Annotated in this window: 90 protein-coding genes and 1 tRNA gene (1 of these 91 running past the window's edge); 40 read left to right on the top strand and 51 right to left on the bottom strand. The window is 68.8% G+C overall.

What is annotated here, in order from left to right; translation table 11 throughout:
- Both GC106_RS20770 and GC106_RS20765 read left to right on the top strand, forming a co-directional pair.
- Positions 1-13 carry the 3' portion of a 2-phosphosulfolactate phosphatase gene (locus GC106_RS20770; RefSeq protein WP_246366394.1) on the top strand. The gene continues 677 nt to the left of window position 1, outside the view, so the window shows 13 of its 690 coding nt (coding positions 678-690); its start codon lies off the left edge, out of view; the stop codon is at positions 11-13.
- Positions 10-693: an MBL fold metallo-hydrolase gene (locus tag GC106_RS20765; protein WP_173133183.1), complete on the top strand. Its 684-nt coding sequence runs from the start codon at positions 10-12 to the stop codon at positions 691-693. Before GC106_RS20770 ends, GC106_RS20765 begins: the two co-directional genes overlap by 4 nt.
- On the opposite strand, the gene GC106_RS20760 is transcribed toward GC106_RS20765, so the two are convergent.
- Together GC106_RS20760 and GC106_RS20755 are read right to left on the bottom strand one after the other, a co-directional pair.
- On the bottom strand, positions 665-2,095 hold the full coding sequence (locus tag GC106_RS20760; protein WP_173133180.1) for an aldehyde dehydrogenase family protein: 1,431 nt from the start codon (positions 2,093-2,095) through the stop codon (positions 665-667). The two genes, GC106_RS20765 and GC106_RS20760, sit on opposite strands and share 29 nt — an antisense overlap.
- Positions 2,096-2,146: 51 nt before the next feature.
- On the bottom strand, positions 2,147-2,773 hold the full coding sequence (locus tag GC106_RS20755) for a DsbA family oxidoreductase (protein ID WP_173133177.1): 627 nt from the start codon (positions 2,771-2,773) through the stop codon (positions 2,147-2,149).
- 89 nt (positions 2,774-2,862) lie between these two features.
- Between GC106_RS20755 and pepN the strand changes: the two genes are divergently transcribed.
- A complete protein-coding gene (gene pepN / locus GC106_RS20750; protein WP_173133174.1) occupies positions 2,863-5,427 on the top strand; it encodes an aminopeptidase N in 2,565 nt (854 codons plus the stop codon).
- Between the two features lie 70 nt (positions 5,428-5,497).
- On the opposite strand, the gene GC106_RS20745 is transcribed toward pepN, so the two are convergent.
- A complete protein-coding gene (locus GC106_RS20745; RefSeq protein WP_173133171.1) occupies positions 5,498-5,989 on the bottom strand; it encodes a DUF5130 family protein in 492 nt (163 codons plus the stop codon).
- A complete protein-coding gene (gene ctaJ, locus GC106_RS20740; RefSeq protein WP_173133168.1) occupies positions 5,976-6,227 on the bottom strand; it encodes an aa3-type cytochrome oxidase subunit CtaJ in 252 nt (83 codons plus the stop codon). Before ctaJ ends, GC106_RS20745 begins: the two co-directional genes overlap by 14 nt.
- Before the next feature lie 426 nt (positions 6,228-6,653).
- On the opposite strand from ctaJ, the gene GC106_RS47930 reads away from it, so the two are divergent.
- The gene (locus GC106_RS47930; RefSeq protein WP_376777760.1) at positions 6,654-7,028 is read left to right on the top strand and encodes a hypothetical protein; all 375 of its coding nucleotides are present in this window, start codon (positions 6,654-6,656) and stop codon (positions 7,026-7,028) included.
- Between the two features lie 8 nt (positions 7,029-7,036).
- Here GC106_RS47930 and GC106_RS20735 read toward each other — a convergent pair whose 3' ends face one another.
- The gene (locus GC106_RS20735; protein WP_376777757.1) at positions 7,037-7,615 is read right to left on the bottom strand and encodes an HNH endonuclease; all 579 of its coding nucleotides are present in this window, start codon (positions 7,613-7,615) and stop codon (positions 7,037-7,039) included.
- A 267-nt stretch (positions 7,616-7,882) separates the two neighbouring features.
- Between GC106_RS20735 and GC106_RS20730 the strand changes: the two genes are divergently transcribed.
- The 3 genes from GC106_RS20730 (at position 7,883) to GC106_RS20720 (ending at position 10,864) form a co-directional block, all read left to right on the top strand.
- Positions 7,883-8,845, top strand: a complete 963-nt coding sequence (locus GC106_RS20730) for a mechanosensitive ion channel family protein (protein ID WP_173133162.1) — start codon at positions 7,883-7,885, stop codon at positions 8,843-8,845.
- 12 nt (positions 8,846-8,857) lie between these two features.
- Complete coding sequence (locus GC106_RS20725; protein WP_173133159.1) at positions 8,858-9,241, top strand: globin; 384 nt, start codon at positions 8,858-8,860, stop codon at positions 9,239-9,241.
- Positions 9,242-9,313: 72 nt separating this feature from the next.
- Positions 9,314-10,864 (top strand): glycoside hydrolase family 13 protein, encoded by a 1,551-nt coding sequence (locus tag GC106_RS20720; RefSeq protein WP_173133156.1) that lies wholly within the window; start codon positions 9,314-9,316, stop codon positions 10,862-10,864.
- Between the two features lie 3 nt (positions 10,865-10,867).
- Here the strand turns inward: GC106_RS20720 and GC106_RS20715 are convergent, their stop codons facing one another.
- From GC106_RS20715 to GC106_RS20675, 9 genes are all read right to left on the bottom strand, one after another.
- Positions 10,868-11,137, bottom strand: coding sequence for a hypothetical protein (locus GC106_RS20715; protein WP_173133153.1), 270 nt, complete (start codon positions 11,135-11,137; stop codon positions 10,868-10,870).
- A gap of 60 nt (positions 11,138-11,197) precedes the next feature.
- A complete protein-coding gene (locus tag GC106_RS20710; RefSeq protein WP_173133150.1) occupies positions 11,198-11,848 on the bottom strand; it encodes a DUF8185 domain-containing protein in 651 nt (216 codons plus the stop codon).
- Complete coding sequence (locus GC106_RS20705) at positions 11,841-12,233, bottom strand: acyl-CoA thioesterase (RefSeq protein WP_217280752.1); 393 nt, start codon at positions 12,231-12,233, stop codon at positions 11,841-11,843. Before GC106_RS20705 ends, GC106_RS20710 begins: the two co-directional genes overlap by 8 nt.
- A gap of 71 nt (positions 12,234-12,304) precedes the next feature.
- Complete coding sequence (locus GC106_RS20700) at positions 12,305-17,272, bottom strand: NAD-glutamate dehydrogenase (RefSeq protein ID WP_173133144.1); 4,968 nt, start codon at positions 17,270-17,272, stop codon at positions 12,305-12,307.
- Between the two features lie 140 nt (positions 17,273-17,412).
- Positions 17,413-22,491, bottom strand: a complete 5,079-nt coding sequence (locus tag GC106_RS47925) for a diguanylate cyclase domain-containing protein (protein ID WP_173133141.1) — start codon at positions 22,489-22,491, stop codon at positions 17,413-17,415.
- 12 nt (positions 22,492-22,503) lie between these two features.
- Positions 22,504-24,180, bottom strand: a complete 1,677-nt coding sequence (gene ettA / locus GC106_RS20690; protein WP_173133138.1) for an energy-dependent translational throttle protein EttA — start codon at positions 24,178-24,180, stop codon at positions 22,504-22,506.
- Positions 24,181-24,255: 75 nt separating this feature from the next.
- A complete protein-coding gene (locus tag GC106_RS20685) occupies positions 24,256-24,657 on the bottom strand; it encodes a single-stranded DNA-binding protein (RefSeq protein WP_173133135.1) in 402 nt (133 codons plus the stop codon).
- Positions 24,658-24,817: 160 nt separating this feature from the next.
- Positions 24,818-26,830 (bottom strand): bifunctional copper resistance protein CopD/cytochrome c oxidase assembly protein, encoded by a 2,013-nt coding sequence (locus tag GC106_RS20680; RefSeq protein ID WP_312872760.1) that lies wholly within the window; start codon positions 26,828-26,830, stop codon positions 24,818-24,820.
- Between the two features lie 16 nt (positions 26,831-26,846).
- Complete coding sequence (locus GC106_RS20675; RefSeq protein WP_312872759.1) at positions 26,847-28,046, bottom strand: MFS transporter; 1,200 nt, start codon at positions 28,044-28,046, stop codon at positions 26,847-26,849.
- A 227-nt stretch (positions 28,047-28,273) separates the two neighbouring features.
- On the opposite strand from GC106_RS20675, the gene GC106_RS20670 reads away from it, so the two are divergent.
- A complete protein-coding gene (locus tag GC106_RS20670) occupies positions 28,274-29,059 on the top strand; it encodes an alpha/beta fold hydrolase (RefSeq protein WP_173133133.1) in 786 nt (261 codons plus the stop codon).
- An 86-nt stretch (positions 29,060-29,145) separates the two neighbouring features.
- Here the strand turns inward: GC106_RS20670 and GC106_RS20665 are convergent, their stop codons facing one another.
- Positions 29,146-29,970 carry an SDR family NAD(P)-dependent oxidoreductase gene (locus GC106_RS20665; protein ID WP_312872758.1) on the bottom strand — a complete coding sequence of 275 codons (825 nt, stop codon included), beginning with the start codon at positions 29,968-29,970 and terminating at the stop codon, positions 29,146-29,148.
- Entirely contained in the window at positions 29,967-30,491 is a 525-nt protein-coding gene (locus GC106_RS20660; RefSeq protein ID WP_173133130.1) for a nuclear transport factor 2 family protein, read from the bottom strand. The genes GC106_RS20665 and GC106_RS20660 overlap by 4 nt, the downstream gene beginning before the upstream one ends.
- A 62-nt stretch (positions 30,492-30,553) precedes the next feature.
- On the opposite strand from GC106_RS20660, the gene GC106_RS20655 reads away from it, so the two are divergent.
- Positions 30,554-31,435, top strand: a complete 882-nt coding sequence (locus tag GC106_RS20655) for a LysR family transcriptional regulator (protein WP_173133127.1) — start codon at positions 30,554-30,556, stop codon at positions 31,433-31,435.
- Here the strand turns inward: GC106_RS20655 and GC106_RS20650 are convergent.
- The 6 genes from GC106_RS20650 to GC106_RS20625 form a co-directional block, all read right to left on the bottom strand.
- On the bottom strand, positions 31,425-32,003 hold the full coding sequence (locus tag GC106_RS20650; RefSeq protein WP_173133124.1) for a hypothetical protein: 579 nt from the start codon (positions 32,001-32,003) through the stop codon (positions 31,425-31,427). The genes GC106_RS20655 and GC106_RS20650 overlap by 11 nt on opposite strands.
- Positions 32,000-33,583, bottom strand: a complete 1,584-nt coding sequence (locus GC106_RS20645) for a substrate-binding domain-containing protein (protein ID WP_173133121.1) — start codon at positions 33,581-33,583, stop codon at positions 32,000-32,002. Before GC106_RS20645 ends, GC106_RS20650 begins: the two co-directional genes overlap by 4 nt.
- A complete protein-coding gene (locus tag GC106_RS20640) occupies positions 33,580-34,740 on the bottom strand; it encodes a toxic anion resistance protein (RefSeq protein ID WP_173133118.1) in 1,161 nt (386 codons plus the stop codon). Before GC106_RS20640 ends, GC106_RS20645 begins: the two co-directional genes overlap by 4 nt.
- On the bottom strand, positions 34,737-35,804 hold the full coding sequence (locus GC106_RS20635; RefSeq protein ID WP_173133115.1) for a hypothetical protein: 1,068 nt from the start codon (positions 35,802-35,804) through the stop codon (positions 34,737-34,739). The genes GC106_RS20640 and GC106_RS20635 overlap by 4 nt, the downstream gene beginning before the upstream one ends.
- Positions 35,805-35,939: 135 nt before the next feature.
- Entirely contained in the window at positions 35,940-36,671 is a 732-nt protein-coding gene (locus GC106_RS20630; RefSeq protein WP_173133111.1) for an ABC transporter permease, read from the bottom strand.
- Positions 36,668-37,552 carry an ABC transporter ATP-binding protein gene (locus GC106_RS20625; RefSeq protein WP_173133108.1) on the bottom strand — a complete coding sequence of 295 codons (885 nt, stop codon included), beginning with the start codon at positions 37,550-37,552 and terminating at the stop codon, positions 36,668-36,670. Before GC106_RS20625 ends, GC106_RS20630 begins: the two co-directional genes overlap by 4 nt.
- 68 nt (positions 37,553-37,620) lie before the next feature.
- Between GC106_RS20625 and GC106_RS20620 the strand changes: the two genes are divergently transcribed.
- The 3 genes from GC106_RS20620 to GC106_RS20610 are packed head-to-tail and all read left to right on the top strand — an operon-like array spanning position 37,621 to position 41,513.
- On the top strand, positions 37,621-38,163 hold the full coding sequence (locus GC106_RS20620) for a TetR/AcrR family transcriptional regulator (protein WP_173133105.1): 543 nt from the start codon (positions 37,621-37,623) through the stop codon (positions 38,161-38,163).
- Positions 38,160-38,738 carry a mycothiol-dependent nitroreductase Rv2466c family protein gene (locus GC106_RS20615; protein WP_173133102.1) on the top strand — a complete coding sequence of 193 codons (579 nt, stop codon included), beginning with the start codon at positions 38,160-38,162 and terminating at the stop codon, positions 38,736-38,738. The genes GC106_RS20620 and GC106_RS20615 overlap by 4 nt, the downstream gene beginning before the upstream one ends.
- A gap of 18 nt (positions 38,739-38,756) precedes the next feature.
- Complete coding sequence (locus GC106_RS20610; protein ID WP_173133099.1) at positions 38,757-41,513, top strand: AfsR/SARP family transcriptional regulator; 2,757 nt, start codon at positions 38,757-38,759, stop codon at positions 41,511-41,513.
- A gap of 19 nt (positions 41,514-41,532) precedes the next feature.
- Here GC106_RS20610 and GC106_RS20605 read toward each other — a convergent pair whose 3' ends face one another.
- Positions 41,533-43,395 carry a S9 family peptidase gene (locus GC106_RS20605; RefSeq protein ID WP_173133096.1) on the bottom strand — a complete coding sequence of 621 codons (1,863 nt, stop codon included), beginning with the start codon at positions 43,393-43,395 and terminating at the stop codon, positions 41,533-41,535.
- Positions 43,392-43,550: a hypothetical protein gene (locus tag GC106_RS20600; RefSeq protein ID WP_173133093.1), complete on the bottom strand. Its 159-nt coding sequence runs from the start codon at positions 43,548-43,550 to the stop codon at positions 43,392-43,394. Before GC106_RS20600 ends, GC106_RS20605 begins: the two co-directional genes overlap by 4 nt.
- Between GC106_RS20600 and GC106_RS20595 the strand changes: the two genes are divergently transcribed.
- The 5 genes from GC106_RS20595 to GC106_RS20575 all read left to right on the top strand — a co-directional run bounded on the left by GC106_RS20595 (position 43,543) and on the right by GC106_RS20575 (position 47,168).
- Positions 43,543-44,109 (top strand): cysteine hydrolase family protein, encoded by a 567-nt coding sequence (locus GC106_RS20595; protein ID WP_173133090.1) that lies wholly within the window; start codon positions 43,543-43,545, stop codon positions 44,107-44,109. The genes GC106_RS20600 and GC106_RS20595 overlap by 8 nt on opposite strands.
- A complete protein-coding gene (locus tag GC106_RS20590; RefSeq protein ID WP_173133087.1) occupies positions 44,106-45,008 on the top strand; it encodes a GlxA family transcriptional regulator in 903 nt (300 codons plus the stop codon). The genes GC106_RS20595 and GC106_RS20590 overlap by 4 nt, the downstream gene beginning before the upstream one ends.
- Positions 45,009-45,095: 87 nt before the next feature.
- A complete protein-coding gene (locus tag GC106_RS20585; RefSeq protein ID WP_173133084.1) occupies positions 45,096-46,157 on the top strand; it encodes a LacI family DNA-binding transcriptional regulator in 1,062 nt (353 codons plus the stop codon).
- A gap of 88 nt (positions 46,158-46,245) precedes the next feature.
- Positions 46,246-46,318 (top strand) — tRNA-Arg (locus GC106_RS20580).
- Positions 46,319-46,445: 127 nt separating this feature from the next.
- A complete protein-coding gene (locus GC106_RS20575; protein ID WP_173133080.1) occupies positions 46,446-47,168 on the top strand; it encodes a maleylpyruvate isomerase family mycothiol-dependent enzyme in 723 nt (240 codons plus the stop codon).
- 14 nt (positions 47,169-47,182) lie between these two features.
- Here GC106_RS20575 and GC106_RS20570 read toward each other — a convergent pair whose 3' ends face one another.
- Complete coding sequence (locus GC106_RS20570) at positions 47,183-48,007, bottom strand: RDD family protein (protein ID WP_376777756.1); 825 nt, start codon at positions 48,005-48,007, stop codon at positions 47,183-47,185.
- A gap of 36 nt (positions 48,008-48,043) precedes the next feature.
- Between GC106_RS20570 and GC106_RS20565 the strand changes: the two genes are divergently transcribed.
- The gene (locus GC106_RS20565; RefSeq protein ID WP_173133077.1) at positions 48,044-49,051 is read left to right on the top strand and encodes a stage II sporulation protein M; all 1,008 of its coding nucleotides are present in this window, start codon (positions 48,044-48,046) and stop codon (positions 49,049-49,051) included.
- Here the strand turns inward: GC106_RS20565 and GC106_RS20560 are convergent.
- From GC106_RS20560 to GC106_RS20535, 6 genes are all read right to left on the bottom strand, one after another.
- Entirely contained in the window at positions 49,048-50,340 is a 1,293-nt protein-coding gene (locus tag GC106_RS20560; RefSeq protein ID WP_173133075.1) for a DUF58 domain-containing protein, read from the bottom strand. The two genes, GC106_RS20565 and GC106_RS20560, sit on opposite strands and share 4 nt — an antisense overlap.
- A gap of 7 nt (positions 50,341-50,347) precedes the next feature.
- The gene (locus GC106_RS20555; RefSeq protein WP_173133073.1) at positions 50,348-51,298 is read right to left on the bottom strand and encodes an AAA family ATPase; all 951 of its coding nucleotides are present in this window, start codon (positions 51,296-51,298) and stop codon (positions 50,348-50,350) included.
- On the bottom strand, positions 51,298-52,404 hold the full coding sequence (locus GC106_RS20550) for a DUF4350 domain-containing protein (protein WP_173133071.1): 1,107 nt from the start codon (positions 52,402-52,404) through the stop codon (positions 51,298-51,300). The genes GC106_RS20555 and GC106_RS20550 overlap by 1 nt, the downstream gene beginning before the upstream one ends.
- Positions 52,401-53,018: a DUF4129 domain-containing protein gene (locus tag GC106_RS20545; protein ID WP_173133069.1), complete on the bottom strand. Its 618-nt coding sequence runs from the start codon at positions 53,016-53,018 to the stop codon at positions 52,401-52,403. Before GC106_RS20545 ends, GC106_RS20550 begins: the two co-directional genes overlap by 4 nt.
- Complete coding sequence (locus tag GC106_RS20540; RefSeq protein ID WP_173133067.1) at positions 53,015-54,055, bottom strand: DUF7847 domain-containing protein; 1,041 nt, start codon at positions 54,053-54,055, stop codon at positions 53,015-53,017. The genes GC106_RS20545 and GC106_RS20540 overlap by 4 nt, the downstream gene beginning before the upstream one ends.
- Positions 54,056-54,241: 186 nt before the next feature.
- A complete protein-coding gene (locus GC106_RS20535) occupies positions 54,242-55,459 on the bottom strand; it encodes an MFS transporter (RefSeq protein WP_173133065.1) in 1,218 nt (405 codons plus the stop codon).
- 81 nt (positions 55,460-55,540) lie between these two features.
- Here GC106_RS20535 and GC106_RS20530 point away from each other — a divergent pair, with 81 nt between their 5' ends.
- The 3 genes from GC106_RS20530 (at position 55,541) to GC106_RS20520 (ending at position 59,020) form a co-directional block, all read left to right on the top strand.
- Positions 55,541-56,419, top strand: coding sequence for a LysR family transcriptional regulator (locus tag GC106_RS20530; RefSeq protein WP_173133063.1), 879 nt, complete (start codon positions 55,541-55,543; stop codon positions 56,417-56,419).
- 85 nt (positions 56,420-56,504) lie between these two features.
- On the top strand, positions 56,505-56,960 hold the full coding sequence (locus GC106_RS20525; protein ID WP_173133060.1) for a (2Fe-2S)-binding protein: 456 nt from the start codon (positions 56,505-56,507) through the stop codon (positions 56,958-56,960).
- Positions 56,957-59,020 (top strand): xanthine dehydrogenase family protein molybdopterin-binding subunit, encoded by a 2,064-nt coding sequence (locus GC106_RS20520; protein ID WP_173133057.1) that lies wholly within the window; start codon positions 56,957-56,959, stop codon positions 59,018-59,020. The genes GC106_RS20525 and GC106_RS20520 overlap by 4 nt, the downstream gene beginning before the upstream one ends.
- Here GC106_RS20520 and GC106_RS20515 read toward each other — a convergent pair whose 3' ends face one another.
- From GC106_RS20515 to GC106_RS20505, 3 genes are all read right to left on the bottom strand, one after another.
- Positions 59,021-60,013 (bottom strand): LacI family DNA-binding transcriptional regulator, encoded by a 993-nt coding sequence (locus GC106_RS20515; protein WP_217280749.1) that lies wholly within the window; start codon positions 60,011-60,013, stop codon positions 59,021-59,023.
- 215 nt (positions 60,014-60,228) lie between these two features.
- Positions 60,229-61,473, bottom strand: coding sequence for a M24 family metallopeptidase (locus tag GC106_RS20510; protein ID WP_173133051.1), 1,245 nt, complete (start codon positions 61,471-61,473; stop codon positions 60,229-60,231).
- Between the two features lies 1 nt (position 61,474).
- On the bottom strand, positions 61,475-62,416 hold the full coding sequence (locus GC106_RS20505) for an NAD(P)-dependent oxidoreductase (RefSeq protein ID WP_173133048.1): 942 nt from the start codon (positions 62,414-62,416) through the stop codon (positions 61,475-61,477).
- A gap of 106 nt (positions 62,417-62,522) precedes the next feature.
- On the opposite strand from GC106_RS20505, the gene GC106_RS20500 reads away from it, so the two are divergent.
- Positions 62,523-63,443 carry an ABC transporter substrate-binding protein gene (locus tag GC106_RS20500; protein ID WP_173133044.1) on the top strand — a complete coding sequence of 307 codons (921 nt, stop codon included), beginning with the start codon at positions 62,523-62,525 and terminating at the stop codon, positions 63,441-63,443.
- Here the strand turns inward: GC106_RS20500 and GC106_RS20495 are convergent.
- Together GC106_RS20495 and GC106_RS20490 are read right to left on the bottom strand one after the other, a co-directional pair.
- Positions 63,438-63,905 carry a MarR family winged helix-turn-helix transcriptional regulator gene (locus GC106_RS20495; RefSeq protein WP_217280748.1) on the bottom strand — a complete coding sequence of 156 codons (468 nt, stop codon included), beginning with the start codon at positions 63,903-63,905 and terminating at the stop codon, positions 63,438-63,440. The two genes, GC106_RS20500 and GC106_RS20495, sit on opposite strands and share 6 nt — an antisense overlap.
- Positions 63,906-63,954: 49 nt before the next feature.
- Positions 63,955-64,860 (bottom strand): TetR/AcrR family transcriptional regulator C-terminal domain-containing protein, encoded by a 906-nt coding sequence (locus tag GC106_RS20490; RefSeq protein ID WP_173133040.1) that lies wholly within the window; start codon positions 64,858-64,860, stop codon positions 63,955-63,957.
- 96 nt (positions 64,861-64,956) lie between these two features.
- On the opposite strand from GC106_RS20490, the gene GC106_RS20485 reads away from it, so the two are divergent.
- Together GC106_RS20485 and GC106_RS20480 are read left to right on the top strand one after the other, a co-directional pair.
- On the top strand, positions 64,957-66,135 hold the full coding sequence (locus GC106_RS20485) for an FAD-dependent monooxygenase (RefSeq protein WP_173133037.1): 1,179 nt from the start codon (positions 64,957-64,959) through the stop codon (positions 66,133-66,135).
- 27 nt (positions 66,136-66,162) lie between these two features.
- Positions 66,163-66,555: a DUF2237 family protein gene (locus GC106_RS20480; protein ID WP_173133034.1), complete on the top strand. Its 393-nt coding sequence runs from the start codon at positions 66,163-66,165 to the stop codon at positions 66,553-66,555.
- Here GC106_RS20480 and GC106_RS20475 read toward each other — a convergent pair.
- Together GC106_RS20475 and GC106_RS20470 are read right to left on the bottom strand one after the other, a co-directional pair.
- Positions 66,544-67,689 carry a putative hexosyltransferase gene (locus GC106_RS20475; RefSeq protein WP_173133031.1) on the bottom strand — a complete coding sequence of 382 codons (1,146 nt, stop codon included), beginning with the start codon at positions 67,687-67,689 and terminating at the stop codon, positions 66,544-66,546. The genes GC106_RS20480 and GC106_RS20475 overlap by 12 nt on opposite strands.
- A 140-nt stretch (positions 67,690-67,829) precedes the next feature.
- Complete coding sequence (locus GC106_RS20470; RefSeq protein WP_173133028.1) at positions 67,830-69,140, bottom strand: aminotransferase-like domain-containing protein; 1,311 nt, start codon at positions 69,138-69,140, stop codon at positions 67,830-67,832.
- Between the two features lie 71 nt (positions 69,141-69,211).
- Here GC106_RS20470 and GC106_RS20465 point away from each other — a divergent pair, with 71 nt between their 5' ends.
- Together GC106_RS20465 and GC106_RS20460 are read left to right on the top strand one after the other, a co-directional pair.
- Positions 69,212-69,967 carry an alpha/beta fold hydrolase gene (locus GC106_RS20465; protein ID WP_312872777.1) on the top strand — a complete coding sequence of 252 codons (756 nt, stop codon included), beginning with the start codon at positions 69,212-69,214 and terminating at the stop codon, positions 69,965-69,967.
- Positions 69,964-70,722, top strand: a complete 759-nt coding sequence (locus tag GC106_RS20460) for an SDR family oxidoreductase (RefSeq protein ID WP_173133022.1) — start codon at positions 69,964-69,966, stop codon at positions 70,720-70,722. Before GC106_RS20465 ends, GC106_RS20460 begins: the two co-directional genes overlap by 4 nt.
- On the opposite strand, the gene GC106_RS20455 is transcribed toward GC106_RS20460, so the two are convergent.
- Both GC106_RS20455 and GC106_RS20450 read right to left on the bottom strand, forming a co-directional pair.
- Positions 70,710-71,192 carry a TetR/AcrR family transcriptional regulator gene (locus GC106_RS20455; protein ID WP_312872757.1) on the bottom strand — a complete coding sequence of 161 codons (483 nt, stop codon included), beginning with the start codon at positions 71,190-71,192 and terminating at the stop codon, positions 70,710-70,712. The genes GC106_RS20460 and GC106_RS20455 overlap by 13 nt on opposite strands.
- Positions 71,189-71,983: an SGNH/GDSL hydrolase family protein gene (locus GC106_RS20450; RefSeq protein ID WP_173133020.1), complete on the bottom strand. Its 795-nt coding sequence runs from the start codon at positions 71,981-71,983 to the stop codon at positions 71,189-71,191. The genes GC106_RS20455 and GC106_RS20450 overlap by 4 nt, the downstream gene beginning before the upstream one ends.
- 96 nt (positions 71,984-72,079) lie before the next feature.
- Between GC106_RS20450 and GC106_RS20445 the strand changes: the two genes are divergently transcribed.
- The 6 genes from GC106_RS20445 (at position 72,080) to GC106_RS20420 (ending at position 78,696) form a co-directional block, all read left to right on the top strand.
- Positions 72,080-73,171, top strand: a complete 1,092-nt coding sequence (locus GC106_RS20445) for a winged helix DNA-binding domain-containing protein (protein WP_173133018.1) — start codon at positions 72,080-72,082, stop codon at positions 73,169-73,171.
- Positions 73,172-73,296: 125 nt separating this feature from the next.
- Complete coding sequence (locus GC106_RS20440; RefSeq protein ID WP_173133016.1) at positions 73,297-75,471, top strand: xanthine dehydrogenase family protein molybdopterin-binding subunit; 2,175 nt, start codon at positions 73,297-73,299, stop codon at positions 75,469-75,471.
- Positions 75,472-75,480: 9 nt separating this feature from the next.
- Positions 75,481-75,936, top strand: coding sequence for a (2Fe-2S)-binding protein (locus GC106_RS20435; RefSeq protein WP_173133014.1), 456 nt, complete (start codon positions 75,481-75,483; stop codon positions 75,934-75,936).
- A 66-nt stretch (positions 75,937-76,002) separates the two neighbouring features.
- The gene (locus tag GC106_RS20430; RefSeq protein WP_173133012.1) at positions 76,003-77,205 is read left to right on the top strand and encodes a PucR family transcriptional regulator; all 1,203 of its coding nucleotides are present in this window, start codon (positions 76,003-76,005) and stop codon (positions 77,203-77,205) included.
- Positions 77,206-77,213: 8 nt separating this feature from the next.
- A complete protein-coding gene (locus tag GC106_RS20425; RefSeq protein WP_173133010.1) occupies positions 77,214-77,861 on the top strand; it encodes a hypothetical protein in 648 nt (215 codons plus the stop codon).
- A gap of 28 nt (positions 77,862-77,889) precedes the next feature.
- A complete protein-coding gene (locus GC106_RS20420) occupies positions 77,890-78,696 on the top strand; it encodes a PaaX family transcriptional regulator (RefSeq protein ID WP_173133585.1) in 807 nt (268 codons plus the stop codon).
- Between the two features lie 56 nt (positions 78,697-78,752).
- Here the strand turns inward: GC106_RS20420 and GC106_RS20415 are convergent, their stop codons facing one another.
- Together GC106_RS20415 and GC106_RS20410 are read right to left on the bottom strand one after the other, a co-directional pair.
- The gene (locus GC106_RS20415) at positions 78,753-79,166 is read right to left on the bottom strand and encodes a RidA family protein (protein WP_173133582.1); all 414 of its coding nucleotides are present in this window, start codon (positions 79,164-79,166) and stop codon (positions 78,753-78,755) included.
- Between the two features lie 76 nt (positions 79,167-79,242).
- Complete coding sequence (locus GC106_RS20410) at positions 79,243-79,998, bottom strand: SDR family NAD(P)-dependent oxidoreductase (RefSeq protein WP_173133008.1); 756 nt, start codon at positions 79,996-79,998, stop codon at positions 79,243-79,245.
- A gap of 98 nt (positions 79,999-80,096) precedes the next feature.
- Between GC106_RS20410 and GC106_RS20405 the strand changes: the two genes are divergently transcribed.
- On the top strand, positions 80,097-82,415 hold the full coding sequence (locus tag GC106_RS20405; protein WP_173133006.1) for a bifunctional salicylyl-CoA 5-hydroxylase/oxidoreductase: 2,319 nt from the start codon (positions 80,097-80,099) through the stop codon (positions 82,413-82,415).
- 1 nt (position 82,416) lies between these two features.
- Positions 82,417-83,547 carry an acyl-CoA dehydrogenase family protein gene (locus tag GC106_RS20400; RefSeq protein WP_173133004.1) on the top strand — a complete coding sequence of 377 codons (1,131 nt, stop codon included), beginning with the start codon at positions 82,417-82,419 and terminating at the stop codon, positions 83,545-83,547.
- 345 nt (positions 83,548-83,892) lie between these two features.
- Here GC106_RS20400 and GC106_RS20395 read toward each other — a convergent pair whose 3' ends face one another.
- Positions 83,893-85,905 (bottom strand): MDR family MFS transporter, encoded by a 2,013-nt coding sequence (locus tag GC106_RS20395; protein WP_173133002.1) that lies wholly within the window; start codon positions 85,903-85,905, stop codon positions 83,893-83,895.
- A gap of 71 nt (positions 85,906-85,976) precedes the next feature.
- Between GC106_RS20395 and GC106_RS20390 the strand changes: the two genes are divergently transcribed.
- A complete protein-coding gene (locus tag GC106_RS20390) occupies positions 85,977-86,966 on the top strand; it encodes a Gfo/Idh/MocA family protein (RefSeq protein ID WP_173133000.1) in 990 nt (329 codons plus the stop codon).
- Between the two features lie 663 nt (positions 86,967-87,629).
- On the top strand, positions 87,630-88,925 hold the full coding sequence (locus tag GC106_RS20385; RefSeq protein ID WP_173132998.1) for an HNH endonuclease signature motif containing protein: 1,296 nt from the start codon (positions 87,630-87,632) through the stop codon (positions 88,923-88,925).
- 120 nt (positions 88,926-89,045) lie between these two features.
- Here GC106_RS20385 and GC106_RS20380 read toward each other — a convergent pair whose 3' ends face one another.
- The 3 genes from GC106_RS20380 to GC106_RS20370 form a co-directional block, all read right to left on the bottom strand.
- The gene (locus tag GC106_RS20380) at positions 89,046-89,543 is read right to left on the bottom strand and encodes an OsmC family protein (RefSeq protein ID WP_173132996.1); all 498 of its coding nucleotides are present in this window, start codon (positions 89,541-89,543) and stop codon (positions 89,046-89,048) included.
- 92 nt (positions 89,544-89,635) lie between these two features.
- On the bottom strand, positions 89,636-89,803 hold the full coding sequence (locus GC106_RS47075) for a DUF397 domain-containing protein (protein ID WP_312872756.1): 168 nt from the start codon (positions 89,801-89,803) through the stop codon (positions 89,636-89,638).
- Complete coding sequence (locus tag GC106_RS20370; protein ID WP_173132991.1) at positions 89,784-90,644, bottom strand: helix-turn-helix domain-containing protein; 861 nt, start codon at positions 90,642-90,644, stop codon at positions 89,784-89,786. The genes GC106_RS47075 and GC106_RS20370 overlap by 20 nt, the downstream gene beginning before the upstream one ends.
- Positions 90,645-90,773: 129 nt before the next feature.
- On the opposite strand from GC106_RS20370, the gene GC106_RS20365 reads away from it, so the two are divergent.
- Genes GC106_RS20365 through GC106_RS20355 form a run of 3 tightly spaced genes read left to right on the top strand, consistent with a single transcriptional unit; the run spans position 90,774 to position 91,683 of the window.
- Positions 90,774-91,040 carry a hypothetical protein gene (locus tag GC106_RS20365; protein WP_173132989.1) on the top strand — a complete coding sequence of 89 codons (267 nt, stop codon included), beginning with the start codon at positions 90,774-90,776 and terminating at the stop codon, positions 91,038-91,040.
- Positions 91,037-91,243 (top strand): hypothetical protein, encoded by a 207-nt coding sequence (locus tag GC106_RS20360; RefSeq protein WP_173132987.1) that lies wholly within the window; start codon positions 91,037-91,039, stop codon positions 91,241-91,243. The genes GC106_RS20365 and GC106_RS20360 overlap by 4 nt, the downstream gene beginning before the upstream one ends.
- Before the next feature lie 2 nt (positions 91,244-91,245).
- Positions 91,246-91,683: a DUF309 domain-containing protein gene (locus tag GC106_RS20355; RefSeq protein ID WP_173132985.1), complete on the top strand. Its 438-nt coding sequence runs from the start codon at positions 91,246-91,248 to the stop codon at positions 91,681-91,683.
- Here the strand turns inward: GC106_RS20355 and GC106_RS20350 are convergent.
- Positions 91,672-92,538: a patatin-like phospholipase family protein gene (locus GC106_RS20350; protein ID WP_173132983.1), complete on the bottom strand. Its 867-nt coding sequence runs from the start codon at positions 92,536-92,538 to the stop codon at positions 91,672-91,674. The two genes, GC106_RS20355 and GC106_RS20350, sit on opposite strands and share 12 nt — an antisense overlap.
- Before the next feature lie 135 nt (positions 92,539-92,673).
- On the opposite strand from GC106_RS20350, the gene GC106_RS20345 reads away from it, so the two are divergent.
- Positions 92,674-93,288, top strand: coding sequence for a phosphoribosyltransferase (locus GC106_RS20345; protein ID WP_173132981.1), 615 nt, complete (start codon positions 92,674-92,676; stop codon positions 93,286-93,288).
- A 124-nt stretch (positions 93,289-93,412) separates the two neighbouring features.
- Here the strand turns inward: GC106_RS20345 and GC106_RS20340 are convergent, their stop codons facing one another.
- From GC106_RS20340 to GC106_RS20325, 4 genes are all read right to left on the bottom strand, one after another.
- Positions 93,413-93,610, bottom strand: coding sequence for an MbtH family protein (locus tag GC106_RS20340; protein ID WP_173132979.1), 198 nt, complete (start codon positions 93,608-93,610; stop codon positions 93,413-93,415).
- 16 nt (positions 93,611-93,626) lie between these two features.
- Positions 93,627-94,853: an MFS transporter gene (locus GC106_RS20335; RefSeq protein ID WP_173132976.1), complete on the bottom strand. Its 1,227-nt coding sequence runs from the start codon at positions 94,851-94,853 to the stop codon at positions 93,627-93,629.
- Positions 94,850-109,915 (bottom strand): non-ribosomal peptide synthetase, encoded by a 15,066-nt coding sequence (locus tag GC106_RS20330; RefSeq protein WP_173132973.1) that lies wholly within the window; start codon positions 109,913-109,915, stop codon positions 94,850-94,852. The genes GC106_RS20335 and GC106_RS20330 overlap by 4 nt, the downstream gene beginning before the upstream one ends.
- An 11-nt stretch (positions 109,916-109,926) precedes the next feature.
- A partial coding sequence (locus GC106_RS20325; protein ID WP_173132970.1) for a non-ribosomal peptide synthetase occupies positions 109,927-115,343 on the bottom strand: 5,417 nt, incomplete at its 5' end.

Genomic DNA, 115,343 nt, shown 5'->3' with positions numbered 1-115,343 from the left:
CGTCTTCCAGTGATCGAGGTGGCCGGCGGCGTCCACGTCGTCAGGCACGAGGAACTCGACCTGACCACCGGCCTGGTGGTCGGCGACGACGCGTGCCTGGTGATCGACACTCCGGGCGATCACGTCCAAGGAGCCGCCTTGGCCAGGCAGATCAGGCAGATCACCGCGAAGCCGTGGCACGTCGTGTACACGCACGCGCATTTCGACCACTGCTACGGCACGGGTCCGTTCCAGCCGTGTGAGGTGTGGGCGCACGAGAACTTCCGCTTCGACGTGGAGGAGAAGACCGCCTGGGCGCGGCGGTACCGCGAGCAGGGCAAGCCGGAGATCGGTGCCGCGATCGAGGAATCCGAACTGGTCGCCCCCACCAGGACCTTCGCCGGCCGGGCCGAGATCGAGCTCGGTGGCCGAAAGGTCGTACTCCGTCACTTCGGGCCGGCGCATTCGTTCTGCGACACCGTGATCGAGGTTCCGGACACCCGGACCGTGTTCGCGGGCGACCTCGTCGAGCACCCGGAGTTCATCGAGGAGTCCTTCGGGGACGGCGACGTGACGCGGTGGCCGGGAGCGCTGGACAGGCTCCTGGCACTGGATCCGGAGGTCGTCGTCCCCGGGCACGGGTCCCCTGTGGACAAGGACTTCGTCGCGCGGGCGCGCGAAATCCTCAGCGCTGGATGGACTTCAGCTCGGTGAACTCCTCGATGCCGTACTTGCCGAGCTCACGGCCGTTGCCGGACTGCTTGTAACCGCCGAACGGCGCCAACGGGTTGAACGAGCCGCCGTTGATGCTGACCTGCCCGGTGCGCATCCGCTTGGCCACGGCCAGGCCGCGCTCCGGGTCGCCGGAGAACACCGAGCCGGACAGGCCGTAGATCGTCGAGTTGGCGATCTCCACGGCCTCGTCCTCGTCGTTGTACGGCAGCACCGACAGCACCGGGCCGAAGATCTCCTCCTGCGCGATGGTCATGTCGGGCCGCACGTTCGCGAACACGGTCGGCGGGACGTACGCGCCGGGCACAGGCAGACCGGAGGTGTCCGCGCCGCCGAACGCCACGGTGGCGCCTTCGTCGATGCCCTTGTTGATGTAGCCGAGGACACGGTTGCGTTGCGCGCTCGACGACATCGGGCCGATGCGGGTGCTCTCGTCGTTCGGGTCGCCGACGGTGTACTTGGCGGCCGCGGCGGCGGCCATCTCGACGATCTCGTCGTGCTTGGCCGCGGGCACGATCATCCGGGTCCAGGCGGTGCACGTCTGGCCGCCGTTGATGTACGCGTTGGCGATGCCCTTCTTCACGGCCGCGGTCAGGTCCGCGTCGTCGAGGATCACGTTCGCCGACTTGCCGCCCAGCTCCAGCGCCACCCGCTTCACGGTCCCCGCGGCCGCCGTCGTGACGAGCTTGCCCGCCCTGGTCGACCCGGTGAACGAGATCATGTCCACGCCTGGGTGCGCCGCAAGCGCTTCGCCGGCGACGGGTCCGGTGCCGTGTACGAGGTTGACCACGCCCGCGGGCACACCGGCGGACTCCAGCACCGCCATGAACAGCCCGGCGGTCAACGGGCTGATCTCGCTGGGCTTGAGCACGACCGTGTTGCCGGCCGCCAGGGCCGGGACGATCTTCGCGACGATCTGGTGCAGCGGGTAGTTCCACGGCGTGATGCAGCCGACCACCCCGATCGGCTCCCGCACCACGAGCGAGTTGCCGATCTCCTCGGTGAACGAGAACCCGCCGTCCAGCAGGTCCGCCACACCGTTGGAGACCGCGACCGGCAACGAGGCCTGCACGTTGCGGGAGAACGAGATCGGCGAGCCCATCTCGGCGGTGATGGTCGCGGCCATCTCGTCGCGGCGGGCACCCAGCTCGGTGGCGATCCGCCGGATCACCGCGACCCGTTCCGCGACCGTGGTCTGCGACCAGCTGACGAACGCCTTGCCCGCGGCCCGCACCGCCGCGTCCACGTCGGCGGCGGTGCCCGCCGGGACGGCGGCGATCACCTCGCCGGTGGCCGGGTTCACCACGTCGATGGTCTCTCCCCCGCCGTCCAGCTGCTGCCCGTCGATGACGTGGCCGGTACGAGTCGTGACAGGGGCCGCCATGGGTAACTCCCTCAGGTCGGTGGTGCACGGAACACCACCGACCTTAGAACGTCACTCGAAGTTCAGCTCCCCCGTCCGGGTGCGCTTGAGCTCGAAGAAGTTCGGGTAGCTCGCGAGCAGCCGGGACCCGTCGAACACGTCGAGGGCCTGCTGGCCACGCGGGATGCTGGTGAGCACCGGCCCGAAGAACGCGACACCGTCGATGTGGATGGTCGGCGTGCCGACGTCCATGCCGACCGGGTCCATGCCCTCGTGGTGGCTCTTGCGCAGTGCCTCGTCGTAGTCCGAGCTGGTGGCGGCCTTCGCCAGGTCAGCGGGCAGGCCCACCTCTTCCAGGGCGTCCAGGATGATCTGGTCGTAGTCCTTGCGCCCCTCGTTGTGGATACGGGTGCCGAGAGCGGTGTACAGGTCCCGCAGCACCTCCTCGCCCTTGAGCTGGGCCGCCGCGATGGCCACCCGGACAGGTCCCCACGCCCGGTCGAGGAACTTGCGGTAGTCCTCGGGCAGGTCCCGGCCCTCGTTGAGGACTGCGAGGCTCATCACACGGAACCTGAGATCGATGTCGCGGTGTTTCTCGACCTCGAGGATCCAGCGGGAGGAGATCCACGCGAACGGACAAACCGGGTCGAAGTAGAAGTCGACCTTCGTCTGCTGGGCTGCTTCTTCATGGGCGCTCATGTCCTGCACAACCGGATCGGCCGTCTTCATCTTCCCGGCGGCCGTGATTGGATACGGTTGTCAACTTCCCGTCGAACCTGAGGTGATCAGTGGCCGCCCCCAACCTGACCCGTGCTCAAGCCCAGCAGCGCGCCGAGCTGCTCGAGGTCGACTCCTACGCGATCGCGCTGGACCTGACCGACGGCGCGGGCGGACCAGGCGAGCGCACCTTCACCTCCCGCACCACCGTGAAGTTCCGCAGCCGCGAGGCAGGCGCCACGACGTGGATCGACATCGTCGCCGAGTCGGTGTCCAAGGCCGTGCTCAACGGCGTCGAGCTGGACGTGTCGGACTACCGCGAGGACGACGGCATCAGGCTGCCGGACCTGGCGGTGAGCAACGAGCTCGTCGTCGAGGCCCAGTGCCGGTACATGAACTCCGGTGAGGGCCTGCACCGGTTCGTCGACCCGGTCGACAACGGCGTCTACCTGTACACGCAGTTCGAGACCGCGGACGCCAAGCGGATGTTCACGTGCTTCGACCAGCCCGACCTCAAGGCCGTCTACGACCTCACGGTGACCGCCCCGCGGGACTGGAAGGTCATCTCCAACGCGGCCATCGAGTCGAGCACGGAGACCGGCGACGGTGCGGTGTCCCTGGTCTTCCAGACCACCAAGCCGATGTCGACCTACCTGGTGGCCCTGGTCGCGGGACCGTACGCGGAGTGGCGTGACGTCTACAGCGAGCCGGGCCAGCCGGACATCCCGCTGGGCCTGTACTGCCGTGCCTCGCTGGCCGAGCACCTCGACGCCGACCGGCTGTTCCGGGAGACCAAGGAAGGTTTCGCCTTCTACCACGAGAACTTCGGCGTCCGGTACCCGTTCGGCAAGTACGACCAGCTGTTCGTGCCGGAGTTCAACGCGGGCGCGATGGAGAACGCGGGCTGTGTGACGTTCCTGGAGGACTACGTCTTCCGCAGCCGCGTCACCCGCTACCTGTACGAGCGGCGCAACGAGACGCTGCTGCACGAGATGGCGCACATGTGGTTCGGCGACCTGGTGACCATGCGCTGGTGGGACGACCTGTGGCTGAACGAGTCGTTCGCCACGTTCGCCAGCGTGCTCGCGCAGGCCGAGGCGACCGAGTACAAGCACGCGTGGACCAGCTTCGCCAACATCGAGAAGTCCTGGGCCTACCGGCAGGACCAGCTGCCGTCGACGCACCCGGTGGCCGCCGACATCGCGGACCTGGAGGCCGTCGAGGTCAACTTCGACGGCATCACGTACGCCAAGGGCGCGTCAGTGCTCAAGCAGCTCGTCGCGTACGTCGGCAAGGACAACTTCCTGTCCGGCTTGCGGGTGTACTTCGACAAGCACGCGTGGGGCAACGCGACCCTGGCGGACCTGTTGGGCGCCTTGGAGGAGGCGTCCGGCCGTGACCTGTCGTGGTGGAGCGCGCAGTGGCTGGAGACGACCGGCCTGAACTCGCTGAGCCCGTCGTTCAAGGTCGACGCAGACGGCAGGTTCACCGAGTTCGCCGTGACGCAGGGCGGTGCCAAGCCGGGCGCGGGCGAGCTGCGGACGCACCGGGTCGCGATCGGCGTGTACGACGACGTGGACGGCAGGATCGTGCGTACCCATCGGGCCGAGGTGGACGTGGACGGCCCGCGCACCGAGATCGCCGAGCTGGTCGGCGTGCCGCGCGGCAAGCTGGTGCTGGTCAACGACGACGACCTGAGCTACTGCACGATGCGGCTCGACCCGGCGTCGCTGGAGACGCTGATCGACCGGATCGCCGACATCGCCGAGCCGTTGCCGCGCACGCTGTGCTGGTCGGCCGCATGGGAGATGACGCGTGAGGCGGAGCTGAAGGCCCGCGACTTCGTCCAGCTGGTGATCAGTGGCGTGGCCGCGGAGACCGAGATCGGTGTCGTACAGCGGTTGTTGCTGCAGGCGCAGACCGCGCTGTCCTCGTACGCCGACCCGGCGTGGGCGCCGGAGGGCTGGCGGCTGTTCACCAACCGTCTCGTCGAGCTGGTGCGGTCGGCGGAGCCCGGTTCGGACCACCAGCTCGGGTTCGTCTCGGCGCTGGCGTCGTCCGTTCTGGACGATGAGAAGGTCACGATGATCAAGGGCTGGCTGGACGGCACCGCGCCGCTGGAGGGCCTGGTCGTGGACACCGACCAGCGCTGGCGGCTGCTGACCACTTTGGTCGCGCACGGCGTCGCGGGCAAGGCGGAGGTCGACGCCGAACTGGAGCGTGACTCGACGGCGACCGGCAGGCGGCACGCCGAGCGCGCACTGGCGCTGCGGCCGACCGCCGAGGCCAAAGCCGAGGCGTGGCAGCGGGCCGTGCACGACGACGAGCTGCCGAACGCGATCAACGAGGCGATCATCGCCGGGTTCTCGCACCCCGGCCAGAAGCAGCTGATCGCGTCCTATGCGGACAAGTACTTCGAGGACGTCGCCGGGGTGTGGGAGCGCCGCTCCAGCGAACGGGCGCAGCCGGTGGTGCTCGGCCTGTTCCCGGCGTGGCATGTGGACCGCAGCACGGTCGAGGCCGCTGACGCGTGGCTGGCGCAGGAGCGTCCGCCCGCCCTGCGCCGGTTGGTCTCCGAAGGCCGTGCGGGCATCGTGCGGGCCCTGGCAGCCCGCGAATTCGACCAGCAGGCCTAGCAAAAACCCCTCGTGAGTGGTTATCGGGGTTCTAACCCTGATAACCACTCACGAGGGGTGAGCTGGGGTTTCAGTGGGTGGCTGGGGTGCCTGCCTGGTCGGCGAGCATGCGCAGGCCGCTCACCAGGCCGCCGATCAGGTCGCCTTCCTTGAAGGACGCGACCAGGGCCATCACGACCAGCTTCAGGCCACGGTCGGGCAGGCGGCGGGACGCCTCCTCACCCGTGACGATCTCGACGACGCGCTGTCCCGGTGAGACGGCGATCAGCACGGCGTGGCTCGGGTCCTCGCTGGACGCGTGCAGGCGCTCGGCTTCCACGCGCGTGTCGGTGCCCAACGCTCCGAGGTAGACGCTGAACGCCAGTCCGGCGGCGCGGCTGGCCAGCGTCAGCGCCTCGTCCAACCGGGACAGCTGGACCGGCGTGAACGGCAACGCGGGCTCGGCCTCCCGGTAGGGGCGCGCGACGGACAGCCGTCCGGTGTGCGTGACGACCGTGCCTTCCGGAAGCTGCGACTCGTCGATGACGGCCGGACCGGCCTTGACGACCTCACCAGCTGCCACGGGCACCTCCCCAAGCGGTCCGCGCGTACTGCGCGGCGTCTTCCTCGTCTGTCGAGCGCACCGGCTGCGCCACTCCCGCGGGGTTGGCGGTCCACCAGACAGGCGGGTAGTCCCAGTCCTGCCCTGGCCGGTACCTCGGGGTCTTGGCGGCACGCTCGCGCAGCGTCAGCAACGCCACGGCGCCATAGATGGCCGCCGGGATCACTACGAAGACGAGAACTGTCTCGACCGGGCTCACGCGCTAAAGGTAACCGACCTCCTCCACCGGGGAGCGTCGACCCCGGCTGAGGGCCGGTCAGCGAGCCACTGGATGTGTCACCGGTGATGTTCCACCGGAATGTGCCGCCCGGTTGTGTGTCACCGGGGATGTGTCACTGACTGGGAGCGTTCCGATTCCGGACAGTCGCATGTCCTGCGGCCTTGGTAATCCGTATGCGCCAAGTGCCTGCCGGTACTGTCCAGCGCCCGGCCGAGTCCGTGGTGGCGAACGGCCGCATCGATCCCGAACCGAACGGTTGGACCGAGTTGACGGCTTGCGGGTTTGTTCGATCACCCATAACTTTCACCTGTACGGACCTTGCGGACCCCGCTCGAAGCACTACTTCTCACTTGTCAGTCACGAGGAGGCCCCGACATGACCCCGATGCCGACCCCCGATCAGGCGATGATCGACGCTCAGTTCGCTGCATTGTGTGATGGGTATGCCGAGGGAACCCGTGTCACCGCGCTGATCACCAGCGGCACACGGGTCACTCGTGGCACCCGAGTCACCCGAGTCACCCGGGGAACCCGCGTGACCGCCTGCGCCGAAGGTACGCGGGTCACCTGCGGAACCCGCGTCACCAGGGGCACGCGAGTGACGCGCGGCACTCGGGTTACGTCAGGTACGCGGGTCACTCGTGAAGGCACCCGTGTGACGCGTGAAGGCACCCGCGTCACCGCCGGTACTCGCGTCGCCCGCGAAGGCACCCGCGTGACCAGGGGCACCCGCGTTACCCGCGGGACCCGTGTCACCGCGGGTACTCGCGTCACGTCCTGAACGGCCGCCTACGCGGCGGGCTCGCCCAGGTAGGGCAGCCACAGCGGATCGGCGTCTGCCACCCCGGCGAGCAGGCGCCAGTGCGGTCCGCGCGGCGCCGCGGGGACGACCCGCAGCCGCCAGCCCAGCTCGCTCAGCAGTTTGTCGGCCTTCTTGTGGTTGCACTTCGCGCAACTGGCCACACAGTTCTGCCACGTGTGGGGACCCCCACGGCTGCGCGGCACGACATGATCTATAGTTTCCGCCCGGCCGCCACAGTAGGCACATCTGTAGCGGTCGCGGTGCATCAGCCCGGCACGGGTCAACGGCACGCGTCCCCGGTAGGGCACGCGGACGTAGTTGCTGAGCCTGATCACCGACGGGATCTCCACGCTCGACGTGGCGGAATGCATCAGCATTCCGGCCGGATCACCGTGCACGACCTCAGCTTTGCCACAGACCACAAGCACGACCGCACGCCGCAGGGGCAGCGCGGTGAGCGGCTCGAACGTGGCATTGAGCAACAGGACCCTGCGACGACCCCACGACGGCACTGTGGGCACGGGAGGCCCCGTTGATGCTGTCGACGCCGGACGCTGCTCCGCCACTGGCAGTTGCGTAGGCAGCGCTGTCAGCGACGCGCTTCCGGTGCCGGTTGCACCGGATTTCGCGCCGCTGATCGGAGTCGGTTTTCGGTCGGGCACGCGACCACCTCCACCGGGGTGCAGGGCATAGTCGACCACAAACCACACCCCTCGCGCACGTGTGTTGCCATGCGTGTCACGTCCCAACTCGTCGAAACCCCCGTGAACGGGTGTTGAACGCCGCGCGCCTAACCTGGCCCGTGACCCGTCCCCCACTGCAAGATCGGATCGATGAACACACTAGGTCTCCAGCCTCCCACCTGCGTGAACGACGTCGGAACGCTGTGCAGGGCGGTGTTCGACATCACCGGGAACGCCTGGCTGTCCGGTGCGGTCAACTGGCTGGCCAACGCCCCGCTGCGGATCCTGATCATCCTTTTGGTGGCATTCGTCATCCGCTTCGTGGCACGCCGCACGATCGACCGGCTCGCCCGGGGCGCCGGCAACGGCAAGACCCCGCGGATCCTGCGGCCGCTGAAGGAGCGGGCGCCGCAGGCGGTCGGCGCGCTGGTGTCCGAACGGCGCCAGCAGCGGGCCCAGACCATCGCGTCGGTGATGAAGTCGCTGCTGTCGTTCCTGGTGTGGGGCTTGGCGTTCATGCTGATCCTCGGCGAGATCGGGATCAACCTCGGGCCGATCATCGCCTCGGCCGGCATCGTCGGTGTCGCGCTCGGTTTCGGTGCGCAGAACCTGGTCAAGGACTTCCTGTCCGGCGTGTTCATGATGCTGGAGGACCAGTACGGCGTCGGCGACATCGTCGACGTCGGTCCCGCGACCGGGACCATCGAGTCCGTCGGATTACGGGTCACCACGCTGCGCGACGTCAACGGCACCGTGTGGTACGTACGCAACGGCGAGATCCTCCGGGTCGGCAACTCCAGCCAGGGCTTCGCGGTCGCCGTGGTGGACATCCCGCTGGGCTACAGCGCCGACATCGAGGCCGCGACCGAGGTGATCAACCGGATCGTGGCCGACGAGGTCGCGGGCGAACCGGTCAGCGAGGACGTGCTGGAACCACCGGAGCTGCTGGGTGTGGACAAAGTCACACCGGAGAGCATCACGGTGCGGCTGACGGTGAAAGTCCGGGCCGGACGTCAGTGGGCGGTGCAGCGCGCGCTGCGGGCCCGGATCATCCCGGCGCTGGAGGAGGCGGGCATCGAGCCGCCCCTCGGCCGCCTCTTCAGCCAGAAGTAGGACAATGGTGCGGTGACGCAGGCGCAGAGTTTCTATCAGGCCGTCGGTGGCGAGGAGACGTTCCACCGGATCGTCGCGCGTTTCTACGCCGAGGTCGCCAAGGACGAGATCCTCCGGCCGATGTATCCGGAGGAGGATCTCGGCCCGGCCGAGGAGCGGCTGCGGTTGTTCCTGATGCAGTACTGGGGCGGGCCGCACACGTATTCGGACAACCGAGGCCATCCGAGGCTGCGGATGCGGCACGCGCCGTTCCAGGTGGGCCCGTTACAGCGGGACGCCTGGCTGCGGTGCATGCGCATCGCGGTGGACGAGGCCGGCCTGTCCGAAGAACACCGCAAGCAACTGTGGACCTACCTGGAAATGGCCGCGAACAGCCTGCTCAACAGCTGGACCTGATCGCGACCCGGCCGAAGGAGTTGACGGTTTTCCAGCCCGGACCACCCCACCTCGATGGCAGGATGACCCACCGTGCCAACACACGCCGACGGACAATGGTGGCAGCACGCCGTTTTCTACCAGGTCTACGTCAGATCGTTCGCCGACTCGGACGGCGACGGGATCGGTGACCTGGACGGGATCCGGTCGCGGCTGGGCTACCTCGAACTGCTCGGCGTCGACGCGCTGTGGCTGACCCCGTTCTTCACCTCCCCGATGGCCGACCACGGCTACGACGTGGCCGACCCGCGGGACGTCGACCCGGTCTTCGGTGACCTGGAGAAGTTCGACCTGCTGGTGGCCGAGGCACACGAGCGCGGCATCCGGGTGACCATCGACCTGGTGCCCAACCACACCAGCGACCAGCACCCGTGGTTCGTGGCCGCGGTGGAGGCCGGTCCGGGTTCGCCGGAACGGGACCGCTACTGGTTCCGGCCTGGGCCGTACCCGCCGAACAACTGGACCAGCATCTTCGGCGGCCCGGCGTGGAGCCAGCTGCCGGACGGTGACTGGTACCTGCACCTGTTCGCGCCCGAGCAGCCCGACCTGAACTGGGCCAACCCGGAGGTCGCGGCCGATCTGGAGCGCACGCTGCGGTTCTGGCTCGACCGCGGCGTCGACGGGTTCCGCATCGACGTGGCGCACGGCATGGCCAAGCCGGAGTCGTTGCCCGACATGGACCCGTCGCTGATCGACCAGTCGGAGATCCTGCACGAGAACGCGATCGACCCGCGGTTCGACAACGACGACGTGCACGAGGTCCACCGGCTGATCCGCAAGGTCCTCGACGGCTATCCGAACACGATGGCGGTCGGCGAGATCTGGGTGAAGGGCGACGACCGGTTCGCGCGCTACCTGCGGCCGGACGAGCTGCACCTGGGCTTCAACTTCCGCCTGGTGGACGCGGACTTCGACGCCGACGCGGTGCGTACCGCCATCGAAGGGTCGTTGCGCGCCGCGGCGGACAGCACGCCCACGTGGACACTGTCCAACCACGACGTCGTCCGGCACGTCACGCGCTACGGCGACGGCGAGCTCGGGTTGCGTCGCGCACGGGCCATGACGTTGGTCGAGTTCGCGTTGCCGGGGGCGCTGTACCTGTACAACGGCGAGGAACTGGGCCTGCCGACCGTGGAACTGCCCGAGTGGGCATTGCAGGACCCGGTATGGGTCCGTTCCGGACACACCAAGCGCGGCCGCGACGGCAGCCGTATCCCTGTGCCGTGGGAGGGCACTGAGCCGCCGTACGGGTTCTCGTCGAACGCGGACACGTGGCTGCCGATGCCGTTGGAGTGGGCGTCGTTCACGGTCGAGGCCCAGCTGGAGGACGAGAACTCGACGCTGTCGCTGTACCGGCACGCGATCGAGATCCGCAAGTCCCATCCGGCCTTCGCCGGGACCGAGATCGAGTGGTACGGCGCGCCCGCCGGGTGTTTCGCGTTCCGCCGCAAGGGCGGCGGGCTGATCTGCGCGTTGAACACGTCGTCGGCGCCCGTGCCGATCCCGCCGGGCGAGGTCCTGCTGGCCAGCGAGCCGCTCGTGGACGGTCAGCTGCCCCCCGACGCGGCCGTGTGGCTGGTCTGAGGTTCAGGACCCGCCGCTGAAGTCACCACTGCCGAAGTCGCCACCGGCGTCGGGGGCTTCCGCGTCGTCGGTGACGGCGTCATAGACGTACAGGCCTGCTGCGAGCGCCGCGGCGCCGCGCAGGCCGTCACCCAGCCTGGAGTGCTTGAGCTGCTGCACCTCGTGCTGTTCGGGCGCGGCCGGGCGCGGCTCCGGCCAGGGCGCGGGGTCCGGGAACGTCTCCGCGAGCCACTGTTTCGCCGGGTCAGGCTCGGCAGCCGGTTTTTCGGTCATGCCCACAGCATGCCCTTTCCGGCGCCGAGATGCTGCTGACAAGAGTCTTACGAGCGGTTTTCACACGAGCAGGGGCAGCAGGGCATGGCGTCGCCGCACGACGGCGCCGAACCGGGCGTCGATGCGCAGCCACGAGTCGGTCGCGGTCACGCGGACACGATCGTCCGGGCCTTCGTTGCCGAGGAAGCCCATGCCCGACATGGCGAACAGGCACCGCAACGGGACCTTGATCTCCATGCCGTCCCCGGTGACCGTCAGGACCGTCTGGTCGAGCAGTGACGCCGGGGGCGTGCCCTGCGGGCCGACGTTCTCGCGCGCGACCGTCAGGCCACGGTCCGCGAGCGACGACACGACCTCCGCCGGCAACTGGTCGATGACCTGCCAGCCCTGGCCGGGCGGCAACGCGGAGCGCCACAGCAGGTCACGTGGCAACCCGGGGTCGACCGTCTCACCACGCACGATCGCCAGCGCGGCGAGCAGTTCGTTGCCCGCGACGGTCACGTCGCCGGGCTTCAGCGAACCGCGCACGGTACGGGTGGCGAGCACGTCGAACGGCGTCGCCACCCAGGCGTCGATCAGATCCTCACCTGTGCCGCTGCTCGCCCTGGCCTTCAGCCGGACCACGGAGTCGCTGTCGAGCCGGACGGCCCTGGCGACGAACGCGCCGAGGTCGTCCCGCTCGTGCGAGTCGGTGAAAGTCAGCTCAGACACTCTCGTCGCCCCCGGACCGCCACCCGGCGAGGAAGTCGCGTTCGGCCTCTGTCAACCGCCGGGGCCTGCCGTTCTGCAGATCGTACGGCGCCAGGGTGACGTCCGCGACGACGCCTACCTTGTCGTCCTCCGCCGGTCCACAGTGGATCACCTGGTGGATGGTGAAGTCCGCGACCCGCAGCCGGGTGATCGACAGGCCGACGCGGAACGGGTTGCCGTTGACAAAAAGCGGCGCGTGGTACACGGCTTCCAGCCGGGCCACGACCAGTCCGCCGTCGACCATGCCCGCGCCGTGCCGGGCGCCTTCGCCGTACAGCAGCTGTAGCCGCGCCTCCTCGAGCAGCGTGATCGTCTGCGCGTGGTTGACGTGACGGTACGCGTCCATGTCGGACCACCGTGGCCACACCGAAGCGTAGAAGACACCCACCGAACCTCCCCGAGTATCAGCGCAGCGTACTACCGGATCATGCTGCGGATCTGACGGGCGGCCACGGACAGCATCGCCAGGTCCATCCGGGCGGCGGAGTGCCGCAGCTCGTCGAGCGCCACCCGCGCCCGCCCGAGCCTGGACGCGTTCGCCTTCTCCCAGTTCTCGATCTTCTGCTCGACGGTCTGGCCGGGATCGCTGTGCTGCAACGCGTCCAGCGTGATCGACCGCAGCGACGAGTACACGTCGTCGCGCAGCGCCAGCCGCGCCAGGGCGTGCCAGCGGTTGCCGCGTTCCAGGCCGCTGATGAACGTGAGCACCTGGTCGACGTTGAGGTGGTCGGACAACGCGTAGTACAGCTCCGCGGTCTCCAGCGGGCTGCGCTCCGTGTCCAGGCCGACCTCACGCTCGGCGAGCTCGGCCACCTCGACCACGTCCAGCAGGCTGTACGCGTCCAGCAGCGCCGCGATCCGCCTGGCCAGCGCTTCGGGCACGCCGTGCCCGACCAGCTCGGTGGTGTCGCGTTCGACCGACGCCTTGGCCTCGCCCCGCAGCAGGTCGCCGACCTTGGGCGCGATCACCTTGACCACCCGGGAGAACCGGTTGATCTCCGCGCCGACCGCCAGCGGCTGCGGCCGGTTGGACAGCAGCCAGCGCGACGCGCGGTCGAGCAGCCTGCGGGTCTCCAGGACCATGCTGTCGGCGACCTCGGTCGGCACCCGGTTGTCCAGCGCGTCGATCTCCCGCCAGATCTCCGGCAGGTCGTACACCCTTGTCACCACGGCGAACGCGCGCACCGCGTCGGTCGCCGACGCGTTGATCTCCTCGGCCAGCCGGAACGGGTACGTGATGCCCGCGCCGTCGATGACCTCGTTGGCCAGCAACGTCGTGGTGATCTCCCGGCTGAGCGGGTGCGCGGCGATCGCGTCACCGAACCGTTCCCGCAGCCGGCTCGGGAAGTACTCCGGCAGCCTGTTCGCGAACACACCCTGGCTGGGCAGCTCGCTGGCCAGCAGGTCCTCTTTCAGGCCCAGTTTGACGTGCGCGAGCAGGGTCGCCAGCTCCGGCGAGGTCAGGCCGAGGCCCGCCTTCTCCAGCTCCTTGAACTTCTGCGGCGTGGGCAGCGCCTCGAGCTCACGGTTGAGCCCGCCGTTCTCCGCCAGCTCGGCGACCAGCCGCGCGTGCACCGACAGCATCGGCGCGGCGTGCGCCCGGCTGACGCCCATCATCGCGTTCTGCCGGTAGTTGTCCCGCAGGACCAGGTCGGCGACCTCGTCGGTCATCTCGGCCAGCAGTTCGTCGCGCTGCCGGCCGGTCAGCTGACCGCTGGTGACCAGGTGGTCCAGCATGATCTTGATGTTGACCTCGTGGTCGGAGCAGTCCACCCCCGCGGAGTTGTCCAGCGCGTCGGTGTTGACCTTCCCGCCGGAGCGGGCGAACTCGATCCGGCCGCGCTGGGTCAGGCCGAGGTTGCCGCCCTCCCCGACGACCTTCACGCGCAGGTCGGAGCCGTCGACCCGGATCGAGTCGTTGGCCTTGTCGCCGACCTCGGCGTGCGACTCGGTGGACGCCTTGACGTACGTGCCGATGCCGCCGTTCCACAGCAGGTCGACCGGGGCCAGCAGGATCGCCTTCATCAGCTCGAACGGCGAGAGCTTCGTGGTGCCCCCGGGCAGGCCGAGCGCCTCGACGATCTCCTCGGTCAGCGGGATCGACTTCGCCGTCCGCGGCCACACCCCGCCGCCCTTGCTGATCAGGGAACGGTCGTAGTCGTCCCAGGAGGAGCGCGGCAGGTCGAACATGCGGCGCCGTTCGGCGTACGAGGTGGCCGCGTCCGGGTTGGGGTCGATGAAGATGTGCCGGTGGTCGAACGCGGCGACCAGCCGGATGTGCTCGGACAGCAGCATGCCGTTGCCGAACACGTCACCGGACATGTCACCGACGCCCACGACCGTGAAGTCCTGCGACTGCGTGTCCACACCGAGCTCGCGGAAGTGGCGCTTCACGCTCTCCCACGCGCCCCGCGCGGTGATGCCCATGGCCTTGTGGTCGTAGCCGACCGAGCCGCCGGAGGCGAACGCGTCACCGAGCCAGAAGCCGTAGCTCTGGGCGACCTCGTTGGCGATGTCGGAGAACGTCGCCGTGCCCTTGTCCGCCGCGACCACGAGGTAGCTGTCGTCGCTGTCGTAGCGCACGACCTGCGGCGCCGGGACCGTCTTGCCCGCTTCGAGGTTGTCGGTGAGGTCCAGCAGCCCGGAGATGAACATCCGGTAGCACGCGATGCCCTCGTTGAGCTGCGCCTGCCGGTCCAGGCCCGGGTCGCCCGTCGCCACAGGCGGGCGCTTGACCACGAACCCGCCCTTCGCGCCGACCGGCACGATCACGGCGTTCTTCACCGCCTGGGCCTTGACCAGCCCGAGGACCTCGGTCCGGAAGTCCTCACGGCGGTCGGACCACCGCAGGCCGCCGCGCGCGACCGGGCCGAACCGCAGGTGCACACCTTCCACGCGCGGCGAGTACACGAAGATCTCGAACCGCGGCCGCGGCTGCGGCAGGTCCGGCACCGCACGCGGGTCCAGTTTCATCGCCAGGTACGGACGCGGGTTGCCGTCCTCGTCGCGGACCATGTAGTTCGTCCGCAGCGTGGCGTTGATGAGCGTGAGCAGACTGCGCAGGATGCGGTCCTGGTCGAGGCTGGTGACCTCGTCGATCATCCCGGTGATCTCGTCCACCCGGGACTTCAGGTTCGACAGCCGGGTCTGCTCGTCCTTGGTGACGTCGAACCGGCACTCGAACAACCGCACCAGCGCGGTCGCGATGTCGGTGTGCCGCAGGACGGTGTCCTCGATGTACTCCTGGCTGTACGGCGTGCTGGCCTGACGCAGGTAACGCGAGTACGCGCGCAGGATCGTGGCCTGCCGCCAGCTGATGCCCGCGCGCAGCACCAAGGCGTTGAACCGGTCCACTTCGGCGTCGCCGCGCCACGCCGCCGCGAACGCCTCCTGGAACAGGGTTCTGACCTGCTCGACGTCCTCGTCGGACCGGTCCTCCAGCACCGACGGGTCGATCCGCAGGCCGAAGTCGTAGATCCACCAGGCGAGGCCGCCCTCGTTGCGCAGCTCGTACGGGCGCTCGTCGATCACCTCGACGCCCATGGCGGTGAGCACCGGCAGCACCTGCGACAGCGTGACACCGTCACCGCAGAGGAACAGCTTGAACCGCCGCTCCCCCGCCGCGGCGTCCGCGGGGACGTAGAACTCGATGTCCATGTCGCCTTTGCCGGACAGCGCCTGCAACCTGCGCAGATCCCGCAGCCCCTCGGCGGCGGTGAAATCCTCCTTGTACGCCTCGGGGAAGATGTTCGCCAGCCGCTGGCCCTGCTGGGAGGCCGACTCCGAGCCGATCGACACGACACCGGTGGCGCCGTTGCCGGTCTTCTCCCGCTGCTCGGCGACCACGGCCTCGGCCATCAGGTCTTCCCAGCTGCGGATGGCCATCGTCAGCCGTTCCTGGATGCGCGGCACGTCCGGCTCGATCTGCCGCCGCGGATCGGTGTGCACGGTGAAGTACACCTGGGCCAGCGAGAACTCGCCGATCCGCGCGTTGTACTCCAGGTTGGACCCGTTCAGCTCCTCCAGCAGGACTTCCTGCATCGCCAGCCGGGTCGTCGTGGTGTACCGGTCACGCGGCAGGAACACGAAGCACGAGAAGAAACGGCCGTACGGGTCGCGGCGCAGGAACAGCCGCAGCCTGCGTCTGTCGGCCAGCGCGATGACACCGGTCGCGGTGGCGTACAACGATTCCGCGGTGCTGGAGAACAGCTCGGCCCGCGGCCAGTTCTGGATCACCTCGAGCATCCGCTGGCCGGAGTAGGACTCCAGCGGGAACCCGGCCTGGTGGATGACCTCACGCACCCGGCGCTCGACAACCGGGATGTCCAGGACGTTCTCGTGCAACGCGATCGTGGTGAACACACCGAGGAACCGGTGCTCGCCGGTGACCTGACCGTTCTCGTCGAACGTCTTCACACCGACGTAGTACGGATACACCGAACGGTGCACAGTGGACGGTGCGCTGGCCTCGGTCAGCACGAGCAACTTCGGCGCCAACGCGGCGGACACCATCGAGTCCGGGCCCGCGGTGAGGCTCCGCGCGGCCAGGCTGTCCTGCCGCAGCACACCCAGACCGGTCGCCAGCACGGCCTTCAGCGCCGGGTCACCGTCGCCCCGCACCAACTCGTACTGCCGGTACCCCAGGAAAGTGAAATGCCCGTCGGCCAGCCACCGCAGCAACGCGATGCCGTCGCTGACGTCGGTCTCCTCCAACGGCGGCGGATCGGCCTCCAGCTGGTCGGCCAGATGACGGGCCTGGCCGGCCATCTTGGCGGCGTCCTCGACGACCTCGCGGACGTCGTTGAGCACCGAGTCCAGCCCGGTGGCGATCGCCCGGCCGCGGCCGGGGTCGGTGACCAGATCGATCTCGATGTACATCCATGATTCGACCAGCGCGTCCGCGGGCGGGTCGCCCGGGTCGGCGGTCGGCAGGACCTCGAGCAGTTTCCCGGTCACGTCCCGCCGCACCACGACGATGGGGTGCACGACGCGCTGAACCTGCACGCCACTGCGGACGAGTTCGGCGCTGACGGATTCGACCAGGTACGGCATGTCGTCGGTGACGATCTGGATCACCGTCGCGGTGGTGGACCAGCCGTCCGCCTCGGCGGTCGGGTTGACCGGCCGGATCACCGGGCGGCCCGGCACCCGCTGCGCGGCCAGATCGAGGTGCGCGCGCACGGCACCGACCAGGTCGGCCGGAGCGAAGTCGAGGACCTCCTCCGGCGGCACGTAGCGGTAGTAGAGCCGGATCAGGTCGGCGATCTCGGAGGCGGATCCGGCGGCCTGCGCCACCAGGTCGTCCCTGATCTGCTCAGGGCTGGCCGGGGCCGCGGCCTTCGCCGCGGCGGTGTTGCGTTGGGACTGGACTCCAGTCGAGGTCATGTTCTCCCGGCTCCACGCTCGTCGGCACCCTGTGCGGCACGTCGTTGTGCCATTTGTTGTGCCAGCTGCGGCCTAACCCTAAGGGCCACGCCCGCGAGCCGTGCAAGGACGGGTGGGACTTGAGATTCATTTAGGGCGCTTCAATAGCCTGTTCCACCCTGGTGCCGCCCGGGGTCCTCGCCAGGTGCCCCGTCCAGGTCCTCATAGGCCGACAGAACGTCCTCACCGGGCGCCTCGGACGTTGACGATTGGTACGCGACAAGGGCTTCCGCCAGCAAATCGGCCAGCTTCAGGTCGGTGCGCTCGCGGCGGCGAAGCCGGCTCGGCCGGTCGTCGCCGGTCGCCTCACCGGACTGCTCGACCCGCCTGCGCAGCCGTTCCTGCCGCTCGGCACGTTCGGCCTGCCGCCGCTTGGCCAGCTCGTCGAGCGCGGCCGGCTGAATCGTTTCCTCAACCGGTTCAGGAGAAGGAGTCCCGGGCGTGGCGCGCCGCCGCGACAATCCGTCCGGCCCCAACGAGAAGACCTCCGGCGCGGGAGCCGGTCCGGGCAGGCGGCGGCCGGCCGACGGGAAGTCGTCGAGATCGGCCGGGCCGGACTGCTCCGGTGCTTTGCGGGTCCCCTCCGGGGTTTCCGGCACGCCACGGCGAACCGTCGCCTGTCCGGGTCCGGGGGCCGGGAGGGGCGACTGCGGTCCTGACATCGGGTGGCGGACTGTCTCCTGCCCGGGAATCCGGCGGCTGCTTGACACGTCCTCGCCGGGCAACTCGAAGTCCGACGTCCGGCGCACGCCTGGGGAGGACTGCTCAGGCAGGCCGCCCGGCTCGTCGTCCAGGCCCGGCGACTCCGAAACCGTTTGACTGGTGGGCGGTTCCGCCGCGCCCGGCTCGGGCACCCTCCGGCGCCCGGCCTGGATCTCTTCCACGCCAAGGGGTTCCGGCAACCGCCTGGCGACCGGCTGCCCGGTCTCGGCCGGGACGCCGCCAGTCTGCTGACGACCGGCCAGTATGTCGTCCAAACCGAGCCGCGGCTTGGCCGGATCGTTGCCGGGCAAGGGATCTGTGCGCTCGGCTGGCTCTGTCCGTGACACACGCTGGTCTTCGGGCTTGTGGCGTCGCCCGGTCGACTCGACCGCGCCGGGGAACGCCTGGCTGGAAGCATTGTCCGCCAAGGACTCCGGCTTCGGCCGCTCGGCCTCTGCCACCGCGTCCGGCATGCGGCGGCGTCCGGTGGACTCAGGATCGTCCGCGGGTTCGGGCAGCCTGCGGCGGCCGGTCGCTTCATCGGCGAGGCCCGGCATCCGCCGACGTCCCGTGGACTCCAGGCCCTTCAGCAGATCCGCCACCCTGCGGCGGCCTGTCGACTCAGGATCGTCCGCGTTTTCCGGCATCCGGCGACGGCCGGTCGATTCCGGGTCGCTCAGGGCATCCGGCATCCGCCGACGCCCTGTGGACTCAGGATCGTCCGTGGAGCCAGGCACTTTGCGACGCCCCATGGGCTCCGGGTCACTCAAGGCATCCGCCACCCGACGACGACCCGTCGACTCCGGATCGTCCACAACTTCCGGCATCCGGCGACGGCCCGTGGACTCCGGATCACTCAAGGCATCCGGCATCCGCCGACGACCCGTCGGCTCAGGATCGCTCAGGGCGTCCGGCATTCTGCGGCGGCCTGTTGACTCGCCTGGGGCCGAGCGGCCCGTTGGTTCGGGCTCGTCCGGTTCGGGCATGTGTCGGCGTCCCGAGGCCGTTGACGGGGCTTCGTCGACCGGCTCGGGCGCCCTTCTGCGGCCTGCCGCGGTTTCCGGCTCCGCCGGGGGATCGGGCATCCGGCGGCGGCCGGTGGACTGGCCGACGTCCGACGGCCTCTTCGGCGGGTCCATCTGGCTGGAGAAGGCCGGTTCCTCAAGGGGACCGGGCATCCTGTGCGGGCCGGTCGCCTCCGGGTCGTCGCCGGGTTCCACCGCACGCCGCGACGGGTCGCGTGGAAGTGCGCGGCGCCGGGCCCGTGGGTTCTCGGCGTCCGACTCCGACGTCCACCGGCGACGCCGGGGCTCGGGGTCGGCGTCCGGGTCCGGCGGGGCCGGGATGTCCGGGCCGGTGGGGAACCTCGGGCGCGGCTTCGTCAACGGGTCGGCGTCCGGATCGGCCGGATCGGCCGGCCGCCTGCGACGGCCCGGCTGGGGGTCGGCGTCCGGGTCCGGCGGGATCGGGACTTCCGGGCCGTCCGGCGGCGCCGGAATCTCCTCCGGCTCGGGCGTCCGCGGGATCGACGCGCGCTCGGCTTCCTCGGCCGCGGCCAGGATCTCGTCGCCGGTGTTGCTGTAGGACTCCATCGGCTGCTTGATCGCGTACTGGTCGAAGTCCGTCGACTGGTCCGCGTTGAAGGCGTCCGGCGCACGACGGCGCCCGCCGCTGCCACGGGTGATGTCCAAGCGGTCGAGTATCGACCTGCCGGACTCGTCCGTGTCGGCGGTGTCGTGGCCTGGGCTTTCAGGTTGTTCGACGGCCGGCCATTGCCTGCCGTAGTCCGGTAACGGGAACGCGGCGAGGTACTTGGCCATCTCGGGGTCCGGGCCGTCGCTGGACAGGTCGGCGTACTCCTGAATGTAGGTGTAGCCGCTGTCCTCGGGCGGCAGGTCGTACACCGGTTCGACCGCCTGCCAGTCAGGCCGGTCGGTGTCGTGCTCGGTGCTCGTCAGCGCCTCCCGTGCCGCGGACAGCAAGGCGTCTTCGCTGGTGCCTTCCTGGTACTGGGCCACGCCGGTGCTGACGCTGACCCCGCGCGCCGGGTCCTGCGGGTCCCAGTCCGAAGCCGAGACGGTCTCACGCAGAGTGGCGGCGAACTGCTCGGCTTCGTCCCTGGTCGTGTCGGGCAGCAACACGGCGAGCTCGCCATCGTCCGGCCGCGCGAGTTCCGCGTCTTGCGGTGCCATGTCGCGGACATGGTCGGCCAACGAGGTCAGCACGTCCGGGTCGATCTCCGGCGGGACCCGGCCCGCGGTGTCGATGGCCTTGATCAAGGCGGCGCTGAACCGGTCCGTGCTGTCCGGGTCCTTCTTGCGCTCCTCGGGCTCGGGATCGGCTTCGCCACTGGGTTCCAGCCGCACCAGCGTGAGCGCGGTCGGCCGGGACTGGCGGCGTGCGGCGGCGAGCCTGCGGCGCAGGCCCTGCCGGTTGAGCAGCCCGGTCTCCTCATCGCGTTCGTTCTGCGACGGGTCAGGCCATTTCGGCTTGTCCGCGTCGGCGGCGCGCTTGCCCTTCGGGCGGCTCGGCCGCTCCGCGGTGGCCGACCGGTCCGGCTCGGACTCGACAGCGGCGAGATCCACCGCCGCGCCGTCGACGGCCGCGAGATCCACGGCCGCGCTGTCGACGGCGGCGCGACCGACAACCCGGTCGACGGCCGCGGGATCCGCGCCTGCCCATTCGGGCGCGGCCCGGTCCGCGGCGACGAGGTCCGACCCGGCACGGGTCTGGCCGGCCAGGTCCATGGCACGTTCCCTGGCGACCATTTCCCAGCCGGCGAGCTCCCGCCCGAGGATGTCCTGGTTACTGGTACCGCCCAGGGCACTCGCCGCCAAGTCCGAGGTTCCGGGGGCCCCGCCCCCGCCCCCCTCCCCTCCGCCGCCTCCTCCTCCGGTCCGGCTCCCCGTCCCGCTCCCTCCGGCCGTGCCGCTGCCCAGGCCACCACTGCCCTTGTCGGCGCGCGTGTCCGTGCCGCCGCTGGTCGTGCTCGTTGCGCCGTAGCCCGCTCCGGGCACGATCGGGTAGCCCTCCAGGTCGTAGCCCTGGCTGCCCTCGGAGCCCAGGCCGTGGTCCTGGCTTGGGCCCGCCGCGAGGGCGTAGCGCTCGCTGACCGAGTGACCTGCCGCCGCCGTGTCGTAGTCCTGGCTGATGGCGGCGGCCAGGTCGTAGCTTTCGGTGCCCCGGCCCGAGCGCTCGTAGCCGACGCTGTCGTAGGTTCCGCTGCCCCGGGTTGGCCGGGGCCGCGGGCCTGGCCCGATGTCGCGGCCGGCGAGTTGCGCGCCGGACATCTCCCGGCTCGCCGCCTCGCGGCTGCTGACCTCGGTTCCCGGCGCCTCGGGCAGGAACCTGGCCGGGGTCCGCACCACGCGGCGCAACAGCGATTCCGTGTCGTCGGGCAGTCTCGTGCCCGCTCCCAGTTCTTCGAGGACGATCAGTCTCGCCAGGGTGTCGGCCCGGAGCCTGCGCTGTTCCGCCGCCCGCGCGGAGCGCAGCGAGTTCAGGGCCTCGGTGAGGTCCCCGTCGGCTTCCTGGGCGTACGCCAGCGATGTCAGGACATCGGCGAGCAGGCCGTCCAGTTCGTGCCTGCGGGAAATCCGCACGATCTCCGCGAGCAACGCGTGCGCTTCCCTGGCCCGGCCGGACGGGAAGTGCACCCGGGTCGCGAGGATGAGCATCAGCCGCCCGATCGCGGCGGCCGACGACGCCCGCACCGGCTGGGTCAGCGTCTGATCGGCCTGGCCGAGCGCCGCGGTCTGCTCACCGGCGTCCAGCAGCGCGCTGACCATCTCCAGGCCCAGCTCGGCCCGGGCCTGCCCGGAGTCCGTCCAGGGATCGGTCAGGCCGTCGAGCAGGGTCATGCCCTCCGTGGCCGCCGCGACCGCACCGGTGGGGTATCCCCACCGACGCCGGAACGAGGCTATCCGCGCGCACAACAGGGCTCGCAGGACTCGCCGTACGTCGCCGGTCAACATGTCGTCGGCGGCGTACAGGCGGTCGGCCTCCGAGAGCACCTCGTCGATGACCTCGAGCCGCCCGGCCTGCGCCAAGCCGCCCACGATCTCCGCGAGGGCACCCGCCCGCACCGCCGGGCGTGTATCACTTCCCTCCAGCATGGGACGGACAAGGACAAAGGCACTGCCGGCCAGTCCGACCGCACGGGTGCTCGCCGCCAGGTCGACCCGGACCTCGCCGGCGAGCTCGCGCTCACCGGCGGTCTCGGCCTCCCGCAGGGCGGACACCGCCGGTTCGACGGCCTCGGCGTGTTTGCCGAGACGCACCAGGGCGGCGACCACAAGGGCGTTGGCGCGCAACGCGAGTGCCCGGTCCTTGGCCTCGCCGGCCCGCGTCGCCGCGAGCCGCGCGAAGACCAAGGTGAGCTCAGGAGCGCGCCACCTCAACCGGTCGGCGGTGCCGGCGAGCAGTTCGCCGTCCGTTGTCCCGCCGTCCGACCAAGATCCCTTTCTGCTCGCCGTCACCGGTACGGCCACCTAATCCCGGGTCAGCTTGCGGTACGTGACCCGGTGTGGCCTTGCCGCCTCCGCACCGAGCCGCTCGACCTTGTTCTTCTCGTAGCCCTCGAAGTTGCCCTCGAACCAGAACCACTTGCCCGGGTTCTCGTCGGTGCCCTCCCACGCCAGGATGTGGGTGGCCACGCGGTCGAGGAACCACCGGTCGTGCGAGATCACCACGGCACAGCCGGGGAACTGCTCCAGAGCGTTCTCCAGCGAGCCGAGCGTCTCGACATCCAGGTCGTTCGTGGGCTCGTCGAGCAGGATCAGGTTGCCACCCAGCTTGAGGGTCAGCGCGAGGTTGAGCCGGTTGCGCTCGCCACCGGACAGCACGCCCGCGGGCTTCTGCTGGTCCGCGCCCTTGAACCCGAACGCACTGACGTACGCGCGGGACGGCATCTCGACCTGGCCGACGTTGATGTAGTCCAGCCCGCCCGACACGACCTCCCACACGTTCTTGGCGGGGTCGATACCGGCCCGGTTCTGGTCCACGTAGGACAGTTTCACCGTCTCACCGATCTTGACGGTACCGCTGTCCGGCTGTTCGAGGCCGACGATGGTCTTGAACAGGGTGGTCTTGCCCACGCCGTTGGGGCCGATCACGCCGACGATGCCGTTGCGCGGCAGGTCGAACGTGAGACCGTCGATCAGGGTGCGGTCGCCGAAGCCCTTCTTGAGGTCGTCGACCTGGACCACCACGTTGCCCAGTCGCGGGCCCGGCGGGATCTGGATCTCCTCGAAGTCGAGCTTGCGGGTCTTCTCAGCCTCGGCCGCCATCTCCTCGTACCGCTCGAGACGGGCCTTGGACTTGGTCTGCCGTGCCTTGGCGTTGGAGCGGACCCACGCGAGCTCCTCCTTGAGGCGCTTCTGCAGCTTCGCGTCCTTCTTGCCCTGCACGGCGAGCCGTTCGGCCTTCTTCTCCAGGTACGCCGAGTAGTTGCCCTCGTAGCCGTGGGTGCGGCCACGGTCCAGCTCGAGGATCCACTGGGCCACGTTGTCCAGGAAGTACCGGTCGTGGGTGACCGCGAGGATCGCGCCCGGGTACGACGCGAGGTGCTGCTCGAGCCACAGCACGCTCTCGGCGTCCAGGTGGTTGGTGGGCTCGTCGAGCAGCAGCAGGTCGGGCTTGGACAGCAGCAGCTTGCACAGGGCGACCCGACGGCGCTCGCCACCGGAGAGCACCTTCACGTCCGCGTCCGGCGGCGGGCAGCGCAGGGCGTCCATCGCCTGCTCCAGCTGCGAGTCCAGGTCCCACGCGTCCGCGTGGTCCAGGGCCTCCTGCAGCTTGCCCATCTCCTCCATCAGCTCGTCGGAGTAGTCGGTCGCCAGCTGCTCGGCGATCTCGTTGAACCGGTCGAGCTGCCGCTTGACCTCCCCGAGGCCCTCCTGGACGTTGCCCAGGACGGTCTTCTCCTCGTTGAGCGGGGGCTCCTGCTGCAGGATGCCCACCGAGTAGCCCGGCGACAGGATGGCGTCGCCGTTGTTCGGCTGGTCCAGTCCCGCCATGATCCGCAGGACGGTCGACTTGCCGGCCCCGTTCGGACCGACGACGCCGATCTTGGCTCCCGGGTAGAACGAGATGCTGGCGTCTTCCAGGATGACCTTGTCCCCGTGCGCCTTGCGCACCTTCCTCATGGTGTAGATGAACTCCGCCATGCCCGCGATCGTAGAGCTGTCGGTACGCGCCGATTACCGCGACCGTCGGGAACGGGGCTGGAGTGACGATCAGTGTCATGCCGCCACCGCCTCGGCCGGCACGCCGGACCGCTCGTCGCGGAGCATGACCACCTTGCATTGTGTGAGGTCCGGGCCTATCGCGGCCGCTTCCATCTCGATTTCGGAGTGCCGCTCGCCGTCCTTCTCCCACTTGCTGGTGTGCAGTTTGCCCGTCACCACGACGGGGTCACCCTTGACGAAGGTCTGGGCGACGGTCGCGGCCAGCCGCCGGAAGCACTTGACCCTCATGTAGAGGTCGCGGCCCCTGACCCAGGTGCCGGTGGCCTTGTCGAACTTGCGTTCGTGCGCGGCCACGGTGAAGGCGGCGACGGTCCGCTCGTCGTCCTCGGGGTGCCAGAGCCTGACGTCGGTGCAGACGCGACCGGTCAACGTCACCTTGGTTTCGTTCCACGCCATGGGGTTTCTCCTTGTCCACGCCGGTTTGGGCTTGCTGCCAGCTTGCCTCGGGGGCGGGGCGGGCGGCAGGGGCCGGGCGGCTCGGCTGTGGACAGGTGCCGGATGTGGACAAGCCGGGTGGCGTGGGCCGGGTGGCGGGCCGGATTGTCGGTGGGGTGTGCTAGTCGGGCTTCCCGCCGTTCATCTTGTTGAGCATCGCGTTGTAGGCGGCCAGTTCGGCCTCTCCGTCGGCGTCCGCCCGCCGGTCGCGGCGCCGGGCCTCCTTCTCGTCCTGACGGCTCCACTGGACGAGCAGGGCCACCAGCACCACCAGCAGGGGCAGCTCGCCCGCGGCCCAGGCGATGCCGCCGCCCAGGCGCTGGTCGGACAGCAGGTCACTGGCCCACGGCAGGGCGAGCGAGCGGTAGAACCGGTCGCCGATGACCTGCTGCATGCTCATCAGGATCACGCCGAAGAACGCGTGGAACGGCAGGGACGCGAAGACCATCGCCAGCCGTCCGACCGGCGGGAGCCGCCGCGGCGACGGGTCGATGCCGATCACCGGCCAGTAGAAGACGTAGCCCGTGATCAGGAAGTGCGCGTTCATCGCCAGGTGCGCCCAGTGCAGGTCGAGCGCGCTGTCGAACAGGCCGGAGAAGTACAGCAGGTAGTAGGACCCGACGAACAGCACGAGCGCGACGACGGGATGCGTCAGCACTCGGGCCAGCGGCGAGTGCACGAGCGCGACCAGCCATTCACGCGGACCGGGCGGGTTGTCCTTGCCCGCGGCGGGCAGTGCCCGCAACGCCAACGTCACCGCGCCGCCCAGGACCAGCAGGATCGGCGCGAGCATGTTCAGCATCATGTGGCTGACCATGTGAATGCTGAACATCGCGGGCGAGTACCGGCCGATGCCCGAGGACGTGGCCAGCAGGATCGTCGCGCATCCGCAGAGCCAGGCGACGGTGCGGCCGACCGGCCACGCGTCGCCGCGAGCCCGCAGCCGCCGCACCCCGAGCAGGTAGAGCACCGCGAGCGCGATCGCCGCCGTGCCGAAGATCAGGTCGAAACGCCAGTCCACGAAGGCTTTCAGGAACGTCGGCGCACCGTCCAACGAGTACCCGATGCGCAGTTCGACGTTGCCGGGCTGGGTCACCGCCTGCTGCGGCGGTGGCGTGCGGGCGAGCGCCGCGGCGATGCCGATGGTCAACATCATGATCAGCACTTCGAACGCGGCCAGCTTCACCAGCGCACGGCCCGCGCCTGTGGCGACCACGGCCGCGACACCGCGTTCGCGCTGGAAGTAGCCGAAGACGCCGAGCACGAGCAGCGCCACGACCTTGGCGACCACCAGCAGCCCGTAGTTGGTGCTGAACAGGTCACCCAGCGGCAGCCGGACCAGCGCGTTGATCAGGCCGGACGCCGCCATCACGATCCAGCACGCCAGCGCGACCTTGGAGAACCGGCTCGCGGCCAGGCCGAGGTGTTCGCCTTTGCGCCTGCCGTGCGCGAGCAGCGCGACCAGGCCGCCGACCCACAGGGCGGCGGCGATCAGGTGCAGCAGCAGGCTGTTGGTGGCCAGGTCGTGCTGGCCGCCGCTGGACGAGTGACCGCTCACGCCCAGCGGCAACAGGCCGCCGGCCGCGACGAAGAACAGCACCGTGGTCCAGCCCCAGGTCAGGACCAGCCGGGTGCCGACCGCCACGAGGAACGCGATCGCGGCCGTCACCAGCCAGGTGTTCGTCACCTCCGAGCCGCCCGCGAGGTCCACCAGCGTCTGGATGTCGAACAGTTGCGTGACCGGACGGCCGAACGTGTCCGCAGTCGTGAACGGGATGGACAGCAGCGCACAGACGCACCAGACGATCGACGCCCAGCCCGCCGTGCGCACGGCCGCGTAGCCGTCCACCGCGAGCACGCCGGACTTCTGGGGCGGCACCATGAACGCGGCGAACAGCAGTGATCCGATCACGAGCACGCTGCTGATCTCGGCCAGTACGCGCAGCGTGATCATCCCGTAGGCGGTGAACGGGCCCGGGTTGGGAACGCCCACCAGGTAACGGTCGCTGACGAGCGCGAACAAGGCTGCCGCGACGAGCACCGCGAGCACACCGCCCACCACTAGCAACGGGCCGATGCGAGCACGTGCCCGCTTCGTACCGGTCGCCTGCGCTGGGGAATCGGTGGAGGTCACCACCTGAGCGTAGTAGTCAGGCGCCGACCGTCTCGACGGCCTGTTGATGGGTTTGCTGTTGTTCCCGTCGCCGTGCTCGGTTCGCCAGCAGCGTCAGCGGTGCCATGGCCAACGCGATGACACCGGCTACGCCCAGTGCTACGGACAGTGACGTGACCGAGGCGATGCCGCCGATCATGGGTGGCCCGAGCAGAAAGCCGCTGTATGCGATGGTCGTCACAAAGCCGAGTTCACGTTCACCGCCGCCGCCGTCAGCTCGTCGCCCGACCGCGCCCGCGAGTTCCAACGCGACGGGGAAGCCGTACGCCAACCCCAAACCGGCCAGCGCGAACCCGATGAACGTGAACGCGGGCACAGGCACGAGCACGGCGAGGAAGAGCCCGAGCGCGCCGATGGTGGAACCGCCGATGAGCATGCGCTGGGGACCCCATCGGGTCTCGATGCGCTCGCCCAGCAGCCGTGCGACGGCCATGCAGATGGAGAACCCGGCGTAGATCAGGGCGGCCGACGCCTCACCGATGCCGCGTTCGTGCACGCCGAAGAACGCCGACCAGTCGACGCTCGCGCCCTCGGCGACCGACGAGCACAGGGCGATGAACCCGAGCAGCCACAGCACCGGGCGCTTCACCAACGACCGCCTCGGTCCTTCTTGGTGTGCATTGGGTTTGAGGTCTTCGACGGGGATACGACGGGAGAACACCACGGCCATCACCACGCCGATGACGGCCACGACGGCCAGGTGACGCGACGGGTTGAGCTGTGACGCGGCCGCGCCTGCCGCGCCGAGCGCGCCCACGAGGCCGCCGATGCTGAAGAAGGCGTGGAACACCGGCATCATCGCGCGGCCGGCCTGGCGGATCGCGGTCACCGCGGCGACGTTCATGGCGACGTCGAGCACGCCGACTGTGACGCCGAGCGCGAACAGAACCAGGCCCAGCTGCGCCGGTGACGTCGCCAGGCCGAGGACCGGCAGCACGACGCAGCCGGCGACGGCGCTGATCAGAACCATGACCCGGGCGCCGTAGCGGGCGCAGAGCGAACCGGCCAGCAACGCCGAGGCGATCATGCCGATGCTGGCGCCGAGCAGCGACAGGCCGAGTGCGCCTTCTTCGGCGCCGATCTGGGCGGCCAGGGCGGGCACTCGGGGCGCCCAGGACCCGAAGACCACGCCGTTGAGGGCGAACACACCCAGCACGGCGACGATGGCGGAACGCACAGGACCTCCTTCGCAGGGGTTGAAGCGCTTCAGATGCTAACTGAAGCGCTTCAGAGGGCCGAGCGCATTTATGGACAGTGTGACGCACCCGGCCATGGCCCGGAAGCTGCGATCACACCCCACGGGCACGGCTCGGAGAGAGACCTGAGTTGGCAGATCCGCGCGGCGGGGAGGAAGCTCGGCCAGGCCGGGCGGCCGGACCTCGGCGTTGGCAGAATCGGGAAACGATGATTCGTGAGCTGAGTTTGCACGGTGGCATGCCCGCGCTGGCCTACGGCGAGGGACCGCCCCTGGTGTACGTCCGAACGCTGGTTCCCGAGGCGGGCAACCCCACCGGGGTCGGCCGTCTGGTGGAGACGCGGCAGATGAACCGGTTGGCGCGGGGCCGCACCATCTACTCGTTCGGGCGGCGGCCGGGGGTCAAGGCCGGGGCCACCATGGCCGAGCTCGCCGCGGATGTCGCCGAGGCGATCCGGCGGAAGTTCCGGGAACCGGTCGAGGTGATGGGCATCTCGACCGGCGGGTCCCTCGCGTTGCAGGTCGCGGCCGACCACCACGACGCGGTCAAGACGCTGGTCGCGTGCGCGACGGCGGCCAGGCTGGGGCCGTTGGGCAAACAGGTGCAGCGGGAGTACCGGGACAGGCTGTTCCGAGGCGAGTACCGGGACGCGATGGCGGCTCTGGTGCCGGGGTTGGCCGAAGGACCGGTCGGGCGGAAAGCGATGACGCGGATCATGCGGCTGGCGTCCAGCAAGCCGGAAGACCCGGACGGCATGATCGCGATGCTGGACGCCGAGGACGGCTACGACCTGGACTGCGAGAAGGTCGCGGCGCCGACGTTGCTCATCGCCGGCGAAAAGGACCTGCTGTACCCGCGTGACCTGGTCGAAGAGACCGCGCGGAGAATCCCGGACGCCACGCTGAGGCTCTACGCCGGGCGCGGGCACATGGGCGTGATGCGGGACAAGGCCTGCTATCCCGACATCATCCGGTTCCTCGTCCGGAACGCGTGACGCCGCATACCGCCGACGGGCGCCCGCCGTCCCCGGGACCGAAGCCCCTGAGGACGGCGAGTTCAGCGGCCGCAAGGTAGTGGTGATCAGCCGGTCAGGTACCCGCCTGACGCGTCCAGGTCGGTCCCGACGATCGCGCTGGCCGCCGGTGACGCGAGGAACATGACGACACTCGCCATCTCCTCGGGCCGGACGATGCGCTTGATCGGATAGTCCTGGGCGATCTGCTCGTAGGTCATGCCGAACGCCTCCGCCGCGCGGCGGAGCATCGGCGTGTCCACGGCGCCTGGCGCGAAGGCGTTGATCCGGATGTTGTCGGCCGCGTACTCCAAGGCGGCGACCTTGGTGAGCGAGGCGACAGCGTGCTTGCTCGAGTTGTACGGCGCGATCGTGGCGAATCCGACCTCCGCGGAGATGGAGGCGGTGTTCACGATCGCGCCGCCGCCTTGGGCGAGCATCCGCGGGATCTCGTACTTCATGCCGAGGAACACCCCGGCCACGTTGGTCCGCCACACCGACTCCATGTCCGAAAGGGACTGTTCGTGCAGCCGGACCGCGCGGGGGCTCTCGATTCCCGCGTTGTTGACCGCGACGTCGAGCCGCCCGTAACGCCGGACACAGGCGTCGACCAGGTCGCGGACCTCGTTCTCGTCGCGGACGTCGGCTCGCCGGAACGTCGCCTCGCCACCGGTTGAGCGGATGCTCGCGGCCACCTGCTGACCGAGGTGCTCACGGCGTCCGCAGAAGAAAACACGGGCACCCGCGGCCGCGAAGGCACGCGCTGTGGCCGCGCCGATCCCCGACGTGGCGCCCGTGATCAACACGACCTTGCCGGAAGCGGCCGCCTCGGCGGACCCCGGGAACGCGGCGAGACCCAACGCTCCCGCCGCCAGCATCTGCCGCCGGTTCACGCCAGCCTCCGCGGAATCCGCGCCAACGGGTACTGCCGCCAGAAGAACGCGTCGGCGGCGTGCTGGTCCGCGGCGAAGTTGACCGCCTCGACGATCGTGCGGCCGCGGATGCGGTACGCCAGCGTCCACGTGATGTCCAGGCCCTCGGGCGTGGTGCTCCAGCCGCGGTGCATGTCGACCACCCAGTCGCGGTCGGCCGCCAGGAACAGGATCTCCGCCCGGAACCCGGACTTCGCCAGCTGCGCGAAGAACGCCAGCACCTCGTCCGCGCCGGTCTTGGTGCCCGCGAGCGGGTGGTGCCCGGGGATCGTCCAGCGGATGTCCGGCGCGAAGAACTGCCGGAGCGCCTTGAGGTCCCCGCTGCCGTAGACCTCGTAGTAACGCCGGATGAGCGCCACGTTGGGGTGCTCGTTCCCGGCCGCCGCGGCCGGTGCGGCCATTCCTGTCGCGGCCAGCCCTGTGGCGACCAGACCGGCCGCTCCCGCACGGACAACTGCTGCCCGGGATAACGGTTTCTCCATGGCCACCACGCAACCAGCGTCACCTCACAGCGGTCCAATACCCGCGCCCATACGTTTCAGGCATGGACGTCGACACACGGGTGCTGCGCTACTTCGTGGTGGTCGCGGAGAACCTGAGCTTCACCCAGGCGGCCAAGCAGCTGTACGTCGCACAACCGTCGTTGAGCAGGCAGATCAGGCAACTGGAGACACGGCTGGGCACGGATCTGTTCACCCGGACCGGTTCCGCGATCGAGCTGACCAGCGCGGGCAAGGCGCTCCTGGAAGCGGCCCGCAGGCAGTTGGCTGACTGGCAACACACGGTTCGGCTGACAAGAACCGCCGCCGCGGCCGAGGGCAACGTGCTGCGCGTGGGATTCGTCGCCACGGGAGGCGGATCACTCGCCAGGCAGGCGCGGGCCACGTTCACCGAGCGGTATCCCGACGCGAGCATCGATCCGAAGCGGTTCGACTGGGGCGGTGAGGCGCAGGCGTTGCGGGACGGCTTGGCGGACATCGCTTTCGTCTGGCTGCCCGCGGACCTGACGGGCCTGCGGTCGGAGATCGTCGCGGCCGAGCAGCGGTGGGTGGCGATGCGCACCAGCCATCACCTCGCCGGACAGGAGAAAGTCAGCATCGACGACCTGCGGGACGAGCCGTTGATGTGGACACGGGTCGCACCCGCCGAGTGGGTCGACTGGTGGGCGGTCAACCCGCGGCCGGACGGTTCGGCGCCGGTCTGGGGCCGGGAGAACGCGAACGTCGAGGAGATGCTCGAACACGTCGCCACCACGTCCGGCGTGTGCATCGGACCGGAGTCGATGGCCGGCTACTACACGCATCCGGACCTGACGTGGCGGCCGCTGGTCGACGTCGAGCCGTTGCGGATCGCGTTGGCCTGGCCGAAGGACACGGCCAATCCGCTGGTCGGGCGGTTCGTGGAGATCGTCCGCGCTACGAGATAGCCGGGTCGTCGCCGGAGGCCCGCCGGCGCAGGTAGCGGGTGTGGTCCGCCTGCTGGGCGATGTCGTCGCGGTAGAACAGTTCGGCGATCCGGTGCGACTCGGCCTCCAGCAGGTCGAGCTGGGTGAGCAGCTCGGCGGCCGGGCTGGCCAGCCACCACGGCACGTTCAGGTACGCCTCGATCGACAACGGCAGGTCGACCCGGGCCAGCCGGATCACGCTGTGCAGCAGATCCGGGTCGGTGTGCAACGCCGCCGGGCGGTCGAGCATCGCGGTCAGCATCCCGTGGATCCGGGTGACGAACGCGCGGGCCTCGTCCGGGACCCGTGATCGCTCCACAGTGGACATCAACGACGCCAGCTCGGACCGCACCTGGGAAATCTCGGTGAACGTGTCCGTGGGGACGAGCCGGACCTTCTCGGGCGGCGCCAGCAGAGCACCGGCCGCGTACAGGCCGACCACCACGACCGGCCAGTACGCGCCCACCACACCGACGACGTGGAGCAGCACGCCCAGCAGGCCCGCCGCCGATCCGGCGAGGTTCTTGGTGGAACCGAGGTACTTCGTCATTGGTAGCCGCGGATCTCCTGGAACACCTTGGCCAGCGGGGTGCCGCGGGCGTCGAACAGCTGCCCGCCGGTCATCTCCGACACCTTTTTCATCTCGTCCTGGTCGCCCTCGCCGAACAACACCGTGAACACCGGGACCGGGCCGCCGCGGTGGTGCGCGGCCTCGAAGGCGGAGAACGGGCTGCCGTTCTGGTTCTCGCCGTCGGTCATCAGCACGATCGAGGTGAACTTGGCCGGGTCCGGCTGCCCCAGCAGTTCGAACCCCTTGGTCAGGCTGTCGTAGATGGCCGTCCCGCCGTCCGCGTTCAGCGACGCGGCGAAGGCCTTGATCTTGTCGAGTTCGGCCTGCGGTGCCGTTTCCGGCACGACGAACGTCTGCGGGGTGCCCGGCTTGGTGTCGAACGGCAGCAAGGTCACCTCCTCACGCCCGCGGAAGCCGCGGTACTTCCCGACGAGGCTGCCGTCCGCGCCGGTCAGCGCGATGAGCGCGGACCGCAGTGCCTCGATCCGGTCGCCTCGCATCGATCCCGAGGTGTCGAGGACGTAGAGCGTGCGGGACGGTCGCCGGATCTTGTTGAAGTACGCCGACAACAACGCGTCGACGGCTTCGCCGCTCGTGGGGAACGGCAGCTCCACGAGGTCACGCTGCGCGAACTGCGGACCCAGGTCGACGCCCGGGACGGCGGGCCGCCGCCGGGTGGTGTCCATGATCTTGCGCTGGACGTCCGTGGTCCGCAGGTAGTCGGTGAGGCGCTGATGTGCTGAGCGTGCCTCGTCGGAGGCGTCGGACAACAGCGTGAACGGATAGTCCGCGCTGACCACACCGTCGCTCGGATACACCAGGGACAACGGCTCCGGCAGTTTGCCGTCGGCGTTCATCGACAACAACACGGACTCGTAGTTGATCAATCCGTCGACTTTGGTCGTTCCGCGTTGGTAGGCCTCCGACAGCCACCCGGACGACCCGGCGGACAACGCCTGGGCGCTGAAGAACTTCGTCAGTCCAGGGGTGACCGCGGCGATCTGGTCCGCGGACAACGCGCTGCCCGTGCCCGCGAGCGCGGACGCGACGCCGACGAGCGCGGAGAATCCGGAGTTGGACGCGGACGGGTCGGTCATGCCGTACGTGAACGCTTTGGCGCCCGCGGCTTCCGCGATCTGCGCCCACGTGACCCGCTTGCCTTCCCAGCCGAGCCCGCGGACCGCGCCGGTGGACAGGCCGAGCACGACCGGCGAGTTCATGATCTTCACCTGGTTGCCGAGCCGCTTGCTCGCGTCGGGCAGCGTCTGCGGATACCGGTTGGACGAGAACCAGACCGCGTCGTACTTGCCCGCCGAGTCCCCGCGGGCCAGCGTCTCCGCGCCCTCGATCGTGCCGCTGAAGGTGAACTTCACCTCGACACCGGTCGCCTTCGCGGCCTCGTCCAGGATCGGCTGCATGTCGGCGAGTTCGCTGCCCGCCAGCACCCGCAGCACCCCGGGCCGCGGCGGGCCGAGCGGCTGCGCGGGATCGGGCTGGGACTCGGGCGAATCACAGGCGGCCAGGGTGAGGACCAGACCGGCCAGAAGGAGCTTTTTCATCCCGCCCTCTCAGCGGTGTGGGAACGCCGCAGATAGTCGTCCGCGCGGCGCAGTTCGGTCTGCAAAGCCTCCACGGTCAACGCCATGGTGTGCACAGCGCCCACCTTGAACTCGTCGATGGCGTCGATGGCACGGAAGATCTGGTCGAACGACGCCTGGATCGTCCGCACGCCGACCGCCGGGTCGCTGCCGGCCCGCTGGATGTCCGCGGACTGCAACGAAAGCAGCTGCGCGTTGGCCTGGAGCAGACCCTCCGTTGTGGACTGGAGCGCGTCGATCTCCTCGTGCACGTCCCGCTGGTGCGCCAGTGCCCCGCTGATGACCAACGCGATGCGCAACGCGGACACGGTCGTGGAGACGGCTCGCTCCACTCCTCGGATCAGCTGGTCGTTGTTGCGGCGCAACAGGTCCAGCACGAGATATCCCTGTGCGCAGACCGCCAGCTGGGTCAGGATGTCCTGGTGGCGTTCCCGGATCGGATGCAGCACGTCGCTGCGCAGTGCCGTCGCCAACGCCGGGTCCGCCAGGTCGAACACGCCTGCCTGCCGCTCGATCGCCTCGTCCACCGCGGCCGCGAACGCCGCCGCCTCGGACAGCTTGGTCATGGTCTGCCACAACCGTTCCCGCTCGCCCTTGATGGCGGAGTTGTCGCGGTGCAACAGGTCCTGACGCATCCGCAGGTGCACGACCAGTGCGTTCACCGGTTCGTTCGCGGCCTGGTACCGCGCCCACAGCTTACGGGCCTCGTTGGCCACCGGGATCAGCTTGAGGATCTTGCGGCCGGTGATCGGCAGCTTGGCCGGGTCGAGTTCCCGCACGGTCCGGCGTAACTCCGCCAGGCTCAGCGCGATCTCCTGCTGCGGCGTGGTTCTCTCCCCTCGCGCGCCGGCCAAGGCTTTCGCGGAGCGGTCGAGCAGTGCGCCCGCGATCGACGCGGCGACACGCATGTCCGCCGCTCCCACCGTGAGCAGCTCATCGAGAATCCGGCCGAAATCGGGCGACCGCGGATCGGCCGCGACGAGCCGGGCGGTGAACTCGCCTGCCTTGGTGGCCAGCCCGGCGCGCGTCTCGTCAGTCAAGCTGATCAGCCCGGCGGCGCGCGACGACGGGATCGGTTCGACCGGATCCGGTGGGGTGAGTGCGAAATCGCCCGTCACCGGTACTGCCTGCCGATCGCGTCGAGCATCCGTTCCAGCGTTTCGTACGAGGGTGGTTCGACGATGTCGACCAGATCGCCGGGCACGGCGACGCCCCGTTCGGTGAGCACCTGGGTGAACGCCCGGGAGTCGTTGGTGCGGAAGCCGAACGTGGCCGCGAGCCGGACCAGCTCGGGATCGGTCGTCAGCAACTGTCCGACCCGTTCGCCGTTCGGTGACAACGGAACCAGCGTGTGCTTGGAGAACACCGTCGGCGCGGTGTAGAGCATCCGCATGTCCGGCCGGATCGCGCCGTCGCCCCGGATCTGCCGGTCCAGGAACTGTGACTCGTAGATCAGGGCGAGCGGGGTCTTGCCCATGCCCGCGGCGAGGTAGTCCTCGAACGGGCCCTCGGAGCTGTTCTGCGTGTACCCCTGGTCCAGGAACAACCTGCTCAGCTGCGGCAGCAGCCGGTCCTCCGCCTCCTGCGTGCTGACAACGGTGTTGCCGTTCGCCACGAACGACATGATCGCGAGGTACATCGACGCCGAGTTGGAGTCACGCGGATCGGTCGTGGTGATGAGCATGTTCTTGCGGGCCGGGAAAACGGTGTTGCCCGGCAACTGGTCCCAGCGCGTGCCGGCCTTGGCCAGCTCCAGATACCTGGCCACGTCGAGCTTTCCGTCCCGCACGACGCCGTGCGCGGTGAGCAGCCGCACGATCGGCTCGAACGTCGCGACCGCCATCGGCGACTGGAACGGCGTGTAACCCGCGGTGATCTTACGGTCACGTTGGATCCGTTGCGCCGCAGGCGAACTGGACGGGAACACGAACTCGTACCCGCCGAGGTCGACGGTGGTGGCGATCTGCCGCGACCCGGCGGAGTCGACCTCGACCCGCAGCCCGTGCCTGGCGAACGCGTCGATCACCCGCTGGTCGTGGAAGAACGCCAGCTTCTCCGAGCCGATCACGCCGCGCACCGGCTGGACCTCTCCGGAACTTTCCCCTTGCTGGTCAAGCACTACCACTACGACGACCGCGACAAGCAGCACCGCCGCGAGCACGATCGACAACCGCCGCTTCACGCGCGGTCGCCTCCCCTCGAAAAGTCCGTCCACCTCGGATCATCCGGGTTCTTCGACTCTTTTGACGCGCGGCGAGGACAGTTCGCGGTGAACTGTTGGTGAACGCCAGGTGTCCACGTCCGGGCCGGTGGTTCGCTAGGCAACGCCCCTGCGCATCACCCGTGTCCCCACCGCCAGCCCCACCACAGCGAACGCGCAGGCCGTCAGCGTCCCGTACAGCACGTCGGCGTTCCAGATCTGGCCGGAGAACAGCACGCGCTGAGCGTCGACGATGTACGAGATCGGGTTGACCGAACCGGCCGCACGCAGCCACGCCGGGCCGTGCTCCATCGGCAGCAACACCCCGGACAGCAGGATCAGCGGGAACATCAACGTCTGCGTCACTATCCAGAACAACGAGCCGCTCGGCTGCGACTTGATCGCCAGTACGAACGACAGCGAACTGAGCCCGATCCCGAACACGATCAGGACAGCCAGCCCCACGAGCACACCGGCCACGTGCACCTCGAAGCCCAACGTCGTCGCCAGCGCGACGATCAGCACCGCCTGCACCAGCAGGGTGATCGATTCCTTCAGGGTGCGGCCGACCAGCATCGCGGTGCGGTCGAGCGGCGTGACGAGCATGCGTTCCAGCGAGCCGCCGGTCAGCTCGATCAGCAGCGAATGCCCGGCGCCCATCGGCCCGAACAGGCACATCATCACCAGGATGCCCGGCACGAACCACTGCCATGAGTCGCCCAGCAGCGACCCGAAGAGGACCAGGAACAGCAAGGGCTGGCCCATCGCGAAGACCAGGCCGACCGGGTCGCGCAGCGCGGGCGTCGCTTCGCGCGAGAACACGGTCATGGTGTCGCGTACGAACTTCATGCCTGAATGCTCCGTCCGGTCAAGGCCAGGAAGACGTCGTCCAGCGTGGGCCGGATCGCTTGGGCGGTCACGACTTCAGCGCCTTCGCCGGCCAGCTTGCGCAAATACCGCGGTAACGCCGTCGCCGCATCCGGGACCTTGACGTGCACGGCCTCGGCCTTGCCCCGCACCGTGAACACGAGCCGGTCGCCCGCGAGATCCCGCTTCAGCCGTGCGGCCGTGCCGTCGGCGATGATCCGGCCGTGATCGATGATCACCACCCGCTCGGCCATCCGGTCGGCCTCCTCCAGGTAATGGGTGCTCAGCACGAGCGTCATGGCCAGCTCCGCACGCAGCCGCAGGATGTGGTCCCAGATGTCGGCGCGGCTGTGCGGGTCCAGGCCGGTCGACGGTTCGTCGAGGAACAGCAGGCGTGGACGGTGCACCAGGCCCATGGCGATGTCGACGCGTCGCCGTTGCCCGCCGGACAGCGTGCCGGGGGTGCGCTTGGCCAGGTCCGTCAGGTCAAGCAACTCAAGGACTGCGTCGGCTCGCCGGGTCGCGTCGGCGCGTGTCATGCCATGGCTGCGCCCTTGGGTGATCAGTTCGTCGCGGACACGGAAGTTCTCGCCCGCGCTGTTGTTCTGCCCGACGTAGCCGATGCGGGCGCGTACGCCGTCGGGGTTGTCGACGATGTCGCAGCCCGCCACGGTCGCGCTGCCCGATGTCGGCGGCAGCAGCGTGGTGAGCATCCGGAACAGCGTCGACTTGCCGGCACCGTTCGGGCCGAGCAGGGCGACCAGTTCCCCGTCGCCGATGTCGAGATCCACCCCGCGTACCGCCTCGACCAGGGTTTTCTTCAGCCGGAAGTGCCGGGCCAGGCCGGCCGTCGTGACTGCCATGCGGAACACCGTACTACAAGAATGGAACGCTGACGGTCCACTTCCGGCGTTGATGGTACAACTTAGGAGTGGAAAGGACCCGTTCAGCCATTCTCACCGCCGCCGCGTCCGCGCTGGCGCGCGACCGGTCGGCCACGCTGCCCGAGATCGCCAAGGCCGCCGGCGTCGGGCGTACGACGCTACACCGCTACTTCCCCGACCGGGACACGTTGATCAGAGCCGCCGTCGAGGACTCGGTCGAGGCGATCGGCGAGGCGGTCACCGAGGCCCGGCTCGACCAGGGAACACCGGTCGAGGCCCTGCACCGCTTGGTCACGGCGTACCTGCACGTCGGCGACAGACTGGTGTTCCTGTTCAACGACCCGCACGTCATGCGCGGCTACGGCGTCGAACAGCCCGAAGAACCGGTAACCGCGGACCCGGTGCTGGACCTGATCACGCGCGGCCAGCGGGACGGCGCGTTCGACGACCACGTCAGTCCACAGTGGATTCAGCATGTGCTGTGGGCGTTGGTGTACACCGGTATCGAAGAGGCCGACAGGGGAACCATGTCCCGGCACGGCGTCGCCGCGACCGTGATCCGGACCCTGGAACGGGGGATTCTGGCGTGATCGCCGACATCTGGTTCGACCCGTCGTGCCCGTACACGTGGCTGACCTCGCGCTGGTTGATCGAGGTCACCAAGGTCCGCCCGGTCGGCGTGCGCTGGCATGTGATGAGCCTGTCCGTGCTCAACGAAGGCCGCGAGGACGATCCGGAAGGCGACCCGGAGGGTTACCTCTGGTACCCGGTCCGAGTTTGCGCTGCCGTACAACAGAAGTACGGCAGCGACGCGCTCGGCCGCTGCTACACCGAGCTCTGGAAGACGGAAAACGGCGCCGAGGACTGGATCGGTGACTTCGCCCGTGCCTTGGAACGCGCCGGGCTGCCCGCCGAGCTCGCCACCGCGGGGCCCGAGTACGACGACTTCGTCCGCGCGTCCCACGCCGAGGCGATGAACCACCTCGGCCCGCACGTCGGCACCCCGATCATCGTGGCTGACGGCGTGGCCTTCTTCGGGCCCGTCGTCTCCCGACTGCCCACCGGCGAACAGGCAGGCCGGCTGTGGGATGGCACGCTCCTGGTGGCGTCCACACCCGGGTTCCACGAGCTCAAAGGCGCTGTGCACGCCGAGCCGCAACGCTGAGTGCGGGACAATCGCAGCGTGCGGATCGGAATGCTGGGCCCGCTGGAGGTCCGAGCCACTGACGGCACCGAGGTCGCGGTGCCGGGTGCCCGGCTGCGTGCGTTGCTGACGGTTCTGGCGCTCGAACCAGGCAGAACCGTGCCGCTGGCACGGTTGGTGGACGCGGTGTGGGGCGCCGGATCGCCGGAACGCCCTGCGAACGCGGTGCAAGCCTTGGTCTCGCGGCTGCGGAAGGCCGGAATCGAGGTGGAGGCGCGGCAGGGCGGCTACCGGCTGGTCATCGAGCCGGACGCGGTGGACGTCATCGAGTTCGAACGCCTGATGCACGAGGGACAGCGCCGCGAAGCACTGGAGTTGTGCCGCGGCCCCGCGTTGCTGGAAGTGCGGAACGAGGAGTACTTCGCCGCCTGGGTCGCCAAGCTGGACGAGCTGCGGTTCACGGCCATGGAGGACGGCTCCGTCGCCGAACTGACGGAACTCGTGGCCGGGAATCCGTTGCGGGAGCGACTGGTCGGCGCCCTGATGCGGGCGTTGGCCGCCGACAACCGATCCGCGGACGCGCTCACCCTGTACGAGCGGACCCGCGAAGCACTGGCCGAGCAACTCGGAGCCGACCCGTCGCCGGAACTGTCCGAACTGCACACGGAGATCCTCCGTGGTGTGCCGGACGCGACGACGAACCTGCGTGCCGCGCTGACCAGTTTTGTCGGGCGCGGGCAGGACGTCGACGACGTCCGGCGGCTCGTCGGCGAGTACCGGTTGGTCACCCTCACCGGGCCGGGTGGATCGGGCAAGACACGCCTGGCCGTCGAGGCGGGCCGCGGGATGCCGGGTGAGGTCTGGTTCGTGGATCTGGCCGTCCGCACCGGCAAGGACGACGTGCCGCAGGCGATCCTCGGCACGCTGAAGATCCGGGACCTTGCGGCCCTGCGGACCCGGTCCGCCCTGCTGATCCTGGACAACTGCGAGCACCTGATCGACACTGTGGCCCACTTGGCCGAAGAGTTGCTGGGTGACTGCCCGTCGCTGCGGATTCTGGCCACCAGCCGGGAACCCCTTGGCATCACGGGAGAAGCAGTCCGGCCCGTCGAACCGCTGCCGCTGCCGCCCGCCGACGCGCGGCTCGCGGAAGCGGTGGCGTACCCCGCGGTCCGGTTGCTGCTGGACCGCGCCCATCCGGGATTCGTGCCCACCCAGGCCGTCGTCCGGATCTGCCGTGCGTTGGACGGAATCCCGCTGGCGATCGAACTGGCCGCCGCGCGGTTGCGCACCATGACCGCCGCGCAGGTCGCGGCCCGGCTGGCCGACCGGTTCAGGTTGCTCACCCAAGGCAGCCGGACCGCGTTGCCCCGGCACCGGACACTGCGTGCGGTGATCGACTGGAGCTGGGATCTGCTGTCCGAGCAAGAGAAAACCGTGCTGTGCCGGTTGGCGGTGTTCTCCGGCGGCGCGACGCTCGACGCCGCCGAACAGGTCTGCGGCCCGGCCGACGTGCTGACGGCGTTGGCGGAGAAGTCACTGGTGGTCGCCGGGGACCGCTACCGGATGCTCGACACCATCCAGGCCTACTGCCTGGAACGGCTCGACGATCCGCGAGAAGCACGCCACGCGCACGCCGAGTACTTCATCGGACTGGCGGAGACCGCCGACCCGCACCTGCGCCGCGCCGAGCAGGTGGAGTGGCTGAAGACGATCCACGCCGAGGACGACAACATCAACGCGGCCCTCCGGGCGGCGACGGACGCGGCCACAGCCGTGCGCCTGACGGCCGCGGTGAGCTGGTACTGGTTGCTCGAATGGTCCTTGCGTTGCCGCAAAGTGCCCGGGGTGTCGCTGGGCGCGCGTGCCTTGTCATTGCCCGGTGACGTGGACGACGGTTTCCGTGCCACCGCCTCGGCCGCCATCGCCCAGTTCAACCTGCTCGGCAACGGAGACGAGAAGCAAGCGCTTGTGTGGATCGGCACCGCCCGGCAACTCGGCGGGCGGCACCCGCTCGTCCGGCTCGTCTCGGCCGGCCCGACGGACGCGGACGACCCGTGGGTACGGGCAATGGCCGGGCTGCACGAGGCCTTGCGATCGATCAACGCCGGGCGCCCGGACGAGCCGGGCCTCGAAGCGGCTCTGGGCGAGTTCCGCGTGCTCGGCGAACGCTGGGGCATCGCGAACGCCCTGAGCAACCTCGCCGATCTGGCCTCCTGGCGCGGCGATCTGCCCACCGCGATCGCCAGGTACCAGGAGGCGATCACCGTCACCGAGGAGATCGTGCCGCGTGAGGACGCCTGGAAACCCCGGCTCCGGCTGGCGCAACTGCTGTGGCTGCACGGCGATCCGGACGCTTCGGCGGCGGCCCTGCGCACCGCCGAGCACGACGCCGCCCGCATCGGCCTGCCGGACGCGATGACCGCGGCGGCGTACACCAAAGCGGACATCGCCAGATGGTCCGGCGACCTCGGCACGGCCCGCACGGAACTGGCCAAGGCGCAGACGCTGGTCGAAGGCCGCACGGTGAACTGGGGTTTCCGGGCGACACTGCTCGACCTGCGCGGCTATCTGACCGGCGACCGGGCCGATGCCCTCGCCTGGGCACAACGAGCGCAGAGCGCCCCGCTGATCGCCCATGTCCTGATCGGACACGCCGATCAGGCACTACGCGAAGGCAATTACGACGAGGCAGCCCGGCTGCTTGGGAAATCCGTCGAGGTGCGCGGCACGCCGGACTTGTCGCACCCCGACGCCGCGCGCGTCACGCGAGCTGTGGCATCACCTCCGCGGTGACCAGATCGAGCCGGTGTGGTCAACGACGGGTCGCGAGGTGCCGGATGAGGAAGTCCCACATGCGGCGCCGGACGTACTGCTCGTAGCCGAGGAACACGTGATCCGACTCGGGCACGATCAGCATCTCGAAGTCCTTGTCCAGTGCGATGAGCCGGTCGGCCAGCCGGTACACCTGGTCGGGCGCCACCTGGTCGTCCAGCCCGCCGTGGATCAGCATCAGCCTGCCGGCCAACCGGTCCGCCGACTCCACAGTGGAATCCCGGGCCGCCCACGCGGGGTCGTAGGGCCCGTAGACGTCCGTGGCCGCCGGGTCGGTGTACCGGTTGTCGTACAGGCCGGACAACGAGACCCCGGCCGTGAAGACGTCCGGGAAGTCCAGCATCGCCCGGACAGTGCCGAAACCGCCGCCGGAGATACCGCAGATGCCCACCCGGTCGAGGTCCATCCAGGGCCGGGTGGCGGCCAGCTGGCGCAGCGCGGCGACATGATCGTCCAGCCCGGCTCGCATGTCCTGGTACGAGGCGTCGAAGAACGCCTTCTCGCGGCCCGGAGTACCGCGGCCGTCCACCGCGATCACCACGAAGCCCAGGGCCGCCAGGGCTTCGGCGTCATAGCCGTGCCAGCCCGCGTCGAAAGCCGCGCTCACCCGAGTGGTCAACGGATTCAGGTAGGTGTGGTCGATCACCGGATAGCTCTGGCCGGCGGAGAACCCGTGCGGCCGGTAGAGCACGCCGTACACGTCCGTCGAACCGTCGGCGGCCTTCACGCAAAACCGCTCCGGCGGCCCCCAGCCCAGGGCCGTCAGCCCACTGACATCCGCTCGCCCCAACTCTTGCTGGACTTCACCGTCCCACGAGCGCAACGTGTGCACGGGCGGAATGTCCGTTGTGGACGCCGAGTCGACGAAGCCGGACGGGGACGCCGAGACGACGTGATCCATGTCGTCGTCAGTGACCTTCGTGAAACCCGAGCCGTCCAGGCCCACGGCGCATACCGTGCCGCGGTACGGATCGGCAGCGACCAGCCCGGCGGCGAGGAAGTAGACCATCCGCCGGTCCGGATCGACCCGGAGGATCTGCTTCACCAGCCACTGCCCGGACGTGATCTGCCGCGAACCGGCGTCGGAGTACAAGTACAGGTGCCCCCAACCGTCCCGTTCGGAGTACCACAGAACCTCCCCCGACGGCAGGACATGCACCGCAGGGCCGAGCATCGGCCATTGCGTCGGCATCACCCTGCCTGATCCCGTTTCGTCAACCACGGTCCGTACCTCACCGGTCACGGGATCAAGCCGGTTCAGCCGCAACCCGCCGCTGAGGTAGTACACGGCATCAGCGGCCCACCATGCCCACTCCATCTGGATGGGCGACATCATCGGCATCGCGACCGGATCGGCCTGGGCCCGTACCACGGCCGAGGTCTCGACGTCGATCACGACGAACTCGGCGCGCTGGACCGCGTCGTCCCCGGGCAGCGCCGAACGCTTGGAACGCAACCCGGCCGACGAGATCAGATACTTGGGCCGGACGCCCTCCTGCAGCGTCCGGTGAGTCAGGACCTTCGTCGAGTCCGGTGACCACACCGCGGCGGGCGGGGCGTGCGGCAGGCCCATCCTGGTGAACATCGCGGCGTACATGTAGTAGTCCGGGTTGGCGCCGTAGTCGTGGTCCACGTCGCCGTCCGTGGTCAACGGCCGCTCCTCGCCGTCCGTACGAATCCACAAGTTGTAGTCACGGCGGAACACCACGTGTTGGCCGTCCGGCGACGGAACCTCCATCGGGTTGCCAGGTGGCTCAGCCCATGGCGGCACGATTGTGGCGTTGCGCACGAGGTTCGGCCGGTTCGCGGCCAGCAGCTGCACTGCGACTTCGTAGTTGTTCACCAGCCAACGGTCGCCGCACCCGCTGACACCGGAGCGTGCTGGCGCTGATACGCCGCTGACACGGCTCCCGTCAGCGTGACCAGATCGGTCCGCATCGCGTCCTGCACGTGCCTACCGGCCAGGGCGCCGATGCCGGAGGCTGATGGCATGACCAAGGCGTTGATCGTGATCGATGTGCAGGAATCCTTCCGCCAGCGGCCCGACTGGGCCGAGGTGTCCAACCCGGACATCGTCGGGCAGGTGAACCGTCTGGTGGACGCAGCCCGTGCGGCGGACGACCTTGTGGTGTGGGTCATGCACAGCGAACCAGGCACCGGAACTGTGTTCGACCCGGCGAACGGGTACGTGCGCCTGCTCGACGGGTTGCGGCCGCGCGAAGGCGAGCCCGTGCTCACGAAGACCGCGCACAACGCGTTCACCACGACCAACCTGCAGCAGACACTGACCACGCGAGGCATCCGCGAGCTGCTGATCAGCGGAATCCGGACCGAACAGTGCTGTGAGACCACGACGAGGATCGGCAGCGATCTGGGCTTCGACATGACGTTCGTGACCGACGCGACAGCCACGACACCGCTGCCGCACTGGCGGACCGGAGCCGTGATCGGCACCGGCGAACTGATCGACCGCACCGAGTACGCGCTGGCGGGGAGGTTTGCGACGATAGCGACCGTGGCTGAGCTGACTGGACTGAAGGAACTGACTGGATCGTGACCCGGGTGGTGTTCCTGCTCGTCCCGGGAGTCCATCTGCTGGACCTCTCGGGACCGGCGCAGGTGTTCTCCAGCGCGGCCGACCTCGGCCTCGGCGTGGAACTGTCGTACGTGGCGGAGGCCGCCACCGTGCCCAGCGCCCAGGGCCTGGTGGTGCACGCGGACCCGGCGCTGCCGGAGTTGTCCACAGAGGACCTGATCATCGTGCCCGGGTGGCGTGCGGCGAAACTGGCCACGTCCGGCCCGTTGACCGAGCAGGCGCTGGACTGGCTCCGCGCCCACCACCATCGCGGCGGCACGGTCGCGAGCGTCTGCGCGGGCGCGGACGCCTTGGGACGCGCGGGCCTGCTGGACGGCCGCCGTTGCACCACACACCACGACCTGCAGGACGAACTGGAAAGCCGATACCCGAACGCTTGCGTGGTCCGCGACGTCCTCTACACCGTCGACGACCGGGTGGTGACGTCCGCGGGGATCGCCAGCGGCATCGACCTGGCCCTGCACCTGGTCACCCTCAGGCACGGCCCGTCAGCGGCCGCACGCATCGCCCGCACGATGGTCGTCTACGCCCGCCGCAACGGCGACGAGCACCAGGCCAGCGTCCTGCTCAAACACCGGTCACACGTGAACGAGACCGTGCACCGCATCCAGGACGTCATCGAGACCCGGATGACCGACCGCCTGTCGCTGGCGGAACTGGCCCGTCTCAGCGGTTGCAGCGAACGAACAGTGACCCGCTTGTTCAGCCGCGCGACCGGCATGACGCCGTTGCGCTATCAGCAGGCCCTCCGCCTCGAACGCGCTGAGCACCTCATCGGCCACGGCGCCACCGTCGAGTCCGCCGCCCGGATGGTCGGTTTCGAGGACGCACGCATGCTGCGTCGCCTGCGCGCCCGGTAACGCCTCTCACCAGCGGAAACACCGCCTGTCCCGGCGGGACGAGCGACTCGTGCCCGTCCGGCCAGGGCAAGTCAGTAGGCTTTGCGGGTGAGTTCCAGGCGACCGACACTCGACACTGTGGCACGCGAGGTGGGCGTGTCCAGGGCGACGGTGTCCAACGCCTACAACCGGCCTGACCAGCTGTCCGAGCGGTTACGCGAGCGGATACTCAGCGCGGCGGCCCGGCTCGGTTACGCGGGGCCCGACCCGGTGGCCCGCAGCCTGGCCACGCAACGGTCCGGCGCGGTCGCCGTGATGCTCGACCGCGGCCTGTCCGCGGCGTTCTCCGACCCGGCGTTGTCGATCATGCTCGACACCCTGGCGTCCACAGTCGACTCCGGCGAGCGCTCGCTCGTCCTGATGCCCGGCGGCGCGAACGGCGGCGGCCCCAGCCCGGCGGCCGTGGCGCGCGTGCACGCGGATGTCGTGATCGCGTACTCCCTGCCGGACGACGCCCCGGCCATCACGGCGGTCCGGCAGCGCGGTCTGCCTCTCGTCGTGGTCGACCAGACCGGCGCCGATGTGCGGGTCGCCGACCGTGCGGGCGCCGCACTGGCCGCCCGGCACGTGATCGGCCTCGGCCACCGCGACGTCGGAATCCTCAGCCTCGACCTGTCCCCGGACGGCCACACCGGCCCGGTCAGTCCACAGAGGATCGGCTCGGCCCGGTTCCAGGTGACGGCCCAGCGCCTGTCGGGCTACTTCGACCACGTGCCGCCGTCGACACCGGTCTGGGAGGCCGCCGAGAGCCGCCGCGATCTCGGCCGCGAGGGAGCGGCCTGGCTGTTGGCCCAGTCCCCCCGGCCGACCGCACTACTGTGCATGTCCGACGAACTGGCGATCGGAGCGATTCGCGCGGCGCGTGATTCGGGTCTCGCCGTGCCGGACGACCTCACCATCGTCGGTTTCGACGACACACCGGCCGCGGCGTGGGCCGATCCGCCGCTGACCACGATGCGCCAGGACCTCCTGGACAAGGGCAGACGGACCGGTGAGCAGGCACTTCGCCTGCTGGACGGCAGACAGCCCGGCGAACCGGTGACGATCCCGGTCACCCTGGTCGCCCGCGCGTCCAGCGGGCCCGCGCCGGCCAGACGCCTACCCCGGTGATCTTGTTCACCCAGACTGGTGCGATTCGGAAACACTGAGGCGTCGTCGAACGATCACCCCTCTGAAGGCGGTTAGCCTGCCGCCCTCGGCCCCCGTAGCTCAGCGGATAGAGCGAGAGACTTCTAATCTCTTGGTCGCAGGTTCGAGTCCTGCCGGGGGCACTTTTCGTGCCCAGCCTCCAGTCACGCTCCACCCTGGTGCCTGGATGGAGCGCACGGCGCCTGGTTACCCGCTTGATCGCACCGGCAAACCTGCTCGATCAGGTGAACCCCGCGGTACGGTGCCCGCGTGGAGATCTTCGACGACCTGGTGGCTGAGTACGACCGGTTGGACGGCATCTTCGCCACCCTGTCCGCGGAGGACTGGATGCGCCCGTCGGCCGCGGCCGAGTGGAGCAACGTGGACGTGTTGCTGCACCTGGCGCAGACCGAGGAGACGGTGGTCGCCACTGTGACGGGAAGTGGTGTGCGGGAGCGCGGCGCGATGAGCGTCGACGAGGCGATGGACCAGTGGGTCCGTGCCGAGCGTGCGGGTCCCGAGGTCGTCTATCCCCGGTGGCGGGCGGCACGGCGGAAGTCCGTCGAAGTGCTTCGGTCGGCCGATCCGGCGAAGGCGTCAGCCTGGGCCTCCGCTGCTCTGCGCCCGGCGACGATGGCCACGACACGGCTCGCGGAGCACTGGGCGCACGCGCTGGACATCACTGAGCCGTTGGGCATCCCGTACCCGGACACGGACCGGTTGCGGCACATCGCCAGGCTCGCGCACCGGACGCTGCCGTACGCGTTCCAGCTCGCGGGCCGGCAACCGGTTGCCGTCCGGGCGGAGCTGACCGGACCGGACGGGCAGACGTACCGGTTCGGCCCGGACGACGCGGGCTCGACCATCACCGGGTCACTCGGTGCGTTCTGCCGGGTCGGTGCGCAGCGGCTGAAGCCGGAGCAGTCCGGCCTGACCACCACGGGACCGCACGCGGCCGCCGCGTTGCGGGTGTTGCGCAACTACGCGGCTTGACACCACGGCGGTGTTCAGCTGGGCGGCGCGAACGGGTTGTCCGACGGCGGCTGGTCCCGCTGCTGCTCGGTCACCGGGTCCTGCCGCTGGTGCTGCCGGGTTTCCTCGCGTGTGCGTCGTTCGGCGAGAACCGCGGCCAGGTACTCGGGGATCGGCACGTTGGGCGGAACCGGGCTGCCCAGATGCGCGCTGACCTCTCCGGCGAGCCGCTGGCCGAGGGTGTGCGCGGCTTCCGGCGCCAGTTCGTGCAGCCTGCCGAGGTACTGTCGCACGGCCAACGCGAGGTCGTTGGGCAGACCCGAAACGCGTTGCGTCGCGGCCCAGCCAGCCAGGGGCGGCGGCATGGGGACCGGGGCCGAGGACTGCTCCGGAACACGTTCCCGGACCACCAGCGTGCCCGCGAGCATGTCACCGACCCGCTGGCTGTTGCGGGACGACAACGACACGATCACCGCGACCGCGCCGAACAGGCCCACGCCCCAGAAGTCGACGAAGAACCCGGCGAGGCCGCGGACCAGCGCGTGCCGGAACCGGATCGGCCCGCCGTCGGTCCGCACGACCCGCAGGCCCGCCGCCGCCTTGCCGACGGTCTTTCCCCTGGTCAGGGTCTCCGTGATGACGGGATAGCCGACGAGCACCAGGACGAGCACCGCCAGGGTGACCGCCGAACGCAGCGCGCCGTCGAACCCGGTCACACCGGCCGCGCCGAGGATCAGGAACAGCACCAGCAACGTGAGGAACTGCAGCAGCACGTCCAGCACGAACGCCAGGCCCCGGCTGGCCAGCCGGGCCACCCGCATCTCCAGCAGTACGGCCTCGCCGCTGACTAAGTGCGACACGTCCCACCCCCTGGTCAATGCGGAATAGTACGTGGTGTGGACATCGATTTGTTCGTCGCGGCGCACCGCGCGGAATGGGACCGGCTGGCCCAGTTGGTCCGGCGCAGCGGGTCGGTGCGCGGCGCCGAGGCCGACGAACTGGTCCGGCTCTACCAGCGCACGGCGACGCACCTGTCGATCGTGCGCACCGAGATGCCCGACCCCGCGCTGATCGGCCGGTTGTCGACGCTGGTGGCGCGGGCGCGGTCGGCGATCACCGGGACCCACAGTCCGGCGTGGCGCGAAGTCGGTCTGTTCTTCTCGCAACGGCTGCCCGCGGCGCTGTACCTGGGCTGGCGCTGGTGGGTGCCGGCCGGGCTCGCGTTCATGGCCGTCACGGCGTTGATCGCGATCTGGGTGGCCGCGAACCCGGACGTGCAGGCCGGCATCGCCGCGCCGGAGCAGATCAGGGAGCTGACCAGGCCCGGCGGGGACTTCGAGACGTACTACTCCAGCAACCCCGCGGCCTCGTTCGCCGCAGGTGTCTGGACCAACAACGCCTGGGTGGCCGCGGCCTGCGTGATGCTCGGGGTGCTGCTCGGCCTGCCGGTGATCTACGCGCTGTGGCAGAACGCGCTGAACATCGGCATCTCCGGTGGCCTGATGATGTCGGTCGGCCGTGGGGACGTGTTCCTCGGCCTGATCACACCGCACGGGCTGCTCGAGATGACCGCGGTGTTCGTCGCGGCGGGCATCGGGTTGCGGCTGGGCTGGACGGTGGTCGACCCACGCGGCCGTCCACGGCCTCAGGCGTTGGCCGAAGAAGGCAGGCCCGTGGTCATCGTCGTGCTCGGGTTGGCGTGCGTTCTGGCCATATCCGGTGTCATCGAGGCGTTCGTGACGCCGTCAGGTCTGCCGACGTGGGCGCGGATCGGCATCGGAGTGATCGCTGAACTGCTGTTCCTGGCGTACGTGTTCGTCATCGGCCGCCGAGCGGCCCACGGGGGCGAAACCGGCGACATCGACGCGAAGTACGCGGGTGACAAGCTGCCGACCGCTGCCTAGAGGCGACCGGCGGCCTTCAACGCGAGGTAGGCGTCGGCGAGGGCCGGCGCCAGATCCTCGGGCGTGGCGTCGACGACTTCCACACCGCGCCGCCGCAGCAGACCCACGACGTGCTCGCGTTCCTGCAACGCCCGCGCGGCAGCGGCCGCGTCGAACACGGCTTCCGCGTCCCCCCGGGCCTGCGCCATCTCGTTGATCCGCGGGTCCGCCACGGCCGCGAGAAGCACCAGATGCCGTGAGGTCAACGTGTGCAGGATCGGCAACAGCCCTTGCTCCAACGGATCCGGGTCCAGCCCGGTCAGCAGCACGACCAGCGACCGCCTCCGGCTGCGCCGCATGACTTCCGCCACGATCCCCGGCGCGTCCGACTCCACCAGCGCGGGTTGCAGCGTGGCCATGCCGTTGACCAAGGCGGGCAACAGTTCCGCGGCTGACGTTCCCTGCACGCTGGCCCGCACCTGCCGGTCGTAGGCGATCAGATCGACCCGGTCCCCGGCCCTGGAGGCCAAGGCGGCCAACAACAACGCGGCGTCCATCGAGGCGTCCAGCCGGGGGATGTCCCCGACGCGCCCGGCCGACGTACGCCCTGTGTCGAGCACGACCATCAAGTGCCGGTCACGCTCGGGCCGCCAGGTCCGGACCATCACCTCCGACGACCGAGCCGTTGCCCGCCAGTCGATCGAGCGCACGTCATCACCGATCACATAGGACCGCAGTGAGTCGAACTCGGTGCCTTGCCCGCGGGCGAGCGTCCGCAGCCTGCCGTCCAGATCCCGAAGCCGGTCCAGTCTGGACGGCAGATGCTTCCGGCTGGTGAACGGCGGCAGCACACGAACGGTCCACGGAACGGTGTGCGATCCCTGCCGTGCGGCCAAACCCAGCGGCCCGAACGCCCGGACTGTCACCCGGTACGCCATCCGGTCGCCCCGCCGGGTCGGTTGCAGGGGTGTGGTCACGGTCTGCCGCCCGCCGCCGGGGATGTCCAAGCGGTGCCGGTCCGACGCGCCCGCGCTGGGCGGCCACGCGTCCCGCACCATGCCGCGAACCCTTGCCCGGCCGGGATTGCGCACGGTCAAGGTCACCGCTGCCGGTTCCCCCAGCCGCACCGACTGCGCGCCGCCGCGGGTGAACTCCAGCCGGTGCACGGCACCCGCCAGCACCAGGTCGATCACCATGGCGATCAGGATCAGCCCGGTGACCAGGAAGATCCCGCTCCATGACGGGATCAGCAAACCGACGACAAGGGCGCCGGCCAGGGCGAGCAGCCCGGCGCGCCCGCTGATCGCCATCGGCCGGCTAGCGGGGCACCGGCACGGCCGCGAGCACGCCGTCCAGCACCCCGTCGGTGGTCGCGCCTTCCAGCTCGGCCTCCGGCCGCAGTTCGAGCCGGTGCCGCAAAGTGGGGCGTGCCAACGCTTTCACGTCGTCCGGCGTCACGTACTCCCGGCCGGACAACCAGGCCCACGCCCGGGACGCGGCGAGCAGCGCCGTCGCACCACGCGGCGAGACGCCGAGCCGCACGGCGGGCGAGTTCCGGGTCGCCCGGCAGATGTCCACAATGTACCCGAGGACCTGCTCGTGCACGGTCAGCGACCGGACCGCGGCCCGGCCCTCGTCCAGGTCCGCCTTGCTCGCCACCGGCTGGATGCCCGCGGCGGTCAGGTCACGCGGGTCGAACCCGGCCGCGTGCCTGGCCAGGATGCCCACCTCGTCGTCACGCGACGGCGTCGGCATGGTCAGTTTCAGCAGGAACCGGTCCAGCTGGGCCTCGGGCAACGGGTACGTGCCCTCGTACTCGACCGGGTTCTGGGTCGCGATCACGATGAACGGGTCGGGCAACGGCCGGGGTGTGCCGTCGACCGAGACCTGCCGTTCCTCCATCGCCTCCAGCAGCGCCGACTGCGTCTTCGGCGGGGTGCGGTTGATCTCGTCGGCGATCAGCAGGCTGGTGAACACCGGCCCTTCGCGGAACACGAAGTCGGCCTTGTGCGGGTCGTAGACGATCGACCCGGTCACGTCGCCGGGCATCAGGTCGGGGGTGAACTGCACGCGCGTGGTCCTCAGGTCCAGCGCGCCGGCCAGTGCCCGGACCAGCAACGTCTTCGCCACGCCCGGCACGCCTTCGAGAAGCACGTGGCCACGGCACAACAACGCGATGATCAGGCCGGTGACCGCGGCGTCGTTGCCGACCACCGCCTTGCCGACCTCGGAGCGCAGGGCGACCAGCGCCTCGCGTGAGTTTCCCATCAGTGTGAACCTACCTCATTCGCCAAGGCGTCCAGCGCGTCCGCGAGCTGAACGAGCGCTTGTTCCGTGTTCGGGGGTGGTCCGAAAAGGACGGCGTGGACGTCGGCGCCGGGCCGTCCGGTCCGTGCGGCGACGCTTTCGGTGATCGCGGCGGGCGGGGCGTCGGAAGGCAGGCCCAGCAACGGGATCAGCGTGCTGATCGTGGCGCGCCGCAATGCTTCGGCGGCGTGGTCGGTCGCCTTGGCCCGCCGGTAGAGCCGGGCGCGGCCTTCGGTGGTCTCGGCCGCCCGGACCACGACCGGCAGGGGTTCGGCGACGATCGGGCCGAGCCTGCGTGCCCGCCACGCCATGAACAGCAGGACCGCCACCGCGACCTGGCCGAGGGCGAACCACCACGCGCTCGGTATCAGGTCGTAGACGCTGCGCTCCGCGCCGTCCTGATCGCCGGCTGCCGCGTCGGACAACGAAGGCAAGTACCAGACGAGCGTCGGTCGCTGTCCCAGCAGACGCAGCGACAGCGCCGCATTGCCTTCTTCGTCAAGCCATTCGTTCGTCAGCGGTGTCGCGTCGCCCAGCAGCGTGACATGGTCGTCGCGGACCAACGTGCCGTCGTAGCAACGAGTCGGCCCGTCGTAGGTCACGCCTCCGATATTGGCGGAGCCGGCGGCGTCGAAGGCGCAGTCCGGCTGCCGGTTCTGGGGTGCGACAGTGCCTTGCTGCCGCGTGGACGGCGCCAACGCCGGCACGGAGTCGCCCACGGGACCGATCGCGACGAGGGTGGGCACCTCGTCGCGCAATGTGGACAGCTGGGTCGGCGTCAGCCAGCTCGGTTGCGTGATCAGTACCGTGGTCCCGGAGTTCACGTTGTCGCGGACGGCTTCCCACGACTCGACGCGGACGACGGTCACTCCCTGCGCCTGGAGGAGTCTGGCGACCGCACGGCTCCCGGCCGGGGAGACCGATTCGGGATCGACGGCGCCGTCCTCGCCACCGCCCCGCACCAAGGCGATCACGATCGCGCCGACCAGGACGACGAGGCCGACCAGGACGGGTGCCCGCGCGGCACGCCAGATCGTGCGTGCGTCCGGAGAGACGGAAGTTGTCATCGGCGGGCGCCGTCCAGTGCCAGGTCCAGGTCGCTCAGCCGCCGGTATTCGTCCACTGTGGCCTCGCGGCCGCCGTACCAGACGTCGTCGAACAGCTGGGCCGCGGAGCGCAAGGCGTTGGCGTGATCGGGAAGTTCGGCACCGGCCGCACGTGCCACCTCGTCGACCGTCCGGCCGGAGCGTTCGTCCAGGACGCCACGCTCCTCAAGGCCACGGGCGATCGCCCGGAACCGTTCCCGGACCGCCTCGGCCAGATCGCCTTTCGCCTCAGCGGCTTCGGCGGCCCGGCGATGGTCGGCGGCGGTCAGCCTGCGACCGGCGAACACGGCTGTGCGCGCGGTGCGGGCCAGTTTGCCGACCCGCAGCCGGATCACCACGATCACGGCCACGACCAGCGCGATCAGCACGAGCAGGCCGACGAAGCCGCCGGGGATCAGGCTCGCCGCGCCGCCGAGCAGCCGGTCGAGCAGGTCCAGCAGCCAGCGCAGCACCCGGGTCAGCGTCGACGGTTCGGCGTCCCGGTACGCCGGATCGGACAGTTCCCGGACGGCCGCGTCGCGAGCCGCGTCGCGGCCGATCTCGACCGGGATGTCGGTCACCTCCGCGCTGTTCACCAGGTCGTCGGCGGCTGCGGGGTCACCCCTGCCTGCCTGGCCAGCTCGATGTCCATGCCTTCCCGCCGCATCCGCCGGTCGATGTAGATCAGCGTGGTCACGCCGGAGGTGAACGGCAGCGTGATCGTCTCCGCGATGATCCCGGCGAGCGCGGTGAGCAGCAGCGTCACCTCGATGCCGGGGGTCGGGCCGGTGCCGGTGACCGTGTTCAGCCCGCCGGTGGCCAGCGAGAACGGGATCTGCACGATCTGCGCGAGCACACTGGCGATGATCGTGGCCAGCAGCAGGATGCCGAAGGTCCGCCACCACGCGCCGTTGACCAGCGTGCGGGACCTGCCGAGCGCCTTGCCGACCGTCGCGCCTTCCAGGATCAACGCGGTGCTGCACAGGCTGAACAGGACGTACAACCACACACCGGGGATCACGAACAGCACCGCGCCCACGATGACGATCAGCGCGTACAGCAGGCTCAGCCCGAGCAGCGCACCGAACCGCGGCCGGACGTGGCTCCACGCCTCGCCGACCGTGATCGGCTGGCCGAGCACCGCCTTGCCCATCACGACGGTCAGCACACCGTTGAGGAACGTGCCGATCAGCAGCGAGATGATGATCGACGGGATGGCGACGATCAGCGCGACCTGCAGGTCCTCCAGTGCCCGGTCGGCCTCGGACGCCGTCAGCGGCAGGTCGCTGTAGAGCCACGTGGTCTGGTTGACGATGAACAGCACGGCGCCGAGCGACAGCAGGTTGGCGATCGTCGACATCAGCGCGGACACACCCAGCATCTGCTTGGGGTAGGTCCGGATGGCGGTGATCGCGCCGTCCAGGATCTCGCCCAAACCCAGCGGCCGCAACGGGATGACACCCGGCTTCGGCGAGGCCTGCGGCCCGGACCGCGGCGGTGGCGGCATCGGGTACGGCGGCTGCCGGCCTTCACCGGGCTGGGCCTGACCGGGCTGACCCTGGTTCTGCCCGGGCGGCGGGTCCTGTGGTCTGTTCCGGTCGTCGGGTGACGACCAGCCACCGGTATCGGTCACTCGAACCCCCTGGCCTCGGCCCCGTCGTGTCGAGTCCACTTTAGGGGTAGTCCACAACACTGTACGCACGCACGGCCACCTTGACCCGTGTCCACCATTCCGGCACCCCGTGTCCACCATTCCGGCACTCCGAGTTCGCCGTCGCGGCACCCCGAAATTCCCCATCGCGGTACCGCCGAGCGGAGTTCATCGAGCCAGTACGCGCCGCGCGGCCCAGCCGAGCAGAAGCAGCTCCAGCGCCGAGAACAACACCACGGCGGTCGGGCTGGACAGCCACACCAGAGCGACTCCGATGGCCAGCACCGGGATCACAAGTCCGGCGTACGCACCGAGGAACAGCGCGGCCAGCACCTCACCTCGGACCTCGGGTTCGGCCAACGAGGCAGCGGTCGCGACGGCCGAACGGAACGCCAGGCCGACCCCGGCGCCCGCGACGACCGCCCCGGCGAAGAACAGCCAGATTCCGGCCGTGAGCACGCCGATCGGCACCACGACCAGCCCGACCGCCATCAGCCCGAAACCCAGTTCGGTCTGCCGCCGGGCGGGCACACGCGCGAACACGACCTGCGCGGCCGCCGCGGACCCCAGCAGTGCGAAGGTGGCGAACCCGCCGAGCAGTTCGGACGGCTGGTGGAACGCGAGCGTCAGCAGCGTCGGCGCGAGTGCCGTGAACAGGCCCATCAGCGCGAAAGCGGCGAACGCGGCCGTCACGGCGCCGAAGAACGTGGCCAGTGAGGCACGCGGCAACGAGATCCGCTGTGGCCGGTACGCCGGGCGTTCTTCCTGCCGCTCAACGGTTTCCGGGACCAGGCTGATCGCGATCGCGCTGAGCACCAGCAGCCCGAGGAAGATCAGGTACGGCGTGGTCAGCGGCGAGTCGACGAACTGCAGCAGGATGCCGCTGATCACCGGGCCGACGGCCAGGCCGCCGGTGTTGACCACGCTGGAGATCAGCCCGGTGCCCGCCGGATCGGCCGCTGGGCGCGCGACGAGCCGCAGCTCGGACAGGTGCGCGGTGGCTGTGGCGACCATCGCGCCGATCCCGGCGCCGCCGATCAGCCGGGCGACGATCAGCCCGGGCACGTCCGGCCAGGCCACGAAGATCAACGCGGACAACGCCTCGACGAGCGTCGCCGCCAGGATCACGCGGCGACGGCCGAACCAGTCGCTGACGTGGCCGACCAGGTAGAGACTCGCCACGACGCCGACCGCGTAGGCGGCGAAGACGACCGTGATCACCCAGGTCGGGAAGCCGTCACGCTGCTGGTAGATGCCGTAGAGCGGAGTCGGCACCGTCGAGTACGCCAGCGCGATCGTGAACGCCGCGGCGATCACCCAGAAGCCACCACCGTGGCTGACGCGCCCGGCGGGCACGGAAGGGCGGGCAGCAGCAGTAAGAGTCATGCCTCCACGGTGACTCCGCGGACTCATGAAGTCCAACGAAGAATCTTGGCAACATCCATCGCCGTCACCGATAATTCACGGATGGAGACCCGCCAGCTCGAATACTTCGTGGCGGTGGCCGAGGAGCTCAGCTTCACGCGTGCCGCCCAGCGGCTCTACGCGGTCCAGTCCACGGTGTCCGCGGCGGTCAAGGCGCTGGAGGCGGAGCTCGGCACAACCTTGTTCGAGCGCTCGACCAGGCGCGTGACGCTGTCCGCGGCGGGCAGCGCGTTCCTGCCGGAGGCGAAGGCCGCGCTGGAGGCCGTGGACCGGGCGATGGCCGTGGCGCAGGAGGCCTCGGCCGGGCTGCGCGGCAGCATCCGGATCGGCACGATGACCAACATCTCGGTGATCGACCTGCCCGGCCTGCTCGGCGCGTTCCACGAGCGCTATCCGCTGGTCGACATCCACGTCACGGTCTCGGTGACCGGCTCGACCGGCATGGCCGACGACGTCCGCTCCGGCCGGCTGGACCTCGCGCTGCTCGGACTGCCCGAGGCCGACCTGGCCGGACTCGCCACGCGACCGTTGGCCAGCTGGCCGTACGTGGCACTGCTGCCGTCGGGCCACCGTCTGGCGGACGCGAGTTCGGTGTCGCTGCCTGACCTGACCCGCGATTCGTTCGTGGACACCTCGACCGGTTTCGGCAACCGGGTCTGGATCGACCGCACTTATGTCGGGCTCGGCACGCCGCGGCGCGTCGGGGTCGAGGTGGCCGACTTGAGCGCGGTCCCCGCCTACGTGGAGGCCGGGCTGGGGGTGGCGGTGATCCCGGACCTGGGGTTCGAGGTGGGGCCTGGCGTGGTCCGTGTGCCGCTCACCGAACGGATGACCTGGCCGTTGACGATCGCGACTCTGGCAAGCAGGCCGCCGAGCCGGGCCTTGCGCACCTTGCTGGACCTGATCGGACACTCGCGTTGAGATCGTTTGCACAACACGTCGGACCGTTGACCAACTTTGTCTGGCTGGCTAGTGTGCAATCGTTAGTGCTCCAGACGGGATGAGCATGACCGACACGTTCCAGCTGACGGTGAACGGCACCCAAGTCGAAGTGACGTGCGACCGGGACACCCCTTTGCTCTACGTGCTACGCAACCACCTCGGCCTGAAGGGCACAAGGTTCGGATGCGGCGTCGGCCTGTGCGGTGCGTGCAACGTGATCATCGACGGCCGCACGGTGTACTCCTGTGACACTCCACTGTGGTCAGTGGCGGGCCAGGCGATCCGCACGGTCGAAGGCCTCGCGGGCAGTCCCGTGCAACGGATGTTCCTCGAAGAGCAAGCAGCGCAATGCGGCTACTGCGTCTCGGGCATCGTGATGAGCGCGACCGCTCTGCTGGAACGCAATCCCAAGCCCGACGAACGTGAAGTCCGCAGCGCGTTGGACAACAACCTGTGCCGATGCGGTGCACACAACCGCATGGTCCGCGCGGTGATGCGAGCCGGCGAGGCGTCGTCATGATCCCGCCCGCGCTCGCCGCCGCGCCACGACTGTCCCGTTGGATCACCATCAACGCGTCCGGCACAGTGGCCGTGCGATCCGGGAAAGTCGAGCTGGGACAAGGCATTCTGACCGCGCTCGGCCAGATCGTCGCCGACGAACTCGACGTCGGCTTCAACCGGATCCAGCTGATCCCGCTGACCGCGCCGGTGACGGCGGAGCAGACCCTGACCGCGGGCAGCCGTTCCCTGGAGGAGTCCGGAGCCGCCCTGCGGCAGGCGGCCGCCGAAGTCCGCGCCCTCTTCATCGCCGCGTCAGGCCTCGGCTCCCACGCCACCGTCCACGATGGCCTGATCATGTCCGACGCCGGCACCACAAGCTATTGGGACCTGGCGGAAACCGTCAGCCTCGACGTCGACGCGACCGGTGAGCCCCGCCCGAAACCCCCGTCGCACCACACCGTTGTCGGAACGAGCACGCCCCGGATCGACCTGCCGGACAAGGTGTACGGCCGCGCGAGGTTCATCCACGACATGTCGTTGCCGGGCATGCTTTACGGCCGCGTGGTGCGCCCGCCCTCCCCCGGCGCGACGCTCCGCTCGCTCGACACATCCGCCACCAAGGCGCTCACTGGAATCGTCGAAGTCGTCCGCGACGGCAGTTTTCTGGGCGTCGTGGCAGCCCAAGAGGAAACTGCGATCTCCGGCGCGGAACTCCTGCGCTCGCACGCGGTGTGGGACGAGACCGCGTCACTGCCGTCGTCAGTCGCGGAGTTGCTCACCTCAACGCCGGTGGAAACCCAGACGGTCGACGCCGTCTCGCCCGGCTTTCCCACGACCGCCACCGCGTACTACTCGCGACCGTACCTGGCACACGCTTCCATCGGCCCGGCATGCGCGATCGCCCAGTGGAGCGGCACAGCACTGGAGGTCTGGAGCCACACACAAGGCGCGTACAACCTCCGCAAGGCCATCACGATCGCCCTACCGGTCGCCCTGGACCAGATCACCGTGCACCACGTCGAAGGCTCCGGATGCTACGGCCACAACGGAGCCGACGACGTCGCCTTCGACGCAGTTCTGCTGGCACGAGTCGTCCCCGGGCACGCCGTGCAAGTCGTGTGGTCGCGCGCGGATGAGTTGGCGTGGGCACCTTTCGGCCCGGCGATGGGCGTGCGCATGTCCGCCTGCGTCGAGAACGGAACGATCACCGGTTGGCGCCACGAGACCTTCGGCAACGGCCACCTGGCCCGGCCGGGCATGTCGCCCACGGCACCAGGCCTGTTGTCAGCCGCGTACCTGGCCGACGCCAAGCCTCTGTTCGTGTCCGACGATCCCCCCACCGCCCGCGGCGGCGGCGCACAACGCAACGCCATCCCGCTGTACACGTTCCCGCGCCGCGAGATCATCAAGAACCGCCTGCTGCACATGCCTTTGCGGACCTCGGCGATGCGGGCACTCGGGGCGTACCTGAACGTGTTCGCCATAGAGTCGTTCATGGACGAACTGGCCGGGGATGTGGACCCAGTCGAGTTCCGCCTGCGCCACCTCACCGACGACCGCGCACGAACCGTCATCCTCGCCGCCGCCGACCGGGCAGGCTGGTGGGACCGCGTCCCGGAACAGGATCGCGGCTGCGGTTTCGGTTTCGCCCGATACAGCAATCACGGCGCGTACTGCGCTGTGGTCGCCGAGGTCCGCGCCGAGCAGGAACTCCAGGTCACCCGGCTGACCGTGGCCGTCGACGCAGGCCTGGTCGTCAGCCCTGACGGTCTGCGCAACCAGATCGAAGGCGGAGCGATCCAGAGCACAAGCTGGACACTGAAAGAAGAGGTCCGCTTCACCCGGACCCGCGTGACCAGCACGGACTGGGAAAGCTATCCGATCCTGAAGTTCTCTGAAGTGCCGGACGTCGACGTCCTCCTGGTCAACCGTCCGGACCTGCCCAGCCGCGGCGCGGGTGAAGCCGCCCAGGGCCCCACCGCGGCCGCGATCGGCAACGCCCTGGCCGACGCGCTCGGCGTCCGCGTCCGCACGCTCCCGCTGAACGCGGAGAACATCATCGCCGCCATGCCCGGCTGATCATCTGGGTGGGGCGACGGAGCCGCGGCGGACCAGTTCGACCGGCAGGATCACCCGTTTGGCCGGGGTCGTCGGGTTCGCGATCCGTTCGAGCAGCAGCCGGGCGGCCTCCAGACCCATTTCGTAGTGCGGGATCCGCACGGTCGTCAGGCCTGGTCGTTGCCGGTCGGCGAAAGGCATGTCGTTGAACCCGACAACGGACACGTCATCCGGGCAACACAGACCGCGTTCGGCCAAGGCGGAGTAGCAGCCCAGTGCGATCAAGTCGTTTCCGGCGATGATCGCGGTGACGTCGCCCTGCAACGCCATCGCGGCACGGTAACCGGCCTCCTCGGTGAACGCCGTGGCGAACGTGACCCGGCCGGGTTCGACGGCCAGGCCGTGCGAGTCCATCGCGTCGACAAAAGCCCGGTAACGCTCCCAGCCGGTGGACAGGCCCTGTGGTCCGGCGGCGTGGCCGATGCGTGTGTGGCCGAGCGACGCGAGCAACTCGACGGCCGAGAAAATGCCGGCGTTGTTGTCGTTGGTCACCGAGGGGACGTCACCGGCGTCACTGCGACGGTTGACCAGCACCGTGGGCACGGTTGGCGCGGGGTCGGTCCGGCGGCCGGTCGCGAGGATGAAACCGTCGGTCTGCCTGCCGCGCATCGCCAGCAGCAGTTCGCGTTCCCGCTCCTCGTCGCCGTCGGTGTTGCCCAGCAGGGCCATGTAGCCGGCTTCGTGCAGGCCGTCCTCGATACCTCGGACGATCGGCGGAAAGACAGGATTCCGGAGGTCCGGGATGATCACCCCGGCCACCGACGACGTCTTGGTCCGCAGCATCCGCGCCGCCGAGTTCGGCGCGTACCCCAGCGTTTTCGCCGCCTCGAGCACCCGGTTGGCCGTCCGGGTGCTGACCTTGCCCCTGGTCTGGGGATTCAGCGCACGGCTGGCGGTGGCGGCGTGCACCTTGGCCAGGCTGGCGACATCCTTGATCGTCGGGGGTTTTTCCACGGCGGCCACCCTAGCGGTAACCGGACCATTACCTGGTGCGATCACCCGGAAAATCACCAGGACACAGCAATGCCCTTCGACTCCGTGTACTCCAGCGGGCCGTTGTGCCCGCCCCGGCCGAGTCCGCACGCCCTCGAACGCAGCCACCGGCACCGGCGACCCGGGCGTCCACTTTGTCCAGTGCGTCAGCAGTCGTTCCCGGACGCGACCACCCTTCAGTACGGGTTGGCGACGAACAGGTCCTGCGCCGGGAACTTCGTCAGCACCTCGGCACCGCGGCCGGTCACCACGACCTCTTCCTCGATGCGGGCCGCGGAGAACCCGTCGGACGCCGGGCAGTACGTCTCCAGCGCGAAGACCATGCCCGCCTGGATCTCCACCGGGTGCGCCAGGCTGGTGAGACGCGAGATGATCGGCCGCTCGTGCAGGCCGAGCCCGAGGCCGTGACCGAACTGCAGGCCGAACGCGGCCATCTCGCCGGCGAATCCGAAGTCGGTCGCGGCGGGCCACACCAGGGCGATCTCGTCGGTGCCCACTCCCGGCTTCACCAGCTGGATCGCGGCGTCCATCCATTCGCGGGCCCTGCGGTACGCGTCGCGCTGCGGGTCGGTCGCGCTGCCCACGCTGAACGTCCGGTAATAGCAGGTCCGATAGCCGTTGTACGACTGGATGATGTCGAAGAACGCCTGGTCCCCCGGGCGGATCAGGCGATCGGAGAAGTTGTGCGGATGCGGGTTGCACCGCTCGCCCGATACCGCGTTGATCGCCTCGACCTGGTCGGAACCCATTTCGTACAGCCGTTTGCCGGCCAGCGCGACGATCTCGTTCTCGCGCACGCCCGGTTTCAGCGCTTCCACGATGTCCTGGTACACGCCGTCGACCATGGCGGCTGCCTGGGACAACAGCGTGATCTCGTCGACGGACTTGATCTGCCGCGCGTCGAGCATCGACTGCTGCGCGTCGACGACGGTGAGTCCTTGCCGCTGCATCTCGAACAGGAACGGCGGTTCGACGATGTCCACGCCGACTGGCGCGTCCGCGACACCGGCCTGCGCGAGCAGGTCTTTGATCTCGGCGACCGCGGAGCGCATCAGCCCGGCGCCCGGTGCGATCGCTCCGCGCAGTCCGAGCATTCCGGCGTGGCAGTTCTCCGGATCGAGCCAGGGCGCGTAGAGCTTGTGATGCCGTGCCGCGGACCCGAAGTCCCAGAGCATCGGCTCGCCACCACGGGTGAGCAGCGCGTAGCGCGTCATCTTGTCGCCGAGCGCGCCGCCGATCCAGGTCTGCGTGGTGTAGCGGATGTTGTAGAAGTCGAACAGCAGGAACGCGCCGCACTCGCTTGCTTCGAGCGCTGCCCTCGAGCGCTCGAGGCGATAGGCGCGCAATCGGTCGAAGTCGACGCGTTGCTCGTAGTCGACGGCGCTGTGCCCGGGCGCCGGGATGGGCCGGTCATCGGGCATCTCACTCCTCCAGACCGTCTGTGACGTCGGCGTCCTCCGGTTCGAGCGCCAGTCCGGCCCGGCGCGCCTGTTCCCGGATGAGCACCGCGAAGTCCTCGTCGACGTACCCGGCGCCGACCGCGGACGCCACGAGCTGCGCGGCCGCCGACGCCAGCGGCATCGGCGCCTCCAGCGTCCGCGCGGCCGCCATGCCGAGGTCGAAGTCCTTGCGCAGCAGCGGCATGGTGAACGTCGGGGTGAAGTCGAGGTGGACCAGCGCGGGCGTCTTGTACTGGCTGAACGCCGAGCCCAGCACCGACTGGTTGAGGAACTCCAGGAACGCCGCCCTGCTCACGCCGCCTTTCTCGGCCAGCACGGTGATCTCGGCCATCGACTGGATCACCACGCCGAGGAACACGTTGTGCGCGATCTTGACCAGCCGGGCGACCTCGTCCTCGCCGACGTACGTCACGGCCCTGCCGAGCACCGTCAGGACCGGCTCCACCTGGTCGAAAACGGGGCGTGGCCCGGACACCGCCAAGGTGACGCGGCCGGCGTCGACCACCTTCGGGTTGCCGCTCACGGGCGCGGCCAGGAACTCGGTGTTGCGCTTGAGCGCCGCGACGCGCACCCCGGCCGACGACTCCTCGGAGACCGTGGACGAGTCGATCAGGACCTTGGGCGCCCCATCGGGATGGGTCAGCACACCGTCGGTGCCCGCGGTGACCTCCTCCAGGTCCACCGACGCGGCCACCATCGTGAACACCACATCGCGGTCGGCCAGGTCGACCGGCCGGTCGGCCACGGTCGCACCGAACTCGGCCAGCGCTTCCGCCTTGGCCCGGGTTCGGTTGTGGACCGTCACGTCGTACCCGGCGAGCAGCAGGCGTTTGGCCAGTGCCGCGCCCATCCGGCCGCAGCCGATCCAGCCGATCCGGGGACTGTCCGCCGGCAAGCCCGTCATCGCTACCTCGCTCCTCGCCTTTGCAATCGTTCGCATTCACGATGCCTCTCGCCATCAGGGCCGTCAAGTCCTTGACTCAGACCAGCTGGCTGCCAACGATTGCGACATGCGCGCACGTACCGTCAAGGTGGGCACGTTCAGCCCGTCGGTGCTGGTCGAGGTCGCCGCTGAGACGGGCGCACTGGCCACCGCCGGGCTCGTCGTTGAGGAGATCCCCGCCACATCGTCGCCCGCCCAGTTTGCCGCACTGCTGGCCGGTGAGCTGGACGCGGTGTTGACCAATCCCGACAACGTGGTGGCGTACCGCTGTCTGCCGGGCAACCCGCTGCGCCGAACCGCCGACGTGCGGATACTCGCCGCGGTGGACGGCGGGCTGGGACTGTCGTTGTTCGGCCGGCCCGGGCACTCGGCACCAGGCCAGTTGCGCCGCGGCGTGCTCGGCGTGGACGCTCCGACGACCGGGTTCGCGTTCATCGCGTTCGAATTGCTCGAGCGCCTCGGACTGCGTGACGTCGACTACTCGGTGCGATCCATGGGATCGACCCCTCGGCGCACCGAGGCATTGCTCTCAGGCCAGTGCGACATGACGATCCTCAATGCCGGCAATGATCTCCGCGCCGAAGCGGCGGGCGCCCATCGGCTGAGCAGCGTGACGACCATCGGGCCGTACGTCGGAACGGTCCTGGCGGCGCGCGGCGAGACGATCGAGCAGGACCGCGACATGCTCGCCGGATTGGTCGGAGCAATCCGGACGACATGCACCGAGCTGCTCGCGGGCAATCACACCGAGATCGCACTCAGCGCCACGCAGCGGCGCCTCGGATTGCACCGAGCCGCTGCCTCGCGCTACCTCGATACATTGCTTGACCCAGCGGAAGGCATTGTCGCCGACGGCCGCATGCCACAGGACGCCCTGGAGACCGCCATCCGGCTCCGCACCCGCCACTCCCCCAGCGCGACCGCACTGTCGTCACGGGACGTGCTGAACTCAGGGATCATCGACGACGGCCTGCTGTCCGCCTTATGACTTCTTCGCGACGACCCTGCGCTGGTGCTCGGTCACGTCCATGAAGGCGGCCTTGAACTGGGCGAACGCTTCCCGGCCGAGCCTGCGCGCGTGCCGGTCCTGCAGCCCGGCCATGATCTTGTCGGCGGTGCGCATCTGCTCGAGGCCGCGTTCGGTCGGGCACACGAGCTTCGCGCGCCGGTCGGCCGGATCGGGGTGGCGCCGCACGTAGCCCAGCCGCTCCAGTTCGTCCACGAGCGTGCCGATCACCTGCTTGTGCTGGCCCGACAGCCTGGCCAGGTCGGTGGCCCGCACACCGCTGGGTTCCAGGTACGCCATCACCGCGCCGTGCCGCGGGTGCAGGTCGTCGAAACCCTTGGCCGCCAAGGCGGTGAACAGCTCGTTCTGCACGGCGAACAGCAAGCGACCGGCCAGCATCCCGAGGTCGGGGTTGGTTCTGCTGCGCTGTGTCCGGGTGGTCATCCGTCGCGCCCCTATCGTGTTCACAAGTGCCTTACCGACCGGTAACCGGTCAGTCTAGTTCGCGAGCCGCCAACTGCCGCTCCACCCCGTCGAGCAACAACCGCAGGCCGTGGTCGAAGACCTTGTCCAAGTCGTAGTCGAAGTCCTCCCTGATGACCTCGGCCATGGTCGGATACCGGCCCGTGCGCAACAGGCGCTCAAGCGCGTCCTCCTCGGTCGTCATCCATTCCTCGTGCGTCACCCCAGTGTCCTGCCGCGCCCGCGTTTCGTCCTGCAACGTCAACGCGAGTCCACGGACATGCCCGAAAATACTCAGGTGCGTGTACATCATGTCGCTCATCGACAGACCGAACCGACGCAACACGGTCAGCGTCCACTCGGTGTACATGATCAGGTTGGGTGAGACACGCGGCCGCGTCATCGACATCGCCTCCGCCACCCAGGGGTGGCGACGGCAGACCGTCCACAGCAGACGTGCGGCGATCTCCAGGCCTTCCCGCCAGCCGGGCGGCGTCCGCTCGGGGAACGGCTCCTCGGCGAACACGGTGTCGGCCATCTCCACCACCAGGTCGTCCTTGCTCGGGACATGGCGGTACAACGACATCGTCGCGACGCCGAGTTCGGTGGCCACCCGGCGCATCGAGACCATCGCCAGCCCTTCGGCGTCCGCGATCGCGATCGCGGCCCTGACCACCCGGTCACGGCCCAGGTCGTGCTCCTTCGGCGGTTTACGCGCGGGCGCCGCCGAGCGGACGACCGTGCCCGCCCCCGGTCTCGCGTCCACCACCCCGTCGTCCTTCAGCGCCGAGATCACCTTGGTGGCGGTGGCCATCGCGACGTTCCACTGCTGGACGATCTGCCGCGTCGAGGGCACGCGGTCGCCGGGCTTCAGCTCTCCGCGCGCGATCCGCGCCTTGATCTCGGCCGCGATCCTCAGGTAGGGCGCTTCAGCCATCGCCTGACCTCCCCAACGCACTAGTGCCGCAGAACTTACACCCGTCAGCGAACTAGTGCACTATACAGCGTACGCGCCGCTCTGTACGGTGTATCCATGCGCACTGTCCTGATCTCCGGAGCCGGCATCGCCGGCCTCTCACTGGCTTACTGGCTGACCGAGCACGGCTTCAGCACGACCGTCGTGGAGCGTGCCCCAGGACTGCGGTCCGGCGGGCAGGCGATCGACATCCGGGGCACCGCGAGAGAAGTCGTCAGGCGGATGGGGCTGATGGAGCAGATCCGCGCCCACCACACCGGCACCCACGGCATCGCGATCCTCGACGAACAGGGCGGCACGGTCGCGCGGATGGGCAGCGACGACTACGGCGACTCCGGCGGGATCGTGGCCGAGATCGAGATCCTGCGCGGTGATCTGGTCAAGATCCTGCACGGCGCACTGGACCCGGCCGTGGAGTTCCTCTTCGATGACACGATCACCGCGCTGACCGAGCACGACAACGGCGTCGACGTCACTTTCGGCCACGCCGGGCAACGCACCTTCGACATCGTGGTCGGTGCGGACGGGCTGCGTTCGGGCGTGCGCGACCTGGTCTTCGACGCCGAAGTCCGCGACCTCGGCTACTACACCTCCTACTTCCCGGCCAGGATGGACCACGACTTCCGCGGCTGGGAGTTGATGTACAGCGTGCCCCGGCGTGCCGCGCTGATCTATCCGCTCGGCGACAGCGGAGAGGTCCGCGCGATGTTCGCCTTCTCCGGCCCCGAGGTGCCCGGCGCCCGGCATGACCCGAAAGCCCTGCTGGCCAAGGTGTTCGACGGTGTCGGCTGGAAAATCCCCGGCCTGGTCGAGCAGATGTGGCGGACCGACGACTTGTTCTTCGACCGGGCCGCGGAAGTGCTGCTGGCCGAATGGTGGCGCGGGCGTGTGGTCCTGCTCGGCGATTCCGCGTTCGGCGGGTCCGTCGGGATGGGCACGAGCATGGCGTTGGTCGGCGCCTACGTCCTCGCAGGCGAGCTGTCCGGAAACAGCCATGAACGAGCCTTCGCCCAGTATCAGAGCGAGATGCGCGAGTACGTGGCGGTGAACCGCAAACGGCCGCCCGGTGGGGCGAACGGGTTCCTGCCGCGCACCCGCCGCGGCATCTGGCTGCGCAACCAGTTCATGCGACTGCTGCCGCACCTGCCGGGTCGCAAGAGGATGATGGGCGGCATCGAGAAGTCCGCCAACGCCATCACCCTGAAGCCGTACACACGATCTGCCTCTCCCGCATGATCGGCCGGTTGTGCGACCCTGTGAGGTATGAGCGACGACCGGAACGTACTCGGCGGCGCCCTCGAGGAATGCGGCACTGACCCGGTGACCGGCTTCTACCGAGACGGCTGCTGCAACACCGGCCCGCAGGACGCGGGCAACCACACCGTGTGCGCCGTGATGACCGGCGAGTTCCTGCAGCACCAGCGGGAAATCGGCAACGACCTGGCGAGTGCCCGGCCGCACCTGGGTTTCCCCGGGCTGCGCCCGGGCGACCGGTGGTGTGTCTGCGCTTCACGGTGGCTGCAGTCCTATGAGGCCGGCGTCGCGGCGCCGGTGGTGCTCGCCGCGACGCATGCCCGTGCGCTGGAAGTGGTTCCGCTGGAGGCCCTGCGGGAACACGCGGTGGACGTGCCCGCCGACCCCAGCTCACTGCTCTAGCTTCTCGCGGTTGCGCTCCAGCGCGAGCTCGCGTGCCACCAGCACCAGAGCCACGAGCATGGCCAGCGCCAGCCAGCGAAGGTCCACCCCGGCACGGCCGAACAGGAAAGGCGTGTAGGAGAAGAAGGACGCGAACTGCACCAGCAGGGGCACCGGCCAAAGCCAGCGCGGGAAGTAGAACGCGGCGACCACTGTGAGCACATCGGCCAGGTAGAAGTACCGCTCGTGCATCGCGGGCAGGAAGAACGGCACGAGGATCGCGAAAAACGCGGCCAGCAGCACGACTCTGGGCACTGTCACGGTAACCCGGCTTGCGATGACGGCGAAGACCACGATCAGCACGAGGGCTCCGGTGAACAGGATGCCCGCGGACTTGATCAGGTCGGCCGCACTGGTGACGGTGAGGAACTGGTAGACGTTCGGGGCGTTCAGTGTCAGTCGCGTGTACTCCGCGGCTTGATCGACGTACACCGACAGCAGGTGCCCGGGATTCGCGCCGACCAGCAGTGCGGGGCCGTCCAGCAGCAGCACCACGCCGGGGACGACGAGCAGGCCGGGCCAGGGCACCTTGCGCAGCAACACAAGCACCAGCAACAGCGGGAACAGGAACACGATCTGCAGCTTGAAGGCCAACGCCAGCCCGAAGAACACACAAGCCAGCCAAGGACGTCCGCGCACCACGTAGTACACCGCGCCCACGCCGAAGGCTGCGTAGATCGAGTCGCACTGCGCCCACATGGCGCCGTTCGTCACGACCGTGGGCAACAGGCTGACGGTGGTCGCGGCCAGGAAAGGCAGCCAGCCGCGCGGGTACTTCAGTGCGACCACCTTGTACACGTAGAACGCCAGCAGCAGGTCGAACAGCACCGAGATGACCTTGACACCGGCCAGGACCGGGACCGGCAGGTACGTCAGAACCGCCAGCAGGTACAGATAAGGCACGTTGTAGTTGGCGAACTCGTACCGCAGGGCGGGAAAACCGCCGTTGGCCGCGATGAACTCGTACCACTGCTGTACGAACGCGCGATAGTCCATGGACTGGAACGGAAACAGCACCAGTCGCACAGCCAACGTGAGCAGCACGATCGCGGCGGCGACGAACACGGCCGGGCCCGGACGGGCTATTCGAGTCACGGTGGACAGGACACCAACCCCGGCTGGACGCGAGCTGGGAGATCGCTGAGCGTTGACCGAAATGCCGTCCCCCAGCCCCTCTCGTGAGTGTTTATCAGGGTTAGAACACGGATAAACACTCACGAGCAGTGATCTGTACGTCAGGCATCCAGTGATTCGTAAGGGTCGGTGGTGTCCGCCAAGCGCCGCAGGGTGTCGAGCGCCCGGTGCAGTGTTTCCAACGGTGGCGCGGACAGTGACAGGCGGACGGCGTTCGGAGCGTGCCCGTGAGCCACAGCGAACGCGTGGCCCGGGGCGATCGCGATGCCCGCCCTGGCGGCCGTGGCGGCGAAGGCCTCCGCGCGCCACGGTTCCGGGAGATACCACCAGCAGTGGTACGCCTGCGGATCACCTTGCACCGGAAGGTAACCGCGCGCGATCTTCTGCCGTTCCAGCGCATCGACACGCTTGGCCGCGCAGATTTTTTCGACCACGCCGTCGAGCAGCCAGCGGGTCGCGGCCTCCATCGCGAAGTGTTGCGCGGCCAGTCCCATCGTGCGCACCGCGGTCGGCACGTGTTCGGCCAACATGGGCGGCGGCGCGATGAAACCGATGGTCAGGCCGGGCGACAACCGCTTGGACAGGCTGTCCACCACCACTGTCCGGCCGGGCGCCACGGGCGGCAACTCGTCGGACAGGAACCCGTAGATGCTGTCCTCCAGCAGGAAGAGATCGGTGTGCTGGATCATCTCGGCGAGCTTCTGCCGCCGGGCCGGCGGCATCGTGATGCCCAGCGGGTTGTGCAGGGTCGGTTGCATGTAGATCGCGTCCAGGTCGGTCAGATCTGTCAGCCGCGGGTTCAGCCCGTGCTCGTCCATCGGCAACGGGACCAACGTGATGCCACGCCGGGCCGCGATCCCTTTGACCAACGGATAAGTCAGCGACTCGACGCCGAGCCGTCCGCCGATCGGCACGATCACCTCGAGGGCCGCGGCGATCGCCTGCCTGCCGTTACCCGTGAACACGATGCCTGACGGGTCGGGTTTCCAGCCGCCGCGGGCCATCATCTCGGCCGCCGCGGCACGCAGCACCGGCGTGCCGGCCGCGTTCGCCGGCTGGAGGGTCTCCGCCATGACGTCCGGCCGGACCATGCCCGCGAGGCTTTCCGCCTGCATGGCCGCTTGTCCCGGCAGCACCGAGAAGTTCAGCTCCAGGTCGATGGGGACCTGCGCCGGTTCGGTGAGCGCGGGGGTTTCCGGCGGTGGGGAGGCACGCACGAATGTCCCTCTGCCGGTTTCGCCGACGACCAGGCCGCGGCGTCTCAGCTCCCCGTACACGCGGGCCACGGTCGAGTTGGCAAGGCCGTGCTTGCGCGCCAACTGCCGCTGGGGCGGCAACTGGTCGCCTGGCTTCAGCAGGCCGCTGGTGATGGCTGCCGCGAGTTTGTCGGCAACACGCCGGTAGTCGTCCATGAATGCACCATATTGCACCGGGAGCAATATTTGTATTGCTCCGAGCAAATGCACTCGTTAGCGTGAATCCCGTGTTCATCGCGTACGACGACGTCGGCTCAGGCAACCCGGTTGTGCTCGTGCACGGCCACCCGTTCGACCGTTCGATGTGGCGGCCCCAGGTCGAGAGGTTCGGCCGGAGCCACCGCATGATCGTCCCCGACCTGCGTGGTTACGGGGAAAGCACCGTCATCCCGGGTAAGACCACGCTCGACGTGTTCGCCCAGGACATCGCCGACCTGCTGGACCGGCTCGGCGCCGGCCGGGTGGTGCTCGGCGGACTGTCCATGGGTGGCCAGATCGTCATGGAAGCCTACCGCCGGTTCCCGGACCGGATCAGCGGTCTGCTGCTCGCGGACACCTTCCCCGGCGCGGAAACGCCCGAAGGTGTGAAGGCGCGCAACGACATGGCCGACCGATTGCTGCGTGAAGGCATGGGGCCGTACGCCGACGAGGTGCAGTGGAAGATGGTGGCTCCGGGCAATGACTCCGAGCACGTGATGCACATGATGAAGAACGCTCCGCCCGAAGGCGCCGCGGCGGCGTTGCGGGGCCGCGCGGAACGCCCCGACTACACCGAATCGCTCCGAGAGATCTCGGTGCCCACGCTCATAGTGGTGGGGCGATTGGACGAGTACACCCCGGTGCACGAGGCGGAGCGCATGCACGCCCTGATCCCGGGATCGACGCTCGCGGTGATCGAGGGCGCGGCCCACATGCCCAACCTGGAACGGCCGGCGGAGTTCAACGCGGCGTTCGAACGACTGCTGAATACGGTGTGGGGATGAGCGAAGACATGATCGCGTTCGTGACGGGGGCCAGCACCGGGTTCGGCGCGGCCATCACCCGGCGGTTCGCGGCGGAAGGCGCCCGTGTGATCGCTTCGGCCCGGCGGGCCGGCAAGCTCAGGGAGCTGGCCGATGAGCTGGGCGAGCGGGTCCTGCCGCTGGAGCTGGACGTCACCGACCGCGCGGCGGTGTACGCGGCGGTGGCGAACCTGCCCGCCGAGTTCAAGGACGTGGACGTCCTGGTCAACAACGCCGGGCTGGCCCTGGGGATCGAACCGGCGCACCGCGCCGACCAGGACGAGTGGGACCGCATGATCGACACCAACTGCAAGGGCCTGGCGACGTGCACCCGCGCGGTGCTTCCGGGCATGGTGGCGCGCGGCCGTGGCCACGTGATCAACATCGGCTCGGTGGCGGCCAGTTATCCGTATCCGGGCGGGAACGTCTACGGCGGCACGAAGGCGTTCGTGCAGCAGTTCAGCCTCGGCCTGCGCAGTGACCTGCACGGCACGGGCGTGCGCGTGACCTGCATCGAGCCGGGCATGGTCGGCGGGACGGAGTTCTCCACCGTGCGGTTCTCCGGCGACCAGAGCAAGGCGGACGCGGTGTACGCGGGCATGCAGCCGTTGACCGCGGACGACATCGCCGAGTCGGTGTACTGGGCGACGTCTCAGCCCGCGCACGTCAACGTCAACGTCATCGAGCTGATGCCGGTCGCGCAGAGCTTCTCGGCCTTCCAGGTCTACCGGACGTAAGCGGCGAGCGTCACGGCGAGCACCGCGTCCGCGTCAGGCAGCAGCGCCAGCCCGCGCAGCGACGCCCACAGCGAGGCCGCCACCAGGTCGGTTCCGGGCACGAACTGCCGGAACCGGGCGAACACGGCGGCGCCGAGCGGGACCATGTCCGACCGGAACATCAGCTCGAACAACGCGGGGCCGCCCCGTGCGAAGTCCACATAGGACTCGCACGCGGCGGTCAGCCGTCGCCGGGGTTCGCCCGGTGGCACCGCCCGCAGGCGCCGCTCCAGCTCCGCGTAGCCGGTCGAGGCAATGGCGGAGAGCAATGCGGAGCGATTCGGGAAATGCCTCAGCGGTGCACCGTGGGAGATGCCCGCGTCGCGCGCGATCCTGCGCACGGTCACCGCGTCGACGCCCTCGTCCGCGAGCACCTTGAGCGCGCACTTGATCAGGCGTTTGCGCGTGCTGTCACCGATCGGCGCACTCACGCTTTGCCGGGCACGGGCTGAAGTTCGGTGACCGGCAACAGGTGCGGACGCTTCGGCAGCACACCGTCACCCGGCTGCCGTCCGATCAGCCGGTTGCGGATCCGGCCACGGACCACGGGCCACACCTGCTGGTAAACCCACTGGACGTTGGACATCAGGCTCGGTCGCGCCGCGACACCGGGCAGCGGTTCGAGCCAGCTCGCGTCGTGGCTGATGCCCAAGCGGGACAGCAGGTGCGCGGCCAGTCGCCGATGGCCGATCCCGGCGAGGTGCAACCGATCCGGGCCGAAGTACCGCGAGTCACGAGCGGCCTGATCAGGCCACAGGTCCACGAGAACCGCGCCGTAGCTGACGGCGGCCTCCCGGATGGCGGCGTTGAGCGCTTCGATCCGCGGTCCCATCCGCCAGCCGAACGGCATCCGGTCGGCGATGTCGCTCAGCGTGAACACCACGACCGTCGGCGCCAACTCGGTCAACGCCCGTACGGCGTGGTCGACGCGACGAGCCACGATCCGCTCCGAGTAGCCGCCGGACATGATGTCGTTACCACCCCCGAAGAGCGCCACCAGGTCGGGGTTCAGCCTCGCGGCCGCGGGGATCTGCTCCACAATGATCTGGTCGAGCCGGCGGCCGCGCACACCCAGGTTGGCGTACCGGAAGTCGGCGTCCTCCTCGGCGAGGCGGTGCGCGACGATGTCGGCCCAGCCGCGGTAGACCGCGGCGCCCGGGTACGGGTCGTCCAAGCCCTCGGTACAGCTGTCACCGAGCGCGACAAAGCGTTGGTATCTCATTCACGTCCTAGTAACCTCAGATTCAGGTAGACAGTGTCTACCATTCATCTGGCATTGAGGCCACATCCTGGCCGTTATTGGCCATAGTGTTCGGGTATGACCGCACAGATCTCGCGCAAGGCACTCAACCGCGCCACATTGGCCCGGCAATTGCTCCTTGAGCGCTCCGACATGCCTGTGCTCGACGCGCTCGAACATCTGGTCGGTCTCCAGGCACAGACAACACACAGCTGGTACCACGGCCTGTGGAGCAGACTGCGGACCTTCGACCCGCGGGAACTGTCCGATCTGCTGGCCAACCGCGAAGTGGTCCGGATGGTGCTGATGCGGTCGACGATCCACCTGGTCACGGCGCGCGACAGCCTCGCGCTCCGGCCATTGCTCCAGATTGTCAGCGAGCGCTCCACGATGAGCGTCTACGGCAAGGGCATCGCCGGCCTGGATCAGGCCGGCCTGGTCGCCGAAGGCCGCAAGCTGCTCGACGAGAAGCCGATGACCTTCACCGAACTGGGCAAACGGATGGCGGAGCGGTGGCCGGGCCATGACGAGCAGTCGCTGGCGTACGCGGTCCGCGCCTGGGTCCCGCTGGTCCAGGTCCCGCCGCGCGGCCTCTGGGGCCGCAGCGGACTGGCCGCCCACGCGACCGTGGAAACCTGGTTGGGCGCACAGGTCGACGCGGAGCCGGACATCGACCGGCTGGTGCTGCGGTACCTGGCCGCTTTCGGGCCGGCCTCGGTCAAGGACGCGCAGACGTGGTCGGGCCTGACGAGGCTGAGTGAGGTCTTCGCCCGTCTGCGCCCGAAACTGGTCACGTTCGAGGACGAGAACGGCCGCGAACTGTTCGACCTGCCGGACGCCCCGAGGCCCGCCGAAAGCACCCCGGCCCCGCCGCGTTACCTCTACGACTTCGACAACCTGCTGCTGTCCCACCACGACCGGAGCCGCATCGTCGTCGACTTCGCCCAACCGCGCCCGCGCAACGGCATGCTCCCCAAGCTCTTCCTCGTCGACGGCTTCACCGCGGGATGGTGGACGGTCGAGAAGGACAAGGACCGGGCCGTCCTGGTGGTGCACCCGTACCGCAACCTGCTCAAGAAGGAGGTCGCGGCGCTGACCAAGGAAGGCCTGCCGCTGCTGGAGTTCGCCGCGCCCGGCTGCGCGCACGACATCCGTTTCGAATGCTCCTGACTGTGGCGGGCCACAGTCTGACGGCCCGCCACTGTCACACGATGACACGAATGCGGCAACACGACTACAGAACGTCGCAACCGGGCTTATGGTGACGTCGGTTCCCACCCCGGAAAGGGGCCCCGATGGCCACTCCCACCACCCGGCGCGGATTCCTGACGTTCCTAGTCGCCGCGCCCACCCTGACGGTCGCCACGAACCTGACCGCGGACGCCCTGCCGAGCCTGCCCGCACCCGCGGAGATCACGGACCTCGGTGACCTGCTCATCCTCGCCGGGACGCCCACGGCGAACATGCTCGTGCTGGAAGTGACGCCGGACGGCGAGGTGCGTTTCCAGTTACCGCGGGCCGAGGTCGGCCAGGGCATCACGACAGCGGTGGCGATGCTCGTCGCCGAGGAGATGGACGTGCCGGTGAGCGACGTACGGGTGTCCCTTTCGGACGCCCGGGCGGAGTTGCTGTTCAACCAGCTGACCGGTGGTTCGAACACGATCCGTTCGGTGTACGGCCCAGTGCGTCGAACCGCCGCCGCGGCACGGGCGCGACTCGTCGCGGCAGCCGCGCAGCAATGGAAAGCACAGTCAGCCACGCTGTCCACACGGGACGGATCAGTGGTGGCACCGGACGGCCGGACCGCGACCTTCGGTGACCTCACCGCAGCCGCCGCGAAACTGACGTCCACGATCACCGCACAGCCCAAATCCGAAGAACAACACCGGGTGGTAGGCACATCGCAACCCCGCGTGGACGCCCGCGCGATGGTCACCGGCCAGATGCGGTACACACTGGACCTCGACGTCCCCGGCGCGATGCCGACGGTCGTCCGCCGTCCGCCGACGATCAACGGCTCGGTCAGGACGGTCGACGATTCGGCCGCGAAGGCGATGCCAGGGGTCATCGCGATCGCCGTCGTCCCCACGGGCGTCGCCGTGATGGCCGAGACCTTCGGCCAGGCCATCGCCGCCAAGGACGCGCTCGAAGTCACCTGGAACAGGGGAACCGTCGACGAACTGTCCGATGCGGACATCAAAGCGAAGCTGCGCGCGGCCACCCTGCCGTTCGTCGTGCCACCGCTGTTGACGCAACACATCGACGGCGAGTTCGACTTCGCGTTCGTCAGCCACGCGCCGCTGGAGACCAACTCGGCGATCGCCGACGTGCGTGCCGACCGCGCGGAGATCTGGGCCGGCCTGAAGTCGCCGATCGTGGCCAAGCAGACCATCGCGGCCGCGCTCGGCCTGCCACAGGACAGCGTCACGGTGCACGTCACGCAGGGCGGCGGGTCCTTCGGCCGCCGGCTTTTCTTCGACGCCGCACTGGAAGCCGCGCAGATCTCCAAGGCGATGCGGCGCCCGGTCAAGCTGATGTGGACGCGTGTGGACGACATGCGGCACGGCAGGGCCCGCTCGGCGAGCCACCACAAGATCCGGGCGACGTACGCACTCGGCCAAGTGCTCACGTTCGAGCACCGCGTGGCCAGCGTGGAAACCGACTTCCGGCACGGTCTCGGCGAGATCCTCACCGCGACCGCCGCGCACCTGCCGGTCGGCGGCAACCTCAGCTTCGCCCAGACGGTGTTCCTCACGACCGTCAAGGTTCCGTACCACTTCGGCGTGGTCACCCAGCTGCTCAACGAGGTCCCGCTACGGATGCACACGGGCAGCTGGCGTTCGGTGTACTCGGCGAACACCCGTGGCGCCGAGGAGATCATGGTCGACGAACTGGCCGCGAGACTGGGCAAGGACCCGGTCGCGTTCCGCCGGGAGACCCTCAAGACCGACCGGCAGCGCGCGGTTCTCGACAAGGTGGCGGCCGCGGGCGAGTGGGGCCGGACGATGCCCCAGGGATTCGCCCAGGGCGTGGGATTTCACGACGAGTACAAGTCGTGTACGGCGTGCCTGGTCGAAATGGACGCCCGGGACCCGAAAAACCCGAGGGTAATCAAGGCCGTCATCGCGGTCGACGTCGGCAGGCCGATCAATCCCCTTGGCGTGCGGGCGCAGATGCTCGGCGGCCTGACCGACGCGATCTCCACCACGCTGCGCGCCGGCCTGCACATCGAGAAAGGCCTTCCGTTGGAAGGCAGTTACTCGCAGTTCCACTACGCCCGGCAGAAGGATTCCCCGCCGCAGGTGGAGATCCACGTGATGCCCGCCAACGGCGAGCCCGGCGGTGCCGGCGAACTGGGTGTGCCCGCCGCGGTCGGCGCGATCGCCAACGCCTACGCCCGCGCGACCGGGATCAAACCCCGCAGCTTCCCGATCACCTTCCCCGTCGACTTCGACCCGTTCCCCCGCTAGGAGCCGAAAGTGCCGAAGTACACCTTCTCCGTCAACGGGAAACCGGTCAGCGTCGACGTGCCCGCGGACATGCCGCTGTTGTGGGTGCTGCGGGACAAGCTCGGCGTGAAGGGCCCCAAGTTCGGGTGCGGCATCGGTGTCTGCCGGGCCTGCACGAGCCACCTCGACGGCGGCGAGATCCAGCCGTGCGTCACCCCGGTCGCGCAGGCCGCGGGCAAACAGGTCACGACGATCGAGGGCCTCGCCGACGGCGACAAGCTGCACCCCGTGCAGGAAGCCTGGCTGGAGCAGGACGTCGCGCAGTGCGGGTACTGCCAGCCCGGTCAGATCATGGCCGCGGTGGCGTTGCTCAGGCGCACGCCCAGCCCGACCGACGCGGACATCGACAAGATCGAGAACGTCTGCCGGTGCGGCACGTACTTCCGGATCCGCCAGGCCATCAAGAACGCCGCCCAAAAGATGTAACGCGTTGCCCTGAACGGCGGTGCTATGGTCCATGAACCCTGCACAGAGGCTCACTGTGGAGCGTCGATGCACTTCGTGGACACCCCTGCGGTCCCGGCCCGGCTCGCCACCGAGGTCGAGCGCCGGACACCGGAGATGATCAAGAACACCGTCGCGCAGATCATCGAGGAGATGCCCGTCTACGGCCGCGCCGAGTTCGTCTCGCACGACGAACTGATCCGGTCGGTCGCGGTGAACATCTCCGTGGTGATGCGGACTTTGCGCGGCGTGGCACCGCCGGACACCGCGCAGGCGACCGCGACCGGCCGGGCGCGCGCACAACAGGGCGCTCCCCTGCCGGAGTTGTTGCGCGCGTACCGGATCGGGCTGACCCAGGTCTGGCTCCAGTTCACCGAGCTCACCAGGGACAGCACCGAACTGGTCGCGGTCACCACGGCGATCTGGGCGCTGATGGACGACTACGCCGAGGCGCTCACCACGTCCTACCGGGACACCACGGCGGCAATGCTCCTCGAGCATTCGCACAGGCGCTCCGCATTGGTCGAGGCATTGTTCGCGGGCAGCTCGGAAGGCTCGCTCTGGGACATCGCGCGCGTCCTGGACCTGTCGGTGGACGGGACCTTCGTCGTGGTCGCCGCGGAAACGCCCGCGCTCGGCCGGGAAGCGTTACCCCAGATCGAGTCACGGCTGCGTGCGCGGTGCCTGGCGTCCGCGTGGCGGCTGACGCCGGACCTGCAGGTCGGTGTGGTGTCGCTGCGGCACCCGTCGGCGTCGGCCGCGATCGTCGAGTTGCTCCAGGAGGACATCTCCGGGCGCGTCGGGGTCAGCCCGGTCTACAGCGGACTGGGCAACACCGCACGCGCCTTACACCTGGCCAGGGTGGCGCTCTCCAGCCTGCCGCCCGGCACGGCGAGCATGGTGCAGTTCAACGACTCACCGCTCGCCGGGCTCGTGGCAAGTGCTCCGGAAGCCTCGGTGCAATTGGCGCACCAAGTGCTCCGAGCGATCCTCGACCTGCCCGGAGAGGAACGCAACGTCCTGCTGCTGACGTTACGGGCGTGGTTCGAGTGCCAGGGGTCGACCAAACTGACCGCGCAACGGATGTTCTGCCATCCCAACACGATCCGTCACCGGCTCAAGCGCATCACCGACGAACTGGGCCGCACCCTGACCGACCCGGCGGACATCATGGAGATCGGGACGGCGCTGCGGGCGTTGTCGATCTTCCCGGGCACCGCGCACCTCCCGCCGCCCGCCAGACAGGCATAATCGCCGGTGTGGCAGACAGCGCGTACCGGCGGGACTGCGATGCGTTGCGGGCGGTGTGGCAGGACCGGATCGCGGGCGAGGACGGGCCCCTGCCCGGTTCGACGCTTGATCCCCTGGTGACGCCGCAAGGCTGGTGCGGGCACGTGCACCTGGCCGAAGGGCAGCGCGCGGGCACCGTGATCGACGTGACCGCCGAGATCGCGAAGGCGTTCGACCTGCCGGAAGGCTCGATCGTGGTGCGCACCATGGCCGAGCACCGGCAGGTGTTCCTCTGGGGCTACAGCACGAAGTCCGGCGCGGACTACCACCTGAACTGGCCGCACCCGGTGCTGGACGGCAGCGAGTTCGTCGACATCAAACGTCAGAGCAATGGCACCACATTGCTCGACCTGGTGCAGCTGACCACGTGGGCCCGCGCGCACAAGGAGAGCTGGGAGGCCATCCGCACCGGGCGCGACGCGGACGTCCAGCAGTTCGTCCGGCGGCTGAACCGGTTACGGGCCGGGATCGTGGACATCCTGACGCGCGCCCAGCCGCGTCAGGTGCGGGAACTGCTGATGCGGGTCGGCCTCGACCGGGCGTCGCTGCCCAAGGACCTGGCCGAGGCGATCGAGTACCCGCACGACCGGGATCCCACCATTCCCATCCCGAGATAGCCGTTATGGTTTCTCCGTGACGGTCGCCATGGAAACAGCCCAGCCACGGCACCTGATCGTGACCGTGTACGGGCTGTACGCGCGCGGCGCGGGCGGCTGGATGTCGGTGGCCAGGCTGATCAGCCTGATGGCGGACCTCGGGATCGACCAGGCCGCGGTCCGGTCGTCGATCTCCCGGTTGAAGCGCCGGGGCATGTTGCAGGCGCGGCGGCACGACGGCGCGGCCGGGTACGAACTGTCCGAAGAGGGTCTGGCGATCCTCAAGGAAGGTGATCACCGGATCTTCCGCCAGGAACGGGCCACACTCGCCGACGGCTGGCTGCTCGCGGTGTTCTCGGTGCCGGAGGCCGAACGCTACAAACGGCACCTGTTGCGCTCCCAGCTCACCCGGCTCGGATTCGGGACGACCGCACCAGGCGTGTGGATCGCTCCTGCGCATCTGTCCGAGGCCACCGAGGACATGTTGCGGCGACTGGACCTGAGCGGGTACGCCGACCTGTTCCACAGCAGGCACCTCGCGTTCGGCGACCTGGCCGAGAAGGTCCGCCGCTGGTGGGACCTCGACCAGCTGGAGAAGCTCTACGCCGACTTCGTCGACTCGCACAGCCCGGTCGGCGAACCCGGTGACGATCGGGAGGCGTTCGTCAACTACGTGCGTCTGCTGACCGACTGGCGGAGGCTGCCGTACCTCGACCCCGGTCTGCCGGCGGAACTGCTGCCGGACAACTGGCTCGGGATCCGGGCTGCCGATCTGTTCTTCACCCTGCAGGCGCGCCTGGCCGGACCTGCCGAAAGGCACGCCGTCACCTCTCGTGACCTGACAGGACGTGTCTGAGGCGTGCCGAGGTCCACTGTGTACGTTCTGCTGCCGTTGGTGCGCCTCGGATCCTCTTAGCCGCGTTCGATCGGCACCGCCGCGAACCCCTGCACTTCGACGAGCGCTTCGACGTCCCACAAGCGGCTCACGCCGATACCCGCCATCGCCGGGTACTCGGTGCCGACGAGCTTGCGCCACACTGCGCCGATCTCGCGGGCATGTGCCTTGTAGTCGTCCATGTCCACGATGTAGATGGTGACGCTGACCAGGTCTTCCGGTTCGCCGCCCGCCGCTCGGAGCGCCGCCAGGAGATTGCTCAGTGCGTTCTCGAACTGCTCCACGACACCGTCGCCGACGATCTTGTTCTGCTGGTTCAGCGCGGTCTGGCCCGCCAGGAAGACGATCCGGCCGGTCCTCGCCGGGTCCACGGCGACGGCATGGGAGTAGCCGGACGGCTTGCCCAGCTCCGGCGGATTGACCCGCTCGATCACGATGGCACCCCAAATGCTCCGGCTATCGCTCCGATTGCTTGTCCCATTGCACCGAGCTTTGTCCCGCGGGCGGTCACGATTGCACCGCCCCGCCGTCCACGGTGATCGCCTGGCCGGTGATGGCGGCACTGGCCACGCACAGGTCGACCACGTCGGCCACCTCGTCGGCGGTGATCAGCCGCCGGATGGGCTGCTTGTGCTCGAGCGCGGTCCGGATCTCCGCCCGGTCCTTGCCGGTCCGCGCGGCGATCTTCCCGACCCAGCCGTCGGTCATCGGCGTGTCCACATAACCAGGACAAACCGCGTTGACCGTGACGCCGGTCTTCGCCAGTTCGGCCGCCGCGGCGCGCATCAGCCCGATCACACCGTGCTTGCTCGCTGTGTAGGCACTGAGGTTCGGCTCGCCGATCTTGCCGGCGATCGAGGCGATCACCACGATGCGCCCCCAATTGCTCCGCGTCATCGCCGGGATTGCTCGACGCATTGCTCTGAAGGGTGCTGTGAGGTTGAGCTCCAGCTGGCCGTACCACTCGTCGTCGGTCAGCTTGGCCATCGGCTTGGCCACCGCCGCGCCCGCGTTGAGGACCAGCACTTCCACCGGACCCCAGGCGTCTTCTACCGTCGAGAACACGTTGTCGACCGCGGCCGGATCGGTCACGTCAGCGGGAAGGCACAACGACGGCCCGGACAGCTTCGCCGCCACCTCGGCGAGCTGGTCGGCACCACGGGCGGTGAGCGCGACCCGGTGACCAGCCGCCGACAGCCTGCCCGCGATCACACTGCCGATCCCCCGGCTGGCGCCCGTGACCAGGCAGTTTCTTGGTGTCACCCGGCCAGCGTGCCAGTTGTTCGTAACGGTCGTCAACAGGACGCAATATGTTGTAACCTTGACGGTCGTAAGGATCGCGACAGAAGTGGGTGGGCGACGTGCGCATCGCGGTTGCCGGCGGCGGCCCCGGCGGGCTCTACTTCGCCGCGCTGACCAAGGCCCTCGACCCTGGTCACGAGATCACCGTCTGGGAACGCAACGCCCCGGACGACACGTTCGGCTTCGGAGTGGTGTTCTCCGACGAGACACTCGGCGGCATCGAGCACGCCGACACGGCGGTCTTCACCGCGATGAGCGAGGAGTTCGCGCGGTGGGACGACATCGACGTGCACTACCGGGGAACCACGTTCACCTCGGGCGGGCACGGCTTCGCCGCGATGAGCAGGCGCCGTCTGCTCAACATCCTGCAACAGCGCTGCCTTGACCTGGGCGTGCGCATCCACTTCCAGACCGAGGCGCCGGATCTGACCGGCTACGACCTCGTCGTCGCCGCGGACGGGGCCAACTCCACGACCCGCGCCCGGTACGCGGACACGTTCAACCCGACCGTGGAGACCCGGCGCTGCAAGTACATCTGGCTCGGCACCGACCTGGTCTTCGACGCGTTCAAGTTCCACATCCTCGACACCCCGGCCGGGACCATGCAGATCCACGGCTACCCGTACAGCCGTGACGCCAGCACGTTCATCCTCGAGATGCACGACGACGTGTGGGAGCGGGCGGGTTTCACCGCGCCGCAGGGGTTGCGGCCCGGGCAGAACGACGAGGCGTCCATCGAGAAGATCCGTTCGCTGTGCGCCGACGTCCTCGACGGCCACACGATCGTCGGGAACAATTCGAAGTGGACGAACTTCGCCACTGTCCGATGTGCCACGTGGCGGCACGGCAACGTCGTCCTGCTCGGTGACGCGGCGCACACCGCGCACTTCTCGATCGGCTCGGGCACCAAGCTCGCGATGGAGGACGCGCTGGCGCTGGCCGCGTGCCTGCACGAGAGGTCCGATGTGGACTCAGCATTGGCGGCCTATGAGGACGAACGCCGCGCGGTCGTCACGTCGACCCAGCGTGCGGCGCAAGCGAGCCTGGAGTGGTTCGAGAACATCGGGCAGTACACCGGCCAGGACCCGCACCAGTTCGCGTTCAACATCGTCACGCGCAGCCGCCGCGTCACCTACGACAACCTCCGCCTGCGTGACCCGGAGTTCGTCGCGGACCTGGACGCCTGGTTCGCGCGGGACTTCGGCGACGTCCGGCCGCCGATGTTCCAGCCGTTCAAGATCGGCGACGTCGAGCTGAAGAACCGGATCATCGTGTCGCCGATGGACATGTACAGCGCGGTCGACGGCGTGCCCGGCGATTTCCACCTGGTCCACCTCGGCAGCAAAGCGCTTGGCGGCGCGGGCCTGGTGATGACCGAGATGGTGTGCGTCTCCGCAAGCGGCCGGATCACGCCCGGGTGCACGGGCATGTACAAGCCGGAGCACGAGGCGTCGTGGAAGCGGGTCGTGGACTTCGTGCACACGCAGTCGGACGCGAAGATCGGAATTCAGCTCGGGCATTCCGGGCGCAAGGGGTCGACCAAGCTGATGTGGGAAGGCATCGACCAGCCGCTGCCGGACGGCAACTGGGAGGTCTGCGGGCCGTCCGCCATTCCGTACTCCCCGGCCAGCCAGACACCCCGGGAACTGACCATCGAGGAGATGGCCGGGATCAAGGCCCAGTTCGTGGCTTCGGCGCAGTCGGCCGCACGCGCGGGCTTCGACCTGCTCGAACTGCACTGCGCGCACGGTTACCTGCTGTCGTCGTTCCTCTCGCCGCTGACCAACAAGCGCACCGACGCGTACGGCGGATCGCTTGAGAATCGCCTGCGCTATCCGCTCGAGGTCTTCGACGCGATCCGCGAAGCATGGACCGGTGCGATGACCGTGCGCATCTCCGCGACGGACTGGTGCGAAGGCGGGATCGACGCGGACGATTCGGTGGAGATCGCGCGGGCGTTCGCGGAGCACGGTGTGGACGGCGTCGACGTGTCCACCGGACAGGTCGTGAGCACGGAGAAACCCGCCTACGGTCGTAGTTATCAGACTCCGTACGCCGATCGAATCCGCAACGAGATCGGCCGCAAGTACGGTGTCGCGGTGATCGCGGTCGGCGCGATCTCGTCCTATGACGACGTGAACTCGATCATCCTGGCCGGTCGTGCCGACCTGTGCGCCCTGGGCCGGACACACCTCTACGATCCACACTGGACACTGCACGCGGCCGCGGACCAGGAGTACACCGGGATCTCGTGGCCCAAGCCGTTCGCCGCGGGCAGCCGTAAGCCACGCGCCGGCCGGACCGACGGGCCGAAGCCCCGGCTGGAGCTGATCCGTTCCGGCGAGCCGAAGACCGCGCACGCACGCTGGAGGGGATGACATGCTGACCGCCGAGCAGCGTGACTTCGCGGACGAGGTACGGGCCGTGGCCGCCGACCGGCTCGTCCCGCTGGCCGAGGCGGGCAAACCCGGCGCGGTGAACCGGGAACTGATCAAGGCCATGGGAGAACTGGGCCTGCTCGCGCGCCTGTTCCCCGGCGTGGAGTCCGGCAGGCCTTCCCGGGACGCCGCGGCTCTGGACCTGTGCTTGTTGCGTGAAGCCCTTGCCACGCAGTGCACCGAAGCCGAGACGGCGTTGGCGTTGCAGGGACTGGGGACGTACCCGATCATCCAGTCCGGACTGGACAGTCAGGTCGCACGGTGGGTGCCTGCCGTGGCCGCCGGGGACGCTGTCGCGGCGTTCGCCCTCACCGAGCCCGAGGCCGGTTCCGACGCCGCCGCACTGCGACTGACCGCGGCCCGGGACGGCGAAGGCTGGCGGCTGTCCGGCGAGAAGATCTGGATCTCCAACGCCCCGGAAGCGGACTTCTACACGGTCTTCGCCCGGACTTCGGACGCCGGGGCACGCGGGGTGAGCGCTTTTGTCGTCCCGGGTGATCGATCCGGACTGTCCGGCGAGCACCTCGACATGGTCAGCTCTCATCCGATCGGCCGCCTGGTGTTCGACGGCGTGCCAGTGCACAGGGACGAGCTTCTCGGCGAGGAGAACAAGGGCTTCCGGGTCGCGATGCGCACGCTTGACCTGTTCCGGCCCAGCGTCGGCGCGTTCGCCGTGGGCATGGCGCAGGCCGCGTTGGACGCGGCGGTTTCCCATGCCGGAAGCCGGATCGCGTTCGGCGGCCCGTTGAAGGACCAGCAGACGGTTTCGCACACGCTCGCCGAGATGGCCACCCGCACCGAAGCCGCCCGGTTGCTGGTGTATTCGGCCGCTCAGGCCTACGACTCGGGCGAGGCGCACATCGCGGGCCGTTCGGCGATGGCCAAGCTTTTCGCCACCGAGACGGCGCAGTTCGTGGTGGACGCGGCGGTCCAGATCCACGGTGCCCGCGCCCTGCGACGCGGGCACCTGCTGGAGCACCTGTACCGGGAGGTCAGGGCGCCTCGGATCTATGAAGGCGCCTCGGAGATCCAACGCACGATCATCGCCCGGGAGCTGTACCGCCAGGCGTGATCAGGCGGCGTACCGACCGTGGTTCCGGTACTCCTTGACCCGCTATTAGTACAGCGCCTAAACTTTCTTCCGGTGAACACCCGCCGAGCGCGCTGACGCCGTTCGGGGATGCTCTCGTGGAGCCGTCCGGGTGGGCCCGCCGTCCCACCCGGGCATCTAGGTCGTGTTTCGAATGTCCCGGTCGATGAGAGTCTGCCCCGGCCGGAGGCCGGAATCGGCTCGGTGGGGCGGTTCCTGGCGTCGCCGCGGGATCGCCGCGAATACTGGTTGTCTTTGGGCGGTCTCGCGGTGGCGTCAGGGGCCGCATCCGGCCCGGCTATCGCGATCGGGCATTTGAAACACGGCCTAGACGCGGGCGGCGTGTTTGCCGGTCGCCAGGTCGCGGCTGCTGGCGATCAGCTTCTCCGCCATGTGGTCCACCGCGTCGGCGAACTCGGTGTCGTCCTGCTCGTGCCAGTCGGCCAGGCGGGTGAGCAGCCAGATGCGGGCGGCGCCGATCAGCTGCGCGAAGGCCTCGGTGCCCGCGGGTGTGAAGCGGTAATATCCCTCGGCCTCCGAGACATACCCGATCTCGGCCAGTTGGCGGGCGACAGGGTGGAAGATCCCGGCGGGCACCTTGGTGTGGTCGGCGATCTCCTGCAAGGTCGCGTCGCCGTCGTCGACACTGTGTTTGAAGATCCGTACGAGCATCCAAGCCTGTGCGTAGTTCAGCGGCACGCCGGAGGCGGCGAGGATCTCCGGCCGGGGGTCGGGCTGCTGTTTGCCGACCACCACGGCGATCAGCTTCTCCAGCTCCACCTGGGATTCACTGGACGCGGGCGGCGCGAAGCTCTCGCCGACGCCGCTGTTGCCGCAAACCACGACCCGCGCGGTGTCCCGCAGCGGGACTTCCTTGAGGAACAAGGCCACGACGAACGCCAGCAACCCGACCGGCGCGGCGTAGAGGAACATCGTCTGCAAAGTGTCCACGTAGGCCTGAACGATGGGCGCCCTCACCGCGGGCGGCAGCGCGTGCACGCCGTTGACGTTCACCACCACCCTCGGATCGAGGCCGGGCGGCGTGGCGGAAACCAAGTGCTTGGGCAACTGGTTGGCGTAGATCGTGCCGAAGATCGCCACACCGAAGGAGCTGCCCAACGTCCGCAGGAAGCTCACGCCCGAGGTCGCGACACCGAGATCCGAATAGTCACTGGTGCTCTGCACGACGACCGTCGGCACGGGCATCACGAGGCCGACACCCAGGCCGAGCACGAGCATGTACCCGGAAATGGCCCAGTAACCCGTACCGGCCTCCATCAACGACAACAGCACCAGGCCACCGGAGATCAACAGCGAGCCGACGACCGGAAACCACTTGTACCGCCCGGTCTTGCTGATCACCTGGCCGGTGATCATGGCGGCCACCAGCAGCCCGCAGACCAGGGGCAGCATGCGCAGACCCGAACCGGTCGCCGACTCGCCCTTGACGTACTGCAGATAGGTCGGCAGGTACGTGACGCCCCCGAGCATCGCGAAGCCGACGATGAAGCTGAGGACGCTCGACACCGTGAAGACCGGGTTGCGGAACAGCCGCATCGGCAGCATCGGTTCCGCGGCACGCCGCTCGACCACCACGAACAGCACCAGGGCGACGACAGACCCCACGGCCATCCAGATGATGGTCGGCGAGTCCCAAGGGTACTCGGTGCCGCCCCAGCTGGTCACCAGCGTCAGCCCGGACGCCGCCAGCCCGATCAACAGGATTCCCAGGTAGTCGACTTTCGGCCGGAGCGCGGCCTGCACCGTCGGCATCGACACGACGGCGACGATCAACACCAGCACGCCCAGCGGCAGGTTGATGGAGAAGGCCCACCGCCAGCTCAGGTGGTCGACGAACAGCCCACCGAGCAGCGGGCCGACCACCGTGGACACGCCGAACACCGAGGCCAGCGCGCCCTGGTACTTGCCGCGCTCGCTCAACGGCACGACGTCGGCGATCACCGCGGTCGCCGTGACGAGCAGCCCGCCGGCGCCGAGACCCTGCACGGCACGGGACGCGATCAGCCACGTCATCGAATCGGCCCAGCCCGCGAAGAACGAGCCGATCATGAACAGCACCACGCTGGCCAGGAACATCCGCTTGCGGCCGTAGAGGTCGCCGAACTTGCCGACCAGCGCCGTCATGATCGTCTCGGCCAGCAGGTACGCCGTGACCACCCAGGACAGATGGTTGCCGCCGCCGAGGTCGCTGACGATCGTCGGCAGCGCCGTCGCCACGATCGTCTGGTCGAGGGACGCCAGGAGCATCCCCAGCATGATCGCCGCGACGATCGCGTTGCGCGCCCCGCGGCCGACGGTCACAGCCTCCGCCTCTGCCATCACGGCCTCCTGTGTGGACAGTCGGAGGGTAGGTCCGTTCCCGACCGGCCGCGACTCGGTAGGTTGACGGCATGAGTCTGCGCGTGGGATTGATCGGCTACGGCACGGCGGGCGCGGTGTTCCACGCGCCACTGATCACCGCCACCCCGGGCCTGACCTTGCAGTCCGTGGTCACGTCCCGGGAGGTGCCGGACGGTGTCCGTCGGCTGGACCGGCCCGACCAGCTCTGGGAGGACCACGACCTGATCGTGATCGCGTCGCCGAACCGCACCCACGTGCCGCTGGCCACCGAGGCCCTGCACGCCGGCCTGCCCGTGGTGGTCGACAAGCCCTTCGCGCCCACGGTCGCCGAGGCCCGCGCCTTGACCGAGCTCGCCTCCGCCAAGGACCTGCCGCTGACGGTGTTCCAGAACCGCCGGTGGGACGGCGACTTCCTGACCGTGAAGGACCTGGTCCGGTCCGGCAGGCTCGGCAAGGTGCACCGGTTCGAGTCGCACTTCGACCGCTGGCGCCCGACGCCCAAGCAGGGCTGGCGGGAACGGCCCGGCCGGGAGGAAGCCGGTGGCGTGCTGTTCGACCTGGGCGCGCACCTGATCGACCAGGCGCTGCAACTGTTCGGCCCGGTCAGGTCGATGTACGCGGAGGTCACCAGGCAACGTCCGGGCGTGCGGGTGGACGACGACTTCTTCCTGGCGTTGACGCACGAGTCCGGCGTGCACTCCCACCTGGCGTCCAGCACGCTCGCCGCCCAGCCCGCCCCTCGGTTCCGCGTCCTGGGCGCCGAGTCGGCGTACACGAAGTACGGCCTGGACGTGCAGGAAGCCGCGTTGAAGGCAGGCCAGGGCCCCGGTTCACCCGAGTGGGGCGAAGAACCCGAGGAGGCGTGGGGCTTGCTGGGCGTGGCAGGCGAGACCACGCCCGTGCCGACGAAAACCGGGTCTTACCAATACTTCTACGCCGCGATGGTGTCCACTTTGCGCGACGGCTCCCCTGTCCCGGTGGCGCCGGAGTCGGCCATCGCCGCCCTGGAGATCATCGAAGCGGCCCTGGAGTCGCTCTGACCCGAATGCCGAATTGCTCCGGACAGGGGTTCATGCCGCCAACAAGGCCGCCTCGTGGTGAGTCCGCGCCAACTTCGGTGCGGCACCCCGTGTCCACCTTTCCGGCACCCCGTGTCCACCTTTCCGGCACGTTGTGGTCGCCTTTCCGGCACCCCGTATCCACCTTTCCGGCACGTTGTGGTCGCCTTTCCGACACCCCGTATCCACCTTTCCGGCACGTTGTGGTCGCCTTTCCGACACCCCGTATCCACCTTTCCGGCACGTTGTGGTCGCCGTTGCGGCACCTCGCTTTCCAGCGTTCGGCGTGTTGTGGTCGCCGTTGCGTTGGGCTTTCTTTGTCCTCGCCGGACCTGCAGGCCACCAAGAGGAGAGGGGGCCGCACTCCCTTCCTCCCGTCCGGCCTGCCAGAGGCAACCATGGGCGTCAAGGGGATCGGTTCGACTTCCAGCCTGGTCTTTTCGCGTGGGCCGACCCCTTGACACCCATGGTTGGACTGCGTCCAGGCCAGACGGGAGGAAGGGAGCACGAAGGGTTTCCTTGCGCTGTCGCGCTTGTGGGACGGCGGTGATCCGTTTGGCTGACGCTGAGGGCTGGGTTTCGTGGGCGGATCACCGCCGCTTTTGGGGTTCTGTCAAGGAAACTTGGGTTTTGTCCCCCTATCGTGTGATCGTACTGGTGTTCGAAGACTTTCATGTTTTACCGGCGTATCCTGGACGTATGGGGCAGATCGCTTCCACACCGCTCTGGCAGCTCGGCAACCGGGACCTTGTCGCCCGGTTGACCGACGTGCACAAGCGGATACTCCGCGACTATGCCGAGTACTTCGCGATCCTGTCCGAAGTGGATGGCCGGGGAACCGCGTACGAGTTGGGCTACAGCAACACCGCCGCACTCCTCGTCCACACCCAGAACATCTCACGGAGCGAGGCCAACCAGCGCATCGCCCAAGCCACCGCCCTGCATGACGTGAAGACTCCGACCGGCGCGGTGATCGAGGCTTCTCTTCCGTTGACCGCGAAGAAGCTCGCCGCCGGTGAGATCACCGTCGGGCAGGTGGAGGTCATCCGGAAGTTTGTGGGCAGCCTCGACCATGTGGAGCCCGAAAAGGTTGCCGTGGCTGAAGAGTTGATGGTCGAGCGTGCTGCCGAAGACGACCCGAATGCTTTGGCCCGGTATGGGGAGCGGTGGGTACGTGACATCGTCGATCCGGATGGCGCGGCGCCGGATGACGACGAACCGCAGCGGCCGGAGCGAGAACTGCGGCGGCATATCTTTCGCGACGGGCGGATGGAGTTCAAGGGACGGTTGGATGCTGAGACCGCCGCCCTGTTCGACGCACTGCTTGCGCCGTTTGAAAAGCGCGAAGCGGACGACACGCGCGGGTACGCCGAACGCGGCGGCGACGCCTTCGCCGACGTGCTGCAGAAGGCCGCGAACTGCCCGGACCTGCCGACGCACAACGGGTACAAGACCGAGGTGGCGTTCACCATCTCGATGGACGAGCTGGCGAAATCGGTGGACGAGCGGGTCTTGCCGGGCTCTCGGTTGACCGCGAGTGAGGCGCGGCGGATCGCCTGCGACGCACACGTGCTTCCCGCGGTCATGGGCGGAGATTCCAAACCGCTCGACGTCGCAGTCCCCGCCTACGTCGTGCCCGCACACATCCGGCGCGGACTGGTACTCAGGGACCGTGGATGCGCCTTCCCAGGCTGCGACCGGCCCGCCAGCGTCTGCCACAGCCACCACATCACGTCCTGGCTACGCGGCGGACCAACCGCACTAGGCAACCTCGTACTCCTCTGTGGACAGCACCATCGGCTGATTCACCGCAGCGAATGGGAAGTCAAGCTCGACGGAGGCATCGCCTGGTTCACCCCGCCGGACTACGTCGACCCGGTACGCACACCACGGCGGAATCACTTACACAGTGGGAATTCCAAGTTTGTTGGTGCCAAATGACACTATGACCGCCCTGTATCGCCCAGGGAGAACACGTGACTGAGCCAACGCGTCCCACGTTCCTGCGCCGCAAGCTCGGCGCCAAGCTTCGCCGGATGAGGGAGGAGGCCGGGCACGCGGCTACGCGAGCCTGGTGGAGGTCGGCGTGGGGTTGCGGAACAGGTCAAGCACCGGGCAGTGCTCGTCGACCTGGTTCTTGAGCTCCTCGTACTTCGCCGGATCGGCGGGCCCGGACAGCTCCACCTCGACCCGTACCCCGGTGAAGCCCGGCCGCACGGAGTCGTCGAACCCGAAGAAACCGTGCAGGTCCAAGTCACCCGTCACCGTGACGTGCACGGCGTCCAGCGGGATGCCGAGTTTGGCCGCCCAGAACTGGTACGTGATCACCTGGCAGGACCCGAGCGACGCCAACGCGTACTCGACGGGGTTGGCCGCCGTGTCGGTGCCGCCGAGCGCCCCCGGCTCGTCCACAGTGAACTGGTGGTCGCGGACCTTGACGTCCACCACGGTGGCCGTGCCGCCGACGAGGTCGTGGCGAACGCTGAACTGGACGGCGGCGTTCTTCGGATCGGCGGTGACAGCCTCGCGCGTACCGTCGATGACGTCGGTCAGTGACATGGTCGGGATTCCTCCATGGCTCGCAGTCGTTGGCGCCATCAGGATGACCGGCATGTCCGGCGAACGGGCGACTTCTTAGAGCGTGGACGCGCTCAGCGCAGGGACTTGACGAGCTGCGCGAAAGCTGGCACAGGGATGGTGATGTGCCCGGCACCGGGATTCTTGGAGTCCCGGACCGCGACCTCGCCATCCCGCCACGCCGATTCCAGGCAGTTGTGCTCTCCGGCACTGAAGCTGCTCTTACGCCATGTCCGGTCCACTGGCCCGTCCCTCCATGTCACGCGAGATTGACCGCATCAACTCCACTGAACCAGACTTGTCCAGAGCCACCGCGTCAAGATTCTCGACCTGCAGCCGGTAGGTCGCGACATCATCCGGATCGTCCCGGTAGAGGCCGGTGGTCAACGCCTCGATGAACACCAGAGTCGGGTGGTCGGCGAAGTCGAACAGCACAAAGGAACCACCGAGGCCCGCGTGCGCGGGCACGGTCGCCGGAATGACGTGGAGCGACACATTCTCTTGATCAGCCAGCGCGACCAGGCTCCGGATTTGGTTCGCCATGACCTTCGGGCCACCGATGGGCTGTCTGAGCGCTAGTTCGGTCATCAGCAAGTTCACCTGCGGTGGTCTCTTTCGGGTGAGAACGGCTTTACGCGACATGCGTTGCGACACCCTCGCCTCGACATCCGCCCGGCTCGCATTCACTCGAACAGCCGATATCACGGCGCGTGCGTAATCTGCGGTCTGTGCAAGCCCCGGCACCAGACTGAGTTCGAAGTTCGTGATGGCCACGGCTTCGGCTTCGAAGGCCTGGTAAGTGCGGGTTCGCGGGCCCGCTTTGCCCAGGACCATGCCGAAGTGCGAGATGCAGCGCACCTGCTGGAGGAGATGCTGGCGATCACCACCGGTCACTCCGAGAACCGCCAGGATTCCGGCCACTTCCTCGCTCGTCGGCTCCCGCTTGCCGTTCTCCAGGCGGCTCAGCGTGCTGACCGACATTCCCAGCTGCCTGCTGACCTGCTCCAGTGTCATGTCCGCCACGCGCCGGTGCCGTGCCAGCTCCATGCCGATGCCCCGTGAGTTGACGTTCTGCCGCTGCATTGGCTCGCTCCCTTTGCAAGGTGTGAAAAAAGGCCGCTCATCAGCGCGACCCGGCGTCACAAATCGTCTGGAGAACGTCACCCCATCGGGCTCGTTGCGAACATTTCTCCATACGCCATGATTGCCCACATGACCCGCCCGGCCAACGTTCTCGACTTCCAGGTCCGACGACATCTGGCGATGCTCGTCACCGGTATTCAGAGTGCCGACGACGATACCGCGCTCCGGCTCGCCCGGACGGAGATCGACCGGCTCGCCGCCGGGGTGATCGCCGGGCTGCGCAGTCACCACCTCGACAGGTCCGGAACATGCGTGCTGTGCGGAACCTATTGCCGTCTGCGTGTCGCGGTCAGCGACGTCCTGCTTCCCACCGATCAGGAAAGGTCTTCACCATGAACGGAATCCAGATCGATACCTGGATCAAACTGGAATCCTGCGACATCACCTTCAGCATCGTCGACGGGATGGCCGAACTCCAGTTCGGCGGCAGGCTCGACGGCCTTTCGGTGACCGCAACCGAGAAAGGACTCGTCACCCTCGTGACCAAGGCGACCGAAGCGCTCCAGGCGATCAGGGCGGCGTCCGATGGCAAGATCTAGGCATGGAGCGAGACCGGGATCCGGAGGGACGGGCACGCAACGCGCGGCCCCGGGACGGGTTGGGCAGGCCGCTGCCCTACGGCGCCGAGGGTGTGGAGCGCCAGCCGGAGGGCATCCGGCGCACGCCCGCGGAGACCTTGTCCGAGGCGCAGAAACTGCTGGACGAGGGCAAGCCGTTTCACGCGCACGAGGTGTTCGAGGACGCGTGGAAGTCGGCGGACGAGCCGGAGCGTGCGTTGTGGCGCGGGTTGGCGCAGATCGCGGTCGGTATGACTCATGCCGCGAGGGGCAATGAGGCGGGCGCCGCAGCGCTGATTCAACGCGGCGTCGACAATATTTGGCCCTACGAGGTTGATCCGCCGTATGGCATTGATGTCACCGGATTGCTGCGTTGGGCTCGGGCCCCGATGGGAGTGCCTAAGCTGACGTCAACTACTTAGTTCTCCCGGGCCGTAAAGCCCGGGGCCGGTGATGGTGATACCGGCCAGGAATTCTCGGGAGCCCGCGTACGCGTTCGATATCAGTTCCGCGGTGTGCCCGAAATCCAACGGAGTGACGGCTTGGACCGGTGCGCCGGGCAGGTAGATGACGGGCACCTCCGTCGCGGCGCGTTCCGATTCCAGTTCCGCCTGGTTGCGCATTCCGAGCGTGGCCCAGAACAACACCGCGTCCGCGAGTGTCTCGGGTACGCGGGGCAGGTGGCCGGGGAACGCGCAGTCCAGGATGACCACCGACCGCGCTCCCAGGCCAAGCGCTTGCCTGATCGGCACGTTGGCGAGCACGCCGCCGTCGTACAGGACGTGTCCGTGGTGGTGGACCGGCGGGTAGATGCCGGGAATCGCACTGCTCGCCAGGATCGCGGGCGTCAGCTCGCCTTCGGCGAGCAGCACCGCCTTGCCGGTGATCGCGTCCACCGCCACGGCGCCGAACGGCAGCGTCAGGTTCGCGAAGTTGTCGACGCCCGCGAGTTCGGTCCGGAGGATCTCGGCCAGCCCGGTGTTGGGGAACAGGTGGTTGCGGTACTGCCGCAGCCTCCGCAGCTGGGCCAGCGGCCCGCCGGGGAACACCCTGGCGCGCGTCATCCGATGCCAGATTGCTTCGAGCCTGCTCGGTGCGTTTTCCGGGTCAAGTGCGAGCAATGCTCCGTTCACTGATCCGACCGAGGTGCCGACGACCAGGTCGGGCCTGATCGAGCGCTCCTGGAGCGCTCGGAGCATTCCGACCTGTCCCGCACCGAGGCTGCCGCCTCCACCCAGCACGAACGCCACCGGCCCCGGCAGTTCGATCTCATCCACGACGACATCCTGGGCTACGGTCGCGACTCCGGCACGGCAGGTACCGCCAAGCTTAGAGGCCTAAGGTTCAAGAGCTGGTCCGCTCGTGCAAGGTTAAGCCGTTTCCTGATCGCCACCCACGGGGTACCTGGAGACATGCGGTTCCGAGACCGAGAGGACGCCGGGCAGCGACTGGCCGACCTGCTTGACCACTACCGGGGTCACTCGGACGTGGTTGTTCTCGCGCTGCCGAGGGGCGGTGTGCCGGTCGCCCGCGTGGTGGCGGACCGCCTCGAAGCACCGATGGACCTGCTGCTCGTCCGCAAACTCGGCGTGCCGGGACGCGAAGAGCTGGCGATGGGCGCGATCGCGGACGGTGACATCGTGCTGAACCAGGACGTGGTGCGGCACGTGGAACCCCACGAAGTCGAGCGGGTGATCCAGCGGGAGCGAGAGGAGCTACGGCGGCGCAACGAGGCGTACGGCCGCACCCCGCTGGAAGTCGAGGGCCGGACGGTGATCGTGGTGGACGACGGCCTGGCGACCGGCGCCACCATGCGGGCCAGCGTGCAGGCATTGGCTCAGCGCAAGCCGGGCAAAGTCGTCGTGGCTGTGCCGACTGCGCCCGAGCACACGGTGGACGAGTTCGCCGAGATCGTCGACGAGGTCGTGTGCGTGATGACGCCCAAGCCGTTCGGCTCGGTCGGCCAGGCGTACAAGGACTTCAGCCAGACGACCGACGGCGAGGTGCGCCGCCTGCTCACCCGGTGACACTGTTCTGCCGGTGACACGGCCGGGCCGGTCCCTGCTGGGGACCGGCCCGGACAATCAGCCGTCCCGGACGTGTCGTCCAGGGCGACGCTCCCGCGGTGCGCCGGTCAGGCACACCGCGAGGTCACTGACCGGCCATGTGCTCACGCAGGCTGCGCGGCCGCATGTCGGTCCACACTTCGTCGACGTGGGCCGTGCACTCCTCCTTGGTGCCCACGGTCCCGTCCGGGCGCCAGCCCGCGGGGACCTCCTTGTCCGCCGGCCACAACGAGTACTGGCCCTCGTCGTTCACCAGGACCTGGTAGGTGATGTTGTCGTCCATTGTGTCCGTTCCTTTCCTATGAACTCGTCGAAGCCAGGGACTCGGGCGCGGGGAAGCGGCGCATCGTCGGGCTGGCCGTCGCGACCACGGCCAGGATCGCGACCCCGAGGGCGCAGGCCAGGATCGCCTGTGGCCCGGACAGCACCTCCATCAGCACGCCGCCCACCGCCGGGCCTGCGATGGCCGCGACCCCGAGGGTCACGCTCATCACGCTGCTCAGCCGGCCACGCAACTCGTCCGGTGTGAGCAGCAGCTGGTAGGTGGTGATCGTGGTGTTCGCGGTCGGCGCCAGGAAGGCCATCGCCGCGAACAGCGCGCCCATCACGTAGCCGTTGCCCGCGAAGATCGCCATCGGGATCAGCACGGCCAGTGCCCAGAACACCGCGACGATCGAGACATGCGGCCGGACCCGGCGGTGCAGGTAGGGCGCGACGAGCGCGCCGAGGATGCCACCGCCGCCGAACATCGCCGCCATCACGCCGATCTCGCCGGCCGGCACGCCCCGTTGCTGCGCCAGCGCGATCACCATCAGGTAGAACGCCTGGAAGAAGAAGTTCAGGCCGATCGCGCAGACCGCGATCATCCGGATCAGCCGCTGCCGCCAGACCCAGCGCATCCCTTCCAGCACCTCGCGGTGGAAACTGCCCGCCGGAGCGGGTTTGCGTTCCTGCGCCGGCAGTCGCAGGAACAGCAGCATGAAGAACGCGGCCACGTGCGCCACCGCTTCGACGGCGAAGGGCACCCATCTGCGCAAGGCGAACAGCACGCCGCCCAGCGCGGTGCCGGACAGCTGGCCGACGTACCCGCGGGCGGTGTTCATCGCGACGGCGGCCGACAACTGCTCCGGGGGGACGAGTTTCGGCAGGCTCGCGTCCTCCGCTGGCTCGAACAACGCCCGGCACACGCCGAGGACGACGACAACCGTGACCATATAGGACACGGTCGCGGTCCCAGTCCACAGCACGAAAACCAGACTGCCCACGGTGATCGCCTGAACCGCCTCGCAGGCCAGCATCACCTTCTTGCGGTTCCACCGGTCCACCAACGCGCCCGCGGGCAGCCCGGCGATCAACTGGGCCGCGGCTCCGGCACTGAGCACGAGCCCGGAGGCAGCGGGTGAGCCGGTGACCGCGAGCACCAACAGGGGCAACGCGATCATCGACGCGTTGATGCCGACCTCGGACAACGCCTGGCTGACCCACAACAACCGGTAGTCCCGGTTGCGCCGCAAGGAGTCCGTCATGACGACTCCCGGCAGTCGGCCGCGATACCGCGCAGGGCGTCGGCGAACCCGGCGGCGAAGGTCTCCACAGTGGACTTCTCGTGCCGGTCCGGCTGGTAGTACACGCTGAACCTCAGTTGTCCCTCGCCGACCGCGCCGACGATCTCCAGCAGGTGCGGGCCACGCCCGCCCGGGTCGCTCTCCTGTCCGGCCGGGCCGTGCGACGCTCGCAGCAGCCCGTGGTCCGGCTCGCCCGCCGCGCTGTCCCACTGCCCCAGGTAGTTGAAAAGAATCCCTGGCTGAGGACCGTTGCCGGGCAGGCGCCCCAGGTAACGCAGTGGGCCGAAACCGAAGCCGTTCCCCGGGATCATCCGCAACTGCCTGCGCACCGACTTGACCAGAGCACGCCAGCCGCCGTCAGCGACCGTGAGCGCGACCGGGTAGATCGAGGTGAACCAGCCGACCGTCCGCGACAGGTCGACGTCGTCCATGATCTCTTCGCGGCCGTGCCCTTCGAGATCGAGCGACACCGTGTCCCGGCCGGTCCAGCTCGACAGCGCACGGGCGAGCGCGGCCAGCAACACGTCGTTGATCCTGGTGCGGTAAACCGTCGGGGCAGAACGCACAAGCGCGTCCGTGTCCTCGATGCTCAGCTCGACGGCCACGGTGGCGGGCGGAGTGCCCGGTCGCGGGTGCGCGTGATCCACCGGCAGCTCGCCAGACTCCGCTACAGCCTGCGACACCGACACCCAGTGATCCATCTCGTGGTCCACCTGACCGTCGGCGACGTACCGGACCAGCCGGTTCGACCACTCCTGGAAGGACGTGCCCTTCGCGCCGAGGTCGATCCGCTGCCCGGCCATGGCCTGGGAGTACGCCGTGGTGAGGTCATCGAACAGGATGCGCCACGAAACACCGTCGACGACCAGGTGGTGCACCGCCATGAACAACCACGGCGGCGAGTCGTGCCCGGTCGTGAACAGCACCGCTTTCAGCAGCGGACCACGGGCCAGGTCGAAGCTCGCGTGCACGTCGTCCGCGACCTTCGCCATCGTCGTCATACGGTCCACTTCGGGCACACCGGACAAGTCGTGCCGTTCGAGGACATTCGCCGGTTCTGCGGGCGCGTTGTGCTGGCGCCACTGGCCGTCTGCGAACTCGAACCGCATCCGCAGAGCGTCGTGGTGCACCAGCAGCGCGTCCACTGCCTGCCGCAAAGCCTGTTCGTCCAGATCCACTGTCAGCTCCAGCAGCTGGGACTGGTTGAAGTGACGCGGGTTCCCTTCGTACGTCTCGAAGAACCACTGCTGGATCGGGGTCAGCGGAACGTCACCGCTGACCACCGCTGTACTCGCGGGGCTGTCATTGTCGAGCACGGTGACCACCTCCGCCAGGGACTCCAGTGTCTGGTGCAGGAACAGGTCCTTGGCCCGCAGGCCCAGCCCGGCGTTCCGCGCCCTGGACACCACCTGGATGCTCAGGATCGAGTCACCGCCGAGGTCGAAGAAGTTGTCGTGCACGCCGACCCGGCCGACGCCCAGCACAGCGGCCCAGATCTGGGCCAGCGCCCGCTCCACCGGCGTGCGGGGCTCGACGTGGTCGTGCTCCGGTGCCATGTCCGGGTCCGGCAACGCCTTGCGGTCCACCTTCCCGTTGGGAGTCACGGGCAAGGCGTCCAGCGTGACGAACGCGGACGGAACCATGTACGCGGGCAGTGTCCGGGCCAGCCACTCGCGCAGCACGTCCGCGTTCGGCGGGCTCGCCGCGACCACATATCCGGCAAGACGGTTGTCCTTGACCTTGACGGCCGCCTCGGCGACCTCGGGATGCCGCAGCAGTGCCGATTCGATCTCGCCCAGCTCGACGCGGTGACCGCGGATCTTCACCTGGTCGTCGACGCGTCCCAAGTACTCCATCACGCCGTCGGCCCGCCACCGGACCAGATCGCCCGTTCGATACATCCGCTCGCCGGGAACGCCGAACGGACAGGCGACAAACCGTTGCGCGGTAAGCCCTGGGCGGTGGAGATAGCCCACAGCCAGACCGTCACCGGCGATGTACAGCTCGCCGGGAACACCCACCGGCACCGGGTTCAGCGACCCGTCAAGGACGTAAAGGCGGCTGTTCCACGCAGGCGTGCCAATCGGGACCGGTCCTTGCGCCAGCGGCGTGCCCGGTTCGATCCGGTACTCCATGCAGCCGACCGTGGTCTCGGTCGGGCCGTACTCGTTGATCACGGTCGCGGTGGGGTTCGCCGTCCGCCACTCGTCGACCACTTCGCCCAGCAGTTGCTCACCGCCGACGACAAGGTCGCCAGTCGGCGAGAACTCGGCGGGCAGTGTGTTCAGCAGCGCCAGGTGACTGGGTGTGGCCTTGAGGAAGGTCGTCGTCGTGCCGTCCGGAACCGGGTCGTCAGTCAGGTTCTCGACCCGGATGCACCCGCCGGTGATCAGCGGCCCGTACAGGGTGGTGACCGTGAGATCGAACGACACCGGCGAATGCAGCACACCGACGCCACTCAGGCTCGGATAGACCTCGGCGGCCCATGTCAGGTAGTTGACGACCGACCGGTGCGCGACGACCACGCCCTTCGGCCGCCCGGTCGAGCCGGACGTGTAGATCACGTACGCCGGGTCCCGGGGCGACCGCGGGACAGCCGGATCGGTGTCCGGCAACCCGATGGTGTCCCGGACCGCTTCCAGACAGTCCAGGACCAGCGCCGGGGCCGAGTCTTCGAGCATGGCCGAGATCCGGTCGGCCGGGTGGTCCGGTTCCATCGGCACATACGCGGCTCCGGCCTTGAGCACCGCGAGCACGGCGACGATCAGCTCGGCCGAGCGGGGCATGCGGACCGCGACGTAGTCACCCCGCCGGACGCCGTGCCGGATCAGCTTGTGCGAAAGCCGGTTCGCCCAGGCGTCCAACTCGGTGAACGTCCACTTCGTACCTCCGGCGATCACCGCGGTCGCGTCCGGCGTGCGGGCGACCTGTTCCTCAACCAGATCGGTCAGGGTGACGTCACGCACGGAGTGCGCGCTGTCGTTCCAGTCGTACAGCACCTGCCGTCGTTCGTCCGCGCTCAGCAGCGGTACCTGAGCGAGCATTTGGTCAGGGTCGGCCGTCACCGCGTCGAGCAGCGCGGTCAAGTGACCTGTCATGCGCTCGATCGTCGCCGCGTCGAACAGATCCGTGTTGTACGTGACACCGCCGAACAACGAGCCGTCGTGTTCGGTGAACTCGACCGTCACGTCGAAGTTGGCCGACACGACCGGCAGTTCCAGGTCCTCGGCCCGCAGGCCGGGCAGATCGAGGTCCTCTCCCGGGTTGTTCTGCAGGATCACCATCGCCTGGAACAGCGGTGTCCGGCTGGTGTCCCGGACCGGGTGCAGCTCGTCCACCACGCGCTCGAACGGCAGGTCCTGATGGGCGAACGCGTCCAATGTGGTGTCCCGGACCGCCGTCAGGAACTCGCGGAACGTACCTTGCACGGTGGAACGCAGCACGAGTGTGTTGACGAAGAACCCGATCAGACCTTCCAGCTCGGCACGTTCCCGGCCGGACACGACCGTCCCGACAGCGACATCGTCCTGTCCCGACCACCGCGCGAACAACGCTTGGCAGGCGGCGATCAACGCCATGAACAACGTGCCGTCCTGCTGATGTGCCAGGGATTTGAGCCGCTCGACCACCTCAGCCGGGACTTCGAAGCCGTGCACCGCTCCGTTGGTCGTCCGCACCGCGGGCCGTGGCCGGTCGGTGGGCAGCTCCAACGCCGGGACACCATCCAGCTGACCGCGCCAGTAGTCCAGTTGCCGCTCCAGCACCGCGCCGGTGAGGTAGCCGCGCTGCCACACCGCGAAGTCCGCGTACTGGATGGGCAGGGTGGGCAGTTGAGCGTCCACGCCGGACAGCTCAGCACGGTAGAGCGCGGTGAGTTCGTCCGTGATCACCGAACCAGACCAGCCGTCCGTGATGATGTGGTGCATCATCAGCAGCAGAACGTGGTCCTCTTCGGTCACCCGGAGCAGCTCCGGCCGCATCAGCGGCCCGTTGGCCAGGTCGAACGGTTCGCGGCTCGCCTGTTCGAGGGCTTGCGCCAGCTCACTTTCCGGTACGTCGACGACCGGAATCCGGACCGCTTGCGGCTCGTGCACGACCTGCACGCCATGACCGTCGACGGTGTGGAAGGTAGTCCGCAGCGACTCGTGCCGAGCGACCAGCGCGGTCAACGCGTTGGTGAGCGCCTCGACGTCCAACATTCCACGCAGCCGCATCATCAACGGTGACAGGTATTCGGTGCCGCCGGGCTCGAACTCGTTGAGGAACCACAGTCTTTGCTGGGCGAACGACAGCGGGAGCTCACCGGTACGCGCGACGGCCGGGATCACCGAACGGTCCAGCCCGGCACCGGCCGAGATCACCTCGGCCAGCCCGGCCACGGTCGTGGCGGTGAACACCGCCCTGGGCGACAGCGTGATCCCGAATACCGTCCGTACTTTGGACATCAAGCGGATGCTCAGGATGGAGTCGCCGCCCAGTTCGAAGAAGTTGTCCTCGATGCCGACCCGTGGCACGCCGAGCACGGCCGACCAGATTTCGCACAGTTGCTGCTCGACGGGCGTTCGGGGCGCCGCGTACGCGGTGCCGGTGTCGGGCTGGACGTCCGGCGCGGGCAGCGCCTTCCGGTCGACCTTGCCGTTGGCTGTCAACGGAAGTGCCGCCAGCCCGACGAACGCTGCCGGAACCATGTAGTCGGGCAAGGTCTGCCGCAACCACGCTCGCAGCTCGGCCGGGTCGGCCTGAGCCCCGACAACGTAGGCGACCAACCGGCGGTGTTCACCGTCCTGACGGGCCATCACCACTGCCTCGGTCACGTTGGGATGGCGCAGCAACGCGGCTTCGACCTCGCCGGGTTCGATCCGGAATCCCCGGATCTTGACCTGGTCGTCCACCCGGCCCAGGTACTCCAGGGACGCGTCCGCTCGCCAGCTCACCCGGTCCCCGGTGCGGTACATCCGCGAGCCGGGTGCGCCGAACGGATCGGCGATGAACCGGCCGGCGGTCAGGCCGGGCCGGTTGAGATACCCCCGGGCCACCTGGTCACCGGCCAGGTACAACTCGCCGGGCACGCCGACCGGAACCGGTCGTAACCGCTCGTCCAGCACGTAGGCCCGGGTGTTGGCCAGCGGCCGGCCGATGACGGGGCGGTCACCGGCTTTCAGCCTGCACGACACAGCGTCCACTGTGAACTCGGTGGGTCCGTAGAAGTTGTACGTGGCCACGTCGGAAACGGTGGACAGCCTGCGCCACAAGGCGTCGTCGACGGCCTCGCCACCCAACGAGATCACGCGCGGCCTGCGGCGGCCCGCGGCGAGCAGACCGGCGTTGAGCAATTGGTGCGCGTAGGACGCGGTGAGGTCGAGGAAGTCGATCTCCCGGTCGGACACGTAGCGGGTGAACGCGGCCGGGTCCAGCCGGATGTCGTCAGTCAGCACATGCAGCTCGTGCCCGTCTGCCATCAGGACGATCGCCTCAAAAGACGTGTCGAAGGAGAAAACCGCCGACAGACCCACCCGCAGCCGCGGCACGCCCGCGTCGGCGACGAAGTCGTTGCGGTGGTTGACCAAGAGGTTCGCCAGGCTGTGGTGTTCGATCACCACGCCCTTCGGCCTGCCTGTCGATCCGGACGTGTAGATCACGTACAGGGAGTTGCCAGGCGTCAGCGGCCTGAGCCGGTCGGCGTCGGTCAGATTGGTGCCGTCCTGATCGTCCACCAGATCGAGCTGGTCGGGAGTGAGCACGAGGACTGGATCGGCGTCCCGCAGCACGAAGCCGATCCGGTCGGCGGGCAGGTCCGGGTCGATCGGCAGGTAAACCGCGCCCGCCTTGAACACCGCGAGCATGGCCACCACGAAGTCCGCGGACCTCGGCAGCTTGAGGGCCACCACCCGCTCCGGCCCGGCGCCCTGTGCCACCAGCCAGCGGGCAAGCCGGTTCGCCCGCTGGTTGAGCTCGTCGAAGTCGAATCTCGTGTCCCCGCATACGAGTGCGGTCTCATGGGGTGTGCGCGCCACTTGTTGTTCGAACATTTCGGGGAACGTCACCGACGGCACGTCGCGCGCGGTGTCGTTCCACTCGATCAAGAGGCGGTGCGATTCGCGCGCGGTCAGCAACGGCAGTTCGCGCAGGGGACTCTCCGGCCTGTCCGCGACTCCCGCGAGGAGCACGTCGAGGTGGCCGACCATGCGCTCGATCGTGGTGCTGTCGAACAGGTCCGGGTCGTACTCCAGCTCCAGCCGCAGCCGGTCGCTGATGTGCGCGGTCAGCGCCAGCGGGTAGCTCGTGGTGTCCCGGCCCTGGACGTCCTCGATCCGGATGCCCTGCCCGGCGTTCACCAGCTCGTCCACCGGGTAGTTCTCGAACACCACCACGCTGTCGAAGATCCCGGTGCCCGCCGGGACATCACTCCACGACTGCAACTGTGCCAGGGCGACGAAGTCGAACGGCCGTGACTCGGCCTGCTCACTCTGCAGCGTCCGCAACCAGGCGAGCACGTCCTGTCCATCCTGAACTCGCACTCGGGCGGGCACGGTGTTGATGAACATGCCCACCATGGATTCCACGCCCGGCAGGTCAGCGGGCCTGCCGGAGACCGTGACACCGAACGCGACATCGTGTTCGCCGCTGTACCGGGAAAGCAGGAGCGCCCAGGCGCCTTGGACGATCGTGTTCACAGTGAGCCCGCCGAGCCTGGCCAGGTGGTGCAGTCGCGCGGACTGCTCGGCTGACACTTCGAGCCGCACCGAGCCGCTCGATTCGGAGCGGTGCGCCTCGGCGGGCGGCCGGTCGTACGGCAACCGCGTCGGCGCGGTGAATCCGCTGAGCACCGCCCGCCAATGCTCCTCGGCGGCGGCTTGGTCCTGCTCACCCAGCCATCGCAGGTAATCACGGAACGGGCGCCGGGACGGCAACTTCGGGTTGCGCCCGGAGACCGTTGCCGTGTACTGCTCACACATCTCGGCCAGCACCTGGGCCAGGCTCCAGCCGTCCATCAGCACGTGGTGTGCGGTCCAGACCAGCAGCACCTCGTCGTCGGTCAGCCGCGCGACGGCCAGCCGTGTCAGCGGCGGACGGGACAGGTCCATGCCCGCTGCCGCGTCCGCTTCCACCAGCTCCGCCAGCGCGACCCGCTGGTCCTCTTCGGACAGGTGCCGCCAATCATGCTGAACCGTGGGGACGTCGACGCGGCGATGCACCACCTGCACCGGGTCATCAAGGCCCTCCCACACCAGGCTGGTGCGCAACGCGGGCGTCCGGTTCACGACCCGCCGGCACGCCTCGGCCAGCACCGCCGGCTCCGACACCCCGGAAAGCCTTAGCTGGAACTGGTCGAAGTACGCCGTGGACCCGTTGTCCACCAACGAGTGGAACAGCATACCGGCCTGCAACGGCGTCAGCGGGTAGATGTCGGCGACCGACCGGCCATCCCCCGCTATCTCGTCCACTTGGGACTGAGTGAGACGGGTGAGCGGGAAGTCCGACGGTGTCCGGCCACCCGCCTCGGGCCGCGTGCAGTGCTCGATGATCCGTTTCAGTTCCTGGATCATCTCGTCGGCGAGCCGCTGGACGGTGGTCTCGTCGTGTATCTGGTCGGAATACTGCCAGGACAGACCGAGTTCGCCGTTCTCGACGACACCGACGATGTCGATCAGGTACGGCCGCCCGTTCTCCGGCGGCGCGTCCTGGCCGAGGTCGGCACCGCGGCCGCGGAACAGGCCTTCCTGGGCCTGCCCGACATCCCACTGGCCGTGGTAGTTGAAGCTGATCTGGGGCAACGGGCGGTTCTCCAGGCCGCTGCCCGGGCGCAGGTAGCGCAGTGCTTCGTAGCCGAGGCCCCGGTTGGGGACGGCCCGCAGCTGCTCCTTGACCGACTTGAGCAGCGCGCCGGTTCCGCTGTCCGGAATGGTCAGTGCCACCGGGAACTGGGCGGTGAACCAGCCCACGGTTCGCGACAGGTCGACGCCGGGCAGGATCTCCTCCCGCCCGTGGCCTTCCATCGTGACCAGGACACGTTCGCTTCCCGTCCACCGCGCCAGGACCCGCCCCAGAGCGCTCAGCAGCACATCGTTGGCCTGGGTCCGGTACACGTCAGGCACCTGCTGCACCAGCGCGTGCGTGTCCCCACGGCCGAGCCGGACCGAAACGGTACGCGTGGAGCCGACAGTGTTGTCACCACGCCGGTCAACAGGCAGATCCGGGCCTTCGGCCAAGGAAGTCCAGTACGGCAGGTCGTCGTCGAGGCCACCGGACCGGACGTGCTCGTTCAGCAGGTGCGCCCACTCGGTGAACCGGATTCCGCTCGGCTCCAGTGAAATCTCCGCACCGGACACCGCCTGCCGGTACGCGGTCTCCAGATCGCCGAGCAGAATCCGCCACGACACGCCGTCGGTGACCAGGTGGTGTGCGGTCAGGAACAAGGAGGGCCGCTCGCCTGTGAACAGGATGACCCGCACGAGAGGGCCTGCCGTGATGTCCATGGACGACTGGGCACGCAGTGCGGCCCTTTCCATGGCCGCGAGACGCTCCACGGTGTCTATCCCGGACAGATCACACCGGGTGAACACGCCGTCACGGGCTTCGGCCGGTTCCTGCCGCCACTCCCCCGCGACACGTGAGAAGCGCATCCGCAAGGCGCCGTGGTGCTCGACCAGTGCGGCCACCGCGCTCGACAGAGCCGCGACGTCCGGCTCGTCGGCGAGTTCCAGGTGGACGGACATGGCCAGGTGGTGGGGATCACGGTGCGGGTCGTCGAGGAACCAGCGCTGGATCGGGGTGAGCGGTACCGGACCGGTCACCACCGGGCGTTCGACCCGCGCCGCGGAAGTCCTGGACTGCACGACCGTGGCCAGCTCGGCGATCGTCTGGTAGGTGAACATGTCCTTGGCGGACATGGTCATGCCCGCCTGCCGGGCCCGGGACACCACCTGGATGCTGAGGATCGAGTCGCCGCCGAGACCGAAGAAGTTGTCCTCGACGCCCACCCGGGACACCCCGAGCACGTCCGACCAGATCCGGACCAGCTCGTGCTCCACCGGGGTGCGCGGCGGCACGTAGTTCTCGGCCGCCGGTCTTCCGTCGGGCGCCGGCAACCCCGCGCGGTCGAGCTTTCCGTTGGTGTTCAAGGGCAGCGCTTCGAGCATGACGAACGCGGAGGGAACCATGTGGCCGGGCAGCGACTCCGCCACGAATGCCCGCAGGTTCACCGAGCTGGCCTCTTCGCGGGAGACCACGTAAGCGAAAAGCCGGTTGTCCCGCGCGATCACCGCTGCTTCCGCGACCGCGGGATGGGCGAGCACCGCCGCCTCGACCTCGCCGAGTTCGATCCGGAAGCCGCGGATCTTCACCTGCTGGTCGGCGCGGCCCTGGTACTCCAGCTTCCCGGAACCGTTCCAGCGCAACAGGTCTCCGGTGCGGTACATCCGGGACCCGGGCGGGCCGAACGGGTCGGCCACGAACCGGGACGCGGTCAGGCCCGGCCGGTTCAGATACCCGCGGGCCAGTCCGGCGCCTGCCACGTACAGCTCCCCGGTGACCCCGGGCGCGACCGGCGACAGGTCCGCGTCCAGGACATAGGCCCGCAGGTCCGGGATCGGCACGCCGACACCGCCGCCTTCGGTGAGCGGCTGGTACGTGACGTGGACCGTGGTCTCCGTGATCCCGTACATGTTGATCAACGCTGGCGCGTTGTCCTCGTGGCGGGTGTACCAGTCAGCCAGACGGCTCGGGTCCAAGGCCTCGCCGCCGAAGATCACGTAACGCAGATCCAGCCGGGTACCGGGGTTCTCCCGGTCGGCACGGACCAGCGAGTAGAACGCCGACGGTGTCTGGTTGAGCACGGTGACCCGCTGATCAGCCAAGAGCTTGAGGAAGTCCTCGGGCGACCGCGACACATCGTGTGGCACCACGACCAGTTTCCCGCCGTACAGCAGCGCTCCCCACAGCTCCCAGACGGAGAAGTCGAACGCGTAGGAGTGGAACAGCGTCCACACGTCCTCGCCGGTGAATCCGAACCAGTCGTCCGTTGCCGTGAAAAGCCGGGTGACGTTGGCGTGCGGGATCACCACGCCCTTCGGCTTCCCGGTCGACCCGGACGTGTAGATCACGTACGCCGGGTTGTCCGGGACCAAGGAGGTCCGCGGATTGGTGTCCGGGTGGTCATCGCACGGCGGAATCGAGTCCAGGACCACCGCCGGTTCGGCGTCGTCGATCATGCCGGTGATCCGGGCCTGGGGATAGGCCGGATCGATCGGCAGGTAACCGGCACCGGCCTTGAGCACGGCCAGGATCGCCACGACCATGTCGACGGATCGGGGCAGCACCAGGGCGACCAGCTTCTCGGGGCCCGCGCCCTGCTCGATCAGCTTGTGCGCAAGCCGGTTCGCGCGGGTGTTCAGCTCGGCGTACGTGATCTCGGTTCCCGCGCGGGTCACCGCGGTGGCGTCCGGTGTTCGCGCCACCTGTGCCTCGAACAGTTCGGGCAGCGTGGCGACCGGGAGGTTCGCGGCCTTACCGTTCCACTCGACCAGCAGCCGGTGCCGGTCCTCGTCCGAGACCCACGGTTGCCGGGCCAGCGGCCGGTTCGCGTCGGCTGCGATCCCGGCGAGAAGACGGTGCAGCCAGCCGGTCATCCGCTCGATGGTGGCCGCGTCGAACAGGTCTGTGTCGTAGATGACGAGCGCGTCCAGCACGCCGTCGTTCTCCTGGAACTGCAACGTCAGGTCGAAACTGGCGGCCACCCGGGGCGGGGCGATCTCCTCGGCCCGCAGGCCGGGCAGGTCGAGGTCCTTGCCGAAATTGTTCTGCAGCAGGACCATCACCTGGAACAGCGGTGTCCTGCTGGTGTCCCGGACCGGTTGCAGTTCGTCCACCACCCGCTCGAACGGGACGTCCTGGTGGGCGAAGGCGTCCAGGACCGTGCCGCGCACGTCGCCGAGCAGGCCGGCGAAGCCGCGGTCCAGATCCACTGTGGAACGCAGCACCAGGCTGTTGACGAAGAACCCGATCAGTCCTTCCAGTTCGGCGCGGTCCCGGCCGGACACCGCGGTGCCCACCGCGATGTCGTCCTGCCCGGACCAGCGGGCAAACAGGACCTGACACGCCGCCAGCAGCGTCATGAACAGGGTGCTGTCATGGCTGCGGGCGATCGACTTCAACCCGGCGGTCACGTCAGCGGGGATACGGGACTCCAGCAACGCGCCGTTCCTGCCGCGCACCGCGGGCCTGGGACGGTCGGTCGGCAGCTCCAACGGCGGCACGCCCTCAAGCCTGCTACGCCAGTACTGGATGCCCTCGTCCATCCGTTCAGTGAGCTGTTCACGTTGCCACGCGGCGTAATCCGCGTACTGCAACGGAAGGTCAGGCAGTTGTGGGTCCACGCCGGACAATGCCGCCCGGTACAGGCTGCCGAGCTCACCGGCCAGCACGCCACTGGACCAGCCATCGGTGATGATGTGGTGCAGCACCAGGGCCAGCACATGGTCTTCGTCGGCCAGCCGGAGCAGCCGCGCACGCATCAACGGACCGTCGCGCAGGTCGAACCGGCTGGTCGCCTCCTCGCCGAGGATTCGGGTGAGGTCCGCCTCCGGCCTGCCGGACAGGTCGGTGACCGTGACCTGGACCGGGTGCGGTGTGTGCACGACCTGGATACCTTGTCCGTCAACGGTCTGGAACGTCGTCCGCAACGACTCGTGCCGCGCGGTCAGCTGTGTCAACGCCGTGGTCAACGCGTCGATGTCCAGTCGTCCTCGCAGGCGAACCATCAGCGGCGACAGGTACTCGGCACTGTCCGGTTCGAACTCGTTGAGGAACCACAGGCGTTGCTGGGCGAACGACAGTGGGAAAGTGGCGGGCAGCTTGGCTCGTGGTACGGCAGGGATGCCGGACTGCGTGGACCCGGTGCTCTGCGAGATCACCTCGGCCAATCCCGCAACCGTGGGGGCGAGGAACACCGAGCGTGGCGACAGCTCCGCGTTGAACACGGCGCGTAGCCGGGAGACCACCCGGATGCTCAGGATGGAGTCGCCGCCGAGCTCGAAGAAGTTGTCCTCGACGCCGACTTCCGGTACGCCGAGCACTTCTGTCCAGACCTCCGCGACGGCACATTCGGCCTCCGTGCGGGGCGCGACATGCCCGGATCGGAACGTGGCCCAGTCCGGCGCGGGCAATGCTCGCCGGTCGACCTTTCCGTTGACCGTCAACGGTATTTCGTCCAGACACACGAACGCCGACGGGACCATGTACTCGGGCAAACGCTTGCTCAGCCACGGGCGCAGGTCATCCGCCGCGCCCACCACGTACGCCACGAGCCGCTGGTGGTTGTCGTCCGACCGGGCGACCACGACGGCCTGACGGACCTCGGGGTGGCGCAGCAGCGTGGCCTCGATCTCGCCGGGTTCGATCCGGAAGCCGCGGATCTTCACCTGGTCGTCGGTGCGTCCCAGGTACTCCAGCCGACCGTCGGGCAGCCGCCGGACGCGGTCCCCGGTCCGGTACATCCGGGACCCCGGCGGACCGTAGGGATTCGCCACGAACCGGTCCGCCGTCAGGCCAGGACGATTCAGGTATCCCCGCGCGAGCTGGACGCCCGCCAGGCACAGTTCTCCCGGCACACCCACCGGCACCGGGCACAGCATGTCGTCGAGGACGTAGGCCTGGACGTTGAGCAGCGGCGTGCCGATCGCCGGACGGTCACCTTCGACCCGGCACGACAGAGCGTCCACTGTGCATTCGGTCGGCCCGTAGAAGTTGTGGCTGTCGGTGCCGTCGACGGCGGCGAGCTCCTGCCACAACGAGGACCCGAGTGCTTCGCCGCCGAGCATCAGTACTCGCGGCCGGTGTTGCCCGGTGAGCAGCCCGGCTGGGATCAGCTGCCGCGCGTAGGACGGTGTCAGGTCCAGGAAGTCGATCCGGTGTCTGGACACGTAGTCCACGAACGACGCCGGGTCAAGGCGGACGTCGTCACCGATCAGATGCAGCTCGTGGCCCGCGGCCATCAGCACCGGGCCTTCCAACGAGGTGTCGAACGACAACGCCGCGCTCAACGCGACCCGCATCCGGTCCCCGCCCGCGAACCCATTCACGTGGCTGTGCAGCAGGTTCACCAGGCTGCGGTGCTCGACCACCACGCCTTTCGGTTTCCCGGTGGACCCGGAGGTGTAGGTCACGTACGCCGGATTGTCCGGTCGCAGGGCCGTCACCGGGTCGGTGTCCGGCATGGACTCCAGCGACTCGTCACGCAGGTCCTGCTCGCTCAGCACGAGCGCGGGAGCGGCGTCCGTGAGCAGGAAGTCGATCCGGTCGGCGGGCAGGCCCGGGTCGACCGGCAGGTAGATCGCGCCCGCCTTGAACACCGCGAGCATCGCCACGATCATCTCGGCGGACCGCGGCAACCTCAGCGCCACCACCCGTTCCGGCCCGGCACCACGAGTGATCAAGTGGTGCGCCAGCCGGTTGGCGCGACTGTTCAACTCGGCGAACGTCATGCTGCGGCCAGCACAGACGAGGGCCGTCTCGTCCGGCGTGCGCCGGACCTGCTCCTGGAACACCTCAGGGAACGTCAACGAAGCGACGTCACCGGACGTGTTCTCCTTCGGCACCTGCTCTTGGTCCGTACCCCATGATACCTGCCACAAAGGACGGTCCGGATCGGTTGTCACCTGGTCGAAGAAGTGGGCCAGATGTCCGGCGAATCGTTCGATGGTGCCGGTGTCGAACAGGTCGGTGTTGTACTCCAGTGCGCACGTGAGCGCTCCGTCGTGCTCCACGAAGTCAAGACTCAGGTCGAAGATCGCCGACTGACCGGCCACGTCGACCGGTTCGGTTCGCAGCCCTGGGAACTCGGGCAGCCCTCGCGGGGTGTTGTGCAGCAACACCATGACGTCGAACAGCGGGTTACGGCTGACGTCGCGGTCCGGCCGCACCGCGTCCACCACTCGTTCCAGCGGGACTTCGTCGTGCGCGAAGGCGTCGAGCACCGTTTGTTTGACATCGTCGAGGAACTCGCCGAACGAGCGTCGGCTGTCGACAGTGGAACGCAGGACGACGGTGTTGACAAAGAACCCGACGAGTCTGTTCAGCTCGGGGCGGTTGCGGCCAGAGGTGACCGTACCGACTGCCACGTCGTCCTGACCGGCATACCTGGCCAGCAACGCCTGGCAGGCTGCGGTGATCACGGTGAACAACGTGGTGTTGCGGGCACGGGCCAGTTCGTTGAGCCTGGCGCTGACGTCCGCGCTGATCGTGAACTGGTGTGTCGCGCCTGCGGACGTGCGCACCGACGGCCGGGGCCGGTCGGTCGGCAGCTCCAACGGGCTGACCCCGGCCAGACGCCGCGTCCAGTAGCCGAGCAGGTCCGCCAGCGCCTTGTCGGACAGGCGATCGCGCTGCCACACAGCGAAGTCCGCGTACTGCGTCGGAAGCGGTGGCAGCGGTTCCCGCTCACCGTTGAGGGCCGCCGCGTACGCTTTGCTCAGCTCGTCGGTCAGCACTCCCATGGACCAGCCGTCGGTCACGATGTGGTGCGCGGTGATCAAAAGGACGTGCTCTTCGTCCGTGATGCGCACCAGAAGCGCTCGCACGACCGGGCCACGCCTCAGGTCGAACGGTGTGCCGTACTCCTGGGAAAGCACACGGTCGCACTCGTCGGCGTCGCGCACTTCCACGACAGGCACCGGAAGTTCGTGCGTCGGATGGACGACCTGGACTGGACGGCCGTCCACCTCGTCGAACGTCGTCCGCAGGGACTCGTGCCGGTCACGCAACCGCTGTACCGCGGCAGTCAACGCGGTCACGTCCAGACGCCCGATCAACCGCAGTGCCAGGGCGCTGTTGTACGCCGACTCACCGGGCTGGAACTCGTGCAGGAACCACAGCCGCTGCTGCGCGAAGGACAGCGGCAGTGGCTTGTCACGGTCGGCGCGTGGGATGCCGTTGGTCTGGACCGCGCGGCCGGCCAGCCTGCGGCGCATCTGCTCTCTCAAATGCTCCGGTAACGCGGAGATACGACTCTCTCGCGATGACGGCATGACTTTCTCCCTTATAGTTCAGCGTTGCCGTCACCGAAGGCAACTCGTTCCAGTTCGAGCAGGACCTTTTCCTCCACCAGCTCGGCCAGTGCCGAGACGGTGCAGGTGGTCAGCACGTCACGAGGCGTGAGGGTCACGTCGAACGCGGCGTTGGCCCGCGCGGTGATGAGCAGGCTGCGCACCGAGTCACCGCCGAGTTCGAAGAAGTTGTCCTCGGCCCCGACCCGGTCTCGTTCCAGCGCGTCGGCCCAGATGTCGGCCAGCACTGTCTCGGTGTCCGTGCGAGGCGCGACGTACTCGCCCCGCTGCTGTGCCTCAGGGACGGGCAACGCTGCCCGGTCGAGCTTCCCGTTGGCGCTCAACGGCAACCGTTCCAGCGTCACGAACGCCGACGGCACCATGTAATCGGGCAGCACACGGGCGGTGAACTGCCGCAACCGCGCCGAATCCGGTTGTACGCCGGGCGACGTGGGCACGACGTAGGCCACGAGTCGCTTGTGGCCCGGCTCGTCCTCCCGCGCCACGACGACAACTTCGCCGACGTCCGGCTGGCCGGCCAGAACCGCTTCGACCTCGCTGAGTTCCAGCCGGAACCCGCGGATCTTGATCTGGTCGTCGGCCCGTCCGACGAACTCGAGCACTCCTTGCCGCGACCGCCTGACCACGTCACCGGTCCGGTACATCCGGTCACCCGGAGTGCCGAACGGGTCGGCCACGAACCGCTGCGCGGTCAGCCCTGGGCGGCCGAGGTATCCACGCGCCAGCCCTGAACCTGCGATGTACAGCTCGCCCAGCGCACCCGGAGGAACCAGCCGGAGCCGGTCGTCCAGCACGTAGGTCCGAATCCCGGCCAGTGGCGATCCGATCGGCACCACATCGGGCACGGACTCACCGTCCGGCATCCGGTAGGAGGTGGCGAACGTCGTGGTCTCGGTCGGCCCGTAACCGTCCACCACGACCAGATCCGGGCATGCCGCCAGCACACGGCGGACCGCGGCGGCCGGAACGACATCGCCGCCGGTCCACACTTCCCGGACACCGGCGAGACAATCCGGCCATTCCTGAGCCAGCAGCCGGAACAGGCCCGCGGTGAGCCACAGTTCCGTCACACCATGCGCAGTGATCAAGTGACGCAACGTGTCCGCGTCGAGATCGCCCGGCGGCGCGACGACCACCTGGCCACCGTTGAGCAGCGGCACCCACAGCTCATACGTGGAGGCGTCGAACGCCAACGGCGAGTGCACCAGGACCCGTTCGTGTCCCTGGAACCGCGGGTCGGAAGCCAAGGCGACCACGTCTTGGTGCCGTACGGCGACTCCCTTGGGGGTTCCGGTAGATCCCGAGGTGTACTCGACGTAGACGAGGTTGCCCGGATGCGGCTCCACCACCGGTGGGTCAGCGGATCCGGCTGCCTCGGCGACCAGCATGACCCGTCCACTATGGACATCGTGCGCGGTTGGTGCCCATGTTTCGTCAGTGAGCAGGACCGCCGCATCAGCTTGGGACAGAACCGTACGCATCCGGTCCGCCGGGGCGCGCACGTCCAGCGGCAGATAGGCGCCACCGGCCTTGACCACAGCCAGCACCGCCACCACCAAACCGGCTGAACGGTCGGCCAGCACGCCGACCCGGTCCTCCAGCCCGACACCCGCCTCTACCAAGCGGTTGGCGAGCCTGTTGGCCCGTGCGTCCAGATCGGCGTAGGTCAACGAAGTCTCTCCGGTGACCACCGCGACAGCGTCCGGTGTCCGGTGCACCTGCTCGGCGAACCGGCTCGACACCGATTCGGCCGAGGCCGTCGCGGTGGTGTCCGTGTGGCGCACCAGTTCCCGGCGTTCGGTGCCGGTCAGCAGGTCGATCCCGGCGAGCTCCCGTCGCGGATCGGCCGCGAACGCTTCGAGAGCCCGGGTCAGATGGGCGGCGATCTGCCCGACTGTGTCCACATCGAACAGTGCAGAGTCGTACCCGAGGTCGATCGCCAGCCGCGCACCTGGGCGCACACCCAGGCTGAGCGAGTAGTTGGTGGTCTCGGCTGCTTCCAGGTCACGCAAGCGCAACCCGTGCTCGGCCGCCGTCTCGTCGCTGACCGGGTAGTTCTCGAACACGACGATGCTGTCGAACAGGTTCGTCCCGCCCGGTACCTCGCTCCACCCCTGCATCTCGGCGAGCGACACGAAGTCGAACCGCCGTGCGTCGGCCTGCGCCGACTGGAGGTCCCGCAGCCAGTCCAACGCGTTCGCGTCGTCGGCCACCTCAACACGCAGGGGCAACGTGTTGATGAAGATGCCCGTGATGGCGTCGGCACCGGGCAGATCGGCGGGGCGGCCCGACACAGTGGTGCCGAACACGACGTCGGACGTGCCGCCGTAGCGGGACAACAACAACGCCCACGCGCCTTGGACCACTGTGTTCACGGTCAACCCATTGCGCTGCGCGAAGTCACGCAGCCGTTCGGTGTCCTCTTCGCCGAGTTCCAGACCGATCCAGTCCACCGAGTGCGAAGCGTGGTCCGGCCCGGCGTGCCTGCCGTACGGTAACGGCGTCGGCGCCTGGAACCCGGCCAGCACCCCACGCCAGTAGTGTTCCGCCTCCTGCCGGTCCCGCCGCGAGATCCACTCCAGGTAGTCGCGGAACGGGCGCCGTCCGGTCAAAGCGGGTGTCCTGCCACCGGCGAGCGCGGCATGGCCGGCGAACACATCGGACAGCACCTGGAAGACGCTCCAGCCGTCCAGCAGCAGGTGATGGAAGGACCAGACCACCTGGACGCCGGTGCCGGACAGCCGCGCCAGCACCAGCCGCATCAGCGGAGCGACCGACAGGTCCAGACCGGTCGAACGGTCGTCGGCGAGCAACCGCGTCAATCGATCTGCCCGGTCCGGTTCGGACAGTCCAGTCCAGTCGAGCACCCGGACCGGCAGCACGACGTCCCGGCACACCACCTGAAGTGGCTCGGCGACGCCCTCCCACGCGACCCGCGTGCGCAGCACGGGCGTCCGATCGACGACGTGCTGCCAGGCTCGGCGCAACACGTCCACGTCGGTAACCCCGTCCAGCACGAACGTGATCTGCTCGTGGTACAGCCCTTGTTCCTGCTGCGACAGGCTGTGGAAGACCATCCCGGCCTGCATCGGCGTCAACGGGTAGATGTCCTCGACACCACGCCCATCACCGGCCAGCTTGTCCACGGCCGCCTGATCCAGCCGGGCCAGCGGGAAGTCCGACGGAGTCCGTCCACCGGCATCCGGCCGTGCGCAGTGCTCGACGATCTCGCCAAGCGCACCGGTCAGCTCGTCCGCCAGTCGCCGCACGGTCGACTCGTCATGAATTTCCTCGGAGTAGTACCAGGTGAACGTCAACCGTCCGCCTTCGACCACGCCGACGACGTCCAACAGGTGTGCGCGCGGCGCGTCCGGCGCGGTGTCCGCTTGCAGGCCACCGCGCACCTGCCAGGTGGAGTTGTCCGAAGTGGCCGCCCAGTCGAACTGGCCCAGGTAGTTGAAGCTCACCTGGGATTCCGCGGGGACCGGCTTGTCACTCAGGTAACGCAGTGCGCCGTAACCGATGCCGTGCCTCGGAACGGCACGTACTTGTTCCTTGACGGACTTCAGCGCGCCGCCCCAGCCGGTCCGCGGGACGTCCAGGGCGACCGGGTACATCGTGGTGAACCAGCCGACGGTCCGGGACAGGTCCACGCCGTCCAGCAGGTCCTCCTCCCGGCCGTGCCCCTCCAGGTCGACCAGCACCCGTTCGCGTCCGGACCATTGACCGAGCACCCGGCTCAGCGCGGTCAGCAACACCTCGTCCACCCGTGTCCGGTAGACCCCCGGCACGTCCTGCAACAACGCCCGGGTCCGCGCCGGATCCAGTTCGGCCGTGACGGCTTTCGTCACCCCGATGGTGTTCCTGCCTTCCCGATTCTTGGGCAGCGGCTTGTCGTCGGGCAGTGCGCTCCAGTGGTCGAGTTCGTCGTCAAAGCCGCCTGCCATGGCGTGTGCGGTCAGCCTGTCGGCCCAATGCTTGAACGACGTCGTCTTCGGTCCAAGGTGAACGGTCTTGCCGCCGAGTAGCTGGCGATAGGCAGTGTCGAGGTCCTCCAGCAGAATGCGCCAGGAGACGCCGTCCACTACGAGGTGATGGACGGTCAACAGCAGCCGCCGCCCTTGGAGCACGGCCTTCACCAGCGGACCACGGGCCAAGTCGAAGTCGTGCGCGTCCACAAGGGACGCCTCGTCTGTCCGCAACACATCGGTCGGCTCGGCGGGTGGGTTGTGCTGCTTCCATTCGCCGTCCGCCCACTCCAGTCTCATTCGCAGGGCATCGTGGTGGGTCACGATCGCGTCCAGCGCTTGCCGCAGCGCCTTGACGTCCGGCCCGGCCGTGAACTCCAGCACGACCGACTGGTCGAAATGCCCTGGCCGGTTGCCGTGGCCGGCCAGGAACCAGTGCTGGATCGGTGTCAGCGGCACGTCTCCCGTGACCGGTCCCTGCGCGATCACCGCCCGCTGGGCGTGCGGGACGTTCGCCGCCAACGCGGCGACGGTCGGGTGCAGGAAGAGGTCCTTCGGTGTCAGGTCGAGCCCGGCCTGCCGAGCCCGGGACACGACCTGGATGCTGATGATCGAGTCACCGCCGAGCTCGAAGAAGTTGTCCTCCACGCCGACCCGCCGCACCGGCAGCAGATCACTCCAGATCTCCGTGAGGACGTGCTCGGCGTGGGTCCGTGGCGCGACATAGGCGGATTCGGCACCGGACCAGTCCGGTTCGGGCAGTGCCCGCCGGTCGACCTTGCCGTTGCGGTTGAGCGGCAACTTCGCCAGCGTGACGAACGCCGACGGCACCATGTAGTCCGGCAGGGACTGCCGGAGGAAGTCCCGCAACCCGGCTTGGTCGATCCGCGCTCCGACGACGTAGGCGACCAAGCGCTTGCGACCGTCGTCTGTGCGGACCACCACGACCGCCTCGGACACGCTTTCGTGCCGCAGCACGGCGGATTCGATCTCACCCAGCTCGATCCGGAAGCCGCGGATCTTCACCTGGTCGTCGGTACGCCCGACAAAGACCAGTTCGCCGTCGACCCACCGGACCACGTCTCCGGTCCGGTACATCCGGGAACCCGGTTCGCCGAACGGATCGGCGACGAACCGGTCGGCGGTCAGTCCCGGCCTGCCGAGATAGCCGCGCGCCACACCGGCACCGGCGATGAACAGTTCGCCCTGCGCGCCTTCAGGTACCGGCCGCAGTTCGTCGTCCACAACATAGACCCGCATGTTGTCCAGCGGCCGTCCGATCGGCACCGCTTCCGGCACCTCTGCGGCCGACAACATCGGACGCTGCGTCGCGAACGTCGTCGTCTCCGTCGGACCATAAACATCCGCCACCATCAACCCAGGACACGCGTCCAACACCCGGCGAATCGCCGCCGCAGGCA

The organism is Kibdelosporangium persicum, assembly GCF_013280595.1.
Lineage (GTDB): Bacteria > Actinomycetota > Actinomycetes > Mycobacteriales > Pseudonocardiaceae > Kibdelosporangium > Kibdelosporangium persicum.
The sequence above is the reverse complement of the archived record's forward strand: the minus strand, read 5'-3'. Positions and strand labels throughout refer to the sequence as shown.

Coding starts and splice junctions, on each gene's coding strand:
- GC106_RS20760 (WP_173133180.1), bottom strand. CDS start 2,095: ATGGCGGCCCCTGTCACGACTCGTACCGGCCACGTCATCGACGGGCAG.
- GC106_RS20755 (WP_173133177.1), bottom strand. CDS start 2,773: ATGAGCGCCCATGAAGAAGCAGCCCAGCAGACGAAGGTCGACTTCTAC.
- GC106_RS47930 (WP_376777760.1), top strand. CDS start 6,654: ATGATCGACGCTCAGTTCGCTGCATTGTGTGATGGGTATGCCGAGGGA.
- GC106_RS20730 (WP_173133162.1), top strand. CDS start 7,883: ATGAACACACTAGGTCTCCAGCCTCCCACCTGCGTGAACGACGTCGGA.
- GC106_RS20715 (WP_173133153.1), bottom strand. CDS start 11,137: ATGACCGAAAAACCGGCTGCCGAGCCTGACCCGGCGAAACAGTGGCTC.
- GC106_RS20705 (WP_217280752.1), bottom strand. CDS start 12,233: ATGGACGCGTACCGTCACGTCAACCACGCGCAGACGATCACGCTGCTC.
- GC106_RS20700 (WP_173133144.1), bottom strand. CDS start 17,272: ATGACCTCGACTGGAGTCCAGTCCCAACGCAACACCGCCGCGGCGAAG.
- ettA (WP_173133138.1), bottom strand. CDS start 24,180: ATGGCGGAGTTCATCTACACCATGAGGAAGGTGCGCAAGGCGCACGGG.
- GC106_RS20685 (WP_173133135.1), bottom strand. CDS start 24,657: ATGGCGTGGAACGAAACCAAGGTGACGTTGACCGGTCGCGTCTGCACC.
- GC106_RS20670 (WP_173133133.1), top strand. CDS start 28,274: ATGATTCGTGAGCTGAGTTTGCACGGTGGCATGCCCGCGCTGGCCTAC.
- GC106_RS20660 (WP_173133130.1), bottom strand. CDS start 30,491: ATGGAGAAACCGTTATCCCGGGCAGCAGTTGTCCGTGCGGGAGCGGCC.
- GC106_RS20655 (WP_173133127.1), top strand. CDS start 30,554: ATGGACGTCGACACACGGGTGCTGCGCTACTTCGTGGTGGTCGCGGAG.
- GC106_RS20650 (WP_173133124.1), bottom strand. CDS start 32,003: ATGACGAAGTACCTCGGTTCCACCAAGAACCTCGCCGGATCGGCGGCG.
- GC106_RS20645 (WP_173133121.1), bottom strand. CDS start 33,583: ATGAAAAAGCTCCTTCTGGCCGGTCTGGTCCTCACCCTGGCCGCCTGT.
- GC106_RS20630 (WP_173133111.1), bottom strand. CDS start 36,671: ATGAAGTTCGTACGCGACACCATGACCGTGTTCTCGCGCGAAGCGACG.
- GC106_RS20625 (WP_173133108.1), bottom strand. CDS start 37,552: ATGGCAGTCACGACGGCCGGCCTGGCCCGGCACTTCCGGCTGAAGAAA.
- GC106_RS20595 (WP_173133090.1), top strand. CDS start 43,543: ATGACCAAGGCGTTGATCGTGATCGATGTGCAGGAATCCTTCCGCCAG.
- GC106_RS20560 (WP_173133075.1), bottom strand. CDS start 50,340: ATGGCGATCAGCGGGCGCGCCGGGCTGCTCGCCCTGGCCGGCGCCCTT.
- GC106_RS20555 (WP_173133073.1), bottom strand. CDS start 51,298: ATGGGAAACTCACGCGAGGCGCTGGTCGCCCTGCGCTCCGAGGTCGGC.
- GC106_RS20550 (WP_173133071.1), bottom strand. CDS start 52,404: ATGACAACTTCCGTCTCTCCGGACGCACGCACGATCTGGCGTGCCGCG.
- GC106_RS20535 (WP_173133065.1), bottom strand. CDS start 55,459: ATGACTCTTACTGCTGCTGCCCGCCCTTCCGTGCCCGCCGGGCGCGTC.
- GC106_RS20530 (WP_173133063.1), top strand. CDS start 55,541: ATGGAGACCCGCCAGCTCGAATACTTCGTGGCGGTGGCCGAGGAGCTC.
- GC106_RS20525 (WP_173133060.1), top strand. CDS start 56,505: ATGACCGACACGTTCCAGCTGACGGTGAACGGCACCCAAGTCGAAGTG.
- GC106_RS20520 (WP_173133057.1), top strand. CDS start 56,957: ATGATCCCGCCCGCGCTCGCCGCCGCGCCACGACTGTCCCGTTGGATC.
- GC106_RS20510 (WP_173133051.1), bottom strand. CDS start 61,473: ATGCCCGATGACCGGCCCATCCCGGCGCCCGGGCACAGCGCCGTCGAC.
- GC106_RS20505 (WP_173133048.1), bottom strand. CDS start 62,416: ATGACGGGCTTGCCGGCGGACAGTCCCCGGATCGGCTGGATCGGCTGC.
- GC106_RS20500 (WP_173133044.1), top strand. CDS start 62,523: ATGCGCGCACGTACCGTCAAGGTGGGCACGTTCAGCCCGTCGGTGCTG.
- GC106_RS20495 (WP_217280748.1), bottom strand. CDS start 63,905: ATGACCACCCGGACACAGCGCAGCAGAACCAACCCCGACCTCGGGATG.
- GC106_RS20490 (WP_173133040.1), bottom strand. CDS start 64,860: ATGGCTGAAGCGCCCTACCTGAGGATCGCGGCCGAGATCAAGGCGCGG.
- GC106_RS20485 (WP_173133037.1), top strand. CDS start 64,957: ATGCGCACTGTCCTGATCTCCGGAGCCGGCATCGCCGGCCTCTCACTG.
- GC106_RS20480 (WP_173133034.1), top strand. CDS start 66,163: ATGAGCGACGACCGGAACGTACTCGGCGGCGCCCTCGAGGAATGCGGC.
- GC106_RS20470 (WP_173133028.1), bottom strand. CDS start 69,140: ATGGACGACTACCGGCGTGTTGCCGACAAACTCGCGGCAGCCATCACC.
- GC106_RS20460 (WP_173133022.1), top strand. CDS start 69,964: ATGAGCGAAGACATGATCGCGTTCGTGACGGGGGCCAGCACCGGGTTC.
- GC106_RS20450 (WP_173133020.1), bottom strand. CDS start 71,983: ATGAGATACCAACGCTTTGTCGCGCTCGGTGACAGCTGTACCGAGGGC.
- GC106_RS20445 (WP_173133018.1), top strand. CDS start 72,080: ATGACCGCACAGATCTCGCGCAAGGCACTCAACCGCGCCACATTGGCC.
- GC106_RS20440 (WP_173133016.1), top strand. CDS start 73,297: ATGGCCACTCCCACCACCCGGCGCGGATTCCTGACGTTCCTAGTCGCC.
- GC106_RS20430 (WP_173133012.1), top strand. CDS start 76,003: ATGCACTTCGTGGACACCCCTGCGGTCCCGGCCCGGCTCGCCACCGAG.
- GC106_RS20420 (WP_173133585.1), top strand. CDS start 77,890: ATGGAAACAGCCCAGCCACGGCACCTGATCGTGACCGTGTACGGGCTG.
- GC106_RS20400 (WP_173133004.1), top strand. CDS start 82,417: ATGCTGACCGCCGAGCAGCGTGACTTCGCGGACGAGGTACGGGCCGTG.
- GC106_RS20395 (WP_173133002.1), bottom strand. CDS start 85,905: ATGGCAGAGGCGGAGGCTGTGACCGTCGGCCGCGGGGCGCGCAACGCG.
- GC106_RS20390 (WP_173133000.1), top strand. CDS start 85,977: ATGAGTCTGCGCGTGGGATTGATCGGCTACGGCACGGCGGGCGCGGTG.
- GC106_RS20380 (WP_173132996.1), bottom strand. CDS start 89,543: ATGTCACTGACCGACGTCATCGACGGTACGCGCGAGGCTGTCACCGCC.
- GC106_RS20370 (WP_173132991.1), bottom strand. CDS start 90,644: ATGCAGCGGCAGAACGTCAACTCACGGGGCATCGGCATGGAGCTGGCA.
- GC106_RS20365 (WP_173132989.1), top strand. CDS start 90,774: ATGACCCGCCCGGCCAACGTTCTCGACTTCCAGGTCCGACGACATCTG.
- GC106_RS20360 (WP_173132987.1), top strand. CDS start 91,037: ATGAACGGAATCCAGATCGATACCTGGATCAAACTGGAATCCTGCGAC.
- GC106_RS20355 (WP_173132985.1), top strand. CDS start 91,246: ATGGAGCGAGACCGGGATCCGGAGGGACGGGCACGCAACGCGCGGCCC.
- GC106_RS20345 (WP_173132981.1), top strand. CDS start 92,674: ATGCGGTTCCGAGACCGAGAGGACGCCGGGCAGCGACTGGCCGACCTG.
- GC106_RS20340 (WP_173132979.1), bottom strand. CDS start 93,610: ATGGACGACAACATCACCTACCAGGTCCTGGTGAACGACGAGGGCCAG.
- GC106_RS20335 (WP_173132976.1), bottom strand. CDS start 94,853: ATGACGGACTCCTTGCGGCGCAACCGGGACTACCGGTTGTTGTGGGTC.
- GC106_RS20330 (WP_173132973.1), bottom strand. CDS start 109,915: ATGCCGTCATCGCGAGAGAGTCGTATCTCCGCGTTACCGGAGCATTTG.